This window comes from Methylobacterium sp. Leaf85, assembly GCF_001422125.1.
GTDB classification, from domain to species: domain Bacteria; phylum Pseudomonadota; class Alphaproteobacteria; order Rhizobiales; family Beijerinckiaceae; genus Methylobacterium; species Methylobacterium bullatum.
The window spans coordinates 1-113,437 of sequence record NZ_LMME01000023.1 but is presented as its reverse complement, the minus strand read 5'-3'; the positions used below and the strand labels follow the sequence as shown (position 1 = coordinate 113,437).

101 protein-coding genes and 9 pseudogenes (1 of these 110 cut by a window edge) are annotated in these 113,437 nt (G+C 66.2%); 51 read left to right on the top strand and 59 right to left on the bottom strand.

All coding sequences use genetic code 11. The features are described 5' to 3' along the window. The 4 genes and pseudogenes from pgeF to ASF08_RS12750 all read left to right on the top strand — a co-directional run. Window positions 1-654, top strand: partial view of a peptidoglycan editing factor PgeF gene (gene pgeF / locus ASF08_RS12760; RefSeq protein WP_056145801.1) — the 3' portion only. 117 nt of this gene lie to the left of the window's left edge; only the last 654 of its 771 coding nucleotides appear in the window; the start codon falls outside the window, past its left edge; the stop codon is at window positions 652-654. Window positions 655-925: 271 nt separating this feature from the next. After that, window positions 926-1,300, top strand: a pseudogene (locus ASF08_RS26120) (porin family protein); the annotation flags it as partial. 1 nt (window position 1,301) lies between these two features. Continuing rightward, the coding region (locus ASF08_RS25830; RefSeq protein WP_244474522.1) for an outer membrane protein at window positions 1,302-1,871 on the top strand (570 nt) is incomplete at its 5' end. Window positions 1,872-2,143: 272 nt separating this feature from the next. Then, a complete protein-coding gene (locus ASF08_RS12750; RefSeq protein ID WP_056145797.1) occupies window positions 2,144-2,869 on the top strand; it encodes a DUF2076 domain-containing protein in 726 nt (241 codons plus the stop codon). A gap of 95 nt (window positions 2,870-2,964) precedes the next feature. Here ASF08_RS12750 and ASF08_RS12745 read toward each other — a convergent pair whose 3' ends face one another. Continuing rightward, on the bottom strand, window positions 2,965-3,735 hold the full coding sequence (locus ASF08_RS12745) for a L,D-transpeptidase (protein WP_082473198.1): 771 nt from the start codon (window positions 3,733-3,735) through the stop codon (window positions 2,965-2,967). A gap of 333 nt (window positions 3,736-4,068) precedes the next feature. Here ASF08_RS12745 and ASF08_RS12740 point away from each other — a divergent pair, with 333 nt between their 5' ends. Together ASF08_RS12740 and uvrC are read left to right on the top strand one after the other, a co-directional pair. After that, window positions 4,069-4,800: a chemotaxis protein gene (locus ASF08_RS12740; RefSeq protein ID WP_056145794.1), complete on the top strand. Its 732-nt coding sequence runs from the start codon at window positions 4,069-4,071 to the stop codon at window positions 4,798-4,800. An 82-nt stretch (window positions 4,801-4,882) separates the two neighbouring features. Further along, entirely contained in the window at window positions 4,883-6,937 is a 2,055-nt protein-coding gene (gene uvrC, locus ASF08_RS12735; RefSeq protein WP_056145791.1) for an excinuclease ABC subunit UvrC, read from the top strand. A 16-nt stretch (window positions 6,938-6,953) separates the two neighbouring features. Here uvrC and ASF08_RS12730 read toward each other — a convergent pair whose 3' ends face one another. After that, window positions 6,954-7,292, bottom strand: coding sequence for a type II toxin-antitoxin system RelE/ParE family toxin (locus tag ASF08_RS12730; RefSeq protein WP_056145789.1), 339 nt, complete (start codon window positions 7,290-7,292; stop codon window positions 6,954-6,956). Then, entirely contained in the window at window positions 7,285-7,569 is a 285-nt protein-coding gene (locus ASF08_RS12725) for a ribbon-helix-helix domain-containing protein (protein ID WP_018044662.1), read from the bottom strand. Before ASF08_RS12725 ends, ASF08_RS12730 begins: the two co-directional genes overlap by 8 nt. Before the next feature lie 164 nt (window positions 7,570-7,733). On the opposite strand from ASF08_RS12725, the gene pgsA reads away from it, so the two are divergent. The 3 genes from pgsA to ASF08_RS12710 are packed head-to-tail and all read left to right on the top strand — an operon-like array spanning window position 7,734 to window position 9,085. Beyond that, window positions 7,734-8,333 carry a CDP-diacylglycerol--glycerol-3-phosphate 3-phosphatidyltransferase gene (gene pgsA / locus ASF08_RS12720; protein ID WP_056145786.1) on the top strand — a complete coding sequence of 200 codons (600 nt, stop codon included), beginning with the start codon at window positions 7,734-7,736 and terminating at the stop codon, window positions 8,331-8,333. A 31-nt stretch (window positions 8,334-8,364) separates the two neighbouring features. Continuing rightward, complete coding sequence (moaD, locus tag ASF08_RS12715; RefSeq protein ID WP_056146529.1) at window positions 8,365-8,616, top strand: molybdopterin converting factor subunit 1; 252 nt, start codon at window positions 8,365-8,367, stop codon at window positions 8,614-8,616. A gap of 40 nt (window positions 8,617-8,656) precedes the next feature. Further along, window positions 8,657-9,085 carry a GNAT family acetyltransferase gene (locus tag ASF08_RS12710; protein WP_056145783.1) on the top strand — a complete coding sequence of 143 codons (429 nt, stop codon included), beginning with the start codon at window positions 8,657-8,659 and terminating at the stop codon, window positions 9,083-9,085. Between the two features lie 33 nt (window positions 9,086-9,118). Here ASF08_RS12710 and ASF08_RS12705 read toward each other — a convergent pair whose 3' ends face one another. Continuing rightward, window positions 9,119-10,057: a metal ABC transporter substrate-binding protein gene (locus tag ASF08_RS12705; protein ID WP_056145780.1), complete on the bottom strand. Its 939-nt coding sequence runs from the start codon at window positions 10,055-10,057 to the stop codon at window positions 9,119-9,121. Between the two features lie 286 nt (window positions 10,058-10,343). On the opposite strand from ASF08_RS12705, the gene ASF08_RS12700 reads away from it, so the two are divergent. From ASF08_RS12700 to ASF08_RS12675, 6 genes are all read left to right on the top strand, one after another. Further along, window positions 10,344-12,131 (top strand): ABC transporter ATP-binding protein, encoded by a 1,788-nt coding sequence (locus tag ASF08_RS12700; RefSeq protein ID WP_443136526.1) that lies wholly within the window; start codon window positions 10,344-10,346, stop codon window positions 12,129-12,131. 56 nt (window positions 12,132-12,187) lie between these two features. Next, a complete protein-coding gene (locus ASF08_RS12695) occupies window positions 12,188-13,225 on the top strand; it encodes an aldose epimerase family protein (RefSeq protein ID WP_056145777.1) in 1,038 nt (345 codons plus the stop codon). A 69-nt stretch (window positions 13,226-13,294) separates the two neighbouring features. Beyond that, a complete protein-coding gene (locus ASF08_RS12690; protein ID WP_056145774.1) occupies window positions 13,295-13,855 on the top strand; it encodes a GbsR/MarR family transcriptional regulator in 561 nt (186 codons plus the stop codon). 23 nt (window positions 13,856-13,878) lie between these two features. Then, on the top strand, window positions 13,879-14,577 hold the full coding sequence (locus ASF08_RS12685; protein ID WP_244474536.1) for a DUF4166 domain-containing protein: 699 nt from the start codon (window positions 13,879-13,881) through the stop codon (window positions 14,575-14,577). 25 nt (window positions 14,578-14,602) lie between these two features. Beyond that, window positions 14,603-16,105, top strand: a complete 1,503-nt coding sequence (locus ASF08_RS12680; RefSeq protein ID WP_056145770.1) for a TIGR01777 family oxidoreductase — start codon at window positions 14,603-14,605, stop codon at window positions 16,103-16,105. Between the two features lie 49 nt (window positions 16,106-16,154). After that, on the top strand, window positions 16,155-16,478 hold the full coding sequence (locus tag ASF08_RS12675) for a YnfA family protein (RefSeq protein WP_200931860.1): 324 nt from the start codon (window positions 16,155-16,157) through the stop codon (window positions 16,476-16,478). A gap of 9 nt (window positions 16,479-16,487) precedes the next feature. On the opposite strand, the pseudogene ASF08_RS25825 reads toward ASF08_RS12675, so the two are convergent. The 9 genes and pseudogenes from ASF08_RS25825 to tesB all read right to left on the bottom strand — a co-directional run. Beyond that, window positions 16,488-16,937, bottom strand: a pseudogene (locus ASF08_RS25825) (DNA translocase FtsK); the annotation flags it as partial. A 1-nt stretch (window position 16,938) separates the two neighbouring features. Continuing rightward, window positions 16,939-17,190, bottom strand: a pseudogene (locus ASF08_RS26240) (cell division protein FtsK); the annotation flags it as partial. A gap of 30 nt (window positions 17,191-17,220) precedes the next feature. Continuing rightward, a pseudogene (locus ASF08_RS26235) lies at window positions 17,221-17,268 on the bottom strand (hypothetical protein); the annotation flags it as partial. Between the two features lie 7 nt (window positions 17,269-17,275). Next, a pseudogene (locus tag ASF08_RS25815) lies at window positions 17,276-17,663 on the bottom strand (FtsK/SpoIIIE domain-containing protein); the annotation flags it as partial. 1 nt (window position 17,664) lies between these two features. Beyond that, the coding region (locus ASF08_RS25810; RefSeq protein WP_443136821.1) for a DNA translocase FtsK 4TM domain-containing protein at window positions 17,665-19,514 on the bottom strand (1,850 nt) is incomplete at its 3' end. Between the two features lie 214 nt (window positions 19,515-19,728). Then, entirely contained in the window at window positions 19,729-20,685 is a 957-nt protein-coding gene (locus ASF08_RS12665; RefSeq protein ID WP_147830055.1) for a TorF family putative porin, read from the bottom strand. 296 nt (window positions 20,686-20,981) lie between these two features. Continuing rightward, window positions 20,982-22,487 (bottom strand): ammonium transporter, encoded by a 1,506-nt coding sequence (locus ASF08_RS12660; RefSeq protein WP_026176080.1) that lies wholly within the window; start codon window positions 22,485-22,487, stop codon window positions 20,982-20,984. A gap of 88 nt (window positions 22,488-22,575) precedes the next feature. Next, a complete protein-coding gene (locus ASF08_RS12655) occupies window positions 22,576-22,914 on the bottom strand; it encodes a P-II family nitrogen regulator (RefSeq protein ID WP_018044676.1) in 339 nt (112 codons plus the stop codon). Between the two features lie 283 nt (window positions 22,915-23,197). Then, window positions 23,198-24,067 carry an acyl-CoA thioesterase II gene (gene tesB / locus ASF08_RS12650; RefSeq protein WP_056145764.1) on the bottom strand — a complete coding sequence of 290 codons (870 nt, stop codon included), beginning with the start codon at window positions 24,065-24,067 and terminating at the stop codon, window positions 23,198-23,200. Between the two features lie 281 nt (window positions 24,068-24,348). Between tesB and ASF08_RS12645 the strand changes: the two genes are divergently transcribed. Further along, window positions 24,349-25,620, top strand: coding sequence for an FAD-dependent monooxygenase (locus ASF08_RS12645; protein WP_056146521.1), 1,272 nt, complete (start codon window positions 24,349-24,351; stop codon window positions 25,618-25,620). 235 nt (window positions 25,621-25,855) lie between these two features. On the opposite strand, the gene ppa is transcribed toward ASF08_RS12645, so the two are convergent. The 3 genes from ppa to ASF08_RS12630 form a co-directional block, all read right to left on the bottom strand. Then, window positions 25,856-26,392: an inorganic diphosphatase gene (gene ppa / locus ASF08_RS12640; RefSeq protein ID WP_056145761.1), complete on the bottom strand. Its 537-nt coding sequence runs from the start codon at window positions 26,390-26,392 to the stop codon at window positions 25,856-25,858. 180 nt (window positions 26,393-26,572) lie between these two features. Beyond that, a complete protein-coding gene (locus tag ASF08_RS12635) occupies window positions 26,573-26,914 on the bottom strand; it encodes a hypothetical protein (RefSeq protein ID WP_018044680.1) in 342 nt (113 codons plus the stop codon). 122 nt (window positions 26,915-27,036) lie between these two features. Continuing rightward, a complete protein-coding gene (locus ASF08_RS12630) occupies window positions 27,037-27,543 on the bottom strand; it encodes a GNAT family N-acetyltransferase (RefSeq protein ID WP_056145758.1) in 507 nt (168 codons plus the stop codon). 206 nt (window positions 27,544-27,749) lie between these two features. On the opposite strand from ASF08_RS12630, the gene ASF08_RS12625 reads away from it, so the two are divergent. Further along, on the top strand, window positions 27,750-28,475 hold the full coding sequence (locus tag ASF08_RS12625; protein ID WP_056145755.1) for a fused DSP-PTPase phosphatase/NAD kinase-like protein: 726 nt from the start codon (window positions 27,750-27,752) through the stop codon (window positions 28,473-28,475). 138 nt (window positions 28,476-28,613) lie between these two features. Here the strand turns inward: ASF08_RS12625 and ASF08_RS12620 are convergent, their stop codons facing one another. Further along, on the bottom strand, window positions 28,614-29,486 hold the full coding sequence (locus tag ASF08_RS12620) for a prephenate dehydratase (RefSeq protein ID WP_056145752.1): 873 nt from the start codon (window positions 29,484-29,486) through the stop codon (window positions 28,614-28,616). A gap of 20 nt (window positions 29,487-29,506) precedes the next feature. After that, the gene (locus tag ASF08_RS12615) at window positions 29,507-30,250 is read right to left on the bottom strand and encodes a 3-deoxy-manno-octulosonate cytidylyltransferase (RefSeq protein ID WP_056145750.1); all 744 of its coding nucleotides are present in this window, start codon (window positions 30,248-30,250) and stop codon (window positions 29,507-29,509) included. A 245-nt stretch (window positions 30,251-30,495) separates the two neighbouring features. Here ASF08_RS12615 and ASF08_RS12610 point away from each other — a divergent pair. The 6 genes and pseudogenes from ASF08_RS12610 to ASF08_RS12585 all read left to right on the top strand — a co-directional run. Next, window positions 30,496-31,065 (top strand): annotated as a pseudogene (locus tag ASF08_RS12610) (c-type cytochrome); the annotation flags it as partial. A gap of 418 nt (window positions 31,066-31,483) precedes the next feature. Beyond that, on the top strand, window positions 31,484-32,749 hold the full coding sequence (locus tag ASF08_RS12605) for an alpha-hydroxy acid oxidase (RefSeq protein WP_056146519.1): 1,266 nt from the start codon (window positions 31,484-31,486) through the stop codon (window positions 32,747-32,749). Window positions 32,750-33,208: 459 nt separating this feature from the next. Next, entirely contained in the window at window positions 33,209-35,077 is a 1,869-nt protein-coding gene (locus ASF08_RS12600) for an extracellular solute-binding protein (protein ID WP_056145744.1), read from the top strand. After that, complete coding sequence (locus ASF08_RS12595; protein ID WP_056145741.1) at window positions 35,074-36,936, top strand: extracellular solute-binding protein; 1,863 nt, start codon at window positions 35,074-35,076, stop codon at window positions 36,934-36,936. Before ASF08_RS12600 ends, ASF08_RS12595 begins: the two co-directional genes overlap by 4 nt. A gap of 9 nt (window positions 36,937-36,945) precedes the next feature. Next, window positions 36,946-38,052 (top strand): microcin C ABC transporter permease YejB, encoded by a 1,107-nt coding sequence (locus ASF08_RS12590; protein ID WP_056145738.1) that lies wholly within the window; start codon window positions 36,946-36,948, stop codon window positions 38,050-38,052. Further along, a complete protein-coding gene (locus ASF08_RS12585; protein ID WP_056145735.1) occupies window positions 38,049-38,579 on the top strand; it encodes a GNAT family N-acetyltransferase in 531 nt (176 codons plus the stop codon). Before ASF08_RS12590 ends, ASF08_RS12585 begins: the two co-directional genes overlap by 4 nt. Window positions 38,580-38,728: 149 nt before the next feature. Here ASF08_RS12585 and ASF08_RS12580 read toward each other — a convergent pair whose 3' ends face one another. The 13 genes from ASF08_RS12580 to ASF08_RS12520 form a co-directional block, all read right to left on the bottom strand. Next, window positions 38,729-40,813, bottom strand: a complete 2,085-nt coding sequence (locus ASF08_RS12580) for a hypothetical protein (RefSeq protein WP_056145731.1) — start codon at window positions 40,811-40,813, stop codon at window positions 38,729-38,731. 436 nt (window positions 40,814-41,249) lie between these two features. Continuing rightward, the gene (locus ASF08_RS12575; RefSeq protein WP_056145729.1) at window positions 41,250-44,075 is read right to left on the bottom strand and encodes a DUF4159 domain-containing protein; all 2,826 of its coding nucleotides are present in this window, start codon (window positions 44,073-44,075) and stop codon (window positions 41,250-41,252) included. Window positions 44,076-44,085: 10 nt separating this feature from the next. Further along, complete coding sequence (locus tag ASF08_RS12570; protein ID WP_056145727.1) at window positions 44,086-45,000, bottom strand: DUF58 domain-containing protein; 915 nt, start codon at window positions 44,998-45,000, stop codon at window positions 44,086-44,088. A 4-nt stretch (window positions 45,001-45,004) separates the two neighbouring features. Beyond that, entirely contained in the window at window positions 45,005-46,015 is a 1,011-nt protein-coding gene (locus ASF08_RS12565) for an AAA family ATPase (protein ID WP_018044695.1), read from the bottom strand. A 177-nt stretch (window positions 46,016-46,192) separates the two neighbouring features. Continuing rightward, window positions 46,193-47,200, bottom strand: a complete 1,008-nt coding sequence (thiL, locus tag ASF08_RS12560) for a thiamine-phosphate kinase (protein WP_056145724.1) — start codon at window positions 47,198-47,200, stop codon at window positions 46,193-46,195. Beyond that, complete coding sequence (gene nusB, locus ASF08_RS12555; protein WP_056145721.1) at window positions 47,197-47,676, bottom strand: transcription antitermination factor NusB; 480 nt, start codon at window positions 47,674-47,676, stop codon at window positions 47,197-47,199. The genes thiL and nusB overlap by 4 nt, the downstream gene beginning before the upstream one ends. Before the next feature lie 7 nt (window positions 47,677-47,683). Continuing rightward, window positions 47,684-48,193, bottom strand: a complete 510-nt coding sequence (ribH, locus tag ASF08_RS12550; protein ID WP_026176085.1) for a 6,7-dimethyl-8-ribityllumazine synthase — start codon at window positions 48,191-48,193, stop codon at window positions 47,684-47,686. Window positions 48,194-48,402: 209 nt separating this feature from the next. After that, window positions 48,403-49,038, bottom strand: coding sequence for a riboflavin synthase (locus tag ASF08_RS12545; RefSeq protein ID WP_056145718.1), 636 nt, complete (start codon window positions 49,036-49,038; stop codon window positions 48,403-48,405). After that, window positions 49,039-50,127, bottom strand: coding sequence for a bifunctional diaminohydroxyphosphoribosylaminopyrimidine deaminase/5-amino-6-(5-phosphoribosylamino)uracil reductase RibD (ribD, locus tag ASF08_RS12540; protein WP_082473196.1), 1,089 nt, complete (start codon window positions 50,125-50,127; stop codon window positions 49,039-49,041). It abuts the gene before it with no gap. Between the two features lie 38 nt (window positions 50,128-50,165). After that, window positions 50,166-50,741 (bottom strand): transcriptional regulator NrdR, encoded by a 576-nt coding sequence (gene nrdR / locus ASF08_RS12535; RefSeq protein WP_056146517.1) that lies wholly within the window; start codon window positions 50,739-50,741, stop codon window positions 50,166-50,168. Window positions 50,742-50,851: 110 nt separating this feature from the next. Next, window positions 50,852-52,156, bottom strand: a complete 1,305-nt coding sequence (gene glyA / locus ASF08_RS12530; RefSeq protein ID WP_018044703.1) for a serine hydroxymethyltransferase — start codon at window positions 52,154-52,156, stop codon at window positions 50,852-50,854. A gap of 311 nt (window positions 52,157-52,467) precedes the next feature. Further along, window positions 52,468-53,016: a thiol-disulfide oxidoreductase DCC family protein gene (locus ASF08_RS12525; protein ID WP_308444983.1), complete on the bottom strand. Its 549-nt coding sequence runs from the start codon at window positions 53,014-53,016 to the stop codon at window positions 52,468-52,470. Window positions 53,017-53,087: 71 nt separating this feature from the next. Then, window positions 53,088-54,386, bottom strand: coding sequence for a L,D-transpeptidase family protein (locus ASF08_RS12520; RefSeq protein WP_026176088.1), 1,299 nt, complete (start codon window positions 54,384-54,386; stop codon window positions 53,088-53,090). A gap of 293 nt (window positions 54,387-54,679) precedes the next feature. Here ASF08_RS12520 and ASF08_RS24125 point away from each other — a divergent pair, with 293 nt between their 5' ends. The 3 genes from ASF08_RS24125 to ASF08_RS12505 all read left to right on the top strand — a co-directional run bounded on the left by ASF08_RS24125 (window position 54,680) and on the right by ASF08_RS12505 (window position 58,289). Then, on the top strand, window positions 54,680-55,021 hold the full coding sequence (locus tag ASF08_RS24125) for a hypothetical protein (protein ID WP_238253819.1): 342 nt from the start codon (window positions 54,680-54,682) through the stop codon (window positions 55,019-55,021). 42 nt (window positions 55,022-55,063) lie between these two features. Next, entirely contained in the window at window positions 55,064-56,065 is a 1,002-nt protein-coding gene (locus ASF08_RS12510) for a DUF1775 domain-containing protein (RefSeq protein WP_082473194.1), read from the top strand. A gap of 136 nt (window positions 56,066-56,201) precedes the next feature. After that, window positions 56,202-58,289 (top strand): TonB-dependent receptor family protein, encoded by a 2,088-nt coding sequence (locus ASF08_RS12505; protein WP_082473213.1) that lies wholly within the window; start codon window positions 56,202-56,204, stop codon window positions 58,287-58,289. A 180-nt stretch (window positions 58,290-58,469) separates the two neighbouring features. On the opposite strand, the gene ASF08_RS12500 is transcribed toward ASF08_RS12505, so the two are convergent. Further along, window positions 58,470-60,890 carry a penicillin-binding protein 1A gene (locus tag ASF08_RS12500; protein WP_056145706.1) on the bottom strand — a complete coding sequence of 807 codons (2,421 nt, stop codon included), beginning with the start codon at window positions 60,888-60,890 and terminating at the stop codon, window positions 58,470-58,472. A gap of 173 nt (window positions 60,891-61,063) precedes the next feature. After that, window positions 61,064-62,338, bottom strand: coding sequence for an N-acetylmuramoyl-L-alanine amidase (locus ASF08_RS12495; protein ID WP_056145701.1), 1,275 nt, complete (start codon window positions 62,336-62,338; stop codon window positions 61,064-61,066). Between the two features lie 770 nt (window positions 62,339-63,108). On the opposite strand from ASF08_RS12495, the gene ASF08_RS12490 reads away from it, so the two are divergent. The 3 genes from ASF08_RS12490 (at window position 63,109) to ASF08_RS25800 (ending at window position 67,563) form a co-directional block, all read left to right on the top strand. Continuing rightward, on the top strand, window positions 63,109-66,114 hold the full coding sequence (locus tag ASF08_RS12490) for an Rne/Rng family ribonuclease (protein ID WP_056145699.1): 3,006 nt from the start codon (window positions 63,109-63,111) through the stop codon (window positions 66,112-66,114). 474 nt (window positions 66,115-66,588) lie between these two features. Beyond that, window positions 66,589-66,957, top strand: coding sequence for a TorF family putative porin (locus ASF08_RS25805; protein WP_244474520.1), 369 nt, complete (start codon window positions 66,589-66,591; stop codon window positions 66,955-66,957). 90 nt (window positions 66,958-67,047) lie between these two features. After that, window positions 67,048-67,563 (top strand): hypothetical protein, encoded by a 516-nt coding sequence (locus ASF08_RS25800; RefSeq protein ID WP_238253822.1) that lies wholly within the window; start codon window positions 67,048-67,050, stop codon window positions 67,561-67,563. Between the two features lie 73 nt (window positions 67,564-67,636). On the opposite strand, the gene ASF08_RS12480 is transcribed toward ASF08_RS25800, so the two are convergent. Beyond that, window positions 67,637-68,827, bottom strand: a complete 1,191-nt coding sequence (locus ASF08_RS12480) for a pyridoxal phosphate-dependent aminotransferase (protein WP_056145696.1) — start codon at window positions 68,825-68,827, stop codon at window positions 67,637-67,639. A gap of 185 nt (window positions 68,828-69,012) precedes the next feature. On the opposite strand from ASF08_RS12480, the gene ASF08_RS12475 reads away from it, so the two are divergent. The 7 genes from ASF08_RS12475 (at window position 69,013) to aat (ending at window position 74,272) form a co-directional block, all read left to right on the top strand. Next, entirely contained in the window at window positions 69,013-69,822 is an 810-nt protein-coding gene (locus tag ASF08_RS12475; RefSeq protein WP_056145693.1) for a DsbA family protein, read from the top strand. A gap of 112 nt (window positions 69,823-69,934) precedes the next feature. Further along, the gene (gene aroQ, locus ASF08_RS12470) at window positions 69,935-70,432 is read left to right on the top strand and encodes a type II 3-dehydroquinate dehydratase (RefSeq protein WP_018044714.1); all 498 of its coding nucleotides are present in this window, start codon (window positions 69,935-69,937) and stop codon (window positions 70,430-70,432) included. A gap of 20 nt (window positions 70,433-70,452) precedes the next feature. Then, complete coding sequence (gene accB / locus ASF08_RS12465; protein WP_026176091.1) at window positions 70,453-70,938, top strand: acetyl-CoA carboxylase biotin carboxyl carrier protein; 486 nt, start codon at window positions 70,453-70,455, stop codon at window positions 70,936-70,938. A gap of 11 nt (window positions 70,939-70,949) precedes the next feature. Then, complete coding sequence (accC, locus tag ASF08_RS12460) at window positions 70,950-72,311, top strand: acetyl-CoA carboxylase biotin carboxylase subunit (protein ID WP_056145690.1); 1,362 nt, start codon at window positions 70,950-70,952, stop codon at window positions 72,309-72,311. A gap of 132 nt (window positions 72,312-72,443) precedes the next feature. Then, window positions 72,444-72,758: a hypothetical protein gene (locus ASF08_RS24840; RefSeq protein ID WP_156629580.1), complete on the top strand. Its 315-nt coding sequence runs from the start codon at window positions 72,444-72,446 to the stop codon at window positions 72,756-72,758. Window positions 72,759-73,162: 404 nt separating this feature from the next. Further along, on the top strand, window positions 73,163-73,468 hold the full coding sequence (locus tag ASF08_RS12455; RefSeq protein ID WP_244474519.1) for a hypothetical protein: 306 nt from the start codon (window positions 73,163-73,165) through the stop codon (window positions 73,466-73,468). Window positions 73,469-73,591: 123 nt separating this feature from the next. Beyond that, entirely contained in the window at window positions 73,592-74,272 is a 681-nt protein-coding gene (gene aat / locus ASF08_RS12450) for a leucyl/phenylalanyl-tRNA--protein transferase (RefSeq protein WP_056146510.1), read from the top strand. A gap of 13 nt (window positions 74,273-74,285) precedes the next feature. On the opposite strand, the gene ASF08_RS12445 is transcribed toward aat, so the two are convergent. The 3 genes from ASF08_RS12445 to ASF08_RS12435 form a co-directional block, all read right to left on the bottom strand. Continuing rightward, a complete protein-coding gene (locus tag ASF08_RS12445; RefSeq protein ID WP_056145679.1) occupies window positions 74,286-74,918 on the bottom strand; it encodes a LysE family translocator in 633 nt (210 codons plus the stop codon). Window positions 74,919-74,946: 28 nt separating this feature from the next. Continuing rightward, window positions 74,947-75,543, bottom strand: coding sequence for a DUF2155 domain-containing protein (locus ASF08_RS12440; RefSeq protein ID WP_238253835.1), 597 nt, complete (start codon window positions 75,541-75,543; stop codon window positions 74,947-74,949). Between the two features lie 233 nt (window positions 75,544-75,776). Next, window positions 75,777-76,190 carry an NADH:ubiquinone oxidoreductase subunit NDUFA12 gene (locus ASF08_RS12435; protein ID WP_056145673.1) on the bottom strand — a complete coding sequence of 138 codons (414 nt, stop codon included), beginning with the start codon at window positions 76,188-76,190 and terminating at the stop codon, window positions 75,777-75,779. A gap of 538 nt (window positions 76,191-76,728) precedes the next feature. On the opposite strand from ASF08_RS12435, the gene ASF08_RS12430 reads away from it, so the two are divergent. After that, a complete protein-coding gene (locus tag ASF08_RS12430; protein WP_056145671.1) occupies window positions 76,729-80,463 on the top strand; it encodes a vitamin B12-dependent ribonucleotide reductase in 3,735 nt (1,244 codons plus the stop codon). Between the two features lie 213 nt (window positions 80,464-80,676). Here ASF08_RS12430 and ASF08_RS25795 read toward each other — a convergent pair. Beyond that, window positions 80,677-81,090: pseudogene (locus ASF08_RS25795) on the bottom strand (IS5/IS1182 family transposase); the annotation flags it as partial. Between the two features lie 90 nt (window positions 81,091-81,180). Then, window positions 81,181-81,423 (bottom strand): hypothetical protein, encoded by a 243-nt coding sequence (locus ASF08_RS12425; RefSeq protein WP_056145668.1) that lies wholly within the window; start codon window positions 81,421-81,423, stop codon window positions 81,181-81,183. Window positions 81,424-81,567: 144 nt separating this feature from the next. Between ASF08_RS12425 and ASF08_RS12420 the strand changes: the two genes are divergently transcribed. Both ASF08_RS12420 and ASF08_RS25790 read left to right on the top strand, forming a co-directional pair. After that, window positions 81,568-82,647, top strand: a complete 1,080-nt coding sequence (locus tag ASF08_RS12420) for a YeiH family protein (RefSeq protein ID WP_056145664.1) — start codon at window positions 81,568-81,570, stop codon at window positions 82,645-82,647. 21 nt (window positions 82,648-82,668) lie between these two features. Then, window positions 82,669-83,067, top strand: a pseudogene (locus tag ASF08_RS25790) (3-keto-5-aminohexanoate cleavage protein); the annotation flags it as partial. A gap of 130 nt (window positions 83,068-83,197) precedes the next feature. Here ASF08_RS25790 and ASF08_RS12415 read toward each other — a convergent pair. The 5 genes from ASF08_RS12415 to ASF08_RS12395 form a co-directional block, all read right to left on the bottom strand. Continuing rightward, window positions 83,198-83,617: an FKBP-type peptidyl-prolyl cis-trans isomerase gene (locus tag ASF08_RS12415; protein WP_027172428.1), complete on the bottom strand. Its 420-nt coding sequence runs from the start codon at window positions 83,615-83,617 to the stop codon at window positions 83,198-83,200. 58 nt (window positions 83,618-83,675) lie between these two features. Further along, on the bottom strand, window positions 83,676-84,827 hold the full coding sequence (locus ASF08_RS12410) for a GNAT family N-acetyltransferase (RefSeq protein WP_056145661.1): 1,152 nt from the start codon (window positions 84,825-84,827) through the stop codon (window positions 83,676-83,678). Further along, window positions 84,824-86,188: a lipopolysaccharide biosynthesis protein gene (locus ASF08_RS12405; RefSeq protein ID WP_056145658.1), complete on the bottom strand. Its 1,365-nt coding sequence runs from the start codon at window positions 86,186-86,188 to the stop codon at window positions 84,824-84,826. Before ASF08_RS12405 ends, ASF08_RS12410 begins: the two co-directional genes overlap by 4 nt. Window positions 86,189-86,366: 178 nt before the next feature. Then, complete coding sequence (locus ASF08_RS12400; protein ID WP_056145655.1) at window positions 86,367-87,317, bottom strand: SGNH/GDSL hydrolase family protein; 951 nt, start codon at window positions 87,315-87,317, stop codon at window positions 86,367-86,369. After that, complete coding sequence (locus ASF08_RS12395) at window positions 87,287-88,375, bottom strand: OpgC family protein (protein ID WP_056145651.1); 1,089 nt, start codon at window positions 88,373-88,375, stop codon at window positions 87,287-87,289. The genes ASF08_RS12400 and ASF08_RS12395 overlap by 31 nt, the downstream gene beginning before the upstream one ends. Before the next feature lie 228 nt (window positions 88,376-88,603). Between ASF08_RS12395 and ASF08_RS12390 the strand changes: the two genes are divergently transcribed. Together ASF08_RS12390 and ASF08_RS12385 are read left to right on the top strand one after the other, a co-directional pair. Further along, complete coding sequence (locus ASF08_RS12390; RefSeq protein ID WP_056145648.1) at window positions 88,604-90,148, top strand: ATPase domain-containing protein; 1,545 nt, start codon at window positions 88,604-88,606, stop codon at window positions 90,146-90,148. Next, window positions 90,135-91,175: a sensor histidine kinase gene (locus ASF08_RS12385; RefSeq protein ID WP_056146508.1), complete on the top strand. Its 1,041-nt coding sequence runs from the start codon at window positions 90,135-90,137 to the stop codon at window positions 91,173-91,175. Before ASF08_RS12390 ends, ASF08_RS12385 begins: the two co-directional genes overlap by 14 nt. Before the next feature lie 10 nt (window positions 91,176-91,185). Here ASF08_RS12385 and ASF08_RS12380 read toward each other — a convergent pair whose 3' ends face one another. The 9 genes from ASF08_RS12380 to tpiA form a co-directional block, all read right to left on the bottom strand. Continuing rightward, window positions 91,186-91,572: a hypothetical protein gene (locus ASF08_RS12380; protein ID WP_018044733.1), complete on the bottom strand. Its 387-nt coding sequence runs from the start codon at window positions 91,570-91,572 to the stop codon at window positions 91,186-91,188. After that, complete coding sequence (locus tag ASF08_RS12375) at window positions 91,569-93,167, bottom strand: S10 family peptidase (protein ID WP_056145646.1); 1,599 nt, start codon at window positions 93,165-93,167, stop codon at window positions 91,569-91,571. Before ASF08_RS12375 ends, ASF08_RS12380 begins: the two co-directional genes overlap by 4 nt. Before the next feature lie 32 nt (window positions 93,168-93,199). Continuing rightward, complete coding sequence (locus tag ASF08_RS12370) at window positions 93,200-93,652, bottom strand: DNA polymerase III subunit chi (RefSeq protein WP_056145643.1); 453 nt, start codon at window positions 93,650-93,652, stop codon at window positions 93,200-93,202. Between the two features lie 53 nt (window positions 93,653-93,705). Next, on the bottom strand, window positions 93,706-94,875 hold the full coding sequence (locus ASF08_RS12365; RefSeq protein ID WP_056145640.1) for a glutathionylspermidine synthase family protein: 1,170 nt from the start codon (window positions 94,873-94,875) through the stop codon (window positions 93,706-93,708). Then, entirely contained in the window at window positions 94,875-95,471 is a 597-nt protein-coding gene (locus ASF08_RS12360; protein WP_056145636.1) for a DUF1190 domain-containing protein, read from the bottom strand. The genes ASF08_RS12365 and ASF08_RS12360 overlap by 1 nt, the downstream gene beginning before the upstream one ends. A 168-nt stretch (window positions 95,472-95,639) precedes the next feature. After that, entirely contained in the window at window positions 95,640-96,038 is a 399-nt protein-coding gene (locus ASF08_RS12355) for a DUF350 domain-containing protein (protein ID WP_018044738.1), read from the bottom strand. Between the two features lie 16 nt (window positions 96,039-96,054). Beyond that, entirely contained in the window at window positions 96,055-97,683 is a 1,629-nt protein-coding gene (locus ASF08_RS12350; RefSeq protein WP_056145634.1) for a CTP synthase, read from the bottom strand. Between the two features lie 159 nt (window positions 97,684-97,842). Next, window positions 97,843-98,211, bottom strand: a complete 369-nt coding sequence (gene secG / locus ASF08_RS12345; RefSeq protein WP_018044740.1) for a preprotein translocase subunit SecG — start codon at window positions 98,209-98,211, stop codon at window positions 97,843-97,845. 155 nt (window positions 98,212-98,366) lie between these two features. After that, the gene (gene tpiA, locus ASF08_RS12340; protein ID WP_056146506.1) at window positions 98,367-99,128 is read right to left on the bottom strand and encodes a triose-phosphate isomerase; all 762 of its coding nucleotides are present in this window, start codon (window positions 99,126-99,128) and stop codon (window positions 98,367-98,369) included. A 194-nt stretch (window positions 99,129-99,322) separates the two neighbouring features. Here tpiA and ASF08_RS12335 point away from each other — a divergent pair, with 194 nt between their 5' ends. From ASF08_RS12335 to ASF08_RS12300, 8 genes are all read left to right on the top strand, one after another. Further along, window positions 99,323-101,224 (top strand): peptidylprolyl isomerase, encoded by a 1,902-nt coding sequence (locus ASF08_RS12335; protein ID WP_056145629.1) that lies wholly within the window; start codon window positions 99,323-99,325, stop codon window positions 101,222-101,224. A 7-nt stretch (window positions 101,225-101,231) separates the two neighbouring features. Further along, window positions 101,232-102,752 (top strand): anthranilate synthase component I, encoded by a 1,521-nt coding sequence (gene trpE, locus ASF08_RS12330; protein WP_056145625.1) that lies wholly within the window; start codon window positions 101,232-101,234, stop codon window positions 102,750-102,752. Between the two features lie 99 nt (window positions 102,753-102,851). Next, the gene (locus ASF08_RS12325; protein WP_056145622.1) at window positions 102,852-103,772 is read left to right on the top strand and encodes an alpha/beta hydrolase; all 921 of its coding nucleotides are present in this window, start codon (window positions 102,852-102,854) and stop codon (window positions 103,770-103,772) included. 76 nt (window positions 103,773-103,848) lie between these two features. Continuing rightward, window positions 103,849-104,463: an anthranilate synthase component II gene (locus ASF08_RS12320; protein ID WP_056145619.1), complete on the top strand. Its 615-nt coding sequence runs from the start codon at window positions 103,849-103,851 to the stop codon at window positions 104,461-104,463. A gap of 36 nt (window positions 104,464-104,499) precedes the next feature. Continuing rightward, the gene (gene trpD / locus ASF08_RS12315; protein ID WP_056145615.1) at window positions 104,500-105,513 is read left to right on the top strand and encodes an anthranilate phosphoribosyltransferase; all 1,014 of its coding nucleotides are present in this window, start codon (window positions 104,500-104,502) and stop codon (window positions 105,511-105,513) included. An 11-nt stretch (window positions 105,514-105,524) separates the two neighbouring features. Next, window positions 105,525-106,382 carry an indole-3-glycerol phosphate synthase TrpC gene (gene trpC, locus ASF08_RS12310; RefSeq protein WP_056146504.1) on the top strand — a complete coding sequence of 286 codons (858 nt, stop codon included), beginning with the start codon at window positions 105,525-105,527 and terminating at the stop codon, window positions 106,380-106,382. Beyond that, entirely contained in the window at window positions 106,379-106,864 is a 486-nt protein-coding gene (gene moaC, locus ASF08_RS12305; RefSeq protein WP_018044748.1) for a cyclic pyranopterin monophosphate synthase MoaC, read from the top strand. Before trpC ends, moaC begins: the two co-directional genes overlap by 4 nt. Continuing rightward, complete coding sequence (locus ASF08_RS12300) at window positions 106,861-108,090, top strand: molybdopterin molybdotransferase MoeA (RefSeq protein ID WP_056145613.1); 1,230 nt, start codon at window positions 106,861-106,863, stop codon at window positions 108,088-108,090. The genes moaC and ASF08_RS12300 overlap by 4 nt, the downstream gene beginning before the upstream one ends. 24 nt (window positions 108,091-108,114) lie before the next feature. Here the strand turns inward: ASF08_RS12300 and ASF08_RS12295 are convergent, their stop codons facing one another. Genes ASF08_RS12295 through ASF08_RS12285 form a run of 3 tightly spaced genes read right to left on the bottom strand, consistent with a single transcriptional unit; the run spans window position 108,115 to window position 109,680 of the window. After that, the gene (locus tag ASF08_RS12295) at window positions 108,115-108,810 is read right to left on the bottom strand and encodes an alpha/beta hydrolase (RefSeq protein ID WP_056145610.1); all 696 of its coding nucleotides are present in this window, start codon (window positions 108,808-108,810) and stop codon (window positions 108,115-108,117) included. Window positions 108,811-108,844: 34 nt separating this feature from the next. Continuing rightward, entirely contained in the window at window positions 108,845-109,213 is a 369-nt protein-coding gene (locus ASF08_RS12290; protein ID WP_056145606.1) for a hypothetical protein, read from the bottom strand. 23 nt (window positions 109,214-109,236) lie between these two features. Further along, on the bottom strand, window positions 109,237-109,680 hold the full coding sequence (locus ASF08_RS12285; RefSeq protein ID WP_056145604.1) for an OsmC family protein: 444 nt from the start codon (window positions 109,678-109,680) through the stop codon (window positions 109,237-109,239). 417 nt (window positions 109,681-110,097) lie between these two features. Here ASF08_RS12285 and ASF08_RS12280 point away from each other — a divergent pair, with 417 nt between their 5' ends. After that, entirely contained in the window at window positions 110,098-110,541 is a 444-nt protein-coding gene (locus ASF08_RS12280; protein ID WP_056145601.1) for a PAS domain-containing protein, read from the top strand. Between the two features lie 126 nt (window positions 110,542-110,667). Then, window positions 110,668-111,918 (top strand): formyl-CoA transferase, encoded by a 1,251-nt coding sequence (gene frc / locus ASF08_RS12275; protein WP_018044754.1) that lies wholly within the window; start codon window positions 110,668-110,670, stop codon window positions 111,916-111,918. A gap of 162 nt (window positions 111,919-112,080) precedes the next feature. Here the strand turns inward: frc and ASF08_RS12270 are convergent, their stop codons facing one another. The 3 genes and pseudogenes from ASF08_RS12270 to ASF08_RS25180 all read right to left on the bottom strand — a co-directional run. Next, window positions 112,081-112,602, bottom strand: coding sequence for a DUF2867 domain-containing protein (locus tag ASF08_RS12270; RefSeq protein WP_210166703.1), 522 nt, complete (start codon window positions 112,600-112,602; stop codon window positions 112,081-112,083). Between the two features lie 99 nt (window positions 112,603-112,701). After that, window positions 112,702-113,019, bottom strand: coding sequence for a hypothetical protein (locus tag ASF08_RS12265; protein ID WP_056145598.1), 318 nt, complete (start codon window positions 113,017-113,019; stop codon window positions 112,702-112,704). Window positions 113,020-113,125: 106 nt separating this feature from the next. Next, window positions 113,126-113,437, bottom strand: a pseudogene (locus ASF08_RS25180) (oxalate/formate MFS antiporter); the annotation flags it as partial.

The window sequence follows — 113,437 nt, the reverse complement described above, 5'->3', positions numbered from 1 at the left end:
CAGGACGAGCCCGCCCTCGTGGCGGAAAACCGGAGCCGCATGGCCGGGCATCTCGGCGTCGCGCCGAGTCATCTCGTGAGCCTGTATCAAGTCCACTCCGCCGAGGTCGCCATCATCGACGGCCCCATGGCCCTTGCCGACCGCCCGCGTGCCGACGCCATGGTCACGCGCGTGCCGAACCTCGCTCTGGGCATCGCCACCGCCGATTGCGGTCCGATCCTGTTCGCCGATACCGTGGGCCGCGTCGTCGGCGCCGCCCATGCGGGATGGAAGGGCGCCTTGTCCGGTGTGATCGCCGCAACGGTGGAGGCGATGGAGCGTCTCGGCTCGGCGCGGGGCGACATTATCGCCGTGCTCGGCCCGACGATCTCGCAAGCCGCCTACGAGGTCGGGGACGATTTCCGCACCCGCTTCGCCGAAGAGGTTCCGGGTTCGGACGCCCACTTCGCGCCGGGCCAGCGCGAGGGGCACGCCCAGTTCGACCTGCCCGGCTTCATCGCCCGTCGCCTGCGGGAAGCCGGCATCGAGAAGGCATCGACACTGGGCCTTTGCACCTACGCCGATCCCGAACGCTTCTATAGCTATCGGCGCACGACCCACCGGGGAGAGGCCGATTACGGCCGACTGATTTCAGCGATCGTTCTTGCCGCCTGACAGGCGAGACGGTGGCGGCCAGGGTCTGCGACAATCTGTCATTCGCCAAGGTAGTGAAAAAGCGTGGCCGTAAGTGAACCTTGGCCGTTCGGCAGTGTTCTGGCTATGCGTTGCCTCTGCTGAGGTGGTCGCTGCCACAAAGGGGCCGTGTTCGACACACGCGGCGTGGTTGCGATGCAACAGCTTCCTGAGGGATGCTGAGCTATAGACGGGGAATTGCGCAGGACCGCTCCCAAAAAGGCGGCCGCGCTAACGAGTAGAGGACCAGACCATGAAATCCTTCCTTCGCGGCACCACCGCCCTTGCCGGCATCGTCATCGCCGGTTCCGCTTTCGCCGCCGACCTTCCGCGTCGCGCCGCTCCCCCGGTCTTCGTGCCGGTGCCGGTGTTCACCTGGACGGGCGCCTACTTCGGTATCAACGCCGGTTACGGCTTCGACGCCGGAAGCAACAACGACCGCTACGCCCTGCCGGGTGGTTCGGTGCTGAACTCCTTCACCCGCACCCCGGTGGTCGTCTCGACCAACGGCGGCAACGATCTCGAAGGCTTCGTCGGCGGTGGCCAGGTCGGCTACAACTACCAGTTCACCCCGGGTTCGGGCGTGGTCGTCGGTATCGAAGCTGACGCCCAGTACACCGACTTCGGCNTTCGTCGGCGGTGGCCAGGTCGGCTACAACTACCAGTTCACCCCGGGTTCGGGCGTGGTCGTCGGTATCGAAGCTGACGCCCAGTACACCGACTTCGGCAACAAGAGCCGCACCGTGGCCGGCACCGTCAGCCCCGTCGCCGGCGCTCTCGTCAGCCCCACCTCGGTCCGTATCCCGGGCAACGAGATGAACTTCTTCGGCACCGTCCGCGGCCGTATCGGTTACGCCTTCGACCGCACTCTCGTGTACGGCACCGGCGGCTTCGCCTACGGCGACGGCGCAACGGGCGGCGACGACTTCCGCACCGGCTACACCGCCGGCGGTGGTATCGAGTACGCTCTCCCCACCGACTCGTTCTTCAACTTCTTCAAGTCGTCGGCCGTGACCCTGAAGGTCGAAGGTCTGTACGTGAACCTCGAGAACGACAGGAACAACCGTGGCGGTCGCTCGGTGTTCAACGCGGCTGCCGCCCCCAATGGCCTCCTGACCATCAGCCCCTCGGTTGCTGCTCGCGAGTCCGAGTTCGCCGTCGTCCGCGCCGGCCTGAACTACAAGTTCGGCTCGTACTAGGCCTTAGCGGATTTAGTCGCCTCCTCCGGGTGGTGACCTCCGTTCCCAGAAAGGAGCCCGACCGCGAGGTCGGGCTCTTTTTCGTTGCTCGACAGGGACTTGACCCTGTCCGCCCTGTTTCCTGTCGGAATTTTCATGGAGGGAAGCGGCTTCCCCGTGCATCCGCAACGGCGAAGTTCGCGTTGACCCCCTGACAAAGCCTGAGGCGCCACCCCATCTCGGAGGCGCCGGGGCGGCATTGGCCCGCAGGCTTCTCTCAGGAGGACGACCCCATGAACAGCGAAGAACGCGAGGTCATCGGCGGCATTTTCCAGCGTCTGGAGCAGGCCGCGAGCCAGCCCCGCGACGCCGATGCCGAGCGCTTCATCGCGGACAAGCTCCGCGCTCAGCCCTATGCGCCCTATGCGATGGCGCAACTGATCTATGTCCAGGAAGAGGCGATCAAGAGCCTGAACGAGCAGCTCGAACAGGCTCGTCAGTCGGCCCAGCAGCCCCAGGGCGGCGGTGGCGGCTTCCTCTCGAGCATCTTCGGCGGCGGCTCGCGCCAGCCGGAACCCCAGCGTCCGACCGGCCAGCCTTGGGGCGGTCAGGGTGGGCCGCAGCAGGGATACGGTCAGCAGCCCGGCTATGGGCAGCAGCCGGGTTACGGCCAGCAGCCCGGTTACGGCGGACCGCAGCAGGGCGGCCCCTGGGCCGGCCAGCAGGCGGCTCCCGCGCGCGGCGGCGGCTTCATGGCGACGGCGCTTCCGATGGCGGCGGGTGCGGCCGGCGGCATGCTGCTCGGCAGCGCCCTGTCCAACGCCTTTGCCGGCGGGCATTCGGCCCTCGGCAGCGCGGCGGCGGCAGGCCTTCCCTCGGCCGGTGCCGCGGCCGGTAACGAAGACCTCGGCTCGGCCCTCGGTGGCGGCAACGACTTCCAGGACGCGTCGTTCGATAGCGATCCGGGCGGTGATTTCGGCGGCGACCTGGGCGGCGGCGGCGACGACGATTGGGTGTGAGCCCAACCCGTACCCGTCACCGCGCGTGATGGTTCATTGACGAGGAAGGCCCGGTGCGTGTCCCCACGCGCCGGGCCTTTTTTATGTGATGTCGGTTACAGGACTTCGACCCGCGTCCCCACGGGCGTGCGCTCATACAGGTCGATGACGTCCTCGTTCATCATCCGGATGCAGCCCGACGACACGGATTGCCCGATCGTGTGCGGTTCGTTGGTCCCGTGGATGCGGTAGAGGGACGAGCCGAGATAGAGCGCCCGCGCGCCGAGCGGATTGGCCGGGCCGCCCGCCATGTGGCGCGGCAGATCGGGGCGGCGTTGCAGCATCTCCGCCGGAGGCGTCCAATCCGGCCATTCGCGCTTCTGGCTGATCGTCTTCATGCCCGACCAGGCGAAGCCCGGACGACCGACACCGATGCCGTAGCGGATGGCCTGGCCGCCGGGCTGGACCAGATAGAGAAATTTCGTCCGGGTATCGATGACGATGGCGCCGGGCTTCTGCCGCCCATCGAAGGGGACGACCTGCCGGGCAAAGCGCGGGTCCAGCGTCCGCTCGATCGCCGCGGCCTGCATCTCGGGTGTCGCCTGCGACGGCAGGGCGGCGAGCCGCGTGCGCGCGGGAGCGAGATAAGGATCGATGTCGGGCACACGGTCGCCCGAGTAGAGCACGCGCGGCATCGGCTCGCCGCCATAGCCCTGTGCGGCCGGATGGCGTGGGAGCACCCCGTCATCGGCGAGGCCGGGACGCCTGGCGCGCGGCGGCGATCCATTGCCCGTCACCAGGAATTCGATGAAGCCGCCACCGTACTGGCCAGCCGAACTCTGAGCCCGTGCGGATCCCCCCGTCACCGCCGTCGCCAGGCAAGCCATGGCGACGCACAAACCGATACGCTTCAACACGCGACTACTCCGGGCCATCATCGTCCTGCCATCCAGGCTGGCCGGACGGGACGAGAATCGCGTGAAGGAACGTGGTGAATCGTTCAGTCCATTGCGGCTCCATTGGTCGCTTTCAAGAACAGCATGAATCGTCCGTAAAACTGCACACGACCTTTTGTCTGTTGAAGAAATGGCAACCACTTGGTCGCATGGTGGCTCGAAGGCTTCTCGTCTCGGGAGCCGCGTCGTTCGTCAGGACGATGGCGCCCGAGCCACGCGTGCCCGCCATTCGACCCAGTTACTCCTGCCGGCTGATCATCCCCGATGAACATGAAGCGCTACCGCATCGAAGACAGCCTCGGTTTGGCAAGCGTGCGACCCGTCGTGGAGGTCGCGCACGCCAAGGAGCGTTCCGGCTCCGACGACGTGAAGCTCGACGAGATCCTCTCGGCGATCCAGGAGCTTCGCCGCGTCACGCAGACCAGCACGGTCGAGACGATCGAAGCCTGCCGGAAGGAGCTCAACGAGGCCTTCGCCATGCGCTCCGAACTCGACGTGATGAAGGAAGCCATCACCCGGACGAAGAAGGAAATCGCGACGCTCTATCATTCCGAGAATACCGGGAAGGGAATGAAGCGGGTCGCCGGCGAACTCGATGCGGTGGTGGAATCCACAGAGCTCGCCACGAGCACGATCCTCGGCGCGCTGGAAGAGATCGAGACCAATGCCAGCGCATTGCGGGCCATGCGCCATGCCGCCGGCGCCGAGAATGTCGACATGATCCTCGAGCGCGTCATCGTCGCCTACGAGGCCTGCAACTTCCAGGATCTCACGGGCCAGCGCATCAACAAGATCGTGGGCGTGCTCAAGTTCATCGAGGAGCATCTGGACCGCATGATCGAGGCCTGGGGCGGCCTCAATTCGTTCAGCGAGATCCTCGGCGTCGTGCCCCAGGGCCCCAGCATCGACGACGAGAGCTCGCTCCTCAACGGACCCAAGCTCGACAGCGACCCGGGCCATGTGGACCAGGGCGATATCGACGCGCTGTTCGATTAAGACGCGAACGCGCCGGCCTTCGGAGGGGCGATGGGGTCGGGAGCCCCTTCCCTCTCGAATCCCCGGCGCTTAAGTCTCGGGCATGAGCCGTCAGCCCGCGAAAGACCCGTCTTCCCAGCAAGACCTGCCGCCGGATTCGTTCGACGAACGCGAGGATGCGGACGAAACCCCGGAACGCATCGACGACGGCCCCGAGATCGATTTCGATTTCGAGGAAGGCGCGGTCAAGGCCGGCACGGAGATCATCCGCCGGTTCTGGAGCACGCTGCCGTCGGGCCCGGGCGTCTACCGGATGTTCGACGAGAAGGGCGACGTCCTCTACGTCGGCAAGGCCAAGAACCTGAAGGCACGGGTCGGCTCCTATGCGAGGGGCCAGGCCCATTCCAACCGCATCGCCCGGATGATCTCGCAGACGGCGGCGATGGAATTCGTCACCACCGCCACCGAGACCGAAGCGCTGCTGCTGGAGGCCAACCTCATCAAGCAGCTGAAGCCCCGCTTCAACGTGCTGATGCGGGACGACAAGTCGTTCCCCTACATCCTGGTCACGGCGGATTCGGAAGCGCCGCAGATCGTCAAGCATCGCGGCGCGAGGCGGCGGAAGGGCAGCTATTACGGCCCCTTCGCCACCGTCTGGGCGGTGAACCGCACCGTCAACGCGCTCCAGCGCGCCTTCCTGCTGCGCACCTGCACCGACAGCTATTACGAGAACCGCACCCGGCCCTGCCTGCTCTACCAGATCAAGCGCTGCGCCGGCCCCTGCACCGGTGAGATCGCCCTGCCGGAATATCAGGCGCTCGCCGAGAATGCGAAGGGCTTCCTCTCGGGCAAGTCCAACGCGGTGAAGGACCGCATGCGCGAGGAGATGCAGGACGCCTCGGAGAAACTCGAATTCGAGCGCGCCGCCCGCTTTCGCGACCGCATCTCCGCCCTCTCGGCGATCCAGGGGACGCAAGGGGTCAACACGCAGGGCGTCGAGGAAGCGGATGTGTTCGCCCTCGACGAGCAGGCCGGCCAGTTCTGCATCGAGGTCTTCTTCTTCCGCAACTTCCAGAACTGGGGCAACCGCGCCTATTTCCCGAAGGCCGACCGCTCCATGACGCCGGACGAGGTGCTCGCCTCCTTCATCAGCCAGTTCTACGACGACAAGCCGGCCCCCCGGATCGTCCTCGTCTCCCATGCCATCGAGGATGCGGAGCTGATGGCGGCCGCCCTGTCGAGCCGTGCCGAGAACCGGGTGGAAGTCCACCAGCCCCAGCGCGGTGAGCGCAAGGCGCTGGTGGAATACGCCCAGCGCAACGCCAAGGAGGCCCTGGCCCGCAGGCTCGCCGACACCGCCTCGCAGGGCAAGCTGCTGGTGGCCCTCGGGCAATCGTTCGGATTGCCCGCGCCACCCCGCCGCATCGAGGTCTACGACAATTCCCACATCATGGGCACGAACGCGGTGGGGGGCATGATCGTCGCCGGCCCCTCGGGCTTTGCCAAGACGCATTACCGCACCTTCAACATCAAGTCCGAGGAGCTGACGCCGGGCGACGATTTCGGGATGATGAAGGAGGTGCTGCAGCGCCGCTTCAAGCGCCTCGTCAAGGAGAACCCGCGCACGCCCAACGAGGCGGCTTTGGCGGCCAGCGAAGGCGGCGTTCCCGAGCCGGTCCCCGAACCGGACGGCGACACCATGCCGGCCTGGCCCGATCTCGTCCTCATCGACGGCGGCAAGGGCCAGCTCGAAGCGGCACGCACCGCGCTGGAACAGCTCGGCGTCACCGACGTCGCCCTCGTCGGCATCGCCAAGGGCCGTGACCGCGATGCGGGGCGCGAGACCTTCTTCGTGCCCGGAAAGGCTCCGTTCAAGCTGCCGCCGCGCGATCCGACCCTCTACTTCGTCCAGCGCCTGCGGGACGAGGCCCATCGCTTCGCCATCGGCACGCACAGGGCCAAGCGCAAGCGGGAGATGATCAAGAACCCCCTCGACGAGATCGCCGGCATCGGCCCGACCCGCAAGCGCGCCCTCCTCCACCATTTCGGGACGGTGAAGGCGATCCAGCGCGCGTCGTTGGAGGATCTGGCGACCACACCCGGCGTCAACGCGGCCACGGCGCGGGCGGTGTATGATTACTTCCAGGCCGGAGGGTGAGCGCGAAGCCCGCCTGTCAGGTTGCGTCGGTATCCGAATCGTCGTCAGACCGGCGATACAGAGCCTCGTAATCCCTCCCGCCATAGAAGACGTTGGTGATACGAACGCTATCGTCCTCGACCAGAAAAGCGATCACGGCGCAACGCTCGAACGGCACCGTGCGAAGGCCGGGTGCGAGGTCGTCACGGAGTCGACCGGCACGGGGCGCATCTCCGATCCGATCACATCGCGCCTTGATGCGTCGTACGAACGACGCGGCGACTGACGTGTTTCCGCTCGCTTGGCGAACGAAACGGAAAATGTCGGCAAGGTCGTCCAGCGCGTCCGGCCGGAAGTAGACCGCGAGTCTACGCACCGGAAGTCTCGGTCCCCTCGTCGGCGAACAGGCGAGCCAGGTGCCGGTCCGCGTCCGTCGTCGTCAGGTCCGGCCGCGGGTCATCGAGGGACCGGCGAACACGAGACCGTATCTCGCTCAGACGCCCGGCATCTTCCATCCGTTGCCGTTGCCAGAGACGGACCGCGTCACGCATGACTTCGCTCGTCGATGTGTAATCTCCCGCCTCGATGCTTTCACGCACCGCACGAAGGAGCTCGGGCGTCATGGTAATGCTGATCTCGTCTGCGGACGGCATGCGCGGACATCCTGCTCAATCCGCCCATCGGTAGCATAGAATCGGACCCGGCACATTCGCAGCGCAATGCGCCCGGCGCGACGACAGAGGCGGTATGAAAGCGGTATGGCCGTTTGCATCATCGCGGTTGACCCCTCCCCCCCGGCCATGGTTTCACCGCGTCGATGACTGTCCTCCCCCTCCGACGCCGGTCACCGGCCTGGACGCTGGCGAATTGCCTGACCTACGGGCGGCTGGTCGCCGTTCCCGTGGTCGTGGCGCTGTTGTATTGGCCGGACGAGCATGCGGCGCGGTTCGCGGCGCTCGGCGTCTTCGTCGCCGCGGCCATCACCGATTATCTCGACGGTTACGTCGCCCGGACCTACGATCAGAGCTCGGCCCTGGGGCGGATGCTCGATCCGATCGCCGACAAGCTCCTCGTCGCCGCCTGTCTGCTGATGCTGGTGGCCGACAAGACGATCCACGACTGGAGCCTGTGGGCGGCCATCGTCATCCTGTGCCGCGAGATCCTCGTGTCGGGCCTGCGCGAATATCTGGCGGAGTTGAAGGTCAGTCTTCCCGTGAGCCGCGTGGCCAAGTGGAAGACCACCCTTCAGCTCGTGGCGATCGGCTTCCTCGTTGCCGGCAGGGCGGGGGAAACGATCCTGCCCCATACCGTCTTTGCCGGAGTCGCCCTGCTCTGGGTCGCCGCGGCCCTCACGCTCTACACGGGCTACGACTATATGAGAGCCGGCATCCGGCACGTGATGGACGATCCGCGCTGACCCGCCGATGCCGCAGCCGGAAGGGCAGATGATGAAGCTCGTGTATTTCGCCTGGGTGCGCGAACGCATCGGCAAGGCCGAGGAGACCGTGGACCTGCCGGCCGGGACCGAGACGGTGGCCGACCTCGTCGGCTGGCTGTGCGGTCGGGGCGAGGAATACGCCTATGCCTTCGAGAATGCCGGTATCGTGCGGGCGGCGATCGATCGGGTCCACGCCAAGCCGGATGCCGCTATCGCGGGTGCCACCGAGATCGCGTTCTTCCCGCCGATGACGGGCGGCTGAGCGGCCGCTCGCCGGATCTCTCGCGAGGGCGCGCTTATCGATGACCACCGTGATTCGCGAGTTCCAGGACGGCGATGCCGAAGCGGTGGTGGCTCTCTGGAACGCTGCCGGAATCTCTCGGCCATGGAACGATCCGGCCAGGGACATCGCCTTCGCCAGGCGCGATCCGCATTCGACGATCCTGTTGATCGAGCGCGAGGCGGCCGTCGCCGCCACCGCCATGGTGGGCGAGGACGGGCACCGGGGCTGGGTCTACTACGTCGCCGTCGACCCGCTTCTTCGCGATCTCGGCCTGGGCAGGGCGATCATGGAGGCGGCCGAGCGGTGGCTGATCGCCCGCGGCGTCTGGAAGGTCCAGCTCCTCGTGCGCGAGGAGAATGGCGCGACCCGACATTTCTACGAACATCTCGGCTACCGCGACACCCGGACGATCTGCCTGCAGAAAGTCATCGGCGAGAATGCGGGCTGAGCGGGTCGAGGCTCACAACGCCGCGCGGCTCGCTCACTTCCTGCCGAGAGCCGCGCTGAAGGCGGCGAGGTTGCTGCGCATCATCGCCGCGTAGCTGGCCGCAGGACCATCGGGACCCGACAGGGCGTCGGAATAGACCTTGCCGCCCACCGTGGCACCGCTCTCCCGCGAGATCTGCTGCATCAGGCGTGGGTCGGCCACGTTCTCCAGGAAGACCGCCGGGATCTTGTCGCGCCGGATCTGGCGGATGATGCGGGCCACATCCTTCGGGCTCGCCTCGCTGTCGGTGGAGACGCCCTGGGGCGCGATGAAGTCGAGCCCGTAGGCGGCGGTGAAATAGCCGAACGCATCGTGCGTGGTGATGATCTTGCGGTGCTCGGGGGGAATCGCCGCGATGGCCGCGCGGATATCGGATTCCAGGCCCGCGAGGGTGGCGAGATAGGCTTTCGCGTTCGCCGCGTAGTCGCCGGCGTGATCGGGATCGATCTTCGCCAGCCCGTCGCTGATATTGGCGATGTAGATCCGCACATTGGCGATACTCTGCCAGGCATGGGGATCGTCGTGATGGGCGTGTCCCGCATGCCCTCCGCCATGGTCGTCGTCACCTTCGATGGGCTTCACACCCTTGGTGGCGACGATGACGGGGGCCTTCGTCCCGGACGCCTTGATCAGCCTGTCGAGCCAGCCTTCCAGACCGAGGCCGTTGACCACGACCAGATTGGCGGCGGTGAGTTTGCGCGCATCCCCGGGGGCCGGGTTGTAGCCATGCGCGTCGGCATCGGGGCCGACCAGCGTCGACACTTCGACCCGGTCGCCGCCCACCTGCTTCACGAGATCACCGAGGATCGAGAATGTCGCCACCGCCTTCAGCGGTTCGGCGGCATCCGCCTTATTCCCGAACGGGGAGACGGCCAGCAGGAAGCCGAAACAGGCCGCTGCAGCCGATTTCACGATGTGGCGCCTCGATTGCATTCGTCTCGCTCCTTGACCACACATCCGCCGGATGCCGATCCAGTGCCATCCGCTCCCCCACCCCAGGACGCGTCTGCCCGGCGACGAAGGCGATGCTCGCCGTGCGATGCGTCACACGACCGAAAAGCGGCGGGATGGTGCACTCAGCCGGCACCCGATGTACGGCTGCATTCTCTAGTGTAACAGTATCACATTGCCAAGGCGGAGAGCGTCGCTTGATCTTCCCCTCATCGCCCGGCAAACCCCCGTCTGAATGCCGGGCGCCTGCCCGCGCGCCAGACAACGGATGATCATGGGCCGTAGGCCGCTTCTCAGGGGTGACACCCTTCCCCTCATCGGCCGTGTCTGGCGCGACTGGCTACGGCCCCACCGGGCGACCCTCGCCGTCGTCCTGGTGCTGATCGCCATCATCGGGGTCGCGACGGGGCTGTATCCCGCCCTGATCAAGGGCGCCTTCGACGCTTTCGACCACAAGGACCCTGCCGCCCTCACCTATGGGCCGATCATCGTCATCGCCATCACCTCGATCCGGGGCTTTGCCCTGTTCGGCCAGACGGTGCTCACCAACCGGGTGGTGACCCGCGTCGAGGCCGACATGCAGGCGGCACTCTATGGGCATCTCATCGATTCCGACCTCGCCCAGCTCGGGCGGGAGAGCCCGGCGGCCTTCACCCAGCGCTTCACCACGGATTTCGCCTTCATCAAGGAGGCACTGACGCGCATCTCCACGGTGCTCCTGCGCGATCTCGCCATGCTGATCGCCCTCGTCGTCGCGCTGCTGTGGATGGACCCGGTGCTCACCCTGGTGGCGGCGGTGGTCGTGCCCTTCGTCGCCGGCCCGATCGGCCGCATCGGCAAGAAGCTGAGGCGGGTCTCCACCACCACGCAGGAGCAGATGGGCCTCACGGCGAGCCTTATCACCGAGAGCCTGCAGGGCGCCCGCATCGCAAAGACCTACGCCCTCGAATCCTACCTGAAGGGCCGGGCTTCCGGCGCGTTCGACAATGTCCGCCGCCTCAAGATGAAGGCGGCCAATGCCCGCGGACGCCTCGATCCGCTGATGGAGATCGGCGGGGGGGTCGCGGTGGCGGCGGTGCTGGTCCTGGTGGGCCAGCGCGTCATGTCCGGCGACCGGACGGTGGGCGATTTCACCGGCTACGTCGCCGCCCTGCTCCTGGCCGCGCAGCCCGCCCGCGCCCTGGGCACCCTCAACGCCATCCTTCAGGAAGCCGGCGCGGCTCTGCAGCGTTACTTCGCGCTGATGGACGAGGCGCCGCGCATCCGCGAGAAGCCCGATGCCGTGCCGCTGGTCATCACCGGCGGAGAGATCCGGTTCGAAGGCGTCCGCTTCCGTTATCGCGAGGACGCGCCGGCCCTGGAGGGAATCGACCTCACCGTCCCCGCCGGCGCCACCGTCGCCCTGGTCGGGCGCTCGGGCTCCGGCAAGTCGTCCCTGCTCAACCTCGTTCCGCGTCTCTACGACGTGACCGGAGGCCGCGTGCTCATCGATGGCGCGGATCTGCGCGACGTCACGATCCCGTCCCTGCGCGCGGCCGTGGCGGTGGTCTCCCAGGACGTGGTGCTGTTCGACGACACGGTCGCCGCCAATATCGGGTTCGGCCGTCCCGGTGCGACCCGCGCCGAGATCGAGGCCGCCGCGGAAGCCGCCGCCGCGCACGGCTTCATCAGCCGGCTGAACGAGGGCTACGAGTTCCGCGTCGGCCCCTCCGGCGGACGCCTGTCGGGAGGCGAGCGCCAGCGCATCTCCCTGGCCCGCGCCTTCCTCAAGGACGCGCCGATCCTGCTCCTCGACGAGGCCACGAGCGCCCTCGATTCCGAATCCGAGCGTTTGGTCCAGGGCGCGCTGCTGCGCCTGATGCAGGGGCGGACCACCCTCGTCATCGCGCACCGCCTCTCCACCGTGCGCGATGCCGGCTTGATCGTGGTCATGGAAGCCGGCCGCATCGTCGAGACCGGAACGCACGACGCCCTGATCGCCTCGCAGGGCGGCTATGCGCGCCTGCACCGGATGCAATTGTCCAGCGATGCGGACGAACCGGCCTTCGCCCCCTGATCCGCATCCCGCGCGTTGAGGCCCGACGATTCCTCTGACGCGAGACGAGTGCCGGCATGGCAGGACAGACTTTCGGACGGACGAAGGACGGTAGCCCCGTCTCGCGATACAGGCTCGCCCGGTCCCGCCTGCGTGTCGACATCCTCGATTTCGGCGGCGTGATCGGCCGGATCGATACGCCCGACCGCGAGGGCAATTGGGCCAACGTCGTCCTGGGCGCCCGTGAAGTGGCGGGCTACGAGGCGAGCGACGCGCATTTCGGCGCCATCATCGGCCGCTACGCCAACCGCATCGCCGGGGGGCGCTTCAGCCTCGACGGACACCAATGCCAGTTGCCGCTCAATGCCAGCGGCAACACCATGCATGGCGGGGAGAACGGCTTCGACCGGCGCATCTGGCGGGTGATCCGGTCGGACGGTACCTCCCTGGTCCTCGGCTATCGCTCGGTCGACGGCGAAGAGGGCTTCCCCGGCACTCTCGATGTGGAAGTCGCTTACTCCCTCAGCGGCGACGAGACCCTGCGGATCGACTACACGGCCCGAACCGACCGGCCGACCATCGTCAACCTCACCAACCACAGCTACTTCAACCTCTCCGGCGAGGGCTCCGGCGACGTGATGCAACATCGGATCGCCATCGCGGCGGAGCATTACCTCCCCACCGATGCCGGACAGATTCCCACGGGGGAGATCAGGCCCGTGGCGGGCACCGCCTTCGATTTTCGCGAGCCCGAAGCCCTGGGCACCCGCATCCGCGACGCGGATCCGCAGCTCGCTCTGGCGCATGGCTACGACCACACCTTCGTCCTGCGCGACCCCGGCCGCCTGCGGCACGCGGCCTCCGCCCACGATCCGTCGAGCGGGAGACGGCTCGCCATCGCCACCACCCAGCCGGGCCTGCAACTCTACACCGCCAACATGCTCGACGGCACGGTGGTCGGGTCCGGCGGGCGGCTGTACCGCGCCGGCGACGCGGTCTGTTTCGAGGCGCAGGGGTTCCCCGACGCACCGAACCGGGCGAATTTTCCCTCCACGACGCTCCGCCCCGGTGAGGTCTTCACGGCGACGACGACCTATCGGTTCAGCGCAGACTGACACGCCGCTTGTCATCGCCCGACGCGGCGGTCGCTTGACTCGATTTCTTTTATGTCTGTAATTTCTGTCATGACAGAAATTACAGACACTCCCGAAAAGCTTCCCGTGGCGGTGGAGCGCTTCATCCTCCACTGGGGCGATCTCGGCGGGCAATGGGGCGTCAACCGCTCCGTCGCCCAGATTCACGCCCTGCTCTACCTGTCGGACAAGCCCCTGGCGGCGGAGGAGATCGCGGCGACGCTGGGCATCGCGCGCTCCAACGTCTCGACATCGCTCAAGGAACTGTCCGGCTGGAACCTGATCCGGCGCGTCCCCGTGCTGGGCGAGCGCCGTGATCACTTCGTCGCCGAGACCGACCTGTGGGAGATGGTCACGCGCATCGCCGCCGGCCGCAAGGAGCGCGAGATCGATCCGGCGATCGCGGCCCTGCGCACCTGCGTGGCGCAGGCCGAGGGCGATCCGACCATCGGTGCCGTCGCCTCCCGCCGCCTCAAGGCGATGCTCGAATTCACCGAGACCATGGACCGCTGGCACAGCCAGATGCTGGGCGTTCCGCACGCGACCCTCGCCAAGCTGATCCGCCTCGGCAGCCGGATCGTGCGCTTCCTGCCCTCCAAGCCCGAAGGCTGAACCGGGGAGCCGCGATCATGACCATGACGGCATTGAGGGGGCCTTCCGTGGGAGGCACGGCGCCTCCCATCGGCGAAAGCCCGGTAATCGCCCGTGCGCACGAGGCCGACCTCCGCGACCTGCGGTTCCGCAGCCTGATCGCGGACGAGGACTGGACCACGCTGTCGCCCGCGATCAGGCGGCGCTTCACCAAGCGGCTCCGTCCTGGCACCAGCGCCGTCTATGTCGGCCACGTGGTCGAGACCCGGATGAGCCGCCTCGGCTGGCTCCTGGCACAGGCCGCCCGCCTCATCGGCGGTCCGCTGCCGACCTCCAGGGGGGGCGGCCTCGCCAGCGTCGTCTCCGTCACCGAAGACCGGTCGGGAGGCGGGCAGGTCTGGACGCGGCTCTACGCCAGGCCCGGCGGATTTCCCCAAACGATCAACTCGGCGAAGCGCTTCGGCGGGCCGACCGGCCTCGAAGAGCATGTGGGCGGCGGTCTCGGCATGAGCCTCGATATCGCCGTCGTCGAGGGCCGGCTGGTTTTCTCCAGCCGGCGCTACTTCCTCCGGCTGTGGCGATGGCATCTGCCGCTACCCGGTTTCCTGACGCCGGGCAGCCTCACCGTGACCCACGGCGAGACCGGTGCGAACCGCTTCGCCTTCACCCTCACGATCCGCCACCCCTGGTTCGGCACGCTGATCCGCCAGGAGGCGGAGTTCCGCGACGTCGTCGACGCCTGATCCATCACGCGGGAGACCCGACATCATGACCTCGACCCTGCTCTGGTCGCTGATCGCCGTGCAGATCGCCATGGGAGCGTTCGACACGCTCTACCACCACGAACTGACCGAGCGCCTCGCCTGGCGCCCGTCCCAGCGCGGGGAACTGCGCCTCCATGCCGTGCGCAACTGGCTCTATGCCTTGCTCTTCCTCACCCTCGGTTTCGCCGAGCCGAAGGGGCTGCTCGCCTGGGCCATCATGGGCGTTCTCATCGTCGAGGTCGTCATCACGCTGATGGATTTCGTGGAAGAGGATCTGAGTCGGCGCCTGCCGGCCACGGAGCGGGTGAACCACACGCTCCTGGCGCTGAATTACGGTGCGATCCTCGTCCTCATTCTGCCGGTGCTGCTCGGCTGGGCCGGCGAGGCCACGGGCATTGCCTGGGTCAGCCACGGCGCCTGGAGCGTTCTCGCCCTCGCGGCCTCGCTCTCCGTCGCGATCTTCGGCCTGCGCGACTGGTTCGCCGCCGGGCGGTCCGAGCGCCTGGGCCTGCCCTCCCCGGCCGGGCTCGCGGACATGCTCGCTCCGGCGCGGACGATCCTGGTGACGGGCGCCACCGGCTTCGTCGGCCAGCGCCTCGTGGCGAGCCTCGTGGCGGCCGGCCACGAGGTGACGGTCCTGACCCGTGACGGGGCGAAAGCCGCGGCACTGCCCGCGCCGTTGCGGATCGTCACTGCCCTCGACCAAGTGCCGGACGACGCGAGGCTCGATGCCATCGTGAACCTCGCCGGCGAACCGATCGCCGACGGGCTGTGGACGCGTGCCAAGCGCCGCGCGATCCTCGCATCGCGCCTGAGGATGACTCGCGGGCTCGCCAAACTGGTGGCCCGCCTCGACCGGCCACCGTCCGTCGTCGTCAGCGGCTCGGCCGTCGGATGGTACGGCCTGCGCGGAGATGAGAGCCTCACCGAATCGAGCCCGGCGGCTCCGGCCTTCACCCAAAGGGTGTGCGAGGCCTGGGAGCGGGAAGCGATGGCGATCGCGGCCCTCGGCCCACGGGTCGTCCTTCTACGCACCGGGCTGGTGCTCGGAATCGAGGGCGGCCTCCTCGCGCGGCTTCTCATGCCGTTCGAGTTCGGTCTCGGGGGACGGATCGGCTCCGGGCGGCAATGGATGTCGTGGATTTCCCGCGACGACCTCGTCCGCCTGATCTGCCACGCCATCGCGACGCCGACCCTGGCGGGACCGGTGAACGCGACCGCACCGGAGCCCGTCCGCAACGCCGACTTCGCCGTATCCCTGGCGCGGCAGCTCCACCGCCCGGCGATCTTCCCGCTTCCGACGCGGCTCCTGCGCCGGCTGGGCGGCGACTTCGCCGAGGAGATGCTCCTGGGCGGGCAGAGGGTGCTGCCCGAGAAAGCGCTCGCCAGCGGGTTCGCCTTCCGGCATGCCCAGCTGGAATCGGCACTTGGATCCATTCTGGGCCGGAATGTCGTGCGGGAGGCGGAAGCCCGGTCCTCGCGGGCCGTCGTCCATGCGGGCGAATGACCGGCATCGGAACGCGGCGCGCGGCGCCCTTTCGTGATGGAGCGAACCCCTGATCACCGCCCTCGTCTATACCGGCGCCGCTTTGGCCGAGATCGCCGGGTGTTTCGCCTTCTGGTCCTGGCTGAGGCTCGGCCGGTCGGCCTGGTGGGCGCTGCCGGGCACGCTGTCCCTCGTCCTCTTCGCCGTGCTGCTCACCAGGGTGGAGAGCGACGCGGCGGGCCGGGCCTATGCCGCCTATGGCGGCGTCTACATCGCCGCCTCGATCCTCTGGCTCTGGCTCGCCGAGAGCCAGAGGCCGGACCGGTGGGATATGACCGGTGCCGCGATCTGCCTCGTCGGCACCGGGATCATCCTGTTCGCGCCGCGCGCCTGACGGCACACGTCACATCTCGTGCGGATCGGGCTCCACCAGGATCTCGCGTTTGCCGGCATGGTTCGCGGAGCCGACGATGCCCTCCACCTCCATGCGCTCCATGAGCGAGGCGGCACGGTTGTAGCCGATCTGCAGGCGGCGCTGGATGTAGCTGGTGGAGGCCTTCTTGTCCCGCATGACCACCTGCACCGCCTGGGCGTAGAGATCGCCGCCGCTCTCGCCGAAGCTGCCCTGGTCGAAGACCGCGCCGTCGACCTCGATCTCGTCGATCGCGCCCTTGGCCGATTTCCCGCCGCCCTTCGAACCCTTGTCGTCGTCCTCGCCATCGTCGGCGGTGACGGCCTCGAGATAAGACGGCCTGCCCTGGCGCTTCAGGTGGGCGACCACGCTCTCGACCTCCGAATCCGAGCAGAACGGGCCATGGACGCGGGTGGTGCGCCCGCCGCCGGCCATGAACAGNGCCCTGGCGCTTCAGGTGGGCGACCACGCTCTCGACCTCCGAATCCGAGCAGAACGGGCCATGGACGCGGGTGGTGCGCCCGCCGCCGGCCATGAACAGCATGTCGCCTTGGCCCAGCAGCTGCTCGGCGCCCATCTCGCCGAGGATCGTGCGGCTGTCGATCTTGGACGTGACCTGGAAGGAGATCCGGGTCGGGAAGTTCGCCTTGATCGTGCCGGTGATGACGTCCACCGACGGGCGCTGCGTCGCCATGATGAGGTGGATGCCGGCCGCGCGCGCCATCTGCGCCAGACGCTGGATCGCGCCTTCGATGTCCTTGCCCGCCACCATCATCAGNGCGCTGCGTCGCCATGATGAGGTGGATGCCGGCCGCGCGCGCCATCTGCGCCAGACGCTGGATCGCGCCTTCGATGTCCTTGCCCGCCACCATCATCAGGTCGGCCATCTCGTCGACCACGATGACGATGTAGGGGAGCGGATTGAGGTCCATCTCCTCGGTCTCGTAGACCGCCTCGCCCGTCTCGCGGTCGAATCCGGTCTGGACCGTACGGGTCAGGACCTCGCCGCGCCCACGGGCCTCGGCGAGGCGCGCGTTGAATCCGTCGATGTTGCGCACACCGACCTTCGACATCTTCTTGTAGCGCTCCTCCATCTCGCGCACGGCCCATTTGAGGGCGATGACCGCCTTCTTCGGGTCGGTGACGACGGGGGAGAGCAGGTGCGGGNGACATCTTCTTGTAGCGCTCCTCCATCTCGCGCACGGCCCATTTGAGGGCGATGACCGCCTTCTTCGGGTCGGTGACGACGGGGGAGAGCAGGTGCGGGATGCCGTCGTAGACGGAGAGTTCCAGCATCTTGGGATCGACCATGATCAGGCGGCACTCTTCCGGCTTCATCCGGTAGAGCAGCGACAGGATCATCGTGTTGATGGCCACCGACTTGCCCGAGCCCGTGGTGCCGGCGACGAGCAGGTGGGGCATCTTGGCGAGATCGGCGATGATCGGTTCGCCGCCGATATTCTTGCCGAGGCACAAAGCGAGGCTCTGCTTCGTCTCGACGAAATCCGCCGAGGCAAGGAGTTCGCGCAGATACACGGTCTCGCGCCTGGCATTGGGCAATTCGATGCCGATGGCGTTGCGGCCGGGCACCACCGCCACACGGGCCGAGACCGCCGACATGGAGCGGGCGATGTCGTCCGAGAGGGAGATCACGCGGCTCGACTTGGTGCCCGGCGCCGGCTCCAGTTCGTAGAGCGTCACCACCGGGCCGGGGCGCACGGCGAGGATGTCGCCGCGCACGCCGAAATCGCTGAGGGTGGCCTCGAGCAGGGTCGCATTCTGCTCCAAGGCTTCCGTCGAGACCTGGCTCGCCAGGGACAGGCCCGGCGCCTCGCCGAGCAGGTCGAGGGGGGGATGGGAATAGCTCTCCGCGCCATAGGCCGGCGCGGGAGATGCGCGCCGGATCGGTGCCGGAGCGGGGGACGGTGCCACCGGGGCGACACGGGAGCGCGGCGCCGGCGCCGATGCCACCGGTTCTTCGGGAGCGTAGAACTCCTCGCCGCCATCGTCCGGCTCGTCGTCGTGCAGGATCGGCTCAGGGAGGGGACGGCGGGTGACCGGCCGGGTCTCCGCCACAGGCTGCGGCTCGAAGACCGGTTCGCGACGCGCCGAGGCGGCATCGCCTCTCGGCTGGTGTCCCGCGTCCTGCGGCACATGGGTGGACCATGGCGCGTCGTCCGCGTCCGAGAAGGCGCGGCGCGCGGCGAGCGCCGGCGAGGCGCCGGCATAAGCGAGTTCGGTGGCCGCCGCCGCCCGGTCGGCACGCCACTCGGCGATCCGTCTCGCGATGGCGGTCCGGCCGCCCATCAGGAGATGCGCCAGGGTGCCGAGGGAGACGATGCCGAGGCTCGGCTCGTCCTCTTCGTAGCGGCCGTCATGCCGGGCGGAGGGCTGCGACCGCTGGCTGGACGCGGACGGAGCGGGCTGATCGTAGGATTCCTCCTCCGGCTCGGCTCCGGCGCGGCAGGCGCCGGTGAGGCACAGGATCGCCACCGCCGCGAAGGCGAAACCGACGAGGGCCGTGGCCGGGGACGCGATGGCGCCGACGATGAGCCGCGCGGTGTGGATCAGGGCATCGCCGGCCACGCCGCCGAGCCCGGTGGGCAGGGGCCAGCGGGCGGTGGGCGGCAGCGCGCTCGCCACAGCGCTCGCGGCGAAGAAGCCGATGATCCAGAGGGTGATCCGCAGGCCGCCCCGGGGCAGTTCCCGGGACCGCATGAGTTGGACGCCCCAGAAGGCGGGCGGCAGGGCGAAGGCCAGGGAACCGAGGCCGAGGAGCTGCATCGCCAGATCCGACACCACCGCGCCGCCGGTGCCGAGCACGTTGTGCGCGGCATGGTCGGTGGCGTGGTTGATACTCGGATCGTCGATGGACCACGTCGCCAGGGCGACCGTGAGCGCGGTCGCGCCCGCGAACAGGAGAAGACCGCCCATCTCCGTCATCCGCTTCGCCAGAAACGGCCTGAAGCTGTCGACGAAAGTGTCGTAGGGCGATGCGGAACGGCGGAGCGAGCGCATACGGGACCAGACGCAGGGAGAAACGATCCGGTAACGCTATGTCGACCGAGTTAACGGCTGTTTAAGGCTTAGAGATCGTTAGCACGGCCCGCACAGATGTCCGTGTTTTCGGACGCTTTCACGACTCGCCTCGTCGAATCTGGTTCGTGCCGCCAACGGAGAAAGGCCCCGGATCGCTCCGGGGCCTTTCTTCGTCCATCGCTGAGCTTGGCGCTTAGCGGAAGAGGTTCAGGAGACCGCCCGGCTCGGCGTAGATGCCGGGAGCCGCAGTCGAGGTCTGGAAGGTGATGGAGCCGATGACGGCATCGCCGCACCACTTGGAGGTCCCGCCGTTGTTGAAGCCGCGGTAGTCGCCGGTGAAGTTGAAGCAGTCGGTCTTGCTCAGGTTGGTGTTGTGGTAGCGCACATCGAGGACAATGTTCTTGTAGGTGTAGGACAGGCCGACGTTCCCGTAGAGGTAGCTCGGCAGGTTGAAGGCGATCTGCCCGGTGGCGGAGGTCTTCGCGGCGGTCAGGAAGTAGTAGCCGAGCTCGGACGAGATCGAGAAGCCACCGGAATAGGCCTCGGGCAGGAACGAGAACCAGTTGGCCGGCAGGGTATAGGCGGCGGTGCCGGAGGTGTAGGTGCCGTTGGCGTGCTGGCCGAGGAAGTTTGGCGAGTAGAACACGTTGAGGCCGAGGGTCAGCGAGTCCGTCGCGGTCCAGGTGCCCTTGGCGGCGTATTCCATAAAGTCGGTGTTGGCGGTGGTCAGGAACGCGCCGCCCGGGCCCAACAGGCGCTTCTCATTGGGGTAGAAGTAGTAGAGCACGCCGAGATCTAGGGCGAACTTGTCGAAGGTCGGGCGGATACCGGCGGCGAGATCGAACTCCATGTCCGGCTGCGTGGGCAGGCGGGTCTGGTAGGTGGCGAGGCCGGTATAGGCGAAGCCGCCGAAATACTGGGCCTCGAAGAAGGACTGGTAGCTGCCCTGGCGGTTCGACTGCGACACACCGCGGAAGTTGTAGTCCGTCTGGTAGCGCGAGCCGAACGAGAAGCCGATCAGCGGATCGGGCGCCTTCGCCTCGACCGGCATGGTCTTCGGCGCGGCAAGGTCGGCGGCGTTGACGCTGCCAACGCTCAGGAACGCGGCGAGGGAAGCGGCAGTCCCCAGTGCGGTTAGCTTCAGTGTCATCAGAGTTCAGCCCCAGTTATTCTGTGATTTGCAAGTTGCCAAATCCGGCCGAGCTTCGCAAAACTAACTTTGATGCAATTGCCCAGGAAATAGGCAAATACGGCCGTTCGTGGGACTTGCCATGGGGGTGTTGCATTCGCATCACATTTTCGCCCCAGTCCGGCGGCGGGAGCCGGCTCTGCCTCACGGTCGGGGGCGTCGATGCGGTTCTCGACGGCTGTCACGGACATGAGAAAGGCCCCGGTCGCATGGCGACCGGGGCCTCTCGGTTCGTTTGAGATGGTGTTTAGGCGTGATCAGTAGTTGTAGGCGCGCTCGCCATGGTCGGCGATGTCGAGGCCTTCGCGCTCTTCGTCCTGGGTCACGCGCAGACCGATGGTCAGGTCGACGAGCTTGTACAGGATGGCGGAGCCGATGCCGGACCACAGGATGGTGAAGCCGACGGCCTTACCCTGGGCCAGGAGCTGCGCCGCCATGTCGTAGGCGCCGACAGCGAGTTCGCCGGGCTTGCTGGTGTAGTCGGGGATGCCGACGCCGCCGAAGTCCGGGCTCACCAGGATGCCGGTGGCCAGGGCGCCGAGGATGCCGCCGATGCAGTGGACGCCGAAGACGTCGAGGGAGTCGTCGTAGCCGAGGGCGTTCTTCACCGTGGAGCACATGATGAAGCAGGCGCCGCCGGCGACGAGGCCGAGGACGATCGAACCCATCGGACCGGCGAAGCCGGCGGCGGGCGTGACGGCGACGAGGCCGGCGATGGCGCCCGACAGCATGCCCAGGAGCGAGGGCTTGCCCTTGAGCATCCACTCCACGAACAGCCAGGAGACGGCGGCAGCGGCGGTGGCCACGAAGGTGTTGATCATGGCCAGACCCGCGGAGCCGTTGGCTTCGAGGTTCGAACCGGCGTTGAAGCCGAACCAGCCGACCCAGAGGAGCGAGGCGCCGATGGTGGTCATGGTCAGCGAGTGCGGGGCGAGGAGGTCACGGCCGTAGCCGATACGCTTGCCGAGCATCAGGCAGCCGACGAAGCCGGCGATACCCGCATTGATGTGCACGACGGTGCCGCCGGCGAAGTCGAGGGCGCCCCACTTGAAGATCATGCCCGCATCGGCGTTGACCGCGTCGAGAGCGGCCTGCGCGGTCGCCTTGGAGGCGTCGTCGGTGGCTGCGGCCAGGGCCTTGGCGGCGTCGCCGACGAGGTCGGGACCACCCCAGTACCAGACCATGTGCGCCATCGGGAAGTAGATCAGCGTGACCCACAGCACCGAGAAGACGAGCAGGGCGGAGAACTTCATGCGCTCGGCGAAGGCACCGACGATGAGGCCGGGCGTGATCATCGCGAACGTCATCTGGAAGCAGATGTAGACGTATTCGGGAATGACGACGCCGTTCGAGAAGGTCGCCACGGTGGTGGACGGGTCGACGCCCTTCAGGAAGACCTTGGAGAAGCCGCCGACGAAGTCGTTGAGACCGCCGCCGTTGGTGAAGGCCATGCTGTAGCCGAAGGCGACCCACAGAAGGCAGACGATGGAGGCGATGGCGAATACCTGCGTCAGCACCGACAGCATGTTCTTGGTGCGCACGAGGCCGCCGTAGAACAGCGCGAGGCCGGGCACGGTCATCAGCAGCACGAGGACGGCCGAGACCATCATCCAGGCGGTATCGCCCTTGTTGGGGACGGGCGCGGCGGCGGCCGGCGCTGCGACGACTTCTGGGGTCGGCGACTGTGCGAGGGATGGCTCGACGAACAGGAGGGCCAGCGCGGCGCCTCCCATCCCGAGCGCAAGGGCATTGCGAAGTTTCATGGAAACGGAACTCCCGGTCGCGGTGCGATGGTGACGTGAGGAAAAGGAGGGGAAGCGGGCCGGAGCGTCGTCCGGCCGGGGCGATGGCTCAGAGCGCGTCGACGTCGGTCTCGCCGGTGCGGATGCGGACGGCCTTCTCGAGGGGCACGACGAAGATCTTGCCGTCGCCGATCTGGCCGGTGCGGGCGGCGGCGGCGATGGCGTCGATGACGCTGCTGGTGAGGTCGGACGCGACGGCGACCTCGATCTTCAGCTTCGGCAGGAAGCTCACGGCATACTCGGCGCCGCGGTAAATTTCGGTGTGGCCCTTCTGGCGGCCATAGCCTTTGACTTCGGTCACCGTGAGGCCGTGGACGCCGATTCCGGTCAGCGCATCCCTGACCTCCTCGAGCTTGAACGGCTTGATGATAGCCATCACGATCTTCATGGGCGGCGCCCCCTTTTGTTCTGGATGCCCCCGGTCACCGGCCCGATCTGCGTCGCGGCCCGGCAATCCGGCATTTCGCACCAGCCGGAATGGCCAAGCGATCGGCGCCCATCATTCAAGGACTATGCCAAAGGGAACTTTTCGCGATTTCCCGTTCTGCACACAAAGTGATCGATCACTGACGCGTGATCGTGCGATTTTTTCGCGACCATTGCCTAAATAATGATCATTCAGACGATAACGTGAGCAGAATGGAAGCCCGTAAAGCAAAGCTCGCAGCGCATCACGAGCCGTTCGCGGTCGGCCGGATCAGACCCTCCTGAGCCACGGATGCCACGAGCTCTCCCTCCCTCGTGAAGATCGATCCCCTGGCGAAACCGCGCCCGCCCGAAGCGGCAGGACTCTCCTGCGCATAGAGCAGCCATTCGTCGGCGCGGAAGGGACGGTGGAACCAGAGGGCGTGATCGAGGCTCGCGGATTGGATCGCGGCATCGAACACCGTCTTGCCGTGGGGGATCAGCGTCGCGTCCAGCAACATCAGGTCGGAGGCATAGGCGAGGACGGCGCGGTGGATGGCCGGGTCGTCCGGCAGGCGCGCCCCGGCCCGGAGCCAGACGTGGAAGCGGGGCTCGCGCGGGTCGCGCGACATGTAGCGCTGCACCTCCACCGGCCTCAGCGCGATCGGGGTGGCTCGGCCGAGATAGGCGCGCATGGTGGCCGGGATCGACGGACCTGCCTGCGCGGCCAAAGCGGGGGCGTCGAGGAGCGCCTCGGGCCCCGGCACGTCCGGCATGGCGATCCGATGGACGAGCCCCTCCTCGTCGGTGTGGAAGGAGGCCGACAGGGTGAAGATCGCGCGCCCATGCTGATGGGCCACCACCCGCCGCGTGGCGAAGCTGCGCCCGTCGCGGATGCGTTCCACCGCGTAATCGATCGGCGCGGCCGGGTCGCCGGCGAGGATGAAATAGGCATGGAGGGAATGCGGCGGCCGGCTCGCCCCCACCGTGCGCGATGCGGCGACGAGGGCCTGCCCCAGCACCTGGCCGCCGAACACCCGGAACCATCCGGTTTCGATGCTCTGGCCCCGGAACAGGTCGTCGTCGAGGCGCGCGAGGTCGAGGCAGGCGAGGAGTTCGTCGACGGATCCGGTCATGCGGGCCTTTCACCGGGCTGAGGACATCGATGCGGCCGTGCATCACGGCGTCACGGCAGAGGGAATCGCCACAGCTCGCCCGGAATGCAAGACTCATCGGGAATGCAAAACTCGCGGGGAATGAACGGCTCACTCATCGAAAGCGACCACCCGGCCGATCCGGTGACGCATCGTGCTTCGCTGTCGCGCGTTGCCTCCGGCGCGGCGGGGTGCCACTCCACGTGTCTCTCATCGCAGGCCGTGGGAATGGGGACGAGGCAACGGGCATGGGCGGAACGGGGATGAGCGGATCGATGCAAGGTGGCGCGCTCCGCAAGGTGGTCATCGCCGGTGGCGGTATTCCCGGTCTCAGCCTGGCGCTGGCCCTGCGCCAGGCTCATGGCGATGCCCTGGAGGTCACCGTCTTCGATCCGGGGCTCGACCGCGCCGCGCTGCGGCATCGCGGGCGTGCCTTCGCCGTGGCGGCCGGCGGAAGGCGCATGCTGACGCGGTTGGGAATCTGGGATGGCGTCGCCCATGCGGCCGAACCGATCCTCGACATGGCGATCAGCGACAGCCGTCTGACGGATCCGGTGAGGCCGGTCTTCCTGACTTTCGGCCAGGACGGTGACGGCGAATCGCCGCTCGTCGGTGAGCCCTTCGCCCATATGGTGGAGGCAGAATACCTCGTCGACGCCCTGCTGACGGCATCGAAAGCCGTCGGGGTGGCCTTCGAGCCGGTCGGCATCCGCCACGCACAGGCGAACGGCCGGAGCATCGCCCTCGCGTTGTCCGATGGGCGCGAGACCGACGCGACGTTACTGGTCGCCGCGGACGGATCGCGGTCGAGGCTGCGCGAGGCGGCCGGGATCGGATGGGTCGGCCGGTCCTATCCGCAGACGGGCATCGTCGCCACGATCGGCCATGAACGCCCCCATGGCGGCCGGGCCTTCGAGCATTTCCTGCCGAGCGGTCCCTTCGCCATTCTGCCCCTGGTGGATGGCGGCGCGCTCGGCCACCGCTCTTCCATCGTCTGGACGGAGCGGGCAGCGGATGTGGAGGCGCTGATCGGTGGCAGCCGCGAGGAAACCCTCGGGGAAATCGAACGCCGCTTCGGGCTCAATCTCGGCCGTCTCGTCCTCGAGGACGGGCCGAGTGCCCATCCGCTCTCCCTCGGCATGGCGCGAAGCTTCCGGGGCGAGCGGCTCGCCCTGCTGGGCGATGCGGCCCATGTCATCCACCCGATCGCCGGCCAGGGGCTGAATCTCGGCCTCGCCGATGCCGCCTCCCTGGCGGAGGAGATCACGGAGGCCCTGCGCCTCGGGCTCGATCCGGGGGCGAAGGATGTGCTGCAGCGCTACGAGCGGAGCCGGCGCTTCGACACTTTCGCCATGGCGGCCGCCACGGACGGGCTCAACCGCCTGTTCTCCAACGACATCCTGCCGGTTCGGCTGATGCGTGATCTCGGGCTCGGCCTCGTCGACCGGATGCCGGGATTGAAGTCGCTCTTCATCGGCGAGGCCTCGGCCTCGCGGGGCGCCTCGCCCAGGCTGATGCGGGGCGAGGCGTTGTGAGACGGTCTCACCGCCTGTTCGGGTCGTCTTTCCAAGACATTACCTCATCCTGAGGCGCCGCGTAGCGGCCTCGAAGGAGGCTTCCAGGGATCGCGTGGCAACTGGAAGCTCCTTCGAGGCCCTTTGCTCAAGCAAAGGGCACCTCAGGATGAGGTGGTTGGTCTGGACGACCGACTTTCGCAGGCGGGCCGCCTTGGAATCACACGCTGCGGAAAGATCCGATCGAAGAAGGCTCTCAGGCCTTCTCGGACTTGGCGCGCTCGATACCCTCGTTGATGAGGCGCTGGGCCTCGGCCTTGTCGCCCCAGCGCTTGATCTTCACCCACTTGCCGGGCTCCAGATCCTTGTAATGCTCGAAGAAGTGCTGGATCTGCTGGATCGTGATGTCCGGCAGGTCGGTGTAGTTCTCGATCCGGTCGTAGCGCATGGTGAGGTGGCGGGACGGCACGGCAATGATCTTCTCGTCCTCGCCGGCATTGTCCTCCATCACCAGGACGCCCACCGGGCGGACGCTGATGACCGCGCCGGGAGCGATGGCGCGGGTATTCGCCACGAGAACGTCGCAGGGATCGCCATCGCCCGAGAGGGTGTGGGGGATGAAACCGTAATTCCCCGGGTAATGCATCGCGGTATAAAGAAACCGGTCGACCACGAGGGCACCGGATTCCTTGTCCATCTCGTACTTGATCGGATCGCCGCCGATCGGCACTTCGATGATGACGTTGACGTCGTCCGGCGGGTTCTTTCCGATCGAGATGGAGTCGATGATCATGGGGTCCTCGCTCGAGCCTGCAGCAATCCAAGGCGCTGTTTCGGCGTCTCTTAAATCCCTTCCGCGTTAAAGGAAATCGACCTTGGCCCGATGCGCGGGGCTTTTGCGGCTTATCGTAACCGCTGCGCGCCCTTTCCGCGCTGAAAGCCTCGGCCCATACGGTCGGGCCGGAGTCACGGATCAGGATTTCTGATCGCCCGATCCGAACCAGCGCCGCCAGACGCCCTCGATCCAGCGGGCCGAGCGTTCGAGCGGGACCTTGAGGGCCGGGATGTCCTGGCTGAGGAGGGCGAGCCCGACGGGCAGCATCCAGAGCCCGAGCACGGGCAGGATCGAGAAGACGCCGCCCAGGATGAACAGGATCGCCGCACCGATCCTCACCCAGCGGCGCGAGGGCTCGCGCAGCCACTCGATGGCTCGCCGCAACCGATCGGGCAGTTTCTCGGTGAGGCGGGTGACGCGGTCGTCCCAATCCTGCGCCGTGCACTCACGGCGGGGCAGATCCTGCTGGCTGGCGGTCATCGTGGTCCCTAGATCCGGCGCGAGGACGTCGCGACGCGTTCCCCCATACGGGAACGGCGACGTCCGGGCCGAGGATCAACGTATTGCCCCGCCTTCAGGGTTCCCGCTGACGGGATCGGGCCTCACTCGAAGCGGTAGGCCACCTTGGAGAGGACGGCGCCGGCCATGCGGTCGACGGCCTCGGCCACCTTGATACCGCCCAGACCGGCGTAGAAGTCGCAGGCGCGCTCGTTGCCCGCCAGGGTCCAGACCCCGATCCGCGTCAAGCCGTGATCGGCGAGGTCGTTGCGGACCGCGCGGAACAGGCGCCGGCCGAGGCCCAGGCCCTGATAGGCCGGCAGGATGTAGAGCTCGTCCACCTCCCCCGATGCCTTCAGGGCGCCGCCCCTCGCCTGCCCGTAGATCGCGTATCCGACGACCTCGTCGCCGATCTCGACCACGACCAGGGGGCGGTTGCGCTGGGCCGCGCCGACCCACCATTGCGACGAACGTTGCGAGATCATCCGTTCCAGGGAGATGCCGGGGATGATGCCGCGATAGGCCTCCCGCCAGGTTTCGTCGAAGACGTCGCTCAACCGATCGGCGTCTCCCGGACGGGCGCGGCGGATGCTGGTGGTGCTCGTCTTCATGACTGTCCCTACGCTTGGTGGAAACGGGAACGATCTCGCATCGAAATGCACGATACGGGCATGATGAAGGCAAGCCGGATGCCGAGTTCCGGAAAGTGTGCTTCCTGAAGCGTGAGTGGCGCAATTCTGCGACATCCGTTTGCCCGACGCTGTCCCGGCTGTTAGAGCCGCCGCACGCTCCTCTCGACAGGTTCCCGCCGCCACCCGTGTTCAACAGATTCATCAAGCCCGAGATCCGCTATGCCCGGCGCATGGCGCGGATCGCCCGCTTCGAGCAGCCGATCGCCGGCCGGGGTGCGCGCATGCGGGCCTGGGCCAACATGCTGCTCGTGGATCACGGCGTGTTCCGGCTGGCCTATCTCAACCGCCACAAGATCGGCACCGGCAAGGTCTGGCGCTCGGCCCAGCCGACGCCGCACCAACTCGCCTGGTTCCGGCGGCAGGGCGTGCGCACGGTGATCTCCCTGCGCGGCGGCCGCGAGCACGGCTCCTGGCCGCTCCAGCGCGAGGCCTGCGCGCAGCAGGGTCTGACCCTCGTCGAGTTCGTCCTGCGCTCGCGCGAAGCGCCGTCGAAGGAGACGATCCTCGGCGCGAAGGCCTTCTTCGACGGGGTCCAGTATCCCGCCGTGATGCATTGCAAGTCCGGGGCGGACCGGGCCGGACTCGGTGCCGCCCTCTTCCTCATCCTGCACGAAGGCGTGCCCGTCTCGGAGGCGATGGGTCAGCTCTCGGCGCGGTACGGCCATTTCCGCTTCGCCAAGACCGGGATCCTCGATGCGTTCTTCGATCTCTACCTGCGCGAGGGCGAAGCGAAGGGGCTGGATTTCCTGACCTGGGTCGAGACGGTCTACGACCCCGAGGCCCTGAAGCGCGAGTTCCGGCCGGGCTTCTGGTCGGATCTCATGGTCGACCGGGTGATCAAGCGGGAATAGTTTTCGCGATGCGCCTCCCTCCCCCTTGTGGGGAGGGATCGAGGGTGGGGGTGCCTCCGCCAGCCTCCGCAAGCTGAGGGCGCCAAACCACCTCCACCTCCAACTCCTCCCCACAAGGGGGGGAGGAGGGATCTATTGCTATTCCGCCGCCAGCCGCGTGGTCTCGCGGAACGGATGGGCCGGGTAGGTGCCGATGATGCGCAGTTCCCGCGAGAAATAGGCGAGTTCGTCCAGCGCGCGGGCGAGGCCCGGATCCTCGGGGTGGCCGTCCACTTCCGCATAGAACTGCGTCGCCGAGAACTGGCCTTCGACCATGTAGCTCTCGAGCTTCGACATGTTGACGCCGTTGGTGGCGAATCCCCCGAGCGCCTTGTAGAGCGCGGCCGGGATGTTGCGCACACGGAAGATGAAGCTCGTCACCGTCGGCCCCGAGGCGGCCGGGATCTCCACCGCCTCGGGCGAGAACACCACGAAGCGCGTGGTGTTGTGGCTCTCGTCCTCCACGTCGCGGGCGAGGATGTCGAGCCCGTAGACGCCCGCGGCCATGGCCGGGGCCAGCGCGCCGCGGCTCGGATCGCCGGCTTCGGCGACTTCCCGCGCCGCGCCCGCCGTGTCGCCGGCCACGATGGCCTTGAGCCCGAGCCGCCGGATGATCTTGCGGCATTGGCCGAGCGCGTGGACGTGGCTGTGCACCGTCCGGATCGCCTCGATCGGCGTGCCGGGAAGCGCCATCAGCTGAAAATGGATCGGCAGGAAGTGCTCGGCCACGATGTGCAGGTTCGAGCTCGGGATCAGGTGATGGATGTCGGCGACTCGCCCGGCGATGGAATTCTCGATGGGGATCATCGCCAGGGCGGCCCGGCCGTCGTTCACCGCCGCGAAGGCCTCCTCGAACGAGGCGCAGGGCAGCGGCGTCCAGTCGGGATAGGCCTGGGCGCAGATGATGTGCGAATTCGCGCCCGGCTCGCCCTGGTAGGAGATCGTGGTGCGGGATTCGGTCGTGTCGGACATGGGAGAAACAACTCGGTTCGTCAGTTGAGGCGCCGGGCCAGGAGCACCGCCCGCGCCCGTTCGAGGTCGGCGGGGGTGTCGACGCCCAGCGGCAGGTCGTCGACGACGGTGGCGTCGATGCGCATGCCCGCCTCCAGCGCCCGCAGCTGTTCCAGTTTCTCGCGGGTCTCGAGTTCGCCGGGCGGCAGGGCCATGAAGCGGGTGAGCGCCCGGCGGCGATAGGCGTAGAGGCCGATATGGTGGAACAGCGGCCCCTCCCCCCAGGGCGCCTGCGCCCTGGTGAAATAGAGCGCACGCAGGCGGTTGGGCCCCACATGGTGGCCGACGAGCTTCACCACGTTGGGATCGTGCCGCTCCTCCTCGCGGGTGATGATCGCGCAGAGGGTGGCGATGTCCACGGCGCGATCGGCCAGCGGCATGATCGCCGCGCCGATGATCGCGGGGTCGATCGTCGGCAGGTCGCCCTGTACGTTGACCACCACGTCGTGGTTGCCCTGCGGATCGATGATGTCGAGCGCCTCGGCCAGCCGGTCCGAGCCGGAGGGATGATCGGCCCGGGTGAGGGTCGCGAGGCCGCCGACCCGCTCGATCGCCTCGACGATCTCGACGGCATCCGTGGCCACGACCACCGGTCCGATCCCGGCTTCCACGGCGCGGCGCCAGACATGGACGATCATCGGCTCACCGGCGATGTCGGCCATCGGCTTGTTCGGCAGCCGGGTGGCGGCCATGCGGGCGGGAATGAGAACGAGGGGATCCGACATCGACCGGCGTATCTCCGCAGCGAGCCGGGGGAGTAGCAGGGGCGGTGCGCGTTGTCATCGGCGCACGGTCGCAGGTGCGGGAGAATGACATCCGGCGCTATGCGACTACACGGCCGCCCGCTCCGCCATTGTCAAGGTCGGCCCTTAACCGCTATTCACCCTCGAACATTTCCAGAGTCCGGGGCATCCGCTCACCGGGCCACGCCTGCCGCCGCAACCGGCGGACGCCCCCGGAGTTGTCGAGAATGGACTCTTTCGAGCTGAACAAGGTCGCGGGCGCCGTACTCGGCACTCTCCTTCTCGCCATGGGCTCCGGTTTCGTCGCCGAATTGATCTACAGCGCCAAGCCGGCGGGAAGTGCCGGCTACGCCCTGCCCGAGCCTCAGCCCGAGGCGGCCGGCGGAGCCGCCGCCGCTGCGGCCAAGGTCGAGCCGCTTCCGGTCCGCCTCGCCAGCGCCAGCGTCGAGAAGGGTACCGGCGCCGCCAAGAAGTGCGCCGCCTGCCACAGTTTCGAGAAGGGCGGCCCCAACAAGGTGGGTCCGCACCTCTGGGGCGTGGTCGACCGCCAGCGCGCCCATGAGAGCGGGTTCGAGTATTCCGCCGCGCTGAAGGAGAAGGGCGGCACCTGGACCTACGACGAGCTCGATCACTTCCTCGCCAACCCGAAGACCTACGTGCCGGGCACCAAGATGGCCTTTGCCGGCATCCAGGCCCCGCAGGAGCGCGCCGACGTGATCGCCTATCTGCGCTCGCTCGCCGACACCCCGGCGCCGCTTCCCGCCGTCGAGAAGGCCGCCGCCGAGGACAAGCCGGCGCAGTAAATTTCGGCTTTGCCGACACGTTTTCATCGGCTCGACGGAAAGGCGCGGCATGTCCGCGCCTTTACTGTTCCGAACGACCCGTCGACCGGCCCTTTTCATATTGCGATGCGGTAGTGCCGGGCGAATCACGTCGCCTGCTCAGCTCTGAGATCCGGCGGATCGCGCCATCGTGAAAGCGCGGCGCAGGACGCAGATCGACATATATCGCCGCCGATCTGCGATTTTGAGCCCGGATCCCGTTGGAATACCGCATCGGCCGACCTCATCGCGTTGGCGGCGGAAGGCATGCACGCTACGATTTAGAATTATAACAGTTATTGCATCGCACAATAGAATTGGTGCAGGAAGGTCCGGCAAATCGAAGCAAGCGAGAGCGAGACGTATGTCGAACGGTGTCGAGGGAAAGTCTGCCATGGGTGAACACGCATCGATCCACCGCCGGAAACTGTTGGCCTACTTCTCGTCCAGTCCCCTGTTCGCGCCGAGCGCCGCACGCGCCCTGGCGGGAATCGCCGCCCTCGGTACCACGGAAGCGGTGGCCCAGAGCTACGACGTCCTGCGCGCCGCCCCCGTGATGAACGGCGACCTCATCGCCTCCCCGGCGCAGGCGCTCAACGTGTTCGATTTCGAGCCCGTGGCGAAGAAGGAATTGCCCCCGGCGCATTACGGCTACCTCGCCAGCGGCGTCGATGCCGACAAGACGCTGAAGGCCAACCGGGACGATTTCGACAAGATCCATATCCGCGTCCGCCGCCTGATCGACGTGCGCAAGATCGACACGACCGTGAAGATCTTCGGTGAGACCTGGGCGAGCCCGATCGCGCTCGCCCCCGTCAGCAGCGTGGGTGCGTTCCATCCCGAAGCCGAGGCGGCCGCCGCCCGCGCCTGCAAGGTGAAGGGTCACCAGATGATCCTGTCCACGGTGGGCAGCACCTCCATCGAGGACGTCATCAAGGAGCGCGGCGCCCCCGTCTGGTACATGCTCTACCCCACCGACGACTGGTCCGTGACCGAGAAGCTGGTGAAGCGGGCCGAGGCGGCCGGCGCCCCGGCCATCGTGCTCACCGTCGACCGCCAGGGCGGCCGCAACACCGAGACGCTGTTCCGCGAGCGCCGCGCCGACACCCGCACCTGTACCGATTGCCACACGCCAGGCTTCAAGAACGAAGTCAGCCGCAAGCCGATGTTCGACGAGATCGACGTGTCGAAGGTCACCAACCTCTACGGCACCGGCATGACCTGGGACTACGTGAAGCGCCTGCGCGGCATCGTGAAGGGCAAGCTCGTCCTCAAGGGCATCGTGACCCAGGAAGACGCCAAGATCGCCCTGACCCACGGCGTCGACGCGATCATCGTCTCCAACCACGGCGGCCGCGCCGAGGAGAGCCTGCAATCGACCATCGGCGCCCTGCCGGAAGTGGTCGCCGCCGTGAACGGCAAGGTCCCGGTCCTCATCGACGGCGGCTTCCGTCGCGGCACCGACGTGCTGAAGGCACTGGCGCTCGGCGCCACCGCCGTCTGCGTCGGCCGCCCCTATGTCTGGGGCCTCGCCGCCTTCGGCCAGCCCGGCGTCGAGATGGTGCTCACCCTGATGCAGCGCGAGTTCGAGACGATCATGCGCCAGGTCGGCGCCACCAAGCTCTCCGAAATCACGCCGAAGAGCGTCCAGATCGTCTGACATCCGGTTGATCGGATTTGTCCGGAGGATGTTCATGCGGAAGCAGATCATCCGCTGAAGTCCATCATCCAATCAGATCACCTCATCCTGAGGAGCCCTTCGCCTCGGCGAAGGGCCTCGAAGGAGCTCTCCAGTCTGCTCAGTGGGTGCTGGAGCCCTCCTTCGAGGCCGCTGCGCGGCACCTCGGGATGAGGTGGAGCCTCGGACTAACAATTCGAACCGGCTCTTCGTGTCTTTCCAGAAACTTCCGCTGCTGCGTCGTACACCGGGGGGTACCAACCGTGATCGGGAGTACCCCGAGGCCCTCCGCCGTTCCTCGCGAGGCGATCCTCCCACGCGTTCAACCGACGCGCCGGGGACTTGACCGCTTGGCGTGGCCCGTCCCGACGTCCTAGAAGGACATCGCGCCTGCGCCCTCGACGGCACGGGCAACGGAATTCGGGAGACAGCCGCCTCGTGATGCGAACAGCCCTGATCGGACGCCTTCTCGCCGCCTCCCTCGCGATCGCCGCCTTCGTCGGTGGTGCCAGGGCCGCCCCCGACGGCGCCCCATGGGCCCATGCCTTCACGCTCATGGGCGAGCCGAAATACCCGGCCGATTTCAAGCAGTTCGACTATGCCGACCCGAAGGCCCCGAAGGGCGGGCTCGTGCGCCTCGGCGCCCAGGGCGGCTTCGACAATTTCAATCTCGTCGTGGCGGGTCTGAAGGGCGATCTCGAAGGCGGGGTCGCGCAGATCTACGATACGCTGATGACGGAGTCGCTGGACGAGCCGTTCACCTCCTACGGGCTCCTCGCCGAAGGGGTGCGCATCGCCGACGACCTCTCCTCCGTCTCCTACCGCCTGCACGAGAATGCCCGATGGCACGACGGGAAGCCGATCACGCCCGAGGACGTGGTCTGGTCCTACGAGACGTTGAAGGCCAACAGCCCGTTCTACGCGGCCTATTACCAGACCGTGGCGAAGGGCGAGGTCACCGGCCCGCGCGAGGTCACCTTCACCTTCACCGAGAAGGGCAACCGCGAACTGCCGCAGGTGCTCGGCCAGCTCCGCGTGCTGCCCAAGCACTGGTGGACGGGCAAGGACGCGGAAGGGCGCCAGCGCGACGCCACCCAGACCACCCTCGAGATCCCCCTCGGCTCCGGCCCCTATCGCCTCGCCAAGTTCGAGGCCGGCCGCAGCGTCACCTACGAGCGCGTGCCCGATTACTGGGGCGCCGACCTGCCGGTGAATGTCGGCCGCAACAATTTCGGCACGATGCGCAACGAGTATTTTCGTGACGCCACCGTGCTGATCGAGGCGCTGAAGGGTGACCTGTTCGACTTCCGCGCCGAGAATATCGCCCGCAACTGGGCCACCGCCTATGACGACTTCCCCGCCGTGAAGGAGGGCCGCCTGATCAAGGAGGAATTCCCCGACCGCGGCAACGGCATCATGCAGGCGTTCGTCTTCAACACCCGCAAGGCCAAGTTCGCCGACGAGCGGGTGCGCCGCGCCTTCAACCTCGCCATGAACTTCGAGGAGATGAACCGGGCGCTGTTCTTCGGCCTCTACAAGCGCATCGATTCCTATTATTTCGGCTCGGAACTCGCCTCCTCCGGCCTGCCGCAGGGCGCGGAACTGGCGATCCTCGACGGCGTGAAGGACAAGGTCCCGCCGTCCGTCTTCACGACGCCCTACACCAATCCTGTGAACGGCACGCCCGATGCCGTGCGCGCCAACCTGCGCGAGGCGGTGCGCCTCCTCAAGGAGGCCGGATACGAGCTTCGCGACGGGCGCATGACCAACGTGAAGACCGGTGAGCCGCTCACCGTCGAATTTCTGGAGTTCCAGAGCGTGTTCGAGCGGGTGGTCCTGCCGTTCTCGGCCCAGCTGAAGCTCATTGGCATCCAGACCTCGCTCCGCGTCATCGACCAGGCGCAGTACCAGAACCGGCTGCGCGCCTTCGACTTCGACGTGACCACGAGTTCCTGGGGGCAGTCCCTCTCCCCCGGCAACGAGCAGCGCGAATATTGGGGCTCGACTGCGGCCGACAAGCAGGGCTCGCGCAACCTGATCGGGATCAAGGACCCGGCCATCGACACGCTGATCGAGGCGGTGATCTTCGCCAAGGACCGTCCGGGCGTGCTCGCCGCCACCCACGCCCTCGACCGGGTGCTCCTCGCCCACAATTTCGTCGTGCCGCAATGGGCCTCGAACGTGTCGCGGACCCTGCGCTGGAACCGGTTCGGGCACCCGGCCACCCTCCCGCTCTACGGCTCCTCCGGCTTCCCGACCACGTGGTGGTACGACGAGGCGCTGGCCGCCAAGACCGGGGCGCCCCGGTGAGGGTCGCGCCGAGCCGCCGGGACTTCGTCGCCGGGGCCGGCGCCCTCGGCATCGCCACCGCCCTGACGAAGCGGGCGCGGGCCGCCCCCACCGGGGCGAGCCACGGCATGTCGAGTTTCGGGGAACTGAAATACCCGGCCGACTTTCCGCATTTCGCCTATGTGGACCCGGCCGCGCCACGCGGCGGCCGGTTCTCGGCGCAGCTCTCCTCCACCCTCGGCAACCAGGCCGGCGACACGTTCAACACCCTCAACGTCTACGTCCTGCGCGGCGACGGCGCCGCCGGCATGAACCTCACCTTCGATTCGCTGATGGTGCGGGCGCTGGACGAGCCCGATTCGCTCTACGGCCTCGTCGCCCGCAGCGTGGAGGCGAGCGAGGACGGCCTGACCTACCGTTTCGCCCTGCGCCCGCAGGCGCGGTTCCATGACGGCTCGCGCCTCACCGCCGCCGATGTCGCCTTCTCCCTGAATTTGCTGAAGGAGAAGGGGCACCCCGAAATCTCGCAGGTGATCCGCGACATGGCCGACGCCGTGGCGGAGGGCGACGAAACGGTGGTGGTGCGCTTCGAGAAGGGCCGCAGCCGCGATCTGCCGCTCTTCGTCGCGACGCTACCGATCTTCTCGAAGGCCTATTACGCCGGCCGCGACTTCGAAGCCTCCACCCTGGAGCCGCCGATGGGGTCCGGCCCCTACAAGGTCGGGCGCCTGGAAGCCGGCCGCTTCATCGAGCTGGAGCGGGTGGCCGATTACTGGGCCGCCGACCTGCCGGTGATGGTCGGGCAGAACAATTTCGAGCAGATCCGCTTCGAGTATTTCCGTGATCGCCAGGTGGCGTTCGAGGCCTTCAAGAGCGGTATCTTCACCTTCCGCGAGGAATTCACCGCCCGCGTCTGGGCGACGGGCTACGATTTCCCCGCCTTCCGCGAGGGCCGCGTGCGCAAGGAGGTCGTGCCCGATGCGCGTCCCTCGGGCACGCAGGGCTGGTGGATCAACACCCGCCGCGAGGCCTTCAAGGATCGCCGGGTCCGCGAGGCGATCGGCCTGTGTTTCGACTTCCCCTGGGCGAACAAGAACCTGATGTTCGGCGCCTATATCCGCACCGCCTCGTTCTTCGAGAATTCCGATCTCAAGGCCACCGGAAAGCCCTCGCCCGAGGAGCTCGCGCTGCTCGACCCCATGCGCGCCGGCCTGCCCGACGAGGTCTTCGGCGAGGCGTGGCAGCCGGCCCAGTCCGATGGCTCCGGCCAGGACCGGGCGCTCCTCAGCCGTGCCGTGGCGCTCCTGCGCGAGGCGGGCTGCACGCGGGAGGGCGGCGCCATCGCGCTGCCGGGGGGCAAGCCCCTGGAGATCGAGTTCCTCGACGCCGATCCGGCCCTTGAGCCGCATACCCAATCCTTCATCCGCAATCTCGGCCTGATCGGGATCAAGGCCACCATCCGGCGGGTGGACACCTCCCAGTATCAGTCCCGCCTGAAGGATTTCGACTTCGACATCACCTCGCGCCGCTATGGCAGCGGGCCGACGCCGGGGCCGGAACTGAGGCAGGTCTACGGCTCGGCCAGCGCCGCCACGCCGGGCTCGGACAACCTCGCCGGAATCTCCGACGCCACGGTGGACGCCTTGATCGGCCGGGTGCTCGATGCGTCCACGCGGGCCGATCTCACCGTCGCCGCCCGCGCCCTCGATCGGGTACTGCGCTCGGGCCGCTACTGGATTCCGATGTGGTACAAGGCCGATCACCGCCTTGCCCTCTGGGACGTCTACGGCCACCCCTCCCCCGGCCCGGCCTACGATCTCGGCGCCCCGGCGATCTGGTGGCACGAGGCCGAGAAGGCCCGGCGAATCGGCAGGAATTGAGGACCAGACGTGCTCGCCTACATCCTGCGCCGCATCGCCCTCATGGTCCCGACGATCTTTGGGATCATGCTCATCACCTTCGTCATCGTGCAGTTCGCCCCCGGCGGGCCGGTGGAGCGCGTGCTGGCGCAGTTGCAGGGCCAGAACGAGGGCAGCCTGTCCCGCGTCACGGGAGGCGCCGGCGACCTCGGCGGCAGCGGGCGCTCGGCCGGCGGCGGCTCGGAGGCGAGTTCGCGCTATCGCGGCGCGCAGGGGCTCGACCCGGCCTTCATCAAGAAGCTCGAACAGCAATTCGGCTTCGACAAGCCGGCCCCCGAGCGCTTCGCAAAGATGCTGTGGGACTACGCCACCTTCGATTTCGGAAAGAGCTATTTTCGCGATGTGTCGGTGCTGCAGCTGATCCGCGAGCGCCTGCCGGTTTCGATCTCCCTCGGCCTGTGGATGACGCTGCTGTCCTACGCGATCTCGATTCCGCTGGGCATCCGGAAAGCGGTGAAGGACGGCTCGCGCTTCGACCTGTGGACCTCCAGCATCGTCATCGTCGGCTATGCCATCCCGAGCTTCCTGTTCGGCATCGCCCTCATCATCCTGTTCGCCGGCGGCTCGTTCCTGCAGGTCTTCCCGATTCGTGGCCTCACCAGCGAGGGCTGGGAGACCTTCACCCTCTGGGGCAAGATCGTCGATTACGCCTGGCACATGACGCTGCCGCTCACCGCCCTGGTGCTCGGCGCCTTCGCCACCTCGACCCTGCTCACCAAGAACTCGTTCCTCGACGAGATCCGCAAGCAATACGTGATGACGGCGCGGATGAAGGGCCTCACCGAGCGGCGGGTGCTCTATGGGCACGTCTTCCGCAACGCCATGCTGATCGTGGTGGCGGGCTTTCCCGGCGCCTTCATCTCGGCCTTCTTCGCCGGCTCCCTGCTCATCGAGACGATCTTCTCTCTCGACGGGCTCGGGCTCCTGTCCTTCACCGCCATCGTCGGGCGCGATTACCCCATCGTCTTCGCCACGCTCTACATCTTCTCGCTGATGGGGCTCGCGGTGAACCTGCTCTCCGACCTGATCTACACCTGGATCGATCCGCGCATCGACTTTTCCGCTCGCGCCACATGACGAGCCTGCCCCTCGTCATCCGGCCCGAGCGGCCGGGCGATGCCGATTCCATCGAGCGCCTCCATGCCCGCGCCTTCGGGCCGGGACGCTTCGCCCGCACCGCCTATCGCCTGCGCGAAGGCACCCAGCCCCTGGGCGATCTCTGCTTCACCGCGCTGGTCGGCACCTATCTCGTCGGCTCGGTCCGAGTCGCTCCGGCTGAGGCGGGCGGCCCCCTTTTGGTGCTGGGGCCGCTCACGGTGGATCCGAGCTTCGGACAACGCGGCATCGGCGGATCGCTGATGCGGGCGAGCCTCGACGCCGCGCGGGCCGGCGGCCACGGGGTCGTGGTTCTGGTGGGTGACGCGCCCTATTACCGCCGCTTCGGCTTCACGCCCGTGCCGCCGGGCCGCGTGCTGCCGCCGGGACCGGTGGATCCCGCGCGATTCCTCTGGCTCGAACTCCGTCCCGGCGCCTCGGAGACGGTTTCGGGGACCGTCAGACCCGTTCGTTCGCTCGCAATCTTGGGCGGCGAGACGCGAGGCTGACCCTCCTCCCCCTTGTGGGGAGGAGTTGGAGGTGGGGGTGGTTCCGCCAGCCTCAGCTGACTGAGGGTCGCTCAACCACCCCCACTCCTAACCTCTCCTCACAAGGGGGAGAGGGACGCGTCCTGCGGTGAGAAAAACCCGTTCGCCCGTCACGCCGCCCGCCCGCGCCTGCCTTCCACCAGCCACATCGCCAGCACCGCACCGGCCAGCGCCACCAGCGCCCATAGGCCGAGCGCCAGGGGGTAGACCTCGACGCCGCGGATGACGGCACTGTCGCTCGGGCGGAAGCCGATCCAGTCGGCGCCGGCCAGACGCCCACTGCGCACGGCCTGAAGGCGCGGCACGACGGTGCTCCCGCCCGCATCGGCGAGGCGGCGGATCGACCCGCCGGTCCCTTCGGCCAGGGCCTTCAGACGCTCGGTATCGCTGAACACGTCGGTGAGTTCGCGCGGGTTCGGCGGCCCGACGCTGACGAAGGCGATGAGCGAGCCGGAGCGCAGGGTGTGGAGCCCGAGCTCCGTCGCTTCGAACGTCGTGCTGAACAGGCCGGGCTCCCCGGCCGTGAGAGTCAGTGTCCGCTCCGGTCCGGTCGGCCCCTTCACGGTGACGGGGTCGGTGGTCTCGGCCATGGTCTGACGTTCGACGCGGACTTCGCGGCCATGCCCCGTCGTCTGCGCCCGCAGGGCCTCCTCTTCCAGGGCCGGCTCCTTCATCAGCCAATGGCCGAGGCGGCGCAGCAGGTCGAGATAGGGGCCGCCTTCCTGGTAGCCCCGCGCCCAGAGCCAGGCATGGTCGGAGAGGAGCAGGGCGACACGGCCCTTGTCCTCCCGCGAGAGAGCGAGGAGCGGCAGGGCGTTCGGCCCCTGCAGGATCGGCTGGACGCCGGGCTTGGTCTGGGCGGAGACGATGCGCAGCCAGTCGCCCCAGGCCGGGGGAGAGGCCTCCGATCCGGGCAGGGCGCGGGTGACGGGATGGCGGGTGCCGGTGCCCGTCAGCGCCGCCTTGTAGGGCTGCTCGACCACGCGGCCATTGGGTTCGCCCGGCAGGATCTGGGAGAGCCGGGTACGGGCGAGGCTGGCCGACGAGGCGAATTCCGGCCCCGCCGCGATGAGCAGCGCGCCGCCATCGCGGACATAGCGGACGATGTTGTCGAAATAGGCCGAAGGCAGCACGCTCTGGTTGGCGTAGCGGTCGAAGATGATGAGGTCGAAATCCTTGATCTTCTGGACGAACAGTTCGCGCGTCGGGAAGGCGATGAGCGACAGCTCGGAAATCGGCGTGCCGTCCTGCTTCTCCGGGGGGCGCAGGATGGTGAAGTGGACGAGATCGACGTTGGCGTCCGATTTCAGCAGGTTGCGCCAGGTCCGCTCACCCTGGTGGGGCTCGCCCGAGACGAGGAGCACGCGCAGCTTCTCGCGGATGCCCTCGATAGGCAGGACGGCGCGGTTGTTGATCGTGGTCAACTCGCCGGGCAGCGGCTCGACCTCGATCTCCACGACGTTGGGGCCGCCATGCTCGATCTTGGTGGTGAGCGAGAAGGGCTGGCCGGTGGGGAAGGTGCGGCGTCCGATCTCCTCGCCGTCGCGGCGCACGGTAACGGTGGCGCTGCCGGTGCCGCCGCGCTCCATCACCTCGGCGCGGATGGTGAGATCGCGCCCGACGATGCCGAAGCGCGGCGCCTCGATCAGCTTGATCTGCCGGTCGCGCTCGTCGGGATGTCCGGTGACGAGGACATGGAGCGGCGCCTTGATGCCGAGCGCCGCGACATTGGCCGGGATGTCGTGAACCACTCCGTCCGTCAGCATCACCACCCCGGCGAGCCGATCCGGCGGGACGTCGGCGAGGCCCTGGGACAGAGCCGTGAACAGCTTGGTGCCGTCGTCGCCGTCCTTGGCGTCGGGCACGTCGATGAAGCGTGGCTCGATGTTGGTGAGCGAGCCGAAGCGCCGCTGCAATTCGGCCCGGACCGTATCGGTCATGGCCGGGCGGTCACCGAGACTTTGCGACCCGGACCGGTCGACGACGATGGCCGCGATGTCCTTCACCGGCTCGCGATCCTCGCGCACCAGGGACGGGTTGGCGATGGCCAGCAGCACAAGCCCGAGGGCCAGCGCCCGCAGGACCGCCGTGCGCCCCCGCGCCACGAAGGCGAGAACGACGAAGATCGCCACCAGAACGCCCAAGCCCGCGATGACCGGCCACGGGATGAGGGGGGTGAAACTGAGGCTCAGCATGGGCTAGCGGCCTCCGTCGTTGTGATGGACGGGCGCGGCGTTACCACCGGCGCCCTCTGAGTCCTTTGCAGGAGACCGGATTCACGCATCTGCTCTTGCAGGCAGAACGCGTCCCTCTCCCCCTTGTGGGGAGAGGTTAGGAGTGGGGGTGGCGCCGCTGGCCTCTGCACTCCGAGGGTCACCCGACCACCCCCACCTCCAACTCCTCCCCACAAGGGGGAGGAGAGCCGCGCATCCCGAGACATTCGTGAATGCCGTAGCTCTGTGGGATCGGGTTGAGAGAGGGGGACGCGCTGTCCGGAGATTTCACACACCTCACCCTGTCCCTCTCCTTGCAGGAGAGGGAACCCGCGCTTCCTGCGACCTATGTGAGAACTTTCTCGCGCGAAGCGAGAAGGGAACGTCGTCCCGGTCCGATACGCAGTCCGAAAGACCATCACTGTCCCAACCGCTCCAGCAGGGCCGGGACGTGGACCTGATCCGCCTTGTAGTTGCCGGTCAGCGTGTAGATCACGAGGTTGATGCCGCCGCGGAACGACATCTCGCGCTGGCGCTGGTCGCCGCCGACGATGGGGTAGAGCGCCTCGCCGCGCTTGCCCACCGCCCAGGCGGCGGCGAGGTCGTTGCCCGTGATGACGATGGGGGAAACGCCGTCCCCGGCCCGCGCTGGGCGGCGTTCGGCCCCGTCTCCGGCAGGCGGCAGGGTCTCGACCCAGGTCTGGCCGGTGGCGTAGCGGCCGGGAAAATTGTCCACGAGGTAGAAGGCCTTGGTGAGCACGTGGTCCGCCGGAACCGGCTCCAGTTCGGGCACTTCCAGGGTGGAGAGCATCTTGCGCAGGTAGGCCCCCTCCGGTGTCGGCGGGCCGCCCGGCCGCGCCGTGAGCGCGTCGCGGGTGTCGAACAGGACCGTCCCGCCGTTGCGCATGAAGGCGTCGATCCGGCGGATCGCGGCTTCGCTCGGCTGGGGGCGGCTGGCGACGATGGGCCAGTAGATGATCGGATAGAAGGCGAGTTCGTCCTTGCCCGGATCGATGCCGATCGGGTCGCCCGGCTCCAGGGCGGTCCGGCTGGCCAGCATTTGGGTCAGACCGTTGAGCCCGGCGCGGCTGGCCGTATCCGTCGCCTCGTCGCCGGTGACGACGTAGGCCAGACGGGTGGCGAGGGCGGAGTCGAACGTGTTCGGCCGCGCGCCCTCCTGAGCATGCGCGCCTCGCGGCGCACCCATGATGCCGATGCCGGCCACGATGAGCACCGCCGCCGCCCGTCCGGCGAAGCGTCCGAGCAGCCCCCCGCGCGAGCGGTTGAAGAGACCGCCGAGCCAGAGGCCGGCGAGGGTGTCGAGGATCAGCAGCATCAGCGCCACGGTAAACAGCGTGGCGCGCAAGTCGAGGGTGTCTCCGCCGGTGAGCGAACCGGTGCGGGCGTCGGTGAAGGCCGACAGGTCGAGGGGTTTCAGGCGGTCGTCGGGCCGGAGCGCGTTCACCGCGACTCCGCCATCGGCCGGGCCATAGAAGCCGGCCGGGTGTTCGAGGCTGGAGCGCTCGCCGTAATCGTCCGGCACCGCCGTGGCACCGGCAGGCGGGCTGCCCAGCGCCCCGAACCCGTCGAGAGTGAGGCGGGGCGCCAGGACGGCGGCGGCGGGCCGGGTCGACCCCTCCCCTCCATTCGGAGACGCACTGCCCGACAGGGCGACCACGCGGCGCAGCATGTCGATGAACAGGCCGGAGAGCGGCAGGTTCGACCAGGTCGTGTCTGCGGTGACGTGGAACAGCACGATCTGCCCCTTGCCACGCTTCTCGGCGGTGACGATGGGCGTGCCGTCCTGCAGCGAGGCCCAGGTCCGCCCCGGCAGGTCGCCATCCGGCTCGGCTAGGATCTGGCGGCGCACGCCGATATCCGCCGGTGGCACCAGCCCGGCAAACGGACTCTCCGGGGCAAAGGTCGCGAGCGTCCTGGGGCTGTCCCAGGACAGGGTGCCGCCCAGGGTCCTGCCGCCCCGGCGCAGGCGCACGGGGACCAGGGTGTCGTTGCCGGCCGCCAAGCGCGGCCCGGCGAAGCGCAGCAGCAGGCCGCCCTCGTTCACGAAACTCGCCACCCGGCGCATGGTCGCCTCGTCGAGGGCGCCCACATCGGCAAGGACCAGCACCGAGACCTGATTGTCGAGGAGCTGCCCGACGGATTCGGCCACCCCCTTGGCCCCGCGTGCCTCCTGGACGTCGGCGAAGGGGGTGAGCGCGCGGGAGAGATAGTAGGTCGGGGCCAGGAGCGGCTGGGCCTGATCGTTGGTGCCGCCGAAGACCAGGCCGACGCGGCGGCGCTTGCCGCGCTCGTCCATCAGCGTCACCGCGCCGGCCGAGCGCTCGGCAGCGATCTCCAGCCGGCTGATGCCGTTGCGGAGCTCTACGGGGAGCTCGAACGTGACCTCGGTTTCGGTGGCCCCGTCGGCGAAGCGGAAATCGTGCTCGGCCAGGGGCAGGCCCTTCTGGTCGAGGGCGCGGACCAAGCCGGCATCGCGGCCATTGGCCGAAGCGCGCAGCACATGGGCGCTGAGCTTGCCGCCGCTCTCGGCCGCGGTGAGGGCCAGAGCCGGTGGCCGGTCGGCGCGCAGGATGGTGAGACGGGCGCCGGCTTTGTTCAACGCATCGGACAAACCCTTGCCGAACGCGTCGGATGCGACACCCGCAACGCCATCGGTGATCCAGACCACAGCGACGGCCGGATGGCGGTCGAGGAAGGCTCCGATGGCGGTCAAATGGACGTCGCGTTGCGGTAGATGGGAGCGCGGCGCGACGGCCCGGAGCCGGTCAAGGGCGGCGGCGGGCGTCTTCGCTTCCAACGCCGCCGGGGCGTCGGCTAGGGCGACCACGGCCACGGGGCGACCGTCCCGTGAGGCGGCCTCGACCTCGTCGGTGGCGGCGCGCATGCGCTCGCGCCAGTCATGCGCGGCGGAAAACCCGTTATCGATCATGACGATGAGCGGCGTCCGCCCGGAGGTCGCGCCGGTACCCGATGGGTTCCAGACCGGCCCCGACACGGCAAGGATCAGGCAAGCCGCGGCGATCATTCGGAGGATTAGCAGCCATGGCGGGGTCCGCGCCGGCGTCTCGCGCTTGGCCAGCAGGTCGGCCATGATCCGCAGGGGGGGAAACTCGATCCGCTGCGGCCGGGGCGGCGTCACCCGGAGCAAATACCACAATGCCGGCAATGCGATAAGCGCCGCGAGCGCCAGCGGCGCGGCGAAGGTCAGGGGCAATCCGAACATGTGCTGCTCCTCACCCCGTCCCGCGCGCGGCGGCGACCAGCGTGAGGAGACGCAGGGCCGCCTCGCTCGCCGGCCGGTCGGTGCGATGGATCGTCAGAGTCCAGCCCTGGGCGCGGGCGATCTCGGCGAGACCGTCCCGATGCGCGGCGATTCGGGTGCGATAGGCCGCCCCCCACGACGCCGCGTCGCCGATATCGAGGCTCATCTTGGTCTCAGGATCGTGCAGCACCGCCTGCCCGGCAAAGGGAAAGCTCTCCTCCACCGGGTCGACCACCATGACGAGATGACCTCTCGTACCGGAGCCCGCCAGCGAGCCCACCGCTTCTCTAAGCTGTTCCAGCGGCGAGAGAAAATCGCTGACGAGGATCGCCTCGTCGAAGCGGCCCGGCGTGGCGCGCGGCGGCATGTCCTGCTCAAGACCGGCTTTGTCGGCCACCAGAGCCTGCGCCATGGTCTCGACGATGCGGCGTGAGGCCGTGGCCCTGGTGAGACCCAGAAGCCCCGCCCGCTCGCCCCCCTCGACCAGGGCATCGGCGACTGCGAGGCCGAGCACGAGGGCGCGCTCGACCTTCGGCCCCTGCCCGAGGCTCGACGCGAATCCCATGGAGGCGGAACGGTCGATCCAGAACCAGATGTTGTGGGTCGCCTCCCATTCGCGCTCGCGCACGTACAACTTATCGTCGCGGGCGGAGCGGCGCCAATCCACCCGCGCCGCCGCTTCGCCCGCCACGAAGGGCCGGAACTGCCAGAAGCTCTCCCCCTGCCCCGCCCGCCGCCTGCCATGCAGACCATGCGCGAGCGTCGAGGAGACACGGCGCGATTCGAGGATCAGACGCGGCATCCGCTCGGCGAGAGAGAGCGCGCCTTCGGTCTCGTGTCGCCCAGGAGCGCGCTGGGCCGCGTCGAGAACCCGGGTGGCGATCATACCGTTAAAGCTTCGCGGCCAGCTGGGCGATGATCCCCGGCACGGTCTCACCGTCGGCGCGCGCCGCGAAGCTCAAGGCCATGCGGTGCTTGAGCACGGGCTCGGCCAGCGCCTTCACATCGGCCACCGAGGGGGCGACGCGGCCTTCGATCAAGGCCCGGGCCCGCACCGCCAGCGTCAGCGCCTGACTCGCGCGGGGGCCAGGCCCCCACAGGAGCTTGCCCTTCAGGGAAGGGTCCCCTCCTTCCGGCCGCGCGGAGCGGACGAGATCGAGGATCGCATCCACCACCGCATCGCCCACCGGCAGACGGCGCACGAGGCGCTGCGCCGTGAGAAGCGCCTCCGTGGACATCACCGCCTGTGGGGTGTGGTCGCCGACGCCCGTGGTCTCGATGAGGATCCGGCGCTCTGCGGCGCGGTCGGGATAGCCGACGTCGATTTCGAGGAGGAAACGGTCGAGCTGCGCTTCGGGGAGCGGGTAAGTGCCCTCCTGCTCGATGGGGTTCTGCGTCGCCAGCACGTGGAACGGGCGCGGCAGGTCGTGCCGCTCGCCCGCCACCGAGACGAAATTCTCCTGCATCGCCTGCAGCAGGGCGGATTGGGTGCGCGGGCTGGCCCGGTTGATCTCGTCCGCCATCAGCAATTGCGTGAAGACCGGGCCGCGCACGAAGCGGAACGAGCGGCGGCGGTCCTGGTCCTCGTCGAGGATCTCGGTGCCGAGGATGTCGGAGGGCATCAGGTCGGGGGTGAACTGCACCCGGCGGGCGTCGAGCCCAAGCACGGTGCCGAGCGTCTCCACCAGCTTGGTCTTGGCGAGGCCCGGAAGGCCGACGAGGAGACCGTGGCCACCGGCCAGGATGGTGATGAGGGCGAGGTCGACGACCTTTTCCTGGCCGAAGATGACCTTGTGAATGGCGTCCCGCGCCTGTCCCACCTGGCCGAGACACGCCTCCGCGGTGGCAACGATGCCATCGTCGAGGGAAGTGGCCGGGGCCGGTGTGGAGCCTGAAGTCATGCGTTCGATCCCGGTTTGCCACTTCGCCGGCGGACCGGATCGAAGCAGCGCGGACTTGTAGCCTGACGGCCACTTTGGGACGGAGTGTGGCGTTCTTTTCCGGACGCTGGCAAGGTCGACGCGACGACGCAGGCGTTTTGCCAGATATTGGCGCTCTTTCCGCCAGGCTCCGAGCGATCAGAAGTGGCTGAACGACCGCGTGGTGAAGGCGTGTTCGCTGCCGTCCGGCCGACGGAAAACGGGCGCCCGATCGCCGGCCACCACAGTTCCTATCCGTGCGAGCGGGATGCCGACGGCAAGGCTCTCGTCGATGAAGGCGTCGACTTGGTTCGGTGCCACGGCGCAGAGGATCTCGTAATCGTCGCCACCGGTGACGATGGTGTGGATGAGCCGAGGGTCGAGAGCGAGCGCTTCCCGTGCGGAATCGGACAGCGGTACGTCCGAGAGGATGATCTCGGCGCTGCGGCCACCACCCGCCAGCATCTTCGTCAGATCGCCGGCGAGTCCGTCCGATACGTCCATCGCAGCACGCACATGGCGGCGTAGGCTCCGCGCGAGGGAAATACGCGGCCTGGGATGGCGGTAGCGGTCGATGAGAACGCCGCGCGCTGCCGATCCGAGGTGCTCGCCCCAGTTCGGCATGGAGCCGTCGAGGAGCCGCAAGCCAAGGGCCGCATCACCGATCGTGCCACTGACGCAGAGGATGTCGCCGATCTCGGCCGTCATCCGCCGAACTATACCGCCGTGCGATACCTCGCCGATGGCGGTGACCCCGATGAGGGCGGGACCGGCCGAGCGGACGGTATCGCCTCCGAGGAGTGGGCAGCCGAACGCAATCGCCGCCTCGCTGATGCCAGTGGCGAATCCGGCGAGCCAGGCTTCGGTCCAATTATCGGGCAAGGCGAGGGTCAGGAGGAACCCGCGCGGCGTCGCGCCCTTCGCCGCGATGTCGGACAGGTTCACCCCGAGCACCTTGCGTGCGATCGAGGCAGGGGGATCATCGGGCAGATAGTGGACGCCCTCGACGATCGCGTCGGCGGTCAGGACGAGATCGCAGCCGGGACTCGGTGCGAGGGTGGCGGCGTCGTCGCGCAACCCATCGGCACCATGCCCCGCCAACGGCGCGAAGTAGCGCGCGATCAGCCCATCTTCCGTGGGGCGGGAGGCGGGGGGATTTGTCTTCAAGCGCGCCCGGAACCGGGAAGCCCGGCGAATTCCGATCCACGAACCTCGCGGGCGACCTTGTCGAGGACGGCGTTGACCATGCCGGGCTCGTCGCCGGCATAGAAGCTGTGAGCCACATCGACATATTCCGAGATCGCGGCACGTGCCGGCACGTCCTTGCGGAACATGATTTCGTAGGCTCCAGCACGGAGGATGGCGCGCAAGACCGCCTCGATGCGCTTCAGAGGCCAGCCGCTGGACAGGGCTTTGTCCAGCTGAGGATCGATGGCGCGCTGCTCCTCGACGACGCCACGCAGGAGGTCGCGGAAGAAAGCGATCTCCGCGGGCGGCTGCTCGATGCCATCGATGTCACGGCCGATCCAATAGGCTTCGAACTCGGCGAGCGCTTCGATGACGCCCTTATCGGAAATTTCCATCTCGTAGAGCGCCTGCACAACGGTGAGGCGTGCGCCGCTGCGCTCGATCGTCTTGGCCATGGGCTTCTCAATCCTCTCCCACGGGTGCGGCGGCTGCAGCGCGTTTCAGCGCCAGCACGGCCAAGGCCGCATCCGCCGCGCCCGCACCCTTGTTCAGGTCGGAAACGCGAGCGCGAGCGAGTGCCTGCTCCATCGTTTCCACCGTAAGAATGCCGTTGCCGAGGGGCAGTCGCCCGATCACCGACAAATCCATGAGTGCTCGCGCGCTCTCGGTTGCCACGATGTCGTAATGGCCGGTTTCACCACGAATGACGCAGCCAAGGGCGACGGCGGCGTCGTAGGGCTGCCCCGCGCGAGCTGCCTCCTCCACCAGGATCGCTATGGCTGCGGGAATCTCGAGAGCACCTGGCACTGTCACGACGACACCCTCCGCTTCCGCCGCGTCGAGCGCACCCTGCGCGCCAGCGAGGAGTTCATCGGATATGTCGTCGTAGTAGCGCGCTTCCACCACGAGGACACGCGCGCCCTTTACGTTCGTGGGGGGAGCCGGGCGAGCGGCTGGTGAAGGCGAAACCATCGTGGGCCTTGTCTGTAGTGGCGGAGGGCGACATCGGCACCGACGTGACGAGTGGGCCTCGAGCGCGGGTCGTTGGCGTCACCACCCAGTACGACCGGGTTGGCCCGGTTCGAAATCTTCCGACCGACTGCGTCAGGAACGTAGGTCGGCGACTTGGCGGTCGCTCGGCGAGCGATAGACCGAAGGGTGCGGTATCACAAGATAGCGCATCATGAGGCACGCTTCTCGAACAGCCGGGCCGCGTAGCGGGCGATGAGGTCGACCTCGAGATTCAGCCGGTCGCCGATTCGGCGCTCACCCCAGGTCGTCACCTCCAGGGTGTGGGGGATGAGAAGGACCGAGAAATGGTCGCCATCGATGGAATTGACGGTCAGCGACGTGCCGTCGAGGCAGACCGACCCCTTCTCCGCGATGAAGCGCGACACGGACGACGGTCCGCGCAGAAGAAAACGGTCGCTCGGCGACCATTGCGGATCGCCGGTGCCACCGGTCACGCTCTCGCGGGCGACGATCTCTGCCACTCCGTCCACATGCCCGGTGACAAGATGGCCGCCGAGCTCATCGCCAATCTTCAGCGAACGTTCGAGGTTGAGCCGCGTGCCCTCAGCCCAGCCAACGACGGTGGTCCGCGCGAGAGTTTCGGCAGCTGCATCGACGGAAAAGATACAACCCTGGGTGTCTGACTCGATCGCCACCACGGTGAGGCAGGGGCCGGAACATGCGATCGACGCACCGAGAGCGATGGTCGCCGGATCGTACGAGGATCGGATGCGAATGCGGCGCAGACGCTCATCCCCCTCGACGCTGAGGACCGTTCCTACATCGCTGACGAGGCCGGTGAACATCTAGACGCTCCGTTCGTAGGTGACAGACTGGTCCGGTCCGAACGCGCGAGTTTCGGTGACGCCGAAGCTCGGCTCGTGCAGGCGGGCCTTCAACGCCTCGCCAACGGCCGGCAGGCCCCCTCCACCGATAGCGCGCGGGCCGGTGACGAGGGTGCAGACGTCGACCAGATCAGCAGCTGCCAGGGAATCGGCAAGGTGCGGACCGCCTTCGCAACAGATTCGAGTCAGCCCGTGCTCTGCCAGACGGGCGAGGGCGGCAGACAGGTCGATCCGGCCACTCGAGCACGCTGTCACCTGGATCGTCTCGACGCCGAAGGATGCAAGCATCCGCTTGGCATGAATCGGGGCCGACCGTGTCGTCATCACCAGAGTCGGGATGTCGCGCGCACTACGCACGAGGTGCGAGGCCGGCGACAGACGCAGCGTCGAATCGAGGACAATGCGCAGCGGCGATTGTTGCGACAGGCCAGGCAATCGCACCGTCAGTGACGGATCGTCCGCTCGTGCCGTCCCAATCCCGACCAGGATCGCGTCGGCATGGGCGCGCCACAGATGGACCATGCCATCGGCGATGGGACCGGTGATGCGCAGGCGCTCGTCCGGCGCACCGGACGCGAAGCCGTCCTGGGTGCGTGCGAGCTTGAGATGCAGGCTAGGGCGCCCTTTCGTGACGCGGGTGAAATGGCCGCGATGATCTCTCGCGGCCTCGTCCCGCAGCACATTCTGCGTCACGGCGATACCCGCCTGGGCGAGTCGCGCATGGCCCCTGCCCGCCACTCGGGAATCCGGATCCTCTATCGCCGTGACGACGCGGGTGATCCCCGACGCGATGATGGCGTCGACGCAAGGAGGGGTGGCTCCATGATGTGAGCAGGGTTCGAGCGTGACGTAAAGCGTTGCCCCGCGCGCGCCCTCGCCGGCCATGGCGAGAACGAGAGGCTCGGCATGGGGGCGCCCCCCTGGAGCCGTCACGCCCTGTGCGATCACGCGCTCTCTGCCCGTCTCTCCTGCGACCACAACCGCACCGACTGACGGATTGGGCCAGGTCCGCCCGAGATTTCGCCTGCCGATCGCCAGGGCGAGGCGCATGAAGCGACGATCTTGGTGAGTGTTCGCCTCAGGTACATTCATGACTGCACCCGCGTTCCGCGCTTCGACGGATGTTTGGCCGGCGGACTTGCGCTGGGCGGCAGAACCTCACCGAGAGGGGCTTCATCGCTCGCCTCTTCGTCTTGAAGCGGCGCAATGCCGGAGGTTTCCCCCAGGGTGCCGAGCAACGCCTTGAAGTCACTGGCCTCGCGGAAATTTTTGTAGACCGAGGCAAACCGGACATAGGCCACGTCGTCGAGACCCTTAAGCCCCTCCATCACCAGTTCGCCGATCGCCTCGCTGGCGATTTCGGCCTCGCCGCCGCTTTCCAACTGCCGGGTGATGCCGCTGACCAGTCGCTCGATCCGCTCCGGATCTACAGGGCGCTTCCGCAGGGCCACACCGATGGAGCGCTGCAGCTTGTCACGATCGAACGGGACGCGCTTGCCCGAGCGCTTGAGCACGGTGAGTTCGCGCAACTGCACGCGCTCGAAGGTCGTGAAGCGGCCTCCGCAATCCGGGCAGACCCGACGGCGTCGGATCGCAGCAGAATCGTCGCTGGGTCGCGAATCCTTCACCTGGGTGTCGGGCCCGCCGCAATAGGGACACCGCATGGGGCGGATACCTGCATGGTTGGTGAGAAAACGAGAACGGCCGCGGATATGGGAATCCGCGGCCGTCTCTATCATGTCGGTGACGGCGGGTGCACCCGCCGTCGAACGTCTCAGCCGTAGATTGGGAAACGGTGGGTCAGGGCGTGGACCTTGTCCTTGACCGCGGCCTCGATGGCCGGATCGCCGGCATCGCCCTTGGCCACCAGACCGTCGAGTACTTCCACGATGAAGCCGCCGATCTGCTTGAATTCGGCGACGCCGAAGCCGCGCGAGGTGCCGGCCGGGGTGCCGAGGCGGATGCCCGAGGTGATGGTGGGCTTCTGCGGATCGAACGGAACGCCGTTCTTGTTGCAGGTGATGTCGGCGCGGCTGAGGGCCGCCTCCGCCGCCTTGCCCGTCAGACCCTTCTTCTGCAGGTCGACGAGCATCAGGTGGTTGTCGGTTCCGCCCGAGGTGATGTCGTAGCCACCCGTGATCAGGGTGTCGGCGAGGGCCTTGGCGTTCTCGATGACTTGCTTGGCGTAGATCTTGAACTCGGGCTTGAGCGCCTCGCCGAAGGCAACGGCCTTGCCGGCGATGACGTGCATGAGCGGACCGCCCTGGAGGCCGGGGAAGATCGCCGAGTTGAACTTCTTGGCGAGCGCCTCGTCGTTCGTCAGGATCATACCACCGCGCGGGCCACGCAGAGTCTTGTGAGTGGTGGTGGTGGCCACATGCGCGTGCGGGAACGGCGACGGGTGGACGCCGGCTGCCACGAGGCCTGCGAAATGGGCCATGTCGACGAAGAAGTATGCGCCGACGGCATCGGCGATCTCACGGAACTTGGCGAAGTCCCAATGGCGCGGATAGCCCGAGCCGCCGGCGATGATCACCTTGGGCTTGTGTTCGTGTGCGAGGGCCTCGACCTGCTCCATGTCGATGCGCTGGTCGTCGCGGCGCACGGTGTAGGAGACCGGCTTGAACCACTTGCCCGAGACGTTCGGGGGCGCGCCGTGGGTGAGGTGGCCGCCGGCGGCGAGATCTAGGCCGAGGAAGGTATCGCCCGGCTGCATGAGGGCCATGAACACGCCCTGGTTCGCCTGGCTGCCCGAATTCGGCTGCACATTGGCGAAGCCACAATCGAACAGGCGCTTGGCGCGCTCGATGGCGAGGTTCTCGGCGATGTCGACGAACTGACAGCCACCATAGTAGCGACGGCCGGGATAGCCTTCCGCGTACTTGTTGGTGAGGACCGACCCCTGGGCCTCCAGCACCGCCCTCGAGACGATATTCTCGGAGGCGATCAGCTCGATCTCATGCTGCTGCCGGCCGAGTTCCTGGCTGACGGCCTTGGCCACTTCCGGATCGGCGTCGGCCAGGGACGCATTGAAAAAGGAATTCGAGAAGTGCTTGTCGGCAGCGGTACCGGCGCTCATGGAAAGCCTCGATTGTTGAACGGGCGAAGGCGTCCGTTATCCGCTGGCGTTAAGCAGGCGGACGCTCGATGTGCAATTTACTACACGGGCCAGCGAGAGAGGCCAAGCACAGCTAATTTGTAGTCTCGGCCAAAAAAATTTCGGTGCATTCGGTATTCACGGTGGTGAATGCCAGGGGGCACAAGGCGTTGCAGGGTCTGCCACGTCGCGGCCTGCAGCTTTGGGTCGCAGATTAAGTGTCGAGTGTGGAAGCAACCGCGCCGGCTCCTAGCAAGGGGGGATTGGGCGCTGGCCGAGCCAGTGCCGGTCATTCAGGCCAGGAAGCGATCCGCGTCGGTAGGGGCAGGCCTATGACAGACGTCTTTCCGCCCGAATAGCACGAAGCGGCTGTTGGCTATGAGATCGTACAATGCCGTCTGCCCGCGCGTCGGAATGAGCCGCAGCGTCGCAGCCAAGGACCAGGGGAAGCCGAGACTGCTGGCAATCCGTATCGATCCCTCCAGCTTGAACCAAGCCCGCCCTTCGCCCAGCAGGATGTTCGTCTCCAATCGATCCGTATCGAGGCCGTAATGTGCGTAGAGCGCCCGTCCCAGTGCCGACTGCGCCGACAGGAACCGGAATCGTTTGGCGTGATCACGCTGCATGACGAACCGGATCCAGCCGACGCAGAGCGCACAATGCCCGTCGAAAATAATGATCGGACGGTCATCCGCGAATGATGGGACGGCCGGGTCGGTTCTGTAGCTGAAGGGATCTCGTTTCGACGGCATCCGCGCCATCCTTGTGGCGGCCGAAATCACGCTGTACGCGGCAGGAGCCGAAGAACGCCTCGCAAAGCTCGGATGATCGGTTTGCTCCATCCACAACGACTCGGGCGAGACCCGGTGCCGGATCTCGCCCATATTCAGGCTGCGATTGTCGCGCCGAGAAATCAGTTTTCCTCGTCGCCCGGCTCGAAGCTCGGCACCTGCTCGGCGCTGGCCACAGGGGTCGGGGCCGAGAGGGTCGAAGGAACGTTCACACCGTCGCGCTTATAGATATCGTCGCGGAACTGCACCGAGCCGTCCGGCGTCGCCCAAGCGGTGATGTAGGTCCAGTAAACCGGCACGGGGGTGCTGAGGGTTGCGTCGACGCGCTTGCCGCTCTCGATGGCCTGCTCGACCTGGTCGCGGCCCCAGCCGGGCGTGTCCTTGAGCAGCCAGGTGATGTACTCGCGCACGTTCTGAACGCGGACGCAGCCCGAGGAAATGAAGCGAAAGTCGTCGCCGTACACGCCCTTGGAGTTCGTATCGTGCATGAACACGCCGTGGGGGTTCGGGATGTTGATGCGCACGATCCCCATCGAGTTGAAGTCGGCGCCCGAATCCTGACGATAGCGGTAGCGCGTGCCCTCGTCCGAATTCCAGTTCACCGAGGCCGGCGAGATCTCGGTCTCACCGGTGAAGATGCGGATCTTGTTCTCGGTGAGGTAGTTCGGGTCCTTCTGCATCTTGGGGATGAGGTCCTTCTTCACGATGGAAGCCGGAACCGTCCAGAAGGGGTTGAAATTGATCTGCGTCGCCTTGGTGTTCATGATCGGCGATTGACGATCGATCTTGCCGACACCGGCGGCGTGCAGGGTCACGACCTGGCCGTTCTCCACCGTCTGGACCAGGGCGGCGGGAATGTTCGTGATGACGAAGCGGTTGCCGAGATTGCCCGAATACGAGCGCAGGCGGACGGCATTCACCTCGAGCTGCTTCAGGCGAATGTCGGCCGACACGTTCATGGCCTGCTGGGTGGCCGGGCTCATGGAGCCGGTCTGGCTCAAGCCATGTCGGGCCTGGAACCGCTTTACGCCGGCTGCCACATAGGAATCGTACACGTTCGATCCGCCGGAGGCGGAGTCGAGGTCTCCCGTCACCGTGAGACGCTGGCGCAGAGCCGCCACTGCCGGTCCCTTGCTGCCGATACGTAGCCGGTCGGCGCCGGAGACCGGTCTCCAGCCGCCGCGCGCCACGATGTCCTTGTAGCGCTCGACCATCTGTTCCGTGGCCGCAATCGTCTGCGGCGACAGGATCGGCGTCGAGGAACGCTGCACCTGCATAGCCGAGGGTGCAGCGTAATCCTGCGCCCACTCGGCCTGGGCGAAACCGGCCTGCTCCCGTGCCGAGGCGGTTTGGGCGAAGGCGGCGACACCGGCAAGGAGTACGAGACCCAATGAGCGGATGGGGTAAGCCTGTTTCAGCATCGGACGGAAACTCTGATCTGACCTGTGAAGCGGCACGAGGCCGTCGGGGCATGGCCGTGATTGAGAACGGCCACCGAAAGTCCTGTGCCGCGAACGTGTCGGGGCACGGTTAAGAAGTCATGCGGTCCGGGCTAGAATGTGGCGCCGTCAGATTAAATCTCGGCTTGTCCTGTACTGCAGCGCACATGCAACATCACGGCGCCACGCCTCGTCGACGGTATGGCGGGATTATGTCCGTAAGGGTAAGCGCTGGAGGTATGATGTCGGGAGATTCAGCGGCGGGCGGCGGGCGCGTGATCACGGCGGTGATCGCGCTCTATGCGTTCGTGCTGCAGGTCTTCCTTGCGACTCTGATGCCACTCCCCGCGGCTGGTCATGCCGATCCGATCTGTTCTGGCCTGATGGATGGCGATCTTGCCGCGCAGCAGCCAGACGGTTCGTCCCACGTCGGCCACAAGCTTTGCTGCACGTCGGCAGTCGCAACCGTTTCAGCTGATCAACCGGTGCTCGCGTCCAGCGCGATCGTCTGGCCGGCCACATCCGTCATCCATCTGATCTGGCGCGACGTAGCCGACCTCGGTGCACGCGGGCCACCGGGTTCTATCCCCCATCCGCGAGGTCCACCCGCCGCCTGAAGCGATTCGATACCTCGATTCCTTCAGACACGGACATTCATCATGAAACGGATCTTGTGGTCGGAGCTTGCCGCGGCGCTCCTCGTCACCCTCCCTACCGGCGCTGCCTTCTCTCACGCCACGATGGAGCGGAAGGAGGCAAGCGCGAACGCGAGCTATCGCGGCGTGCTCCAAGTCACCCATGGGTGCAACGGCGAACCGACCAATCGGGTGAGCGTCACGATTCCTGAGGGTGTCATCGGCGCTAAGCCGATGACGAAGCCGGGCTGGAGTGTGACAACGGAAATAGGACCCTACGCCAAGCCCTATCCCTATTATCACGGCGACATTTCCAATGGGGTGAAGACCATCACCTGGAGTGGTGGCCAATTGCCGGACGATCAGGTCGACGAGTTCACCTTCCTTGCCCGCATCTCCGATGCGTTCGCACCCGGCGAGACCGTGTACTTCCCGGTCGAGCAGGATTGCACGAATGGCAATCATCGCTGGAGAGACATCCCCGCGCCGGGGCAGGACGCCCATGCGCTGAAATCCCCCGCACCGGGCGTCACCATCGTCGCGACTCAGGCCCTGGCACCGTCGCGCGCGGCGTCATCCTCCTCGGGCCAGATCAAGGCCGGCGACCTCAACATCGATACGCCGTGGATGCGCGCCACGCCCGGCGGCGCCACCGTCGCTGGTGGATATGTCCGAATCAGTAATACCGGCAAACTGGCGGATAAGTTGATCTCCGCTTCCATCCCCATCGCTGCATCCGGGTCGATCCATTCCATGACGATGGATGGCGGGGTGATGAAGATGGCCGTGGTGGAAGGCGGACTTCTCCTGAAACCCGGCGAGACCGTGGAGTTAAAGCCCGGCAGCTATCACCTGATGTTCGAGGGGCTGAAGGCATCGCCAAAAGTCGGCGAACCGATCTTGGGGAACTTGGTGTTCGAGCGCGCGGGGACCGTACCGGTCACCTTCGCCGTCGCGCCCATTGGTGCCAGGGCACCGAACGCGCCTGCAGCAAGCGAACCGGCGGCCGGACAACACCAGCACTGAGCGTCCGATTCCGGACCGGCTTCGCGCTTTGGCGGTTTCGCCAATCGCGCGCACTCCCTTTCTCTTTCAGGACCCGCCGCTCCTCTGCCTCGATAGGGCGGAGTGTTTCATGGCGCGGGATCCGGAGCTCCCTCCCATGCCGTCGTCACGTCTTCCGGGGGCGTTCGCGCTCATCCTCCTCTCCTCCACATCCGCCTTCGCTCAGGGCGTGGCGAATGCAGAACTGCCCGAGCTTAGCGTTCAAGGGACAACACCCGGTTCACTCACCGTGCCGAGCGTTGCCGCACAGCGGGCTGCGGTGAACGCTACTGTCGGTTCCGTGGCTTTCGTCGATGCCAAGGACTTCCAGAATCGCTACGCCAATACCCTACGCGACGTCCTGAAGGACACGCCCGGCGTGTTCGTGCAGCAGCGCTACGGTCAGGAAATGCGCCTGTCGGTGCGCGGCTCGGGCATTTCGCGCGGCTTCCATCTGCGTGGATTGGAACTGCTGCAGGATGGCATCCCGGTGAACTCGGCGGACGGCAGCGGTGACTTTTACCAGATTGATCCGCTCGCTCTGCGCTCGGTCGAAGTCTATAAGGGTGGCAACGCGCTCACCTTCGGTGCGACGACTTTGGGCGGCGCAATCAACTTTGTCACGCCCACTGCCCAGACGGCCTTCGCGCCAAACATCCTGCGCGTCGATGGCGGCAGCTTCGGCACTATCCGAGAGCACTTCCAGTTCTCGCTGATCTCCGGCCCAGCCGATTTCCTCATCAGTGGCACGCTGACCAATTCCGATGGTTTTCGCGACCATGAAACCCAGCGGACCCAGAATTTCAACGCCAATGTCGGCTACCGGCTCGCACCCGGTGTCGAGACGCGGTTCTACGTCGGCATCTACCTCACCGATCAGAAGCTGCCCGGAACGCTCAGACTCTGGGACGCGCTCAACAACCCGACCATGGCCAATCCGAGCGCCATTTCGGGCAACCAGTCGCGCAAAGTCGAGACGGAGCGGGTGGCCAATCGCACTTCGTTCGCCCTTGATGTGGGCAAGCTCGATATCGACACCTGGGCGATCCACAAATCGCTCTATCACCCGATCTTTGAGGTCATCGACCAAGACGGCTGGACCTACGGCATCTCCCCGCATTGGACCGGCACCTTCGACATCGGCGGATACCGCAACGACACGATCCTCGGCCTTCGTGCCTTCGCCGGGCAGAACTCGGCGCTGCAGTTCCGAAACGTCGCCGGACAGCGCGGCGCGCAGACCCTGAACGCGCTTCAGAGCTCCTCGAACTACGAGGCCTATGGCGAGAACCGGTTCTGGTTCCTGCCGGATGTCGCCTTGATGACCGGGGCGAAGGCGTTCTCCTCGAACCGTACCTATAGCGACAAGGGCGGCTTCGGTCCAAACCCGGCGGTGAAATTCGACAACCGGACCTATCAGGGGATCAACCCGAAGCTCGGACTAATCTGGCAGCCGCTGCCCGACATCCAAGTTTTCGCGGACATCACCCGCTCCCGCGACGTGCCGGACTTCACCGACCTGACCCAGACGATTGGGACGACGACGCAATTCGTGCCGCTTCAGGCCCAGCGGGCCTGGACCTACGAGGCTGGCACACGTGGCCGCCTTGACCGCCTCGCATGGGACGTGACGCTCTATCGCTCGGAAGTCCGAGACGAGCTCATCAACTTTTCTGTCAATCCGGGGCGCAACATCCCTGCGGCGACTTTCAATTCGCCGCGCACGATCCACCAGGGCGTCGAGGCGGCCGTTTCCCTCGACATCATGCGTGACCTCACCGGGGTCGGCGACCGCATCTCGGCGTCGCAGGTCTGGACGCACAACGATTTCCGGTTCGTCGGCGATCCGGTCTTTGGCGACAATCAAATCGCCGGCATCCCTCGGGACGTGCTGCGCAGCGTCGTCACCTATACCCACCCGAGCGGCTTCCACCTCAGCCCTTCGGTGGATTGGGTGCCGCAAGGCGCCTTCTCGGATCATGCCAACACCCTGCAGGTGCCCGGCTACACCCTGATCAACGTCCAAACCGGCATCGACTTCTCGAATGGTGTGTCGCTGTTCCTCGACGCCCGCAATCTCGCCGATACACGTTACGTCTCTGACGTGGCGGTGGTGAACAACGCAGTGACGATGGGCGGCAATCCGACCGCCTTCTACCCTGGCGTCGGTCGCAGCTTCTTCGGGGGCGTGCGGGCTTCCTTTTGAGGGGGGCGTTCCCATCACCCGGCAAAACCGCCTGATCGGATGGGGCGCAAGGCCGGACCGAGACGGGTTCTCACTTCCTCGTTGCCGGCTCCATGAACGCTTCGGCTTCCTGCGGCTTTTGGGTCATCGAGCGCAGTCAGCGCCCGATGACCCGGAATGGGATCCCCGCGGAGCTCGCTCTCAGTACAATCCACCAGCCTGCGCCGCACGGTCGGCGTCCGCCGGTACGGCGGCGGGAGCGGCCGGCGCCGCGACGTAGGCGTCGGGCGGGGCGGTGCCCGGCTTGAACGCCTCGAGAATCGTACCGGAGCCTTCCCCGGAGCCGGCGCGCATGCCGGAGGCGACGTTGACGCGGATTAGCTTGATGCCGGGCGGCACACGGAACGGTGTCGGCGGCTTGTCCTTAAGGGCCTGTTTCAGGAAGTCGAGGGCCACAGGCGCCGCGAGACCGCCACCGGTTGCGCGGTCGCCGAGCGAGCGCGGCTTGTCGAAGCCGATATAGACCCCGACCGCGAGGTCCGGCGAGAAGCCGACGAACCACGCGTCCTTGGCATCGTTCGTCGTGCCGGTCTTGCCGGCGAGCGGCTTGCCGATCTGCTTCAGCAATGTCGCGGTGCCGCGCTGGACGACGCCCTCCATGATCGAGACCATCTGGTAGGCAGTGAGTGGATCGAGGACCTGCTCCGAATCATCCACCAGCTTCGGCTCGTCCTGGCCGGACCACTTTTCAGCGTCGCAGCCGAGACACTTTCGGTTGTCGTGCTTGTAGATGGTTTCGCCGACACGATCCTGGATGCGGTCGATGAGGGTCGGGCGAATACGGCGGCCGCCATTGGCCAGCATGGAATAGGCGGTGACCATGCGCATGACGGTCGTTTCGCCCGCCCCGAGCGACATCGGCAGGACGGGGAGCATATCGTCGTAGACACCGAAGCGGCGGGCGTATTCGGCGATGAGCGGCATGCCGACATCCTTGGCCAGCCGCACGGTCATCAGGTTCTTCGAATGCTCGATCCCGTAGCGGAGCGTATGCGGGCCGCCCGCCTTGCCGTCGTAGTTCGACGGAGACCACGCTTCCTGGCCGGGACCGGCCTCAATGGTGATCGGCGAGTCCTGTACGATCGAAGACGGCGTGTAACCGTTGTCGAGGGCGGCCGAGTAGACGATCGGCTTGAACGACGAGCCCGGCTGACGCTGGGCCTGCGTCGCACGGTTGAACTGGCTCTCGTCATAGGAGAATCCCCCGACCATGGCGTGGACGCGTCCGGTATAGGGGTCCATGGCGACGATGGCGCCGGAGACCTCCGGACGCTGGCGCAGCCGGTACTGTCCGCGCCCCCCGTCGATGGCCTCGACATAGATGACATCGCCGGCATTGAGCGCTGCCGATGGCGAGCGTCCGGTCCAGCGGGTGCCGTCGGCGGCGATAGTGCCGGTCTCACGCTCCTTCGAGACTTGACCGGATGCCTCGCGGCGGGGCTGCAAGCCGATCTGAGCAACGCCTCCCGTCGTGCTCAGGACGACGGCGAGACGCCAAGGTTGGACGTCACCGAGGCCCGGCACTTCGGCAACGGCGAGACCCCAATCGCGGCCGACGAGATCGACCTTCGCCTGAGCTCCCCGCCATCCGTGAGATTGATCGTAACGGATCAGGCCATCCACGAGCGCCTTGCGCGCCCAGGCCTGCATCTTCGGATCTAGGGTGGCGCGCACGGAGAGCCCGCCCTCATAGAGCTTCTTTTCGCCGTAGCGTTCCGTGATCTCGCGGCGAACCTCTTCCGTGAAGTAGTTGGCATTGGCGGCGTTGGCGAAGGCGACGCGCGGGTTGACGCCGAGCGGCATCTTACGCGCGGCTTCTCCTTCTTCCTTCGTGATGTAGCCGTTCACGGCCATAAGGCCGATGATCTCGTTGCGTCGGTCGAGGGCCTTCTGGGTCTGACGATAGGGGTGATAGTTGTTGGGGCCTTTCGGCAGCGCGGCCAGATAGGCAGCCTCGTTGATCGTCAGCTCGTGGACGGACTTACCGAAATAATCGAGTGCGGCGGCGGCGACCCCGTGCAGGTTGCGGCCGGGCACGATGGTGCCGAGGAAGATTTCGTTGAGGTAGAGCTCGAGGATCTTGTCCTTGGAGTAGGCCGACTCGATCCGCAGGGCGATCAATGCCTCCTTGATCTTGCGGTCGAAGGTCTGCTCGTTGGTGAGCAAGAAGTTTTTCGCCACCTGCTGGGTGATGGTCGAGGCGCCCTGCTTCTTGCCACTCTTGGCGTTGGTCAAGATCGCCCGCACGACCCCCTCAGGGTCGATGCCGCCATGCTTGTAGAAGTTCTTGTCCTCGGCCGAGAGGAAGGCGGCCACGACGATCTTCGGCATCGCCTGGATCGGCAGGTAGAGCCGGCGCTCGTTGGCATATTCTGCGAGCAGGCTGCCATCCGCTGCGTGGACGCGGCTCATCACCGGCGGCTCATAATTGGCGAGGGCGGCGTGATCGGGCAGATCCTGACTGTATGTGTAATAGAAATACGCGCCGGCTGCCGACAGCAGCACGAACAACATCGCCCCGATGCTGAACAGGAAGCCGAAGAAACGAAGGATGAAGCGCATCCGGGTCCCGTCCGTCGATGATCTGCCGCTGCCGGTCCGGCCGAGAGGCGAGGATGACCGAGACCTCGATCGTCCCGGAAAGGCAAGAGTGACGCGACGACCCGCGATCGTTCGGAAGGCGTGAGAGGCCTATTCCGAGCCGGGGCGCCGTGAGCCCCGGTTTCACACCGTATCTATGGTGAAACTGGGGCGATTGCCGCAGAGCGGCGCGGCGGCACCGGCCGTGTCAGGGAAGTACGGTTAGCAAAAAATGCGTCAATGGCCTTCGCCATCCCGCCTGTGACATCGGCGCGCCAGGCTTCGGACTGCAGCAGGTCGAGGTCGCGCTTGCTCGACAGGTAGCCGAGCTCCACCAGCACTGACGGCACGTCCGGCGAACGCAGGACCACGAAACCCGCTTCACGATGCGGTTTGTTGCTCAGCTCCATGACGGGGCTGAGATAGGACATAAGACCCTTGGCGAAGCCCGACGAGAAGGTGCGCGTCTCGCGCAAAGTGAGTTCCTGGAGGATGTCGGCGATGTGGCCGGGACCTTGGCCGGAATCTGTGCCGGCGGTCGAATCCGCCTTGTTCTCACGCTCTGCGAGCTTGGCCGATTCGGCGTCCGTGGCCTTTTCGGAGCCGGTATAGATCGTCGCGCCGCGCACTTGCGGGGCCGACGAGATGGAATCAGCATGGATCGAGACGAAGAGATCGGCGCTGGCCTCGCGGGCGATTCGCACGCGCTCGGCCAGAGGAACGAACACGTCGCGATCACGTGTCATCCGCACCCTGTAGCGGCCGGACGCTTCGAGCTTGCCGACGAGGGCCTGGGCGAACCCAAACACGATGTCCTTTTCGAAGATGCCTGAGGCAGCGATGGCGCCTGGATCGATGCCGCCATGCCCGGCATCGATCATGATCAACGGCCGGGAATCACTCGGTTCTGCCATGGCTTCCTTGCGGGCCGGAGGTGACGGGTCGTTTGCCACAGCGGCGCGACGGAAGGTGTCGCGGTCGGCCCGCTGGAACTCTATCGAGAGGAGGATGGCGCCGTCTCGCATGCGCGTCGTCGTTTCGATGCGCCCGACTGTGGCCGGCTGAGCAAGGTCGACGACGATGCGCGAGCGACCCGGAGCGAACAGGCCGTATCGGAAGGAAGAGACCAACCCTTCGCGGCGTCGTCCGGTGTCAGGTGCGAGTTGAAAGTTCACTTCCGTAAGATCGATGACGACCCGGTCGGGCCGCTCCATGACAAAGGTGCGCGCCTCGATCGATTTCGACAATGTGAGGGTCAGCTTGGTCGATCCGCCCGCACCGGTGGAGAGGTCCGCCGCGATGGCGACGGCCGATTGTTGCCCGGATACTGTCGGATTCGTCCGGATGTCGTCCTGGGCCACGACCGGAACAGCCATCGCGAGGGCGGATAGGACAATTGCGTGGCGCAGCAGGCGAGCGAGAGGCGGCATCGATCCGGCAGTCGTTGTCCTGAAACCAGGGGGCCGTTGGAACCAACAGACTTCCGGAACCGAGGGGCCTTGGGAAGCGCGAGTGTTCGATAAGGGATACGGCCGGGATGGTTAACCGTTCCTCTCCGGCCGGATGGCGAAGCAGCCTGGATGTTGCTGTGGGGCGACAGGACCGAACCGGATGCCCGCCTGGGCGCCAAGGCGTCAAAGTTGTGGCGGCATGCTCTTGCTGCTTGCCAAGCGCCCGCGACGATCTGTAATGGTACTGTCCCTCCCCGGGTGTCGTGCGGTCTCATTCGCGGCCCGCGAGAGCGTCCTGGCCAGTCGCCGTGTCGCCTCGCAGTCGGCTCTCCGCGTCAAGTCCGTCGGCGTTTTTGAATTCGGGTGGGTACCGGTGCATGCGGCGATCGTTTCGCCAAGTCGCCGTTCTGGAAATCAGCGGCCGGCATTTGCACGGTCTCAAAGTCTTCGTGAGGTCAGGGAGCGGATGGACGGACGCACAGCATCGGTTGCCGTTGCTCGTGTTCAAAGCGTACGCGTTTCGCGTGGCGCCGGTTCGCCGTCGGCCCTGGCCATGTTCAACCCCACGCGCGCCGATCACCGGCGCCTAGCGGCGGTTGACGGCAATCCCTTCCCCAAAGCCCCCCTGGCCCGCATCGTCGGGCCTGGGCGTGCGCTCCCCCCGACGCCCGATGGGCCGGAATCGGGCAGCGCTTCGCCGGGACAGTTCGGCTGCAGAAGGACGACGTCGATCGCCATGAAAGTCCGTCATGGCCAACAACAACAAGATGCTCATCGATGCGATGCACCCGGAGGAAACCCGGGTCGTCACGGTCCACGGGTCTAGGGTCGAGGAGTTCGACTTCGAGGCGGCCAATCGGCGTCAGCTTCGTGGCAACATCTACCTTGCCAAAGTGACGCGCGTGGAGCCTTCGCTCCAAGCAGCCTTCATCGAGTATGGCGGCAACCGCCACGGTTTCCTCGCCTTCAGCGAGATTCATCCCGACTATTATCAGATCCCCCTCGCCGATCGTCAGGTGTTGCTGGAAGACGAGGCGCGGGACGCCGAGGAGCACCGCGAACGCGAGGAGCGCAAGCCGCGCCGCCGTTCGCGTGGGCGCCGTGCAGAGGCTGCATCCGCCAAGACCAGCGAGACAGTGAGTGCCGAAGACGTTTCGGAGACCGTCGAGGTAGGTCTTGCAGAGGAGCAGTCGGGTCAGGCCTCGGCACCGCCCAGCAACGAATCCGGTGAGCATCCCATCGTATCAAAGACCGCCGGCGAGCTCGACGGCGACGTGAGCGTGAATGACGAGGCCGCCCCTGCGGATGTCGTCCCGTCCGAGGCCATCGGCATCGAGCCCGGCTCGGATGAATCGTCCGATCTGCCGCCCGCTTCCCTCGAAGGCGAAGTCTCCGCACCGGTAAAGGCGACCTCATCTGCGCTCGAAGAAGCGGCGCCGGCCCAAGTGGACGTGGCGGAACCAGTCGCCGAGGGGCATCCCGATGCCCCCGTTCTCGAAGACGAAACCGACGAGGACGAAGAGACCGACGAAGATGAATCGGACGAGGACGACGATTCGGACGACGAGGAGGACGAATCCGACGACGAGGATTCGGACGACGAGCATGATGGTGAGGATGGCGAGCACAAGATCGCCCAGGTCGGCGGTAACGGCGACGCTCTGGCCGAGATCCCCGAGCGCCCCCGTACCTATCGCCGCCACTACAAGATTCAGGAGGTGATCAAGCGCCGCCAGATCATCCTGGTACAGGTCGTCAAGGAGGAGCGTGGCACCAAGGGCGCGGCACTGACCACGTATCTGTCGCTGGCTGGCCGCTACTCGGTGCTGATGCCCAATACCGGCCGTGGCGGCGGCATCTCGCGTAAGATCACCTCGGCGGCCGACCGCAAGCGCCTCAAGGAAGTCGCCCAGGATCTTGAGGTTCCGGAAGGCATGGGCGTGATCTTGCGCACTGCCGGTGCGTCCCGGACCAAGCCGGAGATCAAGCGCGACTTCGAATATCTCATGCGCCTCTGGGAAAGCGTGCGTGAGTTGACGCTGTCCTCCTCTGCGCCGGCCCTGGTCTACGAGGAAGGTTCGCTCATCAAGCGCGCCATCCGCGACCTCTACAACAAGGATATCGACGACATCCTTGTGGCGGGCGACGAGGCGTACCGCGAGGCCCGCGACTTCATGCGCATGCTGATGCCGGGCCAGTCCAAAGTGGTGCAGCCCTATCGCGACCCGACGCCGATTTTCGCGCGCCACGGAGTCGAGCAACAGCTCGATGCGATGTTCTCGACGCATGTGACGCTGAAGTCAGGCGGCTACCTCGTCATCAACCCGACCGAAGCCCTGGTTTCCATCGACGTCAATTCGGGCCGCTCGACCCGCGAGCACGACATTGAGGACACGGCACTCCGCACCAATCTGGAGGCGGCCGAAGAGGTCGCCCGCCAGCTTCGCCTGCGCGATCTCGCTGGTCTCGTCGTGATCGACTTCATCGACATGGAAGAGAAGCGCAACAACCGCGCGGTCGAGAAGAAGCTCAACGATTGCCTGAAAAACGATCGCGCACGCATTCAGGTCGGCCGCATCTCGCCCTTCGGTCTGCTCGAAATGAGCCGCCAGCGCATCCGCACCGGCATGCTGGAGAGCTCGTCGCTCCCCTGCGTCCATTGCGGTGGCTCGGGATATGTCCGCGCCACCGCCTCGGTGGCCCTTCAGATCCTGCGCGCCATCGAGGAGTCGCTTCTCAAGAGCACGACACACAATCTCATCCTTCGCACCCGCACGGAGGCGGCGCTCTACATCCTGAACCAGAAGCGTGCGCATCTGCGCGAACTGGAAATCCGCTTTGGCGTCACCGTGACCATTGCCGCGGACGAGCGGCTGGCCGCGACATCGGCGTTCCAGCTCGATCGAGGTGAGTTGGCGATCAGGAGCGAGGGTCCCGTAACCGGGGTCCGCGCCGTGGCGATCTCGCCTCAGCTCGATGCCGACGAGGATATCGACGGCGACGATGAGGAAGAGGCCATCCTCGAGGCTGAGGCCGAACCGGTCGAGCCGGAGGCACCGCGCGAGAAGTCGAGTGAAGGCAATGGCGAAGGCCGATCGGGCGGTCGTCGTCGGCGTCGGCGGCGGCGTGGTGGTCGCCACGAGACCGGCGAATCGTCGGGGGATCACGCGACCGGCGAAGACGAGCAGTCCGGCGACGACGAGACCGACAGCGAGAGCCGGGACAACGACGATCAAACCGGCGAAGATTCGGATGGACGGGTTGGAGAGAATGACGGCGATGAGCTCGTCGTAGCAGATGTCCGGGACGGCGAGGCAACACCTCGGTCCGACTTGTCCGACGACGAGGGGGCCGGTCGCCGTCGTCGTCGTGGACGCCGAGGCGGACGCGGTCGTGACCGCACAGAAGGTCGCCCGCGCGAGAATGGCGAAGAGCAGCAGGCCGTGTCGGCCTCCTTCGAAGAGGTTGCTCAGGTTTCGACCGGCCTGCCTCAGGAGGCGTCGGAAACGGCACCCGCACCCGTTTCGGTAGACCTCCCGGTCGCTGAAGAGCCTTCGATACCTGCCGCTGAGGCGGCAGCTCCGGAGGCGTTGGTCAGCGATACGGTGGATTCGGATATTGCCGCGACGGAGCCGGTTCCGGCTGCAACTCCGGCCCCCGAGCCGGTAGCAGTCGTGCTAACGCCAATCGATCCGGATCGTCCGAAGCGCGCCGGATGGTGGTCGCGGACCAAGGCCGCGCTCACAGGCGATTAGTCCAACTCCCGATAACGCCTATCCCAACGTTCGAGCGGGCCGCATCCAGACAGGATGCGGCCCGTTTCGTTTGTCGCTTCGAGGTCAGTGGGCGAGGCAACGACCTTTGACGGATCGAGAGACCGCGTCCGCGGGCAGATTTCCATGGCCGAATGATAACTGTTGTGCATTGTCATTATAAATATTGTTCTGACTGCCTTCAGTGAGTAAAAAAACCAATTTCTAAAATAATAATATGTGATTGATTGGGAATTTTTCAGCAAAGCAATTTTTTCCGAAGCCATGATCGCTTACGGTCGAGCAGGATTTGAAGACAAAGTATACGACGTCGGAAAGGACGGTTGTTATCCTGCTGTCTTCGCCGTCGCGAGACGGCCGGAGTGTTTTCAAGTCGGCCTGGAAGACTGGGGAATCTCTTTGAAAGAGGGTTTATGTTGTCACAACCCTAGCGGCCATCAATAAAAGGATCGGGCCATGCGCCGTTTGTACACATCATTGCTGGCGTTCGGTACACTTGCGGGTGTCGCTCTATCACCGGCGATTGCTACCGATCTGTCCGTTCCCAAAGCCATGCCGGTCGAGGCGAAGGCCGCCGACCCAGTCATCGGCTTCTCTTTCGGCTCGCGCTATCAGACGGACTATAACTTCCGCGGCGTGTCGCAATCGAACCTGCAGGGAAGCTATCAGACGTTTTTCGAAGCCCAGTTCCTGAACAACTTCGCCTATGCGGGCTTCGCCACCTATCAGACCCGCCTTCCCACCCGGCCGGACATGGAGTTTGATCTGATCGCCGGTATTCGCCCGACCTTCGGAAAGTTCGCCTTCGATCTCGGCGTCCTGTAGTATTTTTATCCCAACTAGCAGCAGGTCATCCTGCCGGGCGGCACGGCGTTTTCGACGAAGAACTCGGACTTTTACGAAGCCGCCGGTAAGATGCTCTACACCGCGACAGATTCGCTGACGCTGGGCACGAACGTGTTCTTTTCACCGAATTTCTTCGGTACGCACGCGATCAGTACCTATGCGTCCGGAACGGCCGCTTACACATTGCCGGCATCGCTGTTCCCGTTCCTGCCGGAGTCTTATGCGGGCGGGTTCTCGCTGTTGTCCGAGCTCGGCTACTTCTTTCTTGGCGCCGCAAAGAACTCGGCTACCGGATTCAATGCGGATATCGGGCGGTTCACTTCATTCAACCTGCCGAGCTACCTCTATGGGAACGTCGGCCTGTCCTACACCTACAAGAACATCGTTCTCGACGTACGCTACCATGATACCGATCTGACCAAGGCCGAGTGCGCCGCCTTCAGTGGTGACTTCCGCCAGGTGACCAATGGCGGAATTTCGAAATGGTGCGGCGATGCGGTGATCGGTTCGATCACCTTCCAGACATCCACGGCGGCACCGGGCATCTATGCCGAGCCGGGCGGGTTCCTGAACCTGTTCCGCTAAGCGCGGAGCCGAGCGACTAGAACGGAGGACCCCGGAGCGATCCGGGGCCATTTTTCTGTCGATGGGCGAGACATCACCCAAGCCACGACTTCAGGCGCCGCACGGCTTCCACGCAATCCCCTTCGGATCCCGCGAAGGAGAACCGCACATGGTGGCCTCCCTCGGCAGCGTCGAAATCGAGCCCAGGGGTCGCGGCTACCCCCGCCTGTTCCAGCATCCGGCGGCAGAAGGATGATGCGTCGTCGGTGAGGCCTGCGACATCAGCGTAGAGATAGAAGGCACCATCGGCCGGATGTGTCCGCCCCAGGCCGAGGGAGGGAAACGCGTCGAGCAGCAACACCCGGTTCGCGGCGTAGCCGAGGCGGATCGTCTCTGCCTCTTCCGTCGCGTCGAAAGCCGCCAGTGCGGCGACCTGCGAGAGGTAGGGGGCCGAGATGTAGAGGTTCTGCGCCAAACGCTCGACGGGCCTGACCAGCCAGGGCGGGACAACCATCCAGCCGATGCGCCAGCCGGTCATGCAAAAGGTCTTCGAGAACGAATTGATGACGATGGCGTTGGGATCGAATTTCAGCGCGGTCTCGGCGGGAATTCCGTAGCTGAGTCCGTGATAGATTTCGTCGGAGATGAAGGGCAGCCCAAGATCTCGAGCCGTGGCACAGAGCTCCGCGAGACGGGCAGGCTCGATGACCGTGCCCGACGGATTGGCCGGGCTCATCACCAGTATCCCGGAGAGGGCCTCGCGGCGATGGAGGGCGCGCAAAGCCTCGCTGGTCGGAGCGAAGCGGTCGTCCTCCCGCAGGATCATGGGTGCGGGAACGAGGTCCAATGCGTGGAGTATGCTGCGATAGGCGGGATAGCCTGGCTGTGGCACCGCTATGCGCGCTCCGGCATCGAACAGGCTGAGAAAAGCCAGCACGAAGCCGGCCGAGGAGCCGGTGGTGACGACGATCCGGTCGGGGGCCACAGCGACGCCGTAGGTGTCGCGATAAGACCGGGCGATGCGCTCGCGGAGGGCCGGGATTCCGCAGGCATCGGTATATGGTAGCCTGCCGGTTTCCAGAGCGCGTTGCGCGGCTTCGATCACGCGGCGCGGCGCAGGAGCAGAGGGTTGCCCAATTTCCATATGGATCACGCCGTCGCCCTGCCTGTCGCGGATCGCGGCGGCCGCCATGATGTCCATGGCAAGGAAGGGCGCCACGCGACTCGCGCGGAGAGAGGTTTTGGCGGAAATGCTGATGTCAGAGCGATCGTCGGCTGGTGTCATGGCGCTGGTTTACTCTCCTGCGCCCTCCCCTTCCAGGCCACCGATCCGTTCCGCGCCTACCGCGCGGGAGCTGGCGGGGCGGGCGAACAATTGACCCGCCGCCGCGAAAACGCCTAACCCGGTGGCTAACGACCGGTTGTCCCGCGCCTGACCACGGCCGACGGGACGCGACCCCGCGAGGATCAATGCGCCTGCTTCGCCACCTTCTTTCGTCCGTTGCCCTCGTCGGCGCGCTCGCTTCCGGCGTTTCGAGCGCTGTCGCGCAGGCCCCGGCTCCCGCGCAAACGGCCCCGACCGCGGCTGCGGCCTTCACCGATGTGCAGCGCCAGGCGATTGAGGCGATCATCAAGGATTACCTCGTCAAGAATCCCGATGTCCTGCAGGAGGCCATCGCCGAGGGTGAGCGGCGCCAGCAGGAAACACAGAAGCTGGCACAATCCGCCGCGCTGAAGGAATCCCGTGAGGCTCTGGTCAACTCACCTCACGGCGTCGTGGTCGGCAACCCGACCGGCGATGTCACTCTTGTGGAGTTCTTCGACTATAATTGTGGTTATTGCCGCAAGGCACTCGCCGACATCCAGACGCTGGTGAAAGGCGATCCCAAGCTGCGCGTGGTTCTGAAGGATTTCCCCGTCCTCGGCGCGGAATCTCTCGAAGCCAGCAAGATTTCGCTGGCGGCGAAGCAGCAGCTCAAGGGTGACAAGCTGTTCGAGTTCCACGTCAAGCTGCTGGAGAGCAAAGGCCGGGTCAACGGCGAGCGTGCGATCGCCTTGGCCAAGGATATGGGTCTCGATATCGCCAAGCTGCAGAAGGATGCACAGGGAGCGGAGGTGAAGGCAGCGCTGGCGGAGAATGTCGGCCTCGGTGACAAGCTCGGCCTTTCCGGTACGCCCGCTTTTATCATCGGCGATGAGATCATCCCCGGCGCTGTCGGTGTCGACCCGATCCGCAAGACCATCGGTGACATCCGCCAGTGCGGCCACGCGAGTTGCTGAAGGCTTATGCTCCTCGGCGATTGTTCCGGCCTGCGCCTGTCGCTATCCGGAACGATCGTCTACGACCACTGCCCCGACCGCTTGGCTCAGCCGGCGCTTCGAACGCGATATCATGATCCCGATCCACGTCCTTCATGGACCAAACCTGAACCTTCTCGGTCGCCGTGAGCCCGGCATCTACGGGACCGCGACGCTCGATGACATCGAGCGTGACCTTCGTGCGCGCGCGGACACTCTCGGCGTAGCGCTGACCGTGCGTCAGACCAATCACGAGGGCGAACTGGTCGGTTTCGTGCAGGATGCGGGCCTTGCCGGCGCCGGCGTGCTCATCAACGCCGCTGCCTATACCCATACATCCGTCGCCTTGCGCGATGCTATTGCCGGTAGCGGCGCGATTGCGGTCGAAGTGCATCTCTCGAACGTGCATGCGCGGGAAGCCTTCCGGCATGTCTCGCTCATTGCCCCGGTCTGTGCCGGAGTTATCTGCGGTTTCGGTCCGCACAGTTACGGTCTGGGCCTGGAAGCCCTGGTGCGGCTGCTCCAGTCCCGTCTGCCCTCTCTCCCCTCGCTCTTGTCCGACGCTTCGTCGGACGCCAACTCTCAAGACTGACCGGAATGGCCAAGGTGCCGATGCCTAAGAACGAACCTTTCGATCCCGAGCTCGTTCGCGAACTCGCCAAACTCGTGACCGAGACGGATCTGACCGAAATCGAAGTGGAAAAGGGTGACCTGCGTATCCGCGTGGTCCGCCGGATTGAGCCCGTGCATGTCCAAGTTGCGGCACCCGCACCTGCCGTGGCGGCGGCCGCCCCCGCTGCGGCGGCACTGCCCGTGCCGGGCTCCGGCGCCGCTGGCGAGCGCGCCAAGGCCGGGGCCGGTCATCCGGGCGCCGTGCCCTCCCCCATGGTCGGCACTGCCTATCGCCGGCCCTCGCCGGATGCAAAGGCCTTCGTCGATATCGGGTCCCAAGTGGCGGCCGGCGAGAAACTGCTTCTGATCGAGGCGATGAAGACCTTCAACGAGATCGTCGCGCCCCGCGCCGGAACGGTGACCGCGATCTTCTTCGAGGATGGTCAGCCGGTCGAGTTCGGCGAACCTCTCCTCGTCATCGAGTGATAGCGCCCCCCATGTTCGAAAAGATCCTGATCGCCAATCGTGGCGAGATCGCCCTGCGCGTCCTGCGCGCGGCCAAGGAACTCGGGATCGCCACCGTGGCGGTGCATTCGACTGCGGATGCCGATGCCATGCATGTGCGGCTCGCCGACGAGAGTGTCTGTATCGGTCCGCCCTCGGCCAGGGACAGCTACCTCAACATTCCCTCGATCATCGCCGCCTGTGAGATCACCGGCGCGGATGCGGTGCATCCGGGCTACGGATTTCTGTCGGAGAATGCGCGCTTCGCCGAAGTGCTGGCCCATCACAATATCGGCTTCATCGGTCCCAAGGCCGAGCATATCCGCATCATGGGCGACAAGATCGAGGCCAAGCGGACAGCCAAGCGGCTCGGTATTCCTTGTGTGCCCGGCTCCGAGGGCGGTGTCGACGATCCGGTCGAGGCCAAGCGAATCGCGGCGGAGATCGGATATCCTGTTCTGGTGAAGGCCGCCTCCGGTGGCGGTGGCCGCGGCATGAAGGTGGCGCGTACGGAGGCCGATCTGGAACAGGCCCTCGACATGGCGCGCACCGAAGCGAAAGCGGCGTTCGGTGACGATGCCGTCTATCTCGAAAAATATCTCGAGAAGCCGCGGCACATCGAAGTTCAGGTTCTGGGCGATGGTCGCGGCAAGGCAGTCCACCTAGCCGAGCGCGATTGCTCGCTCCAGCGACGTCACCAGAAAGTGTGGGAGGAAGGCGGATCGCCGGTGATCGACGAGGCGACCCGTGCTGAAATCGGCGGTATCTGCGCTCGGGCGATGCAGGAGCTGCAATATATCGGCGCCGGAACGGTCGAATTTCTCTACGAGGACGGGCGGTTCTACTTCATCGAGATGAATACCCGCATCCAGGTGGAGCATCCGGTAACGGAGATGATCACCGGGGTGGATCTCGTGTCCGAGCAAATCCGTGTGGCCGCTGGCCTGCCCCTCTCGGTGACGCAGGAGGACATCAAGGTCACGGGTCATGCCATCGAGTGCCGGATCAATGCCGAGCATCCGGCTACCTTCCGTCCATCGCCTGGGCTCATTACCTACTTCCATCCGCCCGGCGGGCTCGGTGTACGCGTCGATTCTGCCGCCTATCAGGGGTATCGCATCCCGCCGAACTACGATTCGCTGATCGGGAAACTCATCGTTCACGGGCGTACCCGACATGAATGCCTCATGCGCCTGCGTCGCGCCCTCGACGAATTCGTGGTCGCCGGCGTCGACACGACGCTTCCGCTGTTCCGAACGCTGGTGCGAAATCCGGAGGTCCTCGCGGGAGCCTACGACATCCATTGGCTGGAGAGCTTCCTCGAAGGCGGTGGCCTCTCGGAGACGACGACCTGAATGACGCCGACAAACGGCTGAGAGGAACTGCTCCGCTTAAAGCTCGTTCTCTGGATAAGAAGTTTCTCATTGCGCGCAATCGAGGGTGACCGCCCGGCGCAGTGGGAGCACGAACCCAGAAGGACGAACGTCATGCGCATTGCAAAGCTTACCGTCGCTGCCCTGCTCCTCGCAGCCTCCCCGGCCTTGGCGCAGTCACCCTCAGGCAACGTCTCGCAGCCGGAGCGGACTGTGCCACAGGCCGGCACGACGACGGGTGGTCCGCTCGACAATCCGTCCACCCGGGATATGCCGCCGGCCACCGGCAGCACGAGCCGTCCCATTGGCGAGAATGGGATGTCCCCAGGAGCCGGCGCAGTCGATTCGGCAAAAGGCGGCAATGCCGATCAGACCAACAAGGGCATGGGAGCCAATACCGGTTCCACTTCCGGCGGTCCGGCGCGCTAATCGCAGCGCTTTCCCTTTGCTTGATTTAGAGCAGCCTGCCCCAAGAGGCAGGCTGCTTTGTTTTGACCAGCAGAAAAGACAGCTTTTTAACCGTGCGAATTGTTACAACGAATGGATGTTTCGTTTCTCTCCGTACTCGACACTTATTGGTATTCTCATCCAAAAGAATAATTCGAAGTGCCCTATGAGAGAAGAATCTGCTGCTTTTAATGCCCATTTAGAAGCACGGAGCTTTTGATGTTTGTTTTACCCCCATTGAGATGCGACACATTGCCGGCTCACTACAAGGGGAACGCCTGGCGACGACAGAGCTTATCCGACCAGCCCGGCCCGGCAAGCGCCTTTTCTGACATCAGCAGGAAGCTACCGAGAGGCCGATCACCCTTATGACAATCGAGATATTCATGCGCACCCTGACCATCGCCGTGTTGGCCGCCTCCCTGAGCGCCACCGCCGCCTTCGCCCAGTCACCATCCGCATATATCGGTGCGCCCGACCGCATCGTCCCGATGACCGGCACGCAAGCAGACGGCATCTATCGTGATGCCGAAGGTCGCGTCGATGTCGAGGATACCGGCAGCGTTCGTAGCCGCCCCTTCATTTCGAACCGCGAGGCGGTGTTCGAGGATTCCGCGAAGGGCGGCAATGCCGAGCAGAACCAGCGTTCCAACCCCAATCTCGGTACGACTTCGGGCGGTCCCGAATTCTGAAATCGATCCTTTTCACAAGACGAGACGGCGGAGCGAAAGCTCCGCCGTTTTTCGTCGGGAGCGACGCTGGGTGATGCGTCCGCCCTCTGGCTTTCGTACGTCCGAAGCGTCACATTGGTCATCATGCAGCACGACCACGACGGCGACCGCGTGGACATCACTCCGCAGATCTTGCTGAAGGCCTATGCCGCCGGAATCTTTCCCATGGCGGAAGATGCCGATGACCCGACCATCTATTGGGTCGAGCCGAAAGCACGCGGAGTTCTGCCGATCGACCGTTTCCACGTCTCCCGTCGGCTCGCCCGTACAATAAGGTCCAACCGTTTTGAGGTTCGGACAGATTTCGATTTCGATAGCGTGATCGCCGGCTGCGCTGCTCCTCGAGGCGACGGGGAGAAGACCTGGATCAACGCACGTATCCGAGAACTCTACCGTGCCCTCTATGATGCCGGCCATGCCCATACGATCGAAGTCTATGCGGAGGGACGGATCGTCGGCGGACTCTACGGCGTATCGCTCGGAGCGGCATTCTTCGGCGAGAGCATGTTCCACGTCTCCCGCGATGCATCGAAGGTTGCCCTTGTCCATCTGATGGCGAGGTTGCGGATGGGTGGCTATCGCCTCGCCGATACGCAGTTCGTCACGGACCATCTGATCCAGTTCGGAGCGGAGGAAGTGCCGCGCCATGTCTACAAACGACGGCTAGCGGAGGCGATCGCTGAGGAAGCGGTCTGGGATGTCTGGCCGAAGGAGCGGGCCGTGAGTGGCGAGGAGGTGCTCACCTCGATCGCTCGGCAGACATGAATCGCGGTGCGCGTCAGCGGGTTCTGTCGAGCGCCATGCGCAGGGCGAGACTTCCGAGAACGCCGCCCATGATCCAGCGCTGGGCTTTCAGCCATCCGGGATTGCGCGACAGAAAGACGGCGATCGATCCTGCCGCCAACGCGATCAGCGCATTCACCGCGACGCTGATCGCGATCTGGACGGAGCCCAGCATCAGTGTCTGTCCCAGCACCGAGCCGCCCGTGGGCGTCACGAATTGCGGCAGGAGCGCGAGATAGAGCATCGCGATCTTCGGATTGAGGAGGTTGGTGAGGAAGCCCATGGCGAAGAGCCGCTTCCGGCTATCGGGGGCGAGCCGTCTCACCTCGAACGGTGAGCGGCCACCAGGCTTCAGCGCCTGCCAGGCAAGGTAACCGAGATAGAGGGCGCCAGTCAGTCTTAGTGCATCGTATGCGTAGGGGATCGCCAGGATCAGAGCGGTGATGCCGAAGGCGGCACAAAGCATGTAGACGACGAAGCCCAGCACGACCCCGCCGAGGGAGACCAGCGCCGCCCCGCGGCCCTGGCAGATCGCGCGGGAGACCAAATAGGCCATGTTCGGCCCTGGCGTCAGCACCATCCCGAGGGAAACGCCCGCGAAAGCCAGAAGGGCGACGGCATCGGGCATGAAGCAAAACTCGGTTGCCCGGCCGATCCTACCGGAAGATGGCGTCGAAGATCGATTGCGGCTGCTGAGGCGGCGGCGCGGGCGCCGGGCCTTCGTTGGTCGGGAAGAATTTCCGCGATGGCTTCTGCTTCGGCTGCACCGGAACTCCGCGCGGCGCCTCCACATCGACCTGCCCGTTCGGGTTGACCTGTTGGGCCGTACGCGTCGGGTCCGAGTTCCGCTGGCGCTTGGTCTTCTCCGGCTTCGACGCCATGGCAGGCACGTCTTCCTGCTCGCGGGCCTCGGCGATGATGTCGTTGCCACCTTTGCAATCCACGAGCCACACATCGTAGATCGGATGCTCGATCGCATGCAGCCCGGGGCTCGCCGCGAACATCCAGCCGGTGAAGATGCGGCGGTACTTGTTGTCGAGGGTTACCTCGTCGACTTCGAGGAAGGCCGTGGTCTTTGGGCTCTCGGTGGGTGGCCGGCTGTAGCAGACGCGCGGGGTCATCTGCAGTGCGCCGAACTGAACGGTCTCGTCCACCGCGACTTCGAACGACACGATCCGCCCCGTGATCTTGTCGAGGCCGGAGAACACCGCGGTCGGGTTCTTGATCTTGTCGGCGAGGGCATGGCCCGTCATCGGCAGGCCGAGCGCCGCGGCGCCCGCGAACAGAAGGCCGGCTCTGATGGCGAGATGCAGATTGCGGTGAACGAGCATGCGGCTTACCCGGCGCGGGACGAAGAGGCGTCTGCCCTAAGCCAGGGCGGTCGCGATGTCATGCACCGATAGACAGGCCAAGCATGGTGTAAAAAGGGCGGCCCGATCATGGGTGCTGGATCCGGCGTCGGCAGCCGCTCTCATTTGGCGAAGCGCTATTCCGGGCTCCAGGCCGCGTAGTCACCACCCGTCACGACGTTGTTGCCCGGATTGAGTTGGGATCCCTTCGGACGGTACGCCGCGCTGGTTCCGGTGAGATTCTCCACATGCGGCTTCTGCCACTCGCGCGGGGTGTAGCTCTCCTCACTCGGGGGAACGTCACCGTTATGGCAGAGCCAGCCGCGCCAGCCGGGCGGGACCTTCGATGCATCGGCATAGCCGTTATAGACGACCCAGCGACGCTCCGTCCCGACCGAGCGGTCGATCAGCGGTCCGATGGCCTTGTAATAGGTGTTTCCGAAATCGTCTTTGCCGACCAGCTGGCCGTGACGGGCCGTCATGACGGCGAGCGACATGGTCTGCCCGTTCCACCATGTGAAGATCCGCAGAAGCGTGTCCTTGAGAGCCATCGCACTTGCCTGAACCGGACCGGCGCGACCGCCCGTCCTTCGATGGCCGGACTATGGTCAGGGGCCGGCACGAAGTCCAGCGCGAGTCGGACCGGGGACAGCCATCGGCGCGCGATCAGCGATCAGGCTCCTGGGGCGGTGCGGCGGGAATCACACAGCCAACGCGCCTTAACCAAAAGCTTACATGGCCAAGGCGGCGTCCGCCCTGTGAACTCAGAAATTTTCCAGCCGGATTCCCGCAACGGAAAACAGCACTTATCGCCGCCGCCGCGATATCCACAGGTTTTACGGTAGCACCACAACATATAGCGCGGAACGTAGCCGGCACACACAAGTTGTTGACGTGGAGGGCGTGTCCGAGATAGCTTTCGAAGGTCGCCGGGACGACGGGTTCGGTCCGGTAGCCCTAAGCATTTTCGGCCATCTGACAGCGCATCGCGAGCGTTCGCGAGCGCTTGCCTTCGTCAGACTTCAGTGAATCGGCGGCTGCGCAGGGCGCGGCGGCATCGTCGACTCTTCGACAAGGGATACAGGGTTCATGCGGTTCGAGCGGCGTTACACCACGGCCGGGCAATCCCCCTACGCGACCATCGCCTTCCGCAAGGCGTTGAGCGAGATCCGCAATCCGGACGGATCCATTGTCTTCCGCCTCGACGGCATCTCGGTGCCGGACAGTTGGAGCCAGGTCGCCAGCGATGTGCTGGCGCAGAAGTACTTCCGCAAGGCCGGCGTGCCGGCGCGCCTGAAGAAGGTCGAGGAGAACGACGTTCCCTCCTTCCTGTGGCGTTCTGTGGCCGACGAGGCCGCCCTGGCGGAACTGCCGGAGGCGGAGCGCGCCGGCTCCGAGATCTCATCCACCCAAGTGTTCGACCGGCTCGCCGGCTGCTGGACCTATTGGGGCTGGAAGGGCGGCTACTTCACCTCGGAGGAGGACGCATCCGCGTTCCTCGACGAGCTTCGCTTCATGCTGGCCAAGCAGATGGTCGCGCCGAACTCGCCGCAATGGTTCAACACCGGTCTCCACTGGGCCTACGGCATCGACGGTCCGGCGCAGGGCCATCACTATGTCGATTACCGCACCGGCGAACTGGTGAAGTCGGCCTCGTCCTACGAGCACCCGCAGCCGCATGCCTGCTTCATCCAGGGTGTGCAGGACGACCTCGTGAACGAGGGCGGCATCATGGACCTGTGGGTCCGTGAGGCGCGCCTGTTCAAGTATGGCTCGGGCACCGGCTCCAACTTCTCCATGCTGCGCGGCGAGAACGAAAAGCTCGGCGGGGGCGGCAAGTCGTCGGGCCTGATGTCGTTCCTGAAGATCGGCGACCGGGCGGCCGGCGCGATCAAGTCCGGTGGCACCACCCGGCGCGCAGCCAAGATGGTCATCGTCGACATCGACCACCCGGATATCGAGCAGTACATCGATTGGAAGGTGAAGGAGGAGCAGAAGGTCGCCGCCCTCGTCACAGGCTCCAAGATCGTTTCCAAGCACCTCCAGGCAGTGATGAAGGCCTGCACCCAGTGCGAGGCCGAGGGTGATGCCTGTTTCGACATCGAGCGCAATCCCGTCCTCAAGAAGGCCGTGAAGGCAGCCCGCAAGGAGATGGTGCCGGACGGCTACACCAAGCGCGTCATCCAGTTCGCCCGCCAGGGTTTCACCAAGATCGATTTCCCGGTCTACGACACCGATTGGGATTCCGAGGCCTATCTGACGGTTGCCGGCCAGAACTCGAACAACTCCGTCTCGCTTACCGACGACTTTTTGCGCGCGGTGGAGCGTGACGAGGAATGGCATCTGACGGCTCGGACCACCGGCAAGTCCGTGAAGACGGTCCAGGCCCGCGAGCTCTGGGATAAGATCGGCGAAGCCGCTTGGGCATCCGCCGATCCGGGCCTGCATTTCAATACGACCATGAACGATTGGCACACCTGCCCGTCCGCTGGCCGGATCCGCGCGTCGAACCCGTGCTCCGAGTACATGTTCCTCGACGACACGGCCTGCAATCTCGCGTCCGCCAACCTGCTGACGATGTACGATCAGGCCAGCGGCGAGTTCGACGTAGCTGCCTTCGAGCACCTCAACCGGCTCTGGACCGTGGTCCTCGAGATTTCGGTGATGATGGCGCAGTTCCCGTCGAAGGAGATCGCGGAGCTTTCCTACCGCTATCGTACCCTGGGTCTCGGCTACGCCAATATCGGCGGCCTGTTGATGAGCATGGGCCTGCCTTACGATTCGCATAAGGGTCGGGCTCTGGCCGGTGCCCTGACCGCCATCATGACTGGTGTCGCCTACGCAACCTCGGCGGAAATGGCTGCCGAACTCGGGCCGTTCCCGGGCTACGACGAGAACGCGGATGCCATGCTCAAGGTCATCCGTAACCATCGCCGCGCGGCGCATGGCGAGGCTGCGGGCTACGAGTTCCTCTCGATCGCCCCCGTCCCCCTCGACATCGCCAACATTCCTCAAACGAACCTGGCGGAACGCGCCAAGGTGGCGTGGGACCGCGCCCTCTCGCTGGGCGAGGAGCACGGCTACCGCAACGCCCAGGCCACCGTCATCGCGCCCACCGGCACGATTGGCCTCGTGATGGATTGCGACACCACCGGTATCGAACCGGACTTCGCCCTGGTGAAGTTCAAGAAGCTCGCGGGTGGCGGTTACTTCAAGATCATCAACCGTGCCGTACCGAACGCCTTGCGTTCCCTCGGCTACCGCGAATCGGAGATTGCCGAGATCGAGGCCTATGCCGTCGGCCATGGTTCGATGGGGCAGGCTCCCGCCATCAACCCGGGTTCCCTGCGCGCCAGAGGCTTCACCGACGACAAGATTGCGGCCATTGAGGCGGGACTGAAGTCGGCCTTCGACATCAAGTTCGTGTTCAACCGCTGGACCCTCGGCGACGACTTCCTCAAGGACGTGCTTCAGGTTCCGGCCGACAAGCTCGCCGACCCGACTTTCGAGATCCTGCCCTTCCTCGGCTATTCGAAGAAGGACATCGAGGCAGCCAACACGCATATCTGCGGCGCGATGACCCTCGAGGGAGCCCCCTTCCTCAAGCAGGAGCATTACGCGGTCTTCGATTGCGCCAACCCGTGCGGGCGCATCGGCAAGCGCTACCTCTCGGTGGAGAGCCACATCCGCATGATGGCGGCGGCGCAGCCCTTCATCTCTGGGGCGATCTCTAAGACCATCAACATGCCCAACGACGCCACGGTCGAGGATTGCAAGAACGCCTACAAGCTGTCTTGGACGCTGGCCCTCAAGGCCAACGCCCTCTACCGCGACGGCTCGAAACTCTCTCAGCCCCTGAACTCGGCGCTCATCGCCGATAAGGAGGAGGATACCGAGGAGGCCATCGAAGCTCTGGTGGCGCAACCGGCCACCGCCAAGGCAGCGCAGCTCGCGGAAAAAATCGTCGAACGGGTGATCGAGCGCGTCGAGCGTATCCGCTCGCGCGAGAAGCTACCCGATCGGCGCAAGGGCTATACTCAGAAGGCTGTTGTCGGCGGCCACAAGGTCTATCTGCGGACCGGCGAATATGAGGATGGCCGCATCGGCGAGATCTTCATCGACATGCACAAGGAAGGCGCCGCCTTCCGTTCGCTGATGAACAACTTCGCCATCGCGATCTCGATCGGCCTTCAATACGGCGTGCCGATGGAGGAGTATGTCGACGCCTTCACCTTCACCCGCTTCGAGCCGGCCGGATTTGTCCAAGGCAACGACGCGATCAAGAACGCTACCTCGATCCTCGACTACGTGTTCCGCGAGTTGGCGATCTCGTATCTCGGCAGGATGGACCTCGCCCATGTCGACCCCTCGGAAATCGGCAACACGGTGATGGGCAAGGGTGAGGGCGAAGGGAGCCGCAGCGGCGGCGACAGGCCGGATCCCGTGGCGTCCAGCGTCGTCTCGCGCGGCCTGCTGCGCGGATCGGCCGACCGGCTTACCCTCATCCAGGGCGGCCCCGGCGGCGGCACGATGGGCATCGGCTCCGGCAATGCCGGAACGAGCGCCCCGGCCGGCGGCGTCGTTCATGCCCTGCGGGGAGCGACGGCATTGAAGGCCGAACCGGAGCTGGCGGGCCAAGCCGAAAGCCTCGTCACCGCCCTCCCCTTCGCCAAGGCCGAGCGGACTGTCTCGGATCGGCGGGCGGAGGCCAAGATGAAGGGCTATGTCGGAGAATCCTGCCCCGAATGCGCGAACTTCACGCTCGTGCGTAACGGAACTTGTTTGAAATGCGACACGTGTGGCGGAACGACAGGCTGCTCGTGATGGTGTTAGAGAAAAGCTGCTATTACGACGGGCAATAGAACATTGCGGTTTTAGTGGTGTTTCTATCTGTACGAATGATACGAACCTGCGTTTTAAAGGACGGCGCGCGGAGAAATCCGCGCACCGTCCTCTATTTACAATGTATTATAAGTGCCGAACCTGATTGAGAACCAGGAGCAAGAACTTCGGGAAGCCTCCGGCCTGATTGATCTACACAAACACCGGCTCGACGATATGCTTCCTCAGGCGGTAGCGGGTCCGGCGGCCAGCCCGCTTCATCCACGCGGCCATCGCACGCATCGGGGGCGTCTTTCGTCAGCGTGAGAAGGCCGGCCGCTCCCTCAGAGCAGCCAAGTTTACCTCGGTTGGTAAAGCCTGCATCGCCGGAGACCTCGAACGACTGAAGCCCGAAATGACTGCGGACGTCGTCGATGATCGGCACCAGGGCGCGGGAGTCGGCGGAGGTCGTAACAGGGCGATGCGCTACGATGATCTCATTCGCGTCATCGACGGCAATCTGCCCGTTGTATCCCTGCACGAGGCCATCGCGCCTGGCAGGATCCGGCTGTCCGGGTCGGTAAACGTGCGCTGTGCTCGGTCCGGTTGCCCTGCGTCCATACCGGCCAAATACGGTGGCCGTATCTCATGCCCCGATCAAGAAAGCGATCGCCGCGTTATCTCGCCGACACGTATTGGTCGACAGCCATCGACATCACGTCAACGTACGGCCGTGACGAACGCCCCGATCTGCGCTTTGGCAAGTATCAAGGCATGGCCAAGTGGCTGATCGTTCAAATAAACCCGCCCCGCAGTCAAAGTCAGGGCGAGTGTCCAGAAGATCGCGATAGCGGCATTGCGCGCCCGACGATCGCCCTGCACCATGTGCGCGGTGCGGTCTTCTCCCAACGGCTCGCCATACGGATCGAAGCTGGTGGCGTTGGCATCGGGACACGTGGTCATGGGCATTAAGATCGGGCTTTGCGTGCCAGCGATCAATGGATAAGACTTTTGAAATTCCCGCGGTATGGAGCGCGACTTTCTCTTTTCGTCGAGCCATGTGGAAGTTTTTTTCGGGGAGCCTGGAGGCAACTCCGAGCGGGTGGAATGGGCGTGAAGGCATCCTCGAATCTGACAATCCCGACGGGAGCGGCCACGTCGCATAGGCGATCGTCGCTTCTGCCGGGCATCGTCCTCTGCCTCGGTGTCACCGGGATCGCCATAGCCATCCAAGCCTGGGAGGAGCGGGCCACCGGGCACCCCTATATCGAAGCGCTCGTGATCGCGATCCTGTTCGGCATTGCGATCCGCACCGTCTGGATGCCGGGCGAGCGCTTCCGGGCAGGGATTGCCTTCAGCGCGAAGCAACTGCTCGAACTGGCCGTGACGTTGATGGGAGCGTCGGTCACCCTCGGCGCCATCGTCGCCTCAGGACCCGCGCTTCTCACCGGCATCGTCGGCACGGTGTTGCTGGCGATCGTCTCGAGTTACGCGATCTGCCGCGGTCTCGGCCTGCCGGCCCGTATGGCGATCCTGGTTGCCTGCGGCAACGCCATCTGCGGAAATTCGGCCATCGCCGCCGTGGCGCCGGTGATCGGAGCCGATAGCAAGGACGTCGCCGGCTCCATCGCCTTTACCGCCGTGCTCGGCGTGCTGATGGTGCTCGGCCTGCCCCTCTTCATCCCCCTCGTTGGCCTATCGGATCACCAGTACGGGGTGCTGGCGGGCCTAACCGTCTACGCTGTGCCGCAGGTGCTCGCCGCCACGGTGCCGGTGGGGCTGCTCAGCACCCAAGTCGGCACGCTGGTCAAGCTGGTGCGTGTATTGATGCTCGGCCCCGTCGTCATCGCCTTCTCGCTCATCGCCCATCGGCTTCCTTTGGAAGACGGAGTTCGGAAAGCATCGACGGGGCGGCTCGGCTTCACCAAGCTCGTACCCTGGTTCATTCTGGGTTTTCTCGGGCTGGCAAGCCTGCGTTCCCTCGGCCTGATCCCTGAGGCGGCCTCCGGGCCGGTGAGGCAACTGGCTGGATTTTTGACGATCATGTCCATGGCCGCCCTGGGCCTGGGCGTCGATGTCCGGGTACTGGCCCGCATGGGCGGGCGGGTGACGCTTGCCGTCACCGGCTCTCTGGCCGTCCTCCTCGCCATCAGCCTTCTTCTCATCCGCGCCCTCGGCATCTCTTGATCGCCTGATCCGCGGTGCGCCGAAATCGAGATGTTCGACCTCTCGCACCTGTACGGCGCCCGGCGTCTTCTCGATGAGGGGTTGAAGAATGCCCGTCCCCGCGTCCCTTCGTCACCCGCCTGAAGAACGCTCTTCCTGCCAATGAGCGCCTCCTCGACCTGCTCCTCGGGGAGCTGAAACGGATCCTGCCCCCGGGCGACCTGGACCGCCGCCGGCACCGGCCGGCATCCGGCCGAGGTATTGGATTGGGCGCATGCGCGCGAGGACGATGCGGTGCGGACTGAAAAACAAGATCCGCGTACCGAAGCACCAATTGGCAGCCAGCAGCGCTGAACTCGCCGGGCTAGCCATCGAACGGGGTTTCGCCGCGGCCGGGACGTCGCCGAACCCTACGCGGCTCGGGAGCTTCTCGGTCTCGCGACCTGTGCCTTCTGTTCCAAGAGGGCTGCAGGCGAAGCTCTTCACCGCCTGCAGCCGCACCGGACGCGTCTTTCAGGGCTACCGGTACCTCAAGGTTAGGACCGGGGCCGCGCCGTTCTCCAGCCGGCCTTCAGTTCACGCCGAGCAGTTCGACGTCGAAGATGAGCGTGGCGTTCGGGGGAATCAGGCCACCGGCGCCGCGTGCGCCATAGCCGAGGTCGGATGGGATGATGAGCGTGCGCTTGCCGCCGACCTTCATCGTGGCGACCCCCTGGTCCCAGCCGCCGATGACCTGTCCGATACCGAGGGTGAAGCTGAAGGGCTGGCCCCGGTCGCGGGAGGAGTCGAACTTCTTGCCGGGCTTGCCACCATCGTCGAGCCAGCCGGTGTAATGGACGCTGACCTTCTTACCGGTCTGTGGCGAGGGGCCGGTGCCGACGACTTCGTCGCGATATTGAAGGCCCGAAGGCGTGGTCACGGTCTCGGCGGATGCGGAAGCGGTCATGGCGATCAACAAGGCTCCGGTGAGGGCAAGAAGCGGACGACGCATGCGGATGGTTCCTGTCTGGCGTGCCGAACGGGCCGAGTAGCACGGCTGCGCCCGCGCGTCAGCGCCTGCCCAAGACCCGCTTGATCAGCGCCTTGCAATCGCGTTCGATCATGACAAGGCGAATCCGTCGATCTACGGGAAGCAAGCGGGACGCCCGGCGCGGGGCGGCGACGACCTCGCAGATCGTCTCCCGGTCCGGAAAGAGATCCTCTAGGACGGAACCGGCCAATGTCGCCGAATCGAGCCGCTGGGCGAACCCCGTCTCGTGCAGCATCTCGATGATCCGTGCCTCGAGCAGGAGCCCCGGAGCGTTGGAGCGCTCGGTCTCGTCATAGGTCGTCTTCAGAAGCGTGGCCGTGCCGCCTGTCAGAAGGGCGAGGCTGATCGAGAGGGGGCGACCGTCGAGCCGAAGGATATCGGCGCGTAGGCCGATCGGGCCGCTCCCGTCGGCGAAGAGGGCTCGCGCAAAAGCCTCGTGCTGTGGCTGACAAGTCAGCGCCGTTCTGGCTCTGCCCTTCCATCCGGCCCGTTCGAGACTGAGGAAGCTGGTGACGGCATCGCGCAGGTGTGCGCCATCGGTGGCGACATCGAGGATGAGCGTACCACGCTTCGATAGACGCCGATCGCGACGGTTCAGATCCTTCAGGCGCGACCGGTTCGGATGACCTACGAGGAAGGCGTCATATGAGGTGCGGCGCTCTACGATCGGTCGTTCGAAACTGTGTGCGGTGCCATGCTGCCAGCCCGCCCGATCCATCGCCGCGAGCAGTTCGCCACCGAGCCTCGTCGAGGTGGGAAGCAGCGGCCAGCGCCAGAGATGGCCGCCGGAGGCGGATTGTAGACCCGCCACCAGAAGATCGAGAATTTCCTCCAGGTCCGGGTCGTCGGCAACGAGCGGACTCGTCTGCGTGATGAAGGGTGAGAGGAAGGGGCGTGCCACCTTCATTCCGAGCCCGCAGACATCGCGCTTGCATGCGAACGGTAGTAGCGCATCGAGGCCGCTCGGACCCCGCACGGCAACGAAAGCGAGATCCGTATCGCCTAGTCCCGCAGCGTGGTGGGCGGCGATGACGTGGCGGCTGTAATGCGGATGCGTGGTGAGCGCCCGGGCCATCAGCGCGTCCCAGGCACCGGGATCGGCAGCCAATTCCGAATATGTGACGATCGAGGCGGAGCGTCGGCCGTTCGTCCCTCGATGCTCGGTCTTCATGAACCCGCGCGGCTTGGGAACCGCAGAACCGGCGTCACGATGCCGTGTACGAGGAAAGCCGCCAGCGCCATTCCGGCTCCACGAAGGATGGTGGCCAACGCCATAGCGATGGCGGCCCCCATGACGCCTATCGATGGGACGAGGGCCAGACATAGGAGGGCTGCCACGGCCAGCATTGCCAGGGTGATGGCGGCGCCGAAGCGCTCGCCGTCGATCATGGTCAGCAGATCCTCGCCGGGCCCGAACAGGCTGGCGCCGACATTACCCGCCACCAGCACAGCGAGGAGCGGGAAGCTCGCTTCGAATTCCGACCCGAACATCGCGAGCAGGAACGGCCCCGCTGCGACGATGATGAGACCGACCGTCACCGTGGCGGCGAAGGTCAGCCGAGCCTGGATGCGGACGAAGCGTTTCAGACCCGGAATATCCTCGGTTGCATGGAGGAAGGCAAACCGCTGAGCGGTGGCCGCGGACGCCGCATAATGCACGAAGGGGACGAATTGCTGGATTCGCGTCGCGACGAAGTAGAGGCCCACCGCCGTCGGCGGCATCAGCATACTGAGGATGACCACGTCGATCATATTGAAGGCCGAATGCGCGAGATCGGCCGCCCCGATCGGGAGGCAGGCCCGGAGCCAAGCCCGCCAACGATAGCGTGGTATCTCGGAGAGCAGGACCGCGCGCAGGCGCAGGATGAGAAGCCATGCCTGGATCGCCAGGGCAATGCCGGTGGCGGCCAGGGTGCAGGCCACAGCGATCCACGCCTCCGCCGGCGCACCTGTAGCGACTACGCCCAGCATGGCCGCCATGATGAGGCCCTGGCGCAGGAGATAGGGTGGCGCGATGGCGAGCACCGCCCAGTTCTGGCTGCGGGCGACGCCCTCGAGAAAATCTTGCAGGGTGAAGAGTGGCAGCACGAGTGCTGCGAGGAGCAATGCCCCGGCATACGGCCCATCGAGAAGGGTACCTTGCACCCAGACCACAGCAAGACCGACGCATGCGACCGTGCAGGCGCTCGCACCGGTGACCCATGCTCCCCCAATAAGGAACCCTCGGACATGGGCGAGGTCGCCCCTCGCCTGATCGGCGGGCAGAAAGCGGCAGGCGCCCTGAGCGAATCCGAGTGTCGATGAATGCCCGAGGATGACGATCCAAACCCAGATCGAGGCGAAGATACCGTATTCCGTCCGCCCCATCAGGCGCGCCATCAGCACCTGCGCCCCGTAGGCGAAGATGGCGGCCACGATACGAATGGCGAAGACGTCGAGGGCTGCCCCCGCGGCACCTGCGCGGAACGTCTTGAGGCGGACAATGGCTGCGCCGAGGGTGCGCCCCTCCGTCCTGCGCGTTGCTAGTCCCACGTCGCCCCTCTGAGATCTGAAGTCCAATCCTCGTGCACCATTCCGGAAACTGGGGTCCCGTCTTGCGAGACGGTTTCCCAAGACCAGAACTTTTACGGCATCGCTCCGGTGTCGATACTCATGACGACGCCAGCTGGAGCCGGCTATTGGAAACGGAGCGCGAGCGAGACCGTGGGCGTCACGGTTTGTCTTGGACCGATGCGCCGTCTCTCGATGGCGGCGATGGCGGCTTGACCGACGCATCCTTCGGCGGTGCGACGATCAGGGCCGGCGCGCCGGCCGTCCCCGTCGCCGCAGGGTCGGGCTGTAGCAGGGAGAGAGTGATGGCCCGCGTCACGTGTTCGGCCATGCAGCGCAGGCCGAGGTCGTTGAGGCGGAACTGGCGCCCCAGCATGTGCGCTTCGCCCTTGTCGCTACTGCCGGACAGGTAGCGCATCGCCTCGTAGCGCTGTACCAGCGGAACGCCTTCGCGCAGGGCCACTTCCTGCACCTTGCGGACGATGCTGCTGTAATATTCGTCCTGGGCCAGCGACGCCGTGTAGACGGGATTGACCAGCACCACGTCGATATCGTGCGACTTAATCCACTGAACCGTTTCGTCGAGAGCGCTCGCGAAGGCATCGAGATCGACGCGGGCGAGTGCATCGTGGGTGCCGACTTGCCAGACCACGAGATCGGGCTCCACCTCTGCCACCATACTGCGCAGACGCTCCGCCGCGCCGGAGGCTATCTCACCCTGCATGCCCCGGCTCTCGACTTCCACATCCACATTGGGAAGCGAGCGTTCCAGTGCCGTCTCCAGCTTGACCGGATAGGTCGCCGAGGCCCCGGCACCGGCCGAGGACGAACCGATGGCCAGAACGCGGACCGGACGCTTCTCCTTGAGCGCCGCTTTGACCGAGTTCAACCGGGCGAGGGTGTAGAGCTTGGAGCCGGGAACCCGGCATTCGGGCGACAGGCTCACATCGACGGCCTCCGACGCCTCGCCGCCCGGAGCGGGCGCCGCTGCGGTCGGTGGTGAGACGATCGTCGCACCGCCCTCCGCCCTGGTCTGCGATGATCCGACGATCATTCCCAGTAAGGCGAGGCCGAGGGAAATCAGGAGTGCCGAGGTTTGCGCGAGCGCCATTCGACGAACCATGTAGTGAAGCCCAGAGCGAACAAGCCGAATCCCATGACGCCGACATCAACCAGGATGCCGCCCCCCGTCCAGAACCGCACGAGTTGTGCGGCTAGGCTCAGGAGCGAGCCGATGGAGAAGACTGCCAGTGAATTACGACCGAGTCCCGTCAAATATCGACCGACCGCGCCGACATGCGGGACGATGAGCGCGTAGACCCCCTGGAAGGCCAGCAGCACTCCGAGGAAGTGGATCAGCCGGGCGGGCGACAGGTAGGTCTTGTCGAAGGAGAAGACGAGCCGTGGATCGGGAACGAGCAACGGGTCGGGCCTGAGATCGAACACCGATAGCACGATGCCGAGCACGACGATGACGACGCCCACGGGCATCAGTCGCTTTGACCAGCGCCGGAGCGTGTCGGATTCGCGGTTCAGATCCTGCCCGACGAATCCGAGCACGAGCAGCAATTGCCAGCACAGCGGATCGAAGAACCAATCCCCCTCCCCCGGCCAGGATGGCAGGTTCCATTCGAAGACGAGGCTTGCGGCATAGAGGGAGAAGGACAGTCCGAGCGCCGCGACGCGGCTCACCCGGGCCACCAGGATGAAGACGGGGGCGATGCCGAGAAGCACCACGTAGAGCGGCAGGATGTTGAAGAAGCCGAGTTGATGTGTGAGCAGCACGAAACCGACGGTGGTCTGTATAGGATCGGCGAAGAAGCCGCCGGCGTTGTGCCACTCAAGAAGAAGCGGATTGTCGAGAAGCAACGCCGTCCCGGCAATCATGGCCAATGCGATGGCCATCGTCGTGATCTGGGCGCGATAGACTTCGATCGTGCGTGACAGCAGTCTCAGGACGCTTTTCAGGCGCGGTTCCGGTCGTCCGTCGCGCCCGCGCGTGGCGATCCCGATCGACCATCCGGCGAGGAAGACGAACAGCTCCGCCGCATCTGAAATGCCGTATTGCGAGTAGGTGTAGCGCTCGAACGTGTTGCCCGGGATGTGGTTGACGTAGATCGTCACGAGGGCGAGGCCGCGCCAGAAATCGATCGCGTTCGGTTCGCGCATAAGGGATCCGAACTCCGGAATGTCGGGCGGGTTGGAGGAGCGCGAAGCGGAATCGGAGGCCGCCTCGCAGCGCAACGGCACGGTCTGATAATGCGGTACGCGGCAATCTGCAAAGGCGGTATCCGATCCGTCCCGTACGGGATGAATCCGCACTGTGGCCGATTTATCGGGGACAGGGCCGGCGCGGAAACTTATGCTGCGATCATGCCGTACCCACCGGACACGACGATGTCAGCCAGTCCCGCCCCCGATGCCCAACCGATTCCCACGGGAGTTCCGGGGCTCGATGTGATCCTGGCGGGAGGATACGCGGCCCAGCGTGCCCATCTCATCGAGGGACGGCCCGGTGGCGGCAAGACGACCCTCGGCCTCCAGTTTCTTCTCGACGGCGCCGCGCGGGGCGAGACATGCCTCTATATCACCCTGTCGGAGAGCCGCCGCGAGCTGATGTCCGTCTCCGAGCGGCATGGCTGGTCGCTGGAGGGGATCGAGATCTACGAACTCGTTCCGCCGGAACTCAGCCTGGATTCGAAGCTGCAGCAGAGCCTCGTCCATTCGTCCGATCTCGAGCTCGGTGAAACCGTGCGCATGGCCCTGAGCGAGATGGAGCGGGTGAAGCCGAGACGTGTCGTGTTCGACAGCCTGTCGGAGATCAGGTTGCTGTCACAAGGGTCGCTGCGCTACCGGCGCCAGGTGCTCGCACTGAAGAGCTACTTCCTCCTCAACGACATCACCGCGCTGATGCTCGACGATCTCAGCGCCGAGCATGACGACCTCAACCTGCATTCCATCAGCCACGCGGTGATCCGGCTCGAACAGCTGACGCCGGCCTATGGTGCCCCGCGGCGGCGCGTCCACGTCATCAAGATGCGGGGCACGGAGTACCAGGGCGGCTACCACGACTTCGCAATCCGCAAGGGCGGCATCCTGGTGCATCCGCGCCTGATCGCGAGCGACCATCCCAGCAGCTTCGAGGCGGGCTCGGTGGAAAGCGGCGTCGCCGAGCTCGATCGGGTTCTGGGCGGCGGCCTCGACCGGGGGACGACGAGCCTCATCGTCGGTCCGTCGGGGGCCGGCAAATCCACGCTCGCCATGAGCTACCTGGTGGCCGCCCTCCGGCGCGGCGAACGCGGCCTGATCATCAGCTTCGACGAGACGCGCGGCATCCTGTTGCGACGTGCCCGGAGCGTGGGCATGCCCCTGGCGGATTTCATCGAGGCCGGATCGCTGCAGATCGAGCAGATCGACCCTGCCGACGTCTCGCCCGGCGATTTCGCGGGACGTATCCGCGATGCCGTGGAGCACGATGCGGCCAGGATCGTCATCATCGACAGCCTGACCGGCTACATGACCGCCATGGCGGGCCAGCCCTTCCTCGTCATGCAGATGCACGAGCTCGTCACCTACCTGAACCAGCAGGGCGTGGTGACGATCCTGATCCTCGCCCAGCACGGCATGGTGGGGAAGATGGAATCGCCGGTGGACCTGACCTATGTCAGCGACACCGTCGTGATGCTGCGGTTCTTCGAGGCCGCCGGCCGGGTTCGCCGGGCCTTGTCCGTTCTCAAGAAGCGGACCGGTCCGCACGAGGACACGATCCGCGAGTTCAAGATCGACGCCAACGGATTGCGCGTCGGCGAACCCCTGCGGAAATTCCGCGGCGTCCTGACGGGCGTGCCCACCTATGACGGCAACGGCGACAATCTCCTCGTCGAACGAGTCGGGGCGGATGGAGAGTCCCTGGACGAGCCCGGACGCGATGCCGCATCCTGAACCGGTCGTCCTGATCCTCGCGCCCCTGGGACGTGATGCGTCAGTGGCCACGGCGATCCTGGCGGAAGTCGGTATCGCCTCTGAGTCGATCTCGACCCTCGACGCCCTGGTGGCCGGCCTCGATGGCGCCGCCTGCGCGGTGATGACCGAGGAAGCGCTACTCCGCTGGGACCGCAACGCCATCGCCCACTGGGTCGAACGGCAGCCGCCCTGGTCGGATTTTCCCTTCGTGCTGCTCAGCTCTCGCGGCGGCTCGCCGGATGTGCGGCTCACCGATCTCCTGGGCAACGTGACGGTGCTGGAACGTCCCTTCCACCCGGCGGTGTTGGCCAATGCGGTGCGCTCCGCCCTCCGCGCCCGGCGGCGGCAGCGCGAAGTGCAAGCCTATCTTGAGGAACGCCAGCGGACGCACGAGCGGCAGGCCCTGCTGATCCGCGAGCTTCACCACCGCGTCAAGAACACGCTCGCCACCGTCCAGGGACTGCTCGGAGCGACGGCGCGCTCCACCAAGGATGTGAACACGTTCTATCATTCGTTCTCGGACCGGATCGTCTCGCTGGGCAAGACGCACAACCTGCTCACCGAGGATTACTGGCAGACGGCCCCGCTGCGCGAGCTGCTGCAGAACGAACTCGGTCATTACAACGATGCAACGACCAGCCGGATCATCCTCGACGGACCGGCGATCGAACTGGCCGCGGACCTCGCCGTCCCCACCGGCATGGCGATCCACGAGTTGACCACGAATGCCACCAAGCACGGTGCGCTGTCGCTGCCATCCGGGCGGATCGTGGTGCGTTGGAGCGTCGATCGGCGAGAGGCAGGGCGTGTGCTCGACCTGAGCTGGACGGAAACGGGTGGTCCCCCCGTGAAGCCGCCGGAGCGCAAGGGATTCGGCTCGACGCTGCTGCAGCGCGTGCTCGCGCAGCAATGCAATGCCGAAGTCGTCATCGCCTACGAGGCCGAGGGGCTGCGGTTCCACATGGTCGCCCCCCTGCCCGAGGATCGGCTGGTGCCCGCATACTGACTCGTTGGGGTCAGGATTTCACGATCCGGTCGAGGCGGCCATTGACGAAGAAGTACAGCTCCTTGGCTCCCGGCTCGCTGTAGAGCACCTGGACCTCGCGGCCGGAACGCCCCTCCCCGACCAGCACGTCCGTTGCGGGCTTCGCCTTCAGCCGGACGAGATCGCATTCGCCGATCCCAGGCTCGATCACGGTCGCGGTACCCGGCGCGGCCTGGCTGCAGGTGCCGTCGGCATTGAGCACCGGCCCCGTGACACCGGGCGACGGGGCCGGCGTCACGGCGACGGGGACCGGCACGCTAACCGGCGCTTCGCGCTCGCCGGTGGTGCAGGCGCCGAGGAGGACGAGGCTCGCGAGATATGCGGCGGCCGTGCCCCATCGTGGCGAGGCGTTCGTCACTTCACGTCCTTCGAAGTGCCGGCCCGCGCCTTCAGCGCAGCCGCGTAGAGATCGGAGGCGTCCTTGTGGAAGGCCGCGCGAGAATCGGGCCGCGAATAGAACATATGGCCGCCCGGATAAACCGCGAGGTCGATCCGCTTGTCGCCGCCGAAGGCCGGTAGCTGGTCGATCAGGAGCTTCGAGGTGAAGTACGGGGTCACGAGATCGGTGAAACCGTGGGCCACGAGGACGCGCAGGTTGCCGTCGAGGGCCATGACGCCGCGCAGCGCACCGAGGGATTCCGGCGCCATGCGCCCAGAGCCCCAGCCCCAGCTCCGGCTCACAGCGCCATTGAGGAGTTCGTAGCGCAGGTCGGGCACGCGGTAGTTCAGCTTCGCGCCGTAGAGTTCGATCATGGCGCTGGTCAGCGGCGCCTGCATGGCCGTGAGCAGCGGGTCCTCGAAGCCTGAGAAGGTCGCGGCCGGGTCGGGGTCCCATCCGGTGATGCCGGTATCGTAGGCGCTGGCGACACGGCCCTCATCCGCGCCGATCTCGCGCTGGACGCTGTTGGAGCTCAGGCGACCGGCCTGACGGCGGACGAAGGCCGGATCGAGACCCGTGACGGCCCCCACCCTGTCGCCGAGCCGGGCGATGGCGGCCTGGTCGGACGGCCCCTTGAGCAGGTCGGCGAGATAGTCGCCGGTGGCATAGGATTCAGTCTCTGCCAGAGCCTTCCGGCTCGGCGTGCCGCCGGCCCGCTCGATGGCGGCGGCGGCATAGGATGGCAGCTTCGTCACGTGGCCCCAGGGGGTCGAGCGCGGCGATTGCAGCCAGGCGAAATCGAGCACAGGCGACAGGAGGACCATGCCGGAGAGGCCGATGCCGATCTCCTCCTGCAGCTTTGCCGCGATGAGCGGCCCGCGAAAGCCGCCATAGCTCTCCCCGACGAAGAATTTGGGCGCCGCGATCCGGTCGTTCGTGCGCAGCCAGCGGGCAATGGCCGAGGACAGGACCGACGCATCCGCATCGACGCTCCAATAGCGTTTGGCATCGCCATCCGTCGCGCGGCTGTATCCCGTGCCCACGGGATCGAGGAAGACGAGGTCGGTGAAATCCAGCCATGTGCCGTCATTGGGGACGAGGCTCACGGGCGTGGACGGGCTGATGCTCGTGCCGTCGAGGGGCAGGCGCCAGGGTCCGATCGCGCCGATATTGAGATAGGCCGAGGCCGCGCCGGGGCCGCCGTTGATCGCGAAGGTCACGGGCCGGGCCGCCTCGCTCCTGTCGGCGAGACGATAAGCGATGAAGGCGATCTCCGCCTGGAGCTTTCCGCCCTCGTCCACGAGGGGCAGGCTGCCGGCCGTGGCGGTGAAGCGCAGGATACGGCCACCCGGCAGGGTGACGCTGTGCTCGGTGGTGACGTCGGATGGAAGTTTGCGTCCTTCCGGGCCTCGCTGCTCGGCGGCACGCCTTTCCTGCGGCCTGTCGCCTCCCTGGGGCGATTGCGCCATGCCGGGCTGGGTGGTGACGAGGAGGATTGCGGACAGAGCGAGGGCGAGCAGCCTGGCGCCGCCCTCGCCACGGCTCAGGGGCGAGACGATCGAACCTCGGATCATGCGGCTTCCTTTGAGGTGATGGGCCACAGCGCTCACGCCTTCTTCTGCCAGCGCCCGGATTCGTCCTGCTGCCAATAGACGATGGTATGGCCCGCCTCCTTGGCCCGCTTCCACTGCGCCCGCGCACCGAGCAGGGCGTCCTGATCGTTGCCGTCGAACAGGATACAGATCCGCTGGTACTCCGAGGCATCCGGCGGCAGCGGCGCACCGTCCACGAGAAAACGGATGGAGGCGGAGTTGGGATTGCCGTCTTGCAGGGTCAGCACGACGGGCTGGCTCGCCGCCTGCGGGTCACGGTCCGTCCCGTGCGGCAGGAAGCTGTCGTCGCTATAGGTCCAGAGGTGATCGTCCAGCGCCTGGAGCCGCTCTTCCCCCGAGACCTGGATCGCCGCGCGCCATTGGCGCGCAAACGATCGCTCGACGAGGGTCGGCAGAACCTTCTCGAGGGGTTGCTGCTGGAGATGATAGAACAGGATTTCGGTCACACCGGTCAGGATAGGCCAATGCCGCCGTTTTGAAAGCGGCGGGATGCCGCTCTTCAGGCCGGCCCGATGAAATGGGGGACGAACAGGGCGGCATTGCCGGTGATCGGCCCTGCGCTCTCTCGGATGCAGAGGCCCGCGGCTTCGTCCCCGACCATCCACGAGCCGATCACGGGGCGACGGCCATCGAAATCCGGCAGCTCGGCCAGCGCCTGTCGGATATGCCGGCCGCCGCCATAAGGGCCGTGATCCTGCGCCAGGACGGCACCGTCGCGTACCATGAGGATGTTGGCACCTTCCCGCGAGACCAGTGGTTTCTTGACGAAGGACGTTCCGAGCGAAGCCTTTCGCGGGTCGTCCTCGAAGAAAGCCGGCAGCAGGTTCGGGTGACCGGGTTCGCGGGCATGGAGATGCGCCAGCAAGCCCTTGTTCGACAGGACGGCCTTCCAGGGTGGCTCGAGAAAGAGGGTCGTCGTGGCATCGAGCCCTTCGCCGAAGGCATCCGTGAACGCCCATTCCCAGGGGTAGAGCTTGAACAACCTCGGGATCGGCGCATGGACCCGGTCGACGAAGCGTCCGTCCTCGTCCCGTCCGATGTCGGAAATGTCGAGGAAGCGTGTCGCGAGCCCCGCTTGGCGCGCGCAATCTTCGAGATAGGCCACCGTGCCCCTGTCCTCGGGCGCATCTGCATAGGCGGTGAAAGCCATTGAGCCGTCACCGCGAAGCGCGCGGAACCGGGCGACCAGCTTCTCGTGGAGGGAATTGAACTGGTCGGCCGTCTCGGGCAGCGAGCCGGTTCGCAGCCCTTCCTCCAGCCAGAGCCATTGAAACACGCCGGACTCGTAGAGGGCGGTGGGCGTATCGGCATTGTATTCGAGGAGCTTTGCCGGCCCGGCGGATGCCCCGCCATAGGAGAAATCCAGGCGGCCGTAGAGGGAGGGGTCTCCCCGCTTCCAGCTCGCGCGGATCGCGTCCCAGGCGTGGCGAGGAATGTCGAGCGAGGTCAGGATCCGCTCGTCCTCCACCGCATCGGCGACGAAGGCGAGGCACAGGGCGTGGATCTCGCTGCTCGGCGCTTCGAGATTGTCCTCGATCTCGGCCAGCGTGAAAGCATAGGCGTGGCTCTCGGACCAATACGCTGCGCCATCAAGGGTGTGGAAGGTGAAACCATGCCGGCGCGCGGTCACCCGCCAATCCGGTCGCTCGCCGATGGGCACGCGCCGCATCAGCCGCCGCTTCCATGGCTAGACCAGCCGTGCGACGAGAACGAACGGCCCGTGCTTCCAAAGCCACCGTATGCGACCTTGCGCACCGCCGAGGAGGCGACCCGTGCGCTGGAGGACGCACCGCCCGACGACGTGGTGATCCGTCCCCCCCAACCCGTGCAATAGCCAGTGCCCCCGGAGTGGCCGGCGCTTCCGCTATGGGACGCCTCCGACTTCGGAGCATGGTCGAAGATCGGCTGGGGCGTCAGGTTCTGATCGACCCGCCTGCCGATGACGTAGCCGGCCATCACCGGGACGAAGCGCCCGGCAGCACTCATGGCGACGCCGTCTCCGTGCAGGCAATGCGATGGGCCGTGGTGAGACTCGCAATCGATCATCGTCGCGTAACGCGGTGCGACCTCGGGATAGGCGGCACGCGCCGTGAGGTACTCGCTCCGGCAATCCGCTTCCGTTCGTATGTCACCGGCGATACAGGCGTCCGCATCGGCGTAGACGAGCACGGATTCCTCGTCCTGCGACGGATCGATATGGGCGAGCCCGAAGGCGGCTGCGCCCGCTCCCGCCAGCATGACGAGGGTGACCGTCTGCGAGCGCATGAGGCGCGGTGGCTTTACGGGGGTCGGTGATCTGGTCTCGGATGGCATCCCAATGTGGGCCGCCTTCCGACGACCTGCTCCCACACGGCACGATGCCGCACTGACCCGAATGTAGGATCGAGCTTGGCCGTTTGAAACCGGGAATGGAAAAATTCGCCGGTCGCCCGCTCAGTAGGTCATGGACGCCGCATTGACGATGCCGCCTGCGAGGGACGACGCGGCGAGCAGGATGGACGCGGCGATCTCACCAGCTTCGATGCGACGTGACAGGTCCGGTAAAATCAGCCGCACGACAAAGTAGACCAGGATCTGCACGATGAGGGCGACGAGGCCCCAGACGATGCAGTCGAGGATCGATTGCGCGTTGTAGATCGCCACCGAGAGCGGCAGCGTATAGCCGATGAGGCTTCCGCCCAGCGCGATGGCGGCCGAGGCGTTGTTGGCGCGGATCAGCGCGATCTCGCGATGGGACGTCGCCGACAGGTAGACCGCGAGATAGACCGCCACGAGGCCGAAGGCCGCCGCCACATAAGCGATGAAGGCGGGCAGACCCGAGATCGAGACCATGGCGCCCGCCCCTCCCTCAGACCAATCGGCTCTGCACGATGGCGGCCGAGATGAAGCTCTTGAACAGCGGATGTGGCTCGAACGGCCGCGACTTCAGCTCCGGGTGGAACTGGACGCCGATGAACCAGGGGTGGCCTGCATGTTCCACCGTCTCGGGAAGCAGACCGTCCGGTGACAGCCCCGAGAACCGCAGGCCCTTGGCTTCCAGCCGCTCGCGATAGGCCATGTTGACCTCGTAGCGGTGGCGGTGGCGCTCGGAAATCTCGGTGCCGCCGTAGATCTCGGCGATCTTGGTATCCGCGCCGAGGGTCGCCTTGTAGGCGCCGAGCCGCATGGTGCCGCCGAGATCGCCCTGGGAAGCGCGCCGCTCCAGTTCGTTGCCCTTGAGCCATTCGGTGAGCAGGCCGACCACCGGTTCTTCGGTTTCCCCGAACTCCGTGGAATTGGCATCCTCGACGCCGGCCAGCGAGCGTGCCGCCTCGATCACGGCCATCTGCATGCCGAAGCAGATACCGAAATACGGGATCTTGCGCTCGCGGGCGAAGCGGGCCGCGCGGATCTTGCCCTCGGCACCGCGCTGGCCGAATCCGCCCGGCACGAGGATGCCGTTGATTCCCTCGAGGAACGGCGCCGGATCCTCGCCCTCGAACACCTCGGCCTCGATCCACTCGAGGTTCACCTTCACCCGGTTGGCGATACCGCCATGGATGAGGGCCTCGGACAGGGATTTGTAGGCGTCCTTGAGGCCCGTATACTTGCCCACGATGGCGATGGAGACCTCGCCTTCCGGATTGCGCACACGCTCGGAAATCGTTGTCCAACGCACGAGATCGGGCTCGCCCTTGGGCTCGATGCCGAAATGCGCCAGGACTTCCCGGTCCAGCCCGGCTTCGCGGTAGGAGAGCGGCACGTCGTAGATCGAGGCGACGTCGCGCGCTTCGATGACGGCGGTCTCGCGCACGTTGCAGAACAGGCCGAGCTTGCGGCGCTCCTCCACCGGAATCGGTCGGTCGCAGCGGCAGAGCAGGATGTCGGGCTGGATGCCGATGGAGCGCAGTTCCTTGACGGAATGCTGCGTCGGCTTGGTCTTCAACTCGCCGGCCGAGGGGATGTAGGGCAGCAGCGTCAGGTGGACGAAGGCGACGGTGCCGCGCGGCAGTTCCTGGCCGAGCTGGCGGATCGCCTCGAAGAACGGCAGGCCCTCGATGTCGCCCACCGTGCCGCCGATCTCCACGAGGACGAAATCGAACGCTTCGTTCCCCTCGAGCACGAACGCCTTGATGGCGTTCGTGACGTGCGGGATCACCTGGATCGTCGCGCCGAGATAGTCGCCGCGCCGCTCCTTGGTGATGATGTCGAGATAGATCCGGCCGGTGGTGATGTTGTCGGCCTTGGTGGCGGCGAGGCCCGTGAAGCGCTCGTAATGGCCGAGGTCGAGGTCCGTCTCCGCACCGTCGTCGGTGACGAACACCTCTCCGTGCTGGGTCGGGCTCATCGTGCCCGGATCGACGTTCAGGTAGGGGTCGAGCTTGCGAAGACGGACCGTATGGCCGCGCGCCTGCAGGAGGGCCGCGAGGGCCGCGGAAGCGAGGCCCTTGCCGAGCGAGGAGACCACGCCGCCGGTGATGAATACGTACCGCGTCATGGGCTTCGGCTCATAAACAAGGGTGGGTGATTCGCCAAACTTCAAACGACCCCGCCGCCAATGGCGGCAGGGCGAAATCGACGCGAACTGTGGAAAAGCCCGTCCGGCGACGGTTCGAAGCGAGGTAGGAGCGGTCCGCCACGCCTCACCGGTCTGTGATCAGCGCGACTGGGGCGCCTCGGGTGTGGCGGGCTGGGCCGCGCCCTGCCCCGGACGAAGGGTCTCGAGCAGGTTGCCGTTGGGCGCCACCGGCTGCGTCGTCGCGGCTCCGTCGAGGATGGACTTCGGCGCGGCGCTGCGATGGGAAATGACCGCCAGCGTCATGCTGGTGGTGAAGAACAGGGCCGCCAGGATCGCCGTGGCCCGCGTCAGCGCGTTGGCCTGTCCGCGTCCGGTCATGAAGCCCGACACGCCGCCGCCGCTGCTGCCACTGCCGAGCCCGAGTCCACCCTCAGAGCGCTGCAGCAGGACCACGGCGATGAGGGCGAGAACCACGATGAGGTGAATGGAGATCAGGACGGCATTCATGTCGTTTCAGTCCGATGTTCCTGGTCCGTGAACCACGTAAGGCCGCATACGGCGCCCGATGAGGCCCGTCGAGGAACGTCTGCGAAGGGCAGGCTCCTACACGAGATGGTGTCCCGCGCCAAATCCTGCATGGAGTTTAGAAGAGGAGAATCGCCTCAGGCATAAGCGGCGGCTATCCCCAGGAAGTCGGAGGCGACGAGACTCGCACCGCCCACCAGCGCGCCGTCCACATTCTCCACCGCCATCAATTCGCGGGCGTTGCCGGGCTTCACCGAGCCTCCGTAGAGGATGCGCACCTTTGCCGCTTCCGCCCCGATGAGCTGGCCGAGCATTTCGCGAAGCGAGGCATGGACCTCGGCGATGTCGGCGGGTGTCGGGGTCAGGCCGGTGCCGATCGCCCAGACCGGCTCGTAGGCGATGACCGTATCGGAGGCCTTGGCACCTTTCGGCACGCCGATGGCGAGCTGCGCCCGGACGATGTCGAGGGTGCGGCCCTCTTCGCGCTCTTCCTGCGTCTCGCCGACGCAGATGATGCCGCAGAGGCCGGCCCGGCGGGCGCCCAGAGCCTTGGCATGAACGCCGTCATCGGTCTCGTGGTGATAGGCGCGGCGCTCCGAATGGCCGACGATGACGTAGGTCGCCCCGAGATCGGCCAGCATCTCGGCGGAAATGCTGCCGGTGAAGGCGCCGCTGGCCTTGGCGTGCAGGTTCTGGCCACCGATAGCGATGGCAGACCCGTAGACAGCCGCCACACAGGAGGAAATCAGCGTCGAGGGGGGGCAGACAAGGACGTCGATCCGGGATGTGAGTTCGGGCGAGAGCCCGTCGCGGATGGCCTCGACCACCGGAACCGAACTGCGCAGGCCGTTCATCTTCCAGTTGCCGGCGATCAGCGGCCGCCGTCCCGACTTCGACATCGTATCCCTCGCGTTCAGATCATCCTGGGCCGGCTTCACCGGATCGTGAGCGGGGCCGTAACAGAGCCGACTTGCCGGCGCAAACATGCGCTCGCGGATCGCCCCGGCCTTTGCGGAGGCGAGCGGATGGTCTATCGCGGGCGGCTTGGAGCCGTGCCCCGGCGCGCCATCACGACGGATTTTCGAACCTTCCGATGCTGCAGAACATGCGTAGTGCGAGCCAGCATTGGCTCGGCAAGATCATTCTCACGGTGGTCTTCACCTTCCTCATCGCCGGCGTCGCGATCTTCGGCGTGGAAGATTTCTTCCGCTCGAACTCCGCCACGACCGTGGCCACGGTGGGCAAGACGCAGATCACCTCGGAGGCTGTACGGTCGGCCTACCAACTGCAGCTGCAGCGCTACCAGAGCCAGCTCCAGCGCAGCCTGACACCCGATCAGGCCAGAGGCCTCGGTCTCGATCGCCAGGTCCTCTCTCAGCTGATCAGCGAGGCCTCCCTCGACCAGCAGGCCAAGGATCTCGGGCTCGTGATCCCCGATTCGGCGGTGCTGCGCGCGATTCAGGAAGAGCCGACCTTCAAGGGGGCCAACGGCTCCTTCGACCAGACCCTCTTCTTCCAGACGCTGCAGCGCGCCGGGATCAACGAGGCGATGTTCGTGCGTGACCAGCGCGCCGCCGCCGGACGGCTCCAGATCGCCGAGGCCGTGGCCGCGGACATCCACGTCCCCGCCGCCCTGCGCGAGGCCGTGCATCGCTACACCACCGAGCGCCGCGCGGCGTCTTTCCTGATGCTGCCCCCGTCCGTGGCGGGTGACATTCCCGCACCGACCGACGAGGAGGTGAAGACCTTCTACGACGAGAACAAGAGCGCATTCCGCGCACCGGACTACCGGGCCGTGACCCTCCTCGCCCTCGATCCACAGGCGATGGCCAAGCCCGACGCGGTCACTGAGGAGGATGTGCAGAAGCGCTACGATCTCGCCAAGGCGCAATACGGCACGCCGGAGCGGCGCACGATCCAGCAGATCGTGTTCCCCGACGAGGCCTCCGCCGAGGCGGCGCGCAAGGAGATCGAATCCGGCGATAAGCCATTCGAGGCCGTCGCGGTCGCGCGCGGCGTCGATGCGAAGGAACTGTCCCTCGGCAACCTCACGAAGGCCGACCTGTTCGACCCGGCCGTCGCGGATGCCGCGTTCTCGCTTGCTCAGAACACCGTGAGCGCCCCGGTCAAGGGTCGCTTCGGCACCGTGCTTCTCCGCGTCACCGCCATCGAACCCGAGACACGCAAGCCCCTCGCCGACGTGGCGCCGGAGATCCGCAAGACGATCGCTCTCGAGCGCGCGAGGACCGCCGTCGAGAAGGACCACGACGCGATCGAGGACGAGCGCGCCAACAGCAAGCCGCTGGCCGAGATCGCCAAGGAGCGGGGCCTCACCCTCGTGACGGTGCCGGCGGTGAGCGCCCAGGGGCTCGACCCGTCGGGCAAGCTCGTCGATTCCATCCCGGATCGCGACACGACGCTGCCGATCGTGTTCCGCTCCGAGATCGGGAGCGACACCGAGGCGCTTCGCCTGAAGTCGGGCGGCTACGTCTGGGTCGACGTCACCGGCATCGACCACGCCCACGACAAGCCCCTCGACCAGGTGCGCGACCAGGCCGTTGCGCAATGGCGTGCCGCAGAGGTGGCCAAGCGCCTGTCGGAGAAGGCCCGCAGCCTCACCGAGCGCCTGGACAAGGGCGAGGCCATCGACACGCTGGCGACGGAAGTCGGCGTGCAGGTGCAGACCTCCACGGACATCGCCCGCAGCCAGGCCAAGGACGGCCTCTCGGCCGACGTGGTCAACCGCCTCTTCGCCGTCCCGGTGGACAAGGCCGTCTCGGTGGAATCCGGCGAGTCGCGCGTGGTCGCCAAGGTCACGGCGGCGACGATGCCCGCCTTCGTGCCCGGCAGCGCCTCCGACGCGGCGATCTCGAAGCGGTTCCAGGCGACCCTCATCGACGACATCCTCGGCGAGTACATCGCCGACGTTCAGAAGAGCGTGGGGATCACCGTCAACCAGACGGCGTTCCGGCGCGCGATCGGCGGCGAGTACTGAACCGACCATGTTTCAGGAGCCGGATTACGCCGCCTTCACGGAGGCCTACGAGGCAGGGCGGCCGACCCTCCTCAACCTGACCCTGGTGGCCGATCTGGAAACTCCGGTCGCGGCTTTCCTCAAGCTGCGCGCGGTTCATGCCGGGCCGGCCTTCCTGCTCGAATCCGTCGAAGGCGGTGCGGTGCGCGGCCGCTATTCGATGATCGGCCTCGACCCCGACCTCGCTTGGCGCTGCCGCGACGGCCGGCCGGAGACCGCGCGGGGCAGCGACCTGTCGGTGTTCGAGCCCGACGACGCCTCGCCGCTGGCGAGCCTCCGCTCCCTCATCGCCGAGAGCGCCATCGGAGCCGATGACGGCACCGAGCTTCCCCCCATGGCGGCAGGACTCTTCGGCTATCTCGGCTACGATATGGTCCGGGCCATGGAACGGCTCGGGGAGTCGAACCCGGATCCCCTCGGCGTTCCCGACGCGATCCTCGTCCGGCCGCGCGTCATGGTGGTGTTCGATGCCGTGCGCGACATCATCACCGTGGTCGGCCCGGTGCGCCCGAGCGCAGGGGTTTCGGCGCGCGCGGCCTATGAGGGCGCCCTCGCCCGTCTGGAGCGCGTGGCCGATGTCCTGGAAGGTCCGCTTCCGGTGGAATCGCGGATCGACCCCCGCTCCATCGCCCATCCCGAGCCGGTCTCGAACACGACGCCCGATGCCTATCTGGACATGGTCGCGCGGGCGAAAGAGTACATCGTCGCCGGTGATGTCTTCCAGGTCGTGCTGTCCCAGCGCTTCGAGGCGCCGTTCACGCTTCCGGCCTTCGCCCTCTACCGTTCCCTGCGGCGGACCAACCCGGCTCCCTTCCTGTGCTACCTCGACTTCGAGGATTTCCAGGTCGTGTGCTCCTCGCCCGAGATCCTGGTTCGGGTGCGCGAGGGCCGCGTCACGATCCGCCCCATCGCCGGCACGCGCCGGCGCGGCGCCACGCCGTCCGAGGACACGGCTCTGGCCGAGGAACTGCTTGCCGATCCGAAGGAACGCTCAGAGCACCTGATGCTGCTCGATCTCGGCCGCAACGATGTCGGCCGGGTCTCGCGCATCGGCAGCGTAACCGTGACGGGGTCGTTCTTCCTCGAATATTATAGCCAGGTCATGCACATCGTCTCGAATGTCGAGGGCGATCTCGATCCGAGCCACGACGCGCTCGATGCCCTCTCGGCCGGGTTTCCGGCGGGCACGGTCTCCGGTGCTCCCAAGGTCCGGGCGATGGAGATCATCGACGAACTCGAACGTGAGAAGCGCGGACCCTATGGCGGCTGCATCGGCTATTTCGGCGCGCGCGGCGAGATGGACACCTGCATCGTTCTGCGCACCGCCATCGTGAAGGACGGCCGGATGCATGTTCAGGCCGGCGCCGGCATCGTCTACGATTCCGATCCGGCCTCCGAACAACAGGAATGCGTGAACAAAGCCAAAGCCCTTTTCCGCGCCGCTGAGGATGCGGTGATGTTTGCGAGCCGGGCGCGGCGGGGGCAGTAGTCCTTCCGCGTACCAAGGCAGCCCTTCCGCTCGTGCCGTGATTGCCGATAGACATCGAAGCGGTCGTATATCGGCCGGTTGCGATGGCGGAGGGACGTGATGGCTGGGACCGAGATCGATGCCGTCAGGGATCTCCTCGCGGCCAGTCCACGATCTTCGAATCTCGCCGAGCGCCGTGAGCGGCTCGATGGATTCGGCGCGCATTATCCTGTCCCCCACGATGTGACGGTCGTGCCCGTCGATGCCGGCGGGGTGGCGGCCGAATGGACCGTGAGCCCGGAGGCCGACCCGGCCCGCGTCGTCCTGTTCCTGCATGGCGGCGGGTACGTGTCCGGCTCGCTCAACAGCCACCGGCACATGATGGCCGAGACGGGCCGCGCCGCCGGAGCGCGCACGCTGGCCCTGGATTACCGGCTCGCGCCGGAACATCCGTTTCCCGCGGCCCTCGATGACGCCCTGGCGGGCTACCGCTTCCTCTTGGATTCGGGCGTCAGCCCGGGAAACATCGTCCTGTCCGGGGAGAGCGCTGGCGGCGGGCTTGCCCTCGCGACGGCCCTCTCGCTGCGTGATGCCGGCCTGCCGCTTCCGCGCTGTCTTTGGCTCACGTCGCCCTGGGTCGATCTGGAGATGACCGGTGACAGCATGGACACCAAGGCGGCGGTCGATCCCCTGATCCAGCGGGAATACCTGACGGAACTCGCGGAGGCCTATTGCGCAGGAAAGAATGCTGCGACCCCGCTGATCTCGCCGCTTCACGCCGACCTCGGCGGCCTGCCGCCGATGCTGATCCAGGTCGGCAGCGCCGAGACCCTGCTGGACGATTCCCTTCGCCTCGCCGGGGTGGCCGCCTCGGCGGACGTCGCCGTGACGCTCCAAGTCTGGCCGCACATGATCCATGCCTGGCACATGTTCTATCCGCAACTCGCCGAGGGGCGGCAATCCCTTGCGAGCGCCGGTGCCTTCATCCGCGCGCATCTGGGGGACGGCGCCGCCGTCCGGCATCCGACGATCGGGGCCTGAGAGCGGGCGCGGCGCGAGAACGCTTGACCCTCTCGGCTCACCTCGTCACACGAGGGGAATCAAGAGAAGCGCGATCATGGCCAACGTCCTCGTCATCGACAATTACGATTCCTTCACTTGGAATCTCGTCCATCTCATCGGGCCGCTTTGCGGATCGATCGATGTCGTGCGCAACGACCGGATCACCATCGACGAGATCCGCAAGCGCGCTCCCGATGCGGTGGTGCTGTCGCCGGGGCCGTGCACGCCCAACGAGGCCGGCATTTGCCTCGACGTGGTGCGCGACCTCTCCGGCGAGGTGCCGATCTTCGGAGTCTGCCTCGGCCTCCAGGCGATCGGGCAGGCCTTCGGCGGCGACGTGGTGCGGGCGCCAAAGCCCATGCACGGCAAGGTCTCGAGCATCACCCACAGGGCGACGGGGGTCTTTCGCGGGCTGAACGGCCCCTTCGATGCCACGCGCTACCATTCCCTCGTGGTGGAGCGAGGCGGGTGCCCGCAGGACCTCATCGTCACGGCGGAAGCGGACGGGCTCATCATGGCGCTGGAACACGCCACACTGCCGGTCCACGGCGTGCAGTTCCACCCGGAGAGCGTCCTCTCACATCACGGCTCGCAGATTATGCGCAACTTCCTCGACATCGCCGCCGCTTGGAACGCGGGGCGTGACAAGCGAGGGTCCGGCGTGCATTGACGCGTCAGTCAGTACTGACTTACGCGTCGAACAGCCATGGACACCTTCAAGCCGCTCCTCGCGAAAGTCGCGGCCGGGTCGAGTCTCGACCGGGCGGAGGCGCGCGCCGCCTTCGACGACCTGCTCTCGGGCGAGGTGACACCGGTCCAGGCCAGCGCCTTCCTCATCGCCCTGAAGGTCCGCGGCGAAGCCGAGGACGAGATCGTCGGCGCGGTGGAGGCCATGCGGGCGCGGATGGTGCGCGTGGCCCCGGTGCCCGGCGCCATCGATATCGTCGGCACCGGTGGCGATCATTCGGGCAGCTACAACGTCTCGACTCTCGCCGCGATCCTCACGGCGGCCTGCGGCGTGCCCGTGGCCAAGCACGGCAACCGCGCGGCCACCTCGCGCTCGGGGGCGGCCGATGTCCTCGTCTCCCTTGGCGTGAAAATCGGTCTCGACCCGGACGGGCTGGCCCGCTGCCTCGCGCAGGCCGGCCTCTGCTTCATGTTCGCCCAGACCCATCACGGCGCCATGCGCCACGTGGCGCCGGTGCGCTCCGAACTGCCGACGCGGACGATCTTCAACCTATTGGGGCCGCTCTCGAATCCGGCCGGTGTCGAGCGCCAGCTTCTGGGCGTCTCCACCGAGGCATGGGCCGAACCCCTGACGCGTGTGCTGGGCGAACTGGGCAGCACGCGGGTCTGGACGGTGCACGGGTCGGACGGGCTCGACGAGATCACCGTCACCGGCCCGACGCCGGTAGTCACCCTGGAGGACGGGCGGATCGGCCGTTTCACCATCGATCCGCGCGACGTCGGCCTGCCGCTCTGGACCCTCGAGGATCTGCGCGGGGGCGATCCCGACCATAACGCGCATGCGCTGAACGCCGTCCTGGCGGGCGAGCGCAACGCCTATCGCGACATCGCCGTTCTCAATGCGGGGGCCGGCCTCGTCGTCGCCGGTTCCGCTCAGAATCTGGCGGAAGGCGTGGCGCGTGCGGCATCCGCCATCGACGATGGCGCGGCCAGGGCGACCCTCGCGCGCCTCGTCGCGGTCTCGAACACATGAAAGAGGCCCCGATGAGCGAGGCGAAACCCGTGGCAGACGTGGTTGCGGCACCGGCCACCACCGACCGGCGAGACGTGCTCTCGCGAATCGAGGCCTACAAGCGCCGAGAGATCGCCGAAGCCAAGCTGCGCGTACCCCTCGCCAAGCTCGAGAAGCGCATCGAGAAGGCCGCGCCCGTCCGCCCCTTCGCCGATGCCATCGCCGCCCATATCGCGCAAGGGCGTCCCGCCCTCATCGCCGAGGTGAAGAAGGCCTCTCCGTCCAAGGGCCTGATCCGCGAGGATTTCGACCCCGCCACCCTCGCCGCCGCCTACGAGGCGGGTGGCGCCACCTGCCTGTCCGTGCTCACCGACACGCCCTCTTTCCAGGGCAAGCCGGAATACCTCACCGAGGCACGGGACGCCTGCTCGCTGCCCGTATTGCGCAAGGACTTCCTGTTCGAACCGTACCAAGTGTTCGAGGCGCGCGCCTGGGGCGCCGATTGCGTGCTGGCGATCATGGCGTGCCTCGACGACGACGAGGCGCTGGCCATCGTCGAGACCGCGCACGATCTCGGCATGGATGTGCTGGTCGAGGTCCATGACGAGGAGGAACTCGCCCGCGCCATTCCGCTGGGCACCCGGCTTCTCGGCATCAACAACCGCGACCTGAAGACCTTCGAGGTCTCGTTCGATACGGCGATCCGCGTGGCCAAAGGCGTGCCGTCCAACCGTATCGCCGTCGCCGAGAGCGGCATCACCGGCCATGCCGACGTCCTTCGCCTGGAAAAGGGCGGCCTCCGCACCATCCTCGTCGGCGAGAGCCTGATGCGGGAGGCGGACGTGACCAAGGCGACGAAGCGCCTCCTGTTCGGCAAGGCCGGAAAATGAGCACCCTCACGCATCTCGATGCGGCCGGCGCCGCCAATATGGTCGATGTCTCCGACAAGGCCGCCACCACCCGCACGGCCCGCGCCCAGGGCGTCGTGGTGATGCTACCCGAGACCCTGCGCCTGATCCGCGAAGGCGATGCCAAGAAGGGCGACGTGATCGGCACGGCGCGGCTCGCCGGCATCATGGCGTCGAAGCGCACGCATGAGCTCATCCCGCTCTGCCACCCTCTGCTGATCTCCAAGGTCCGGGTGGAATGCGAGCCCGACGATTCCCTGCCCGGCCTGCGCGTCACCGCTGAGGTCAAGGTGATCGGCCCGACAGGGGTGGAGATGGAGGCCCTCACGGCCGTCTCGGTCGCCTGCCTGACGATCTACGACATGGTGAAGGCCGCCGATCGCGGCATGCGGATCGAAGGCATTCACTTGCTCGCCAAGGATGGCGGAAAGTCCGGCTCGTACCGGGCCGAGGACGCCTCGTGAGCACGCTCATTCCGGTGGAGGAGGCGCTCGCGCGCATCCTCGCGAGCGCCGCCGAGCCGGTGGCGGCCGAGACGGTCACGGTGGCCGAGGCTTTTGGCCGGACGCTGGCCGAGAATGTGGCCGCCCTGCGCACGCAGCCGCCCTTCCCGGCTTCCGCGATGGATGGCTACGCCGTGCGCGCCGAGGATGTCGCCACCGTTCCGGCGACGCTGAGGCTCATCGGCATGAGCGCGGCGGGCCATGGCTTTGCCGGAACGATCGGCCCCGGCGAAACGGTGCGGATCCTCACGGGAGCTCCGGTTCCGGCGGGGGCCGACACGATCCTGATCCAGGAGAACGCCGACGTTTCCGACAACGTGGTCACGGCCACGGAGACGGTGGCCGCCAAGCGCCACATCCGCGTTCCGGGGCTCGATTTCCGGGCCGGCGATCCCCTCCTGCGCGCGGGTGAGAGCCTGGATGCCCGTCGCCTCGCCCTCGCGGCGGCCGGCGGCCACGCGACCCTGTCGGTTCGCCGCAGGCCGCGGGTGGCGATCCTCGCCACCGGCGACGAACTCGTGGCACCGGGCGAACCGGCCCGCTGGGACCAGATCGTGGCCTCGAATGGGTTGGCGGTCGCGAGCCTCGCCCGCGAGGCGGGTGCCGAACCGATCGATCTCGGCATTGCCGGCGACAGCCTCGCATCCCTCGAAGCGGCCCTCGGACGGGCGCGGGACGCGAAAGCCGATCTCCTCGTGACTCTCGGCGGCGCCTCCGTGGGCGATCACGACCTCGTCCAGGCGGCCCTGCATCGCGAGGGCCTCGAACTCGGGTTCTGGCGCGTCGCCCTGCGCCCCGGCAAGCCGCTGATGCATGGGCGCCTCGGGCCGATGATGGTCATCGGATTGCCGGGCAATCCGGTCTCCGCCGTGGTCTGCGGCCTACTCTTCGTCGTGCCGGCGATCCGCGCCCTTCTCGGCGACCCCAAGGCCGGGGCCGACCGCAGCGAGCCGGCGATCCTCGGCGCCGACATGCCGGCCAACGATATCCGCCAGGATTACATGCGCGCGAGGGTGGAGGCCAATGCGGGCGGCTTTCCCACGGTCCATGCCGAAACGCGCCAGGATTCCTCCATGCTCTCGGTACTCGGCCAGTCCGAGGCGCTCCTCGTGCGCCCGCCCGGCGCTCCGGCGGCAAAGCGCGGCGACCCGTGCCGGATCATCCGGCTGGACCGGACGCTGCTCTGATCGACGCCTGCCGGGAACCGCCTGCTACGGACCGTCACCCTCGGGCCGGAACACAAAATCCATCGCCTGTGCCACGATGGCCGGCTGGTAGGCATGCGGGCCGTCATACTCCACCGACGTCACGTCGTAGCCGGCCTCCCTTAGGCGGGCGGTATGCACCCTCGCACTGCGATCGATGGGGATCTGCTCGTCTCGAGTTCCGTGTGAGAGAAAGATGCGCGGCGACCCGGATTGAAGGTGCACCGACAGGAACCCCGCCGACGACGCGACGAGATGGGTCACCACATGGCCATTGGCGAGGCCGGCGGAGAGGGCGTAACTGCCCCCGTCCGAATGGCCGGCGAAGACGATGTGCAACGGATCGAGCATGAAGCGGGACGCCACATCGGTCAAAGCGAGGTCGAGCCGTTCGCGGTCCGGCCCATGACCGCCGATGACGAGATCCCAGGTCGGGAACAGGGATTGCGGGACGAGAAGCAGGAAGCCGCGCACCGCCGCGTGCACTTCCAGCATGGGCAGGATTTTCTCGGCGCTCCCGCCTCCGCCATGGAAGAGCACGACCAGCGGCGTCGGACGGCGCGGATCGATCCCCGTCGGCACGATCAGCATGGCATCGCGCTCGTCGAAAAGGCCGAGCCGATGCCGACCGGGGGGAAGCGGTTCCACGGTCGGAAAGCGATGCGCGAAGGTGAGCCGCCCGGCGAGTTGCGGATCGATCATGGGGTGAATCTCCCGGCGGCCGGTTTCAAGAGCGCTATTCCGCCTTGGCCTCGGCCATCGGCTTGATCTTCAACTGGTCGATGATCCACAGCCAGCCACCATCGTCCTGCAGCCGCGCCGTCTCCACCGAGATCGTGCCGTTCGGCAGGCGCGCGAAGGTCATCGCGATCGCTCCGTTGCGGATGCTGGGCAGCGCTTCCGCGGCCGGGAATTCGGAGCGACGGGCGAGAAGGTCCGTATAGAAAGCGCGGATCTCCCGCTGCCCCGTCGCCACGACCTTGCCGGCGGCGAGCACGGCATCCTGTTCGTAGAGGGCGACCAATCCCTCCACGTCGCCAGCATTGGCCCGCTCATTGAAGAGACGGGCAAGGTCTTCGGGTGATTGCGCGCGCGCGTGTGCCATGGCTTTTCCTTCCTCGTGAGCGGTTATTTCAACAGCGTTCCGTCCGAGTCGCGCACCGCAACGGTGACGGGAATCCCCGCTTTGACGCTCTCGGACACGGTGCAGAAGCGCTCGAACTGTTCGAGAACCTGACCGAGGCGGGGCATCGAACCTGCAGGAGCGGCAAGCGAGATTCCGACTTCGATCCCGCTGATCCTCAGGCGGCCCTCTGCGTTGCGCTCCACCCGAAAGCTGGATCGTGCGGCGAGCCCTGGGGCATCCTGTTTGAACTTGCCCAGAGCGAAGACCAGGCTGGCGCAGAGGCAGTTGGTGACGCCCGCGACCAGGATCTGCTCGGGAAAAGGCCCCTCCCCGCTGCCATAGGGCGGAGCCTCGTCGACGGCGAGGTTCGGGAAGGCCTCCCCGAAATCGATCTCGAACCGATACCCCTCGATCTGCCTGATGGTGATGCTGCCGTCACTGTCCATCCGGGGCGTCTCCTCAAGGCTCGTTTGGCCACCGCATGCGAGGCATGGCGGGAAGGCAACGCCCCGAGAGCGAGGGCAAGTTCCATGTCATCCGCCGCTCCTGCATCCGTGTTGACAGCCAACGATCATTGGCATACCAAATACCAACAGTAGACGCACAGAAAAAGCAAGTGCGCGGAACATCTCTCGGACGGGGTTTGACCTTTCCGCGAAATGGAGGAAGCGATTACAATGATGCATTGCAGCATTCGCACCCGCAACATGTCTTTGCCTAAATCCGGTCTTGCGACGTCTTCGGTCTTCGCGCCGCGTCACCGCGGAGAAACGTTCCATCGCGCCTGACGGCCAGGCCGGCCGGCGAAGTCGATGAACACCGTTTCGATAGAAGACGCGAAGCAAGCCAAGTCGGACCAAGCTATGTCGGACCGAGCTAATCCCGCCGGCATCGATTTTTCGCAACTGGTGGAAGCCGCCGGAGATGCCATCGTCGTCTCCGATCCCGAGGGAGCCATCGTGGTCTGGAACGCGGCGGCGGAGCGGATCTTCGGGTTCTCGTCCTCCGAGGCGCTCGGCCAATCCCTCGACCTGATCACCCCCGAACGCCAGCGCCAGCGTCACTGGGATGGTTACGCCAAGACGATGCGGACCGGCATCACCCGCTACGGCACCGAGGTGCTGCGGGTGCCGGCGCTTCACAAAGACGGCCGATCACTCTCGATCGCCTTCACCGTCGGCCTTCTCCACGGCCCCGACGGCACGGTGACCGGTATCCTCGCCATCATCCGCGATGAGACCCGGCGCTGGAACGACGAACGCCAGATGCGCAAGCGTCTGAGCGAGCTCGAAAGCGCCGCCGCTTGAGTGGAGGCGCGCAGATCTCAAGGTTTCGCCGGACTACGGGCCAACATGAGTTCCGGATCAGAACCGGACAGTCGAACTATCAGATCCATTATCGTTGCAAGACGATAGAAAAGGGAGAACGTCCAGATGAGCAAGCCGCTTGAAGGCACCAAGATCATCGATTTCACGCACGTCCAGGCTGGCCCCGCCTGCACGCAGCTCCTCGCCTGGTTCGGCGCCGACGTGATCAAGGTCGAGCGTCCCGGTTCCGGCGACGTGACGCGCAACCAGCTTCGCCACGTGGAGGATGCCGACGCGCTCTACTTCACCATGCTCAACTCCAACAAGCGTTCGCTGACGCTGGACACCAAGACCCCCGAGGGCAAGGAAGTCCTCGAGAACCTCATCAAGCAATCCGACGTCATGGTCGAAAACTTCGGACCCGGCGCCCTCGACCGGATGGGCTTCTCCTGGGCGCGCATCCAGGAACTCAACCCGGGCATGATCCTGGCCTCGGTGAAGGGCTTCTCGGACGGCCACCATTACGAGGACCTGAAGGTCTACGAGAACGTGGCTCAGTGCGCCGGCGGTGCGGCGTCCACCACCGGCTTCTGGGACGGCCCCCCGACCGTGAGCGCCGCGGCCCTCGGCGATTCCAACACCGGCATGCATCTCGCCATCGGCATCCTCACGGCGCTTCACCAGAAGAACAAGACCGGCAAGGGCCAGAAGGTCGCCGTGTCAATGCAGGATTCGGTGCTGAACCTCTGCCGCGTGAAGCTGCGCGACCAGCAGCGCCTCGACGCCCTCGGCTATCTCGAAGAGTACCCCCAGTACCCGCATGGCGAGTTCACCGACGTGGTGCCGCGCGGCGGCAATGCGGGCGGCGGCGGCCAGCCGGGCTGGGTGCTGAAGTGCAAGGGCTGGGAGACCGACCCCAACGCCTACATCTACTTCACCATCCAGGGCCATGCCTGGGCCCCGATCTGCAAGGCGATCGGCAAGGAAGAGTGGATCGACGATCCGGCCTACAACACGGCGCGCGCCCGCCAGGACAAAATCATGGACATCTTCGGCACGATCGAGGAATGGCTCGCCGACAAGACCAAGTTCGAGGCCGTCGACATCCTGCGCAAGTTCGACATCCCGTGCTCGCCGGTGCTGTCGATGAAGGAACTCTCGGTCGATCCCTCGCTCCGCGCCAGCGGCACCATCGTCGAGGTCCAGCACCCGAAGCTCGGCACCTACCTGACCGTCGGCAGCCCGATCAAGTTCTCGGACATGCCGGTGGAGATCAAGTCCTCGCCACTGCTTGGCGAGCATACCGACGAGGTCCTGCTCGACCTCGGCTACACCCAGCAGCAGATCGAGCGGCTGCATCAGGCGAACGCTGTCTGAGCCGGATACGCGGCGGCCCATCCCAGGACGGGCCGCAAAATCGAGGAGAACGGCGCACCGCAAGGCGCGCCGTTTTCGTTTGGGAGGGGACCGGCCCGGCCCATCCTCATGGCCGCCCGTAAGGGCGCTCGGCGATCGACTGGCCTCGTCCCTGTGAAGGATCTACGGGCCGGAACGCGAGGCTTCCTGCCACGACGACGTCCTCAAGCGCCGCAGGTCGGCGGCGAGGATCAGGCGATGGATCGACGCGACCGGCACCATGTAGGCCCGACCGAAGGCATTGTGGACGACGACCGACGACGTGATCGTGAGACGATGACCGGACGTCGCAAGACAAATCATGACGTCCAGGTGCCGGTCCCGCTCGGTGAGGACCAGCATATCCGGCGCGCTGTGTTCCACAAGGAAGAAATCCAGCGTGTCGCCCTCGCGGACATGCGGCCGTCGTTCTCCTGAAAAGCCGCCGATGGCCTTCACACCGAAGCGCGCCGCGATCGCATCCCTCACGCGAAAGGCGGACGCCATGAGCGGTCGCGGTTCTGAGGAGACGACGTTCCAGGCGTCGAGCGGTGTCACCGCCGACGAGAGGACGACCGATCGCGTGTCGTAAAAAAATCGAGCTGATCGCGTGGCCGCAGAATGCGAACCGGCGGGTCGGCAGCCAAGCTCTCTCTCCCAGCTCATCGGTGGGACAGCCTTAGCATGACCGGCGTTGGGAGCCGGCTCGTTCGATGGGCGGAACGAGGGTGACCTCCGTCATTCCGGGTCCGGCAGCCGTGCGGTCTATCCGCCAAAGGAGGCGGTGCGGCCCCGCTGCCCTGCGATGGCAAGGGAATCTAGGAGGCCGTGAGGCGTGGCATCCAGGGCGGCTGCGTCTTCCTCCTCAGCCGCGAGCGCCGCGTAGGGGAGCCAGCCGGCGAAGGGTTCAAGAGTGTCCGGTCCGGCCGGACGGTACCAACGCCAGACTTGCCGGGCCGCGCTCGGGGCGTACCAGCGGCCGGGGCGGCCCTCGGCCAGGATCGGGCCGAGTGTCAAATGGTTGAGCCAGATCCGCTCGACGATTTGCGGAGCCGTGTGCATCGGGTGCCAGGTCGGCGGCATCGGACATCTCCTGCGGAGGCGATCACGGGGGGCTGAAACGGGTGCGGGGGCCAGGACTTGGCGTCCGGCCCCCGCACTCTGTCATGGTCGGTGGCTCAGCCCGAGATCAGGCAGCGACCACGCGGGGGGCGGGCTTCGCCTCGTCGGAGACGGCAAGTGCCTGGGCCACCACGCGCTTGCGCCAGGGCTTGAGCACGCCGATGGCGAGGAGGGAWGCGAGGATGTTGGCGCCTGCGGCGACGAGGAAGACGCCGTCCCAGCTRTTTGTGGCCTGCTGGAGGTAGTTGGCCACGGGCACGAGAAGCGCGGCGGTGCCCTTGGCGGTGTAGAGCAGGCCGGCATTGGTGGCGGCGAACTTGGTGCCGAAGGTGTCGGTGCAGGTGGAGGGGAAGAGGGAGTAGATCTCGCCCCAGGCGCA

What these genes read in the sequence shown, in the direction of transcription:
- ASF08_RS12355 (WP_018044738.1), bottom strand. Translation starts at nt 96,038, where the DNA reads ATGGTCTCGATCTCGGGTCTGCCCGCCTTCATCGCTTATGTGGCGGCG.
- ASF08_RS12385 (WP_056146508.1), top strand. Translation starts at nt 90,135, where the DNA reads ATGCCGCATCCTGAACCGGTCGTCCTGATCCTCGCGCCCCTGGGACGT.
- ASF08_RS12270 (WP_210166703.1), bottom strand. Translation starts at nt 112,602, where the DNA reads ATGAGCTGGGAGAGAGAGCTTGGCTGCCGACCCGCCGGTTCGCATTCT.
- ASF08_RS12325 (WP_056145622.1), top strand. Translation starts at nt 102,852, where the DNA reads ATGGCTGGGACCGAGATCGATGCCGTCAGGGATCTCCTCGCGGCCAGT.
- ASF08_RS12645 (WP_056146521.1), top strand. Translation starts at nt 24,349, where the DNA reads ATGAGCGGATCGATGCAAGGTGGCGCGCTCCGCAAGGTGGTCATCGCC.
- ASF08_RS12695 (WP_056145777.1), top strand. Translation starts at nt 12,188, where the DNA reads ATGGCAGGACAGACTTTCGGACGGACGAAGGACGGTAGCCCCGTCTCG.
- ASF08_RS12350 (WP_056145634.1), bottom strand. Translation starts at nt 97,683, where the DNA reads ATGACGCGGTACGTATTCATCACCGGCGGCGTGGTCTCCTCGCTCGGC.
- ASF08_RS12745 (WP_082473198.1), bottom strand. Translation starts at nt 3,735, where the DNA reads ATGGCTTGCCTGGCGACGGCGGTGACGGGGGGATCCGCACGGGCTCAG.
- ribH (WP_026176085.1), bottom strand. Translation starts at nt 48,193, where the DNA reads ATGGTTTCGCCTTCACCAGCCGCTCGCCCGGCTCCCCCCACGAACGTA.
- ASF08_RS12445 (WP_056145679.1), bottom strand. Translation starts at nt 74,918, where the DNA reads ATGCCCGATGCCGTCGCCCTTCTGGCTTTCGCGGGCGTTTCCCTCGGG.
- ASF08_RS25800 (WP_238253822.1), top strand. Translation starts at nt 67,048, where the DNA reads ATGCTCTACACCGCGACAGATTCGCTGACGCTGGGCACGAACGTGTTC.
- ASF08_RS12475 (WP_056145693.1), top strand. Translation starts at nt 69,013, where the DNA reads ATGCGCCTGCTTCGCCACCTTCTTTCGTCCGTTGCCCTCGTCGGCGCG.
- ASF08_RS12480 (WP_056145696.1), bottom strand. Translation starts at nt 68,827, where the DNA reads ATGACACCAGCCGACGATCGCTCTGACATCAGCATTTCCGCCAAAACC.
- ASF08_RS12740 (WP_056145794.1), top strand. Translation starts at nt 4,069, where the DNA reads ATGAACATGAAGCGCTACCGCATCGAAGACAGCCTCGGTTTGGCAAGC.
- ASF08_RS12700 (WP_443136526.1), top strand. Translation starts at nt 10,344, where the DNA reads ATGATCATGGGCCGTAGGCCGCTTCTCAGGGGTGACACCCTTCCCCTC.
- ASF08_RS12435 (WP_056145673.1), bottom strand. Translation starts at nt 76,190, where the DNA reads ATGGCTCTCAAGGACACGCTTCTGCGGATCTTCACATGGTGGAACGGG.
- trpE (WP_056145625.1), top strand. Translation starts at nt 101,232, where the DNA reads ATGTTTCAGGAGCCGGATTACGCCGCCTTCACGGAGGCCTACGAGGCA.
- trpD (WP_056145615.1), top strand. Translation starts at nt 104,500, where the DNA reads ATGGACACCTTCAAGCCGCTCCTCGCGAAAGTCGCGGCCGGGTCGAGT.
- ppa (WP_056145761.1), bottom strand. Translation starts at nt 26,392, where the DNA reads ATGATCATCGACTCCATCTCGATCGGAAAGAACCCGCCGGACGACGTC.
- ASF08_RS12600 (WP_056145744.1), top strand. Translation starts at nt 33,209, where the DNA reads ATGCGAACAGCCCTGATCGGACGCCTTCTCGCCGCCTCCCTCGCGATC.
- nrdR (WP_056146517.1), bottom strand. Translation starts at nt 50,741, where the DNA reads ATGCGGTGTCCCTATTGCGGCGGGCCCGACACCCAGGTGAAGGATTCG.
- ASF08_RS12390 (WP_056145648.1), top strand. Translation starts at nt 88,604, where the DNA reads ATGTCAGCCAGTCCCGCCCCCGATGCCCAACCGATTCCCACGGGAGTT.
- ASF08_RS12510 (WP_082473194.1), top strand. Translation starts at nt 55,064, where the DNA reads ATGAAACGGATCTTGTGGTCGGAGCTTGCCGCGGCGCTCCTCGTCACC.
- nusB (WP_056145721.1), bottom strand. Translation starts at nt 47,676, where the DNA reads ATGGCCAAGACGATCGAGCGCAGCGGCGCACGCCTCACCGTTGTGCAG.
- accB (WP_026176091.1), top strand. Translation starts at nt 70,453, where the DNA reads ATGCCTAAGAACGAACCTTTCGATCCCGAGCTCGTTCGCGAACTCGCC.
- ASF08_RS12630 (WP_056145758.1), bottom strand. Translation starts at nt 27,543, where the DNA reads ATGAAGACGAGCACCACCAGCATCCGCCGCGCCCGTCCGGGAGACGCC.
- ASF08_RS12665 (WP_147830055.1), bottom strand. Translation starts at nt 20,685, where the DNA reads ATGACACTGAAGCTAACCGCACTGGGGACTGCCGCTTCCCTCGCCGCG.
- ASF08_RS12705 (WP_056145780.1), bottom strand. Translation starts at nt 10,057, where the DNA reads ATGCAATCGAGGCGCCACATCGTGAAATCGGCTGCAGCGGCCTGTTTC.
- ASF08_RS12280 (WP_056145601.1), top strand. Translation starts at nt 110,098, where the DNA reads ATGTCGGACCGAGCTAATCCCGCCGGCATCGATTTTTCGCAACTGGTG.
- tesB (WP_056145764.1), bottom strand. Translation starts at nt 24,067, where the DNA reads ATGACCGGATCCGTCGACGAACTCCTCGCCTGCCTCGACCTCGCGCGC.
- ASF08_RS12545 (WP_056145718.1), bottom strand. Translation starts at nt 49,038, where the DNA reads ATGTTCACCGGCCTCGTCAGCGATGTAGGAACGGTCCTCAGCGTCGAG.
- ASF08_RS24840 (WP_156629580.1), top strand. Translation starts at nt 72,444, where the DNA reads ATGCGCATTGCAAAGCTTACCGTCGCTGCCCTGCTCCTCGCAGCCTCC.
- ASF08_RS12440 (WP_238253835.1), bottom strand. Translation starts at nt 75,543, where the DNA reads ATGACGGGCCATGCCCTCGCCGACAAGATCAAGAACCCGACCGCGGTG.
- tpiA (WP_056146506.1), bottom strand. Translation starts at nt 99,128, where the DNA reads ATGTCGAAGTCGGGACGGCGGCCGCTGATCGCCGGCAACTGGAAGATG.
- ribD (WP_082473196.1), bottom strand. Translation starts at nt 50,127, where the DNA reads ATGCGCCTCGCCCTGGCGATCGGCAGGCGAAATCTCGGGCGGACCTGG.
- ASF08_RS12365 (WP_056145640.1), bottom strand. Translation starts at nt 94,875, where the DNA reads ATGCGGCGCGTGCCCATCGGCGAGCGACCGGATTGGCGGGTGACCGCG.
- ASF08_RS12420 (WP_056145664.1), top strand. Translation starts at nt 81,568, where the DNA reads ATGGGCGTGAAGGCATCCTCGAATCTGACAATCCCGACGGGAGCGGCC.
- trpC (WP_056146504.1), top strand. Translation starts at nt 105,525, where the DNA reads ATGAGCGAGGCGAAACCCGTGGCAGACGTGGTTGCGGCACCGGCCACC.
- ASF08_RS12635 (WP_018044680.1), bottom strand. Translation starts at nt 26,914, where the DNA reads ATGACCGCCAGCCAGCAGGATCTGCCCCGCCGTGAGTGCACGGCGCAG.
- ASF08_RS12455 (WP_244474519.1), top strand. Translation starts at nt 73,163, where the DNA reads ATGCGCACCCTGACCATCGCCGTGTTGGCCGCCTCCCTGAGCGCCACC.
- pgsA (WP_056145786.1), top strand. Translation starts at nt 7,734, where the DNA reads ATGACTGTCCTCCCCCTCCGACGCCGGTCACCGGCCTGGACGCTGGCG.
- ASF08_RS12655 (WP_018044676.1), bottom strand. Translation starts at nt 22,914, where the DNA reads ATGAAGATCGTGATGGCTATCATCAAGCCGTTCAAGCTCGAGGAGGTC.
- secG (WP_018044740.1), bottom strand. Translation starts at nt 98,211, where the DNA reads ATGAATGCCGTCCTGATCTCCATTCACCTCATCGTGGTTCTCGCCCTC.
- ASF08_RS12430 (WP_056145671.1), top strand. Translation starts at nt 76,729, where the DNA reads ATGCGGTTCGAGCGGCGTTACACCACGGCCGGGCAATCCCCCTACGCG.
- ASF08_RS12680 (WP_056145770.1), top strand. Translation starts at nt 14,603, where the DNA reads ATGACCTCGACCCTGCTCTGGTCGCTGATCGCCGTGCAGATCGCCATG.
- ASF08_RS12525 (WP_308444983.1), bottom strand. Translation starts at nt 53,016, where the DNA reads ATGGAGCAAACCGATCATCCGAGCTTTGCGAGGCGTTCTTCGGCTCCT.
- moaD (WP_056146529.1), top strand. Translation starts at nt 8,365, where the DNA reads ATGAAGCTCGTGTATTTCGCCTGGGTGCGCGAACGCATCGGCAAGGCC.
- ASF08_RS12395 (WP_056145651.1), bottom strand. Translation starts at nt 88,375, where the DNA reads ATGCGCGAACCGAACGCGATCGATTTCTGGCGCGGCCTCGCCCTCGTG.
- ASF08_RS12685 (WP_244474536.1), top strand. Translation starts at nt 13,879, where the DNA reads ATGACGGCATTGAGGGGGCCTTCCGTGGGAGGCACGGCGCCTCCCATC.
- ASF08_RS12690 (WP_056145774.1), top strand. Translation starts at nt 13,295, where the DNA reads ATGACAGAAATTACAGACACTCCCGAAAAGCTTCCCGTGGCGGTGGAG.
- ASF08_RS12425 (WP_056145668.1), bottom strand. Translation starts at nt 81,423, where the DNA reads ATGACCACGTGTCCCGATGCCAACGCCACCAGCTTCGATCCGTATGGC.
- ASF08_RS12620 (WP_056145752.1), bottom strand. Translation starts at nt 29,486, where the DNA reads ATGTCCGACACGACCGAATCCCGCACCACGATCTCCTACCAGGGCGAG.
- ASF08_RS12570 (WP_056145727.1), bottom strand. Translation starts at nt 45,000, where the DNA reads ATGATCGCCACCCGGGTTCTCGACGCGGCCCAGCGCGCTCCTGGGCGA.
- ASF08_RS12660 (WP_026176080.1), bottom strand. Translation starts at nt 22,487, where the DNA reads ATGAAACTTCGCAATGCCCTTGCGCTCGGGATGGGAGGCGCCGCGCTG.
- ASF08_RS12410 (WP_056145661.1), bottom strand. Translation starts at nt 84,827, where the DNA reads ATGAAGACCGAGCATCGAGGGACGAACGGCCGACGCTCCGCCTCGATC.
- moaC (WP_018044748.1), top strand. Translation starts at nt 106,379, where the DNA reads ATGAGCACCCTCACGCATCTCGATGCGGCCGGCGCCGCCAATATGGTC.
- aat (WP_056146510.1), top strand. Translation starts at nt 73,592, where the DNA reads ATGCAGCACGACCACGACGGCGACCGCGTGGACATCACTCCGCAGATC.
- ASF08_RS12725 (WP_018044662.1), bottom strand. Translation starts at nt 7,569, where the DNA reads ATGCCGTCCGCAGACGAGATCAGCATTACCATGACGCCCGAGCTCCTT.
- accC (WP_056145690.1), top strand. Translation starts at nt 70,950, where the DNA reads ATGTTCGAAAAGATCCTGATCGCCAATCGTGGCGAGATCGCCCTGCGC.
- ASF08_RS12575 (WP_056145729.1), bottom strand. Translation starts at nt 44,075, where the DNA reads ATGTTCGGATTGCCCCTGACCTTCGCCGCGCCGCTGGCGCTCGCGGCG.
- ASF08_RS12290 (WP_056145606.1), bottom strand. Translation starts at nt 109,213, where the DNA reads ATGGCACACGCGCGCGCGCAATCACCCGAAGACCTTGCCCGTCTCTTC.
- ASF08_RS12295 (WP_056145610.1), bottom strand. Translation starts at nt 108,810, where the DNA reads ATGATCGATCCGCAACTCGCCGGGCGGCTCACCTTCGCGCATCGCTTT.
- ASF08_RS12520 (WP_026176088.1), bottom strand. Translation starts at nt 54,386, where the DNA reads ATGCTGAAACAGGCTTACCCCATCCGCTCATTGGGTCTCGTACTCCTT.
- ASF08_RS25805 (WP_244474520.1), top strand. Translation starts at nt 66,589, where the DNA reads ATGCGCCGTTTGTACACATCATTGCTGGCGTTCGGTACACTTGCGGGT.
- glyA (WP_018044703.1), bottom strand. Translation starts at nt 52,156, where the DNA reads ATGAGCGCCGGTACCGCTGCCGACAAGCACTTCTCGAATTCCTTTTTC.
- ASF08_RS12375 (WP_056145646.1), bottom strand. Translation starts at nt 93,167, where the DNA reads ATGATCCGAGGTTCGATCGTCTCGCCCCTGAGCCGTGGCGAGGGCGGC.
- ASF08_RS12360 (WP_056145636.1), bottom strand. Translation starts at nt 95,471, where the DNA reads ATGCGCTCGCAGACGGTCACCCTCGTCATGCTGGCGGGAGCGGGCGCA.
- ASF08_RS12415 (WP_027172428.1), bottom strand. Translation starts at nt 83,617, where the DNA reads ATGCGTCGTCCGCTTCTTGCCCTCACCGGAGCCTTGTTGATCGCCATG.
- ASF08_RS12585 (WP_056145735.1), top strand. Translation starts at nt 38,049, where the DNA reads ATGACGAGCCTGCCCCTCGTCATCCGGCCCGAGCGGCCGGGCGATGCC.
- ASF08_RS12400 (WP_056145655.1), bottom strand. Translation starts at nt 87,317, where the DNA reads ATGGCGCTCGCGCAAACCTCGGCACTCCTGATTTCCCTCGGCCTCGCC.
- ASF08_RS12500 (WP_056145706.1), bottom strand. Translation starts at nt 60,890, where the DNA reads ATGCGCTTCATCCTTCGTTTCTTCGGCTTCCTGTTCAGCATCGGGGCG.
- uvrC (WP_056145791.1), top strand. Translation starts at nt 4,883, where the DNA reads ATGAGCCGTCAGCCCGCGAAAGACCCGTCTTCCCAGCAAGACCTGCCG.
- ASF08_RS12285 (WP_056145604.1), bottom strand. Translation starts at nt 109,680, where the DNA reads ATGGACAGTGACGGCAGCATCACCATCAGGCAGATCGAGGGGTATCGG.
- ASF08_RS12495 (WP_056145701.1), bottom strand. Translation starts at nt 62,338, where the DNA reads ATGCCGCCTCTCGCTCGCCTGCTGCGCCACGCAATTGTCCTATCCGCC.
- ASF08_RS12265 (WP_056145598.1), bottom strand. Translation starts at nt 113,019, where the DNA reads ATGCCGCCGACCTGGCACCCGATGCACACGGCTCCGCAAATCGTCGAG.
- ASF08_RS12565 (WP_018044695.1), bottom strand. Translation starts at nt 46,015, where the DNA reads ATGACTTCAGGCTCCACACCGGCCCCGGCCACTTCCCTCGACGATGGC.
- ASF08_RS12505 (WP_082473213.1), top strand. Translation starts at nt 56,202, where the DNA reads ATGCCGTCGTCACGTCTTCCGGGGGCGTTCGCGCTCATCCTCCTCTCC.
- ASF08_RS12615 (WP_056145750.1), bottom strand. Translation starts at nt 30,250, where the DNA reads ATGTCGGATCCCCTCGTTCTCATTCCCGCCCGCATGGCCGCCACCCGG.
- ASF08_RS12490 (WP_056145699.1), top strand. Translation starts at nt 63,109, where the DNA reads ATGGCCAACAACAACAAGATGCTCATCGATGCGATGCACCCGGAGGAA.
- ASF08_RS12750 (WP_056145797.1), top strand. Translation starts at nt 2,144, where the DNA reads ATGAACAGCGAAGAACGCGAGGTCATCGGCGGCATTTTCCAGCGTCTG.
- ASF08_RS12335 (WP_056145629.1), top strand. Translation starts at nt 99,323, where the DNA reads ATGCTGCAGAACATGCGTAGTGCGAGCCAGCATTGGCTCGGCAAGATC.
- frc (WP_018044754.1), top strand. Translation starts at nt 110,668, where the DNA reads ATGAGCAAGCCGCTTGAAGGCACCAAGATCATCGATTTCACGCACGTC.
- aroQ (WP_018044714.1), top strand. Translation starts at nt 69,935, where the DNA reads ATGATCCCGATCCACGTCCTTCATGGACCAAACCTGAACCTTCTCGGT.
- ASF08_RS12580 (WP_056145731.1), bottom strand. Translation starts at nt 40,813, where the DNA reads ATGCTGAGCCTCAGTTTCACCCCCCTCATCCCGTGGCCGGTCATCGCG.
- ASF08_RS12710 (WP_056145783.1), top strand. Translation starts at nt 8,657, where the DNA reads ATGACCACCGTGATTCGCGAGTTCCAGGACGGCGATGCCGAAGCGGTG.
- ASF08_RS12605 (WP_056146519.1), top strand. Translation starts at nt 31,484, where the DNA reads ATGGGTGAACACGCATCGATCCACCGCCGGAAACTGTTGGCCTACTTC.
- ASF08_RS12320 (WP_056145619.1), top strand. Translation starts at nt 103,849, where the DNA reads ATGGCCAACGTCCTCGTCATCGACAATTACGATTCCTTCACTTGGAAT.